Below are 115343 nucleotides of genomic sequence, written 5' to 3'. Positions count from 1 at the left end.
ATATTAAAGTTCCACCTTACCTATTACAGAATCCTCAGGACATTAGAACACGCGGATTACGGATCGAAGATTTCGTACCCAGCGCCGAAACCCTGCAAGTAACAACCCAAGCTTGGGAAAGTTACCTCAATCAAATTTACTTTTTCTTGCGTGGTCGCCGATAAAGCTAAAAAGTTAACACAAGGCCAAAGCACTATGTCCTGGTGGCTGGCCTTTTTCAACTCTTATTTCTGCCAGAATAAAAGGAGGTTCAGTAGATTTGCTTGCAAGAGTCATTTTTCATTTGTGATTTCTCTGCGGCGCTGAGTTCCCCTAACCTCTGCTCCCCGATTTTTTCTGAATGGTACAATCTCGACGACTGGCTAAACTTGGTGCTTACCTGCGTCCCCATTGGCGGGAAGCAATGTTGGGTATTTTGGCTTTGTTAACTGTCAATGGATTAGGCGTTTATATTCCTTGGTTAATCCGCGCTTGTGTTGACAAACTCTCAACAACTTTTAGCTGGTATGAAGTTTTAAATTACGTAGTCATCATCATCTTACTCAGTTCAGCAATGTGGTTAATCCGCATGGCTTCACGCATCTGGCTGTTCGGCGTGGGACGTGAGGTGGAATTTGACTTAAAACAACGGATTTTTGAACACTTACTCAAGCTAGAGCCTTCTTACTTTGCCACCAATACTATTGGCGACTTAATTAGTCGGGCTACTAGCGATGTAGAAAATATCAAGCGGTTGTTGGGTTTTGCAGTCTTGAGTTTAGCAAATACGCTGTTTGCCTATGCTCTGACGCTGCCAGTGATGTTGACAATTAGTGTCGATCTGACCTTAGCGTCTCTGGCAGTATATCCCTTAATGTTCTTTTTGGTGCATCTATTTAGCGATCGCCTCCGCAAACAACAAACGGTAGTCCAAGAACAACTCTCTGACATTAGCGAACTCATTCAAGAGGATATTAGCGGCATTGCTCTGATTAAAATCTACGCCCAAGAAGAAAATGAGCGTCGTGCTTTTGCTAAAAAAAATCAACAGCTATTAACTGCTAACTTAGAACTAGCAAAAAGCCGCAATACGCTGTTTCCCCTGATTGGTGGTTTAGCTAATATCAGTTCGCTGGTAATTATCTGGTTAGGCGCATCGCGGATTTCTGCCGGAACTCTGGCTGTTGGAGATTTCCTGGCATTACTAATTTATGTAGAACGTTTAGTTTTTCCCACTGCTTTGTTAGGATTTACCATCACCGCCTACCAAAGAGGTGAGGTAAGTATCGATCGCTTAGAGTCGATTCTCTCAGTTCAACCGAAGATTCAAGACACAAGCGATGTCATCTATCTACCGAAGAGTGAAGTTAAAGGAAAACTGACAGCTAAAAACTTCAGTTACACTTACCCAGCTGCTACTACCCCGGCTTTAAATAATGTCAGCTTTACAATTTATCCTGGGGAAACGGTAGCAATTGTTGGGGCTATCGGTTCGGGAAAATCGACTTTAGCCAATGCTTTACCTCGCTTATTAGAGATTGAATCGGGACATTTATTTTTGGATGGGTTAGACATTACAAAGATCGCATTAACAGATTTACGAGGTGCGATCGCTTATGTTCCTCAAGATAGCTTTTTATTCAGTACCACCATCAGAAATAATATTCGCTACGGCGACCCAATTAGAGAACAAGAAAATATAGAGATTGTGGCACAACAGGCGCAAATTCACTCAGAAATTAGCAATTTTCCGCAGCAGTACGAGACCATAGTTGGCGAACGCGGAATTACGCTTTCTGGTGGGCAAAGGCAACGTACTGCTTTGGCTAGGGCAATGCTAGTTGATGCGCCAGTTTTAATATTGGATGATGCCCTCTCCAGTGTGGATAATCAAACGGCTACCCAAATCTTGAAAAACCTTTCCACTGGTACTGATAGAAAAACAGTTGTTTTTATTACTCATCAACTTTCTGCTGCTGCTGCTGCCGATCGCATTTTTGTTATGGACAAAGGTCAAATCGTCCAGATGGGCAAGCATTTAGAATTGGTTCAGCAACCAGGACTGTACAGAACTTTGTGGAGTCAGCATCAGATAGAGGAATTATTACATTAGGGTTTAAGTACTAGCGACAATTGTCTGTACAGCGAGTATAATTTGTCATGCAATTAGCTTGATAAATTATACTAAGTAAATACTCTATGCTGGAATTATTACAAAGTTTCTTTGTTGATGGTGGATTTATTCCACATGGACACTGTTACCTCTGGAAACCAGGGTTAGTAGTGCTACACATCCTCTCAGATTCTTTAATTGCCTTAGCTTATTTTTCGATTCCTGTTGCATTACTGTACTTTGTTCGCAAACGAGAGGATTTACCCTTTAAATCAATACTTTTATTATTTGGGGCTTTTATCGTTTCCTGCGGTACAACACACTTAATGGAAATATGGACGCTTTGGCATCCAACTTATTGGCTGTCTGGTTTAATTAAAGCGATTACAGCTTTTATTTCAATTTATACAGCGATTGTATTACTGCCGATAATTCCTCAAGCTTTAGCTTTGCCAAGTCCAAAACAACTGGAGACAGCTAATAATCAACTAAAACTAACATTGCAAGAACTAGCAGATGCGCAAGCGCAACTAGTTCATACAGAAAAAATGTCTTCTTTAGGACAGTTAGTAGCGGGTATTGTTCATGAAATTAACAACCCAATTAACTTTATTTATGGCAACAGTACGGCAGCTAACGAATATGCTGAAAACTTGCTAGATTTGGTTTCGCTTTATCAAGAGTATTATCCAAATCCTCAATCAGAGATTCAAGTTTCTATTGAGAAAATCGATCTTGATTTCATTAAAGAAGACTTACCTAAAATCTTATCTTCTATGCAAATGGGAGCAGATCGCATCCGCAAGCTCATCTTAGGATTGCGAAACTTTTCTCGATTAGATGAAGCCGATGTCAAGGAAGTTGATATTCACGAAGGTATTAATAGCACCTTACTAATTTTGCAGAACCGCTTAAAAGGCAAAGCAGATCGTTCTGATATTGAAGTTATTAAAGATTATGGTCGATTGCCTAAAGTTGAGTGTTACCCAGGACAAATAAATCAAGTATTTCTGAATATCTTGAATCATACTATTGATAATTTAAAGGGTGCAACTAATAAGCCTCAAATTTTCATTCATACTGAGGTTTTAGATAGCAGCAATCAAGTGTTAATTCGGGTTGTTAATAATGCTTCTGTTTTGACAGAAGATGTACAGGATAAAATATTTCATCCTTCCTTGACTAAGAATTTTATAGGTGCAAGTACAAATCTAGGGATGTCAATTAGCTACCAAATCGTAGCTCAACATGGCGGTCAGTTGAAATGTATATCAGCCTCGCCTCAAGGAACAGAAATTCTGATTCAACTTCCCATACGGATAAAATTTACGGAATTACTTAAAACGAAAGCAATAGACCATTAGAAAAAATACTATCCTCTGGTTCAGCTATCAATTAAAAATTGTCAATAGTAGTAAATTTACCTAAGTTTAAGTATTTGCCGCTATTTATAGTGAAGACTATGTTAGTTTTTTGGAAAACTTGGGTAAGATAAAGTACCAAAAAAATAAAGATTTGGTATAAATTGATGTTAACAACAGTTGAGTTATCAACATCTGCTACTAGATTACAGCATCGTCATGCTGGGGCGATCGCATCTCTAGTTTTAATCAGCTTATTGAGTTCATTGAGTGGTTTTCACGCTCATACAGCTATTTCTAATTCTTGGGAAGGCTTGCTTTGGGGAATTGCCGATCCAGTAATTAGCTTAGATCGGTTGGTTATTCTTGTCGCCATTGGCTTACTCTCGGCGGGAATGATTCGTGGTGGTTTGATTGCTGCGGCTTTTGTGTCAGCAGGAGTTTTCGGTACGGTAATTCATTTGTTTCATGTAGATTTAGCAGGTGCGGAAATCGGGGTTGCAACTTCTACAATCGCTGTCGGCGCTATGCTAATGATGTCAAAACAACCGAACTGGCTGTTACTCTCACTGCTGGGAGCGATCGCAGGTTTATTTCACGGTTATGCTAGTACTGGATCTGCTATTGAAACGGGAATAACGCCTTTAATTATTTATGTACTAGGCGTTACCTTAACTCAATGTGCTGTGGTTATGAGTGCTAGAGAAACTTACGCAATGTTGGCAAATAGAACCCACTTTGCTGGGTTGGCTTTTTTTGCGATCGGTATTGTATGTTTGTGCAATGCAATTAACTTAGTAATCTAAAAAAACAAGTGTTGCTAATTTGAGTATTGAGATATTTTGTTAAAGCAGTCCCCAATCGTTAGTAGTTGCTCATCAATGATTTGGGACTGCTATATATAGTTGTACTTAGCAAGCTCCTGTTTTATTGAAGATTACATAAAATGTTTTGCCAATTAACAATAAGTCATAAAATAAATGCCAATTTTGCTGATAGCGCAAATCTAGATCGACTATTTGTTCAAAATCTGTTACTTTAGAACGACCATTCACTTGCCATTCGCCAGTTAAACCAGGTTTGACATTCAACCTTTGCCAATGACGTGGTGAATAATTAACTACTTCATCTGCTGTAGGCGGACGTGTACCAACTAGGCTCATTTCACCTACTAAAACATTCCAAAATTGAGGTAGTTCATCCAGGCTAGTACGTCGTAAAAATCGACCAACTTTAGTTATCCGAAAGTCATTTTTATTTTTAAATATGAGTCCTTTAGCTTCATTTTTAACTAAAGATTTTAAATGCTCTGCATTACTCACCATTGAACGGAATTTCCGAATCCGAAATCGTCTTCCGAGATGTCCATAGCGTTCTTGAGTAAAGAAAATTGGCCCGGGACTATCGATTTTAATTGCGATCGCTATTGGCACAAACACAATTGCTAAAATCAATAACCCTACTAAGCTACCTAATATATCTAGACAACGTTTAAATTTAGATTTTAGTGAAGGGTGAGGAATAAATTTTAATTCCCAATCTGTAGAAGTAGCAATCTGAAAAACACTGTGTAATTGTGTGGAGTACATCATCCGCCCTAAAATCAAGCGATAAAAGTAAAATTACTTAGCCTTGATTTGAATATAGACTTAAGAGACTTAAAAATATTTTATTTTTCCGTGTATTTACTTGATCTTTAACAACAGTACTGATATCGTGATTTTTTATATTTTTAGGATAAAGTTAATTAAACATCTCCGGAGAAAGGCGAGTAAGCATGAGGAAAATTTGCCACTAAGTTTATTCTCGCCATAATTTGCTACGGATAATTACGTAAAAATTATCAATTACATTTCAATAGTGGCGGTTTCCTAGTGTTAATGCGTATATTAAATTATTCAATATCCGTAGCGATATTACTATGTTGATCTCTCAAAATTAGGGTGGTAAAAATCATGATTTCAACAGGAGTCGAAGTTAAGATAGGTCGCTTGGAATCTATTGTTGAGCAAATCGGCGAAGCAGTACTTTCTACTACGGAGACAATTGAGAGTCTCGCGCAAAGACTAGAGACTCTCAGCGTGCAAGTTGAAGCCCAAGGAAAACAGTTACAGCAGCAAGGTTATCAAATTTTTGCATTGTGTGACGCTGTACAAACCCTTGCTGAATCTCAGGATGATTCCTTACAAAAACTCAGCCAACTCACAGAAACTTTAGATAAGCTGATGATATTGCTACAAGGGTCGGATGAGGAAGAGTAGTAGGGAGTGTGGGGAGTGTGGGGAGAAATAACTAATGACTCTTGACTGTTGACTACACCCTTAACTTTGTGACAGCAATGTTACCCGAAAAACAGACATCCACATCGCTACCAGGAGTGCGATCGCGTTTTGCATATTCCCCAACATAATAAAAATCATCGCCTTCAATTCGATAATTAATTGGTAAGGCTTTGGTACAGGGTTGGCAAAACACAACTTCTGGGTATCGTTCTCCTGGTTGCAGATGTGGCAAATTTACATTCCAGAAGTGTCCTGGTTCTAGGGGACGCTGGAGTAGATCGGCTAAAACTTCCGCCGTGAATTTAGCTGCGAGTTCCCAATCAAAATTTTGCTTGGCTTTGCGATAGTGGGAAATAGCAATTCCGGGAATACCGTTCATTGCAGCTTCTCGCACCGCCGCCACCGTACCAGAAATATAAGCATCTACGCCCAAGTTACCCCCAGCATTGATCCCCGATAACACAAATTTGATATCGTCGCTAATTTGCGATATGGCAATTCTCACACAATCAGCAGGAGTTCCAGCGATCGCATATTCAGTTTGCGATCGCCGTTGCAGAGTAATGGGGCGAGTAGTCGTAACTTGATGTCCACAGCCAGATTGATGATCTCTCGGCGCAGCGACAATTACATTTTTTTCCTTGACAGCATTGAGTAGCGCTTTGATTCCAGGCGCATCGATACCGTCGTCGTTAGTGAGGATGATAGTCATATATTTATACTGAGGAGCCAAGCATCCATTGCTGTAAATTGAGGAAAGCAAATGGAATTCTATCGTCAACAGCCTTCAGAGTCTAACAATCTTCTACAACAGCTAGCCCAGTTGAGTGATGAGCAACTGCAACGAGATTACCTCAATTACCTGCAATGGACAGAACCCATAGCGCAGATGTTAGCGCAGCTAGAGGATGAGGCTGAAGCGTTACGAGTCGTCAGGTTAGCCTTAGATGTAGATTTGCGATTAGGGGCAAAGTTAGCGGGTGCAGTAAAACCAGAGTTTCAAATGCAAACTGTGGGTTTGGTAACTGCATTACAAATCCCTGAAGTATTGAAAGTTCAACTTTTGGGGATTACACGATCTGACTATGCCATTCCCTATCTGGTAGAAGCATTGAATGACGAGGAAAGCTGTATTCCTTGGACTGCTACATTTGCCTTTGGTGAAATTAAATCTGAGATAGCCGTGAGAGCGTTAATTCAAGCCTTAAACCATCAAAACTCAGATGTCTATTGGCTAGCTCCTCACATTTTGGCGCGAATTGGCTCTGAGTTAGCTGAAGCAGCATTAATTCATGCTTTGAATCATCAAAATCCTTGGGTTCGTGCAATGGCTGCTGAAGCATTAGCAGAAATAGGTAGAGAGGAAATTGTATATTTATTGATTCCATCTTTAAGGGACAAAGACCCTTATGTTGTGGAAATGGCTGCGTCTACTTTAGGCAAAATTGGTTATGAGGTTGCTGTACCAGCATTAATTGAAGTTTTACAGCATGAAAATCCTAAAGTTCGTATCCAAGCTGCTTCTGCTCTAGGAAAAATTAAATCCGAGGCAGTTATTCCTTCATTAGTTCAAGCATTAAATAATGAATCTCCCTCGGTTGATTGGTATGTTGCTGATGCTTTAGGAAAAATTGGATCTGAAGCAGCAGTTACAGCACTGATTCAAGCTTTGCAACATAAAAACTATCGAATTAGATATAGTGCTACTTCTGCTTTAGGAGAAATTAAATCTCAACAAGTAGAGGAAGCATTAATTCCATTGCTTTTAGATGAAAACTGGATGGTTCAGGATCGTGCTGTCGCTGGATTTGGGAATATCGTAACAGGTACGGAAGAACCAAAGAAGTTAATCTATGCAGTCAAAAATCTTCAACTATATGGTATAATCTGCCAATGGTTTGCAAAATCCGCCCGATTTAAAAATATATCTAAATCGGGCGGTGTTTCTTAGCAGTAGGTGGTCTGTAGCCGCAACTATCAAAATTGACAATAACAACCATCTTTTGGGTATAGTGAAAACTTTCAGATGGAAAAAGCCATGAACCAGGTGATTTTGACAGTGGTTGTGTAGTATTTTTGGTGCAAGACTGTCTCTCGAGTTTATCTAATGAAACAGCTCCTCAACCAAGTAATTATCATTCCAAAATACCTAATTAGGCTAATTCTGCCATTAGTTGCGATCGCACTAGTTTCTTGCCTAGCTGTGCCTTCGGCGTTAGCCACGGGCGCATATCAAATACCCAACCTAGCCGCAGATAATAGCACCTGGGTTGTGGATCAAGCAGATGCAATTAGCCGTGTAAATGAAGGTCAAATTAGCAGCAATTTGGCAGATTTGGCTAAGAAAACTGGCTACGAAACCAGAATTGTCACCATTCGCCGGCTTGACTATGGCGAAACACCAGAAAGTTTTGCCAAAGCACTATTTGAAAAATGGTTTCCCACAAAAGAAGCACAAGCAAATCAAACTCTATTGGTAATTGATACAGTTACCAATGGCACTGCTATTATTACTGGCGATAAAGTCAAGTCTTTGCTAACAGACTCTATTGCTGAGAGTGTAGCTTCGGAAACCCTAATGGCTCCCTTGCGTAATGGTAACAAATATAACCAAGCCTTCTTAGATGCAAGCGATCGCCTAGTCGCCGTTCTTTCTGGCCAAACCGATCCCGGCCCGCCCAAAGTTGTTGAGAATGTGCAGGTAGAAGGCACATTCAAGACAGCAGAAGAAACTGACAAAGATAAAGGTAATGCTACTGCTTGGGTAGTTGGGCTGCTAATTGCTGCTACTGTTATCCCAATGGCAACTTACTATCTTTACCAAGTTAACCAACCATCGAACAATGGCTAATAGCTGATAGTTGACTGTTAATCGTTAACTGTCAACTTTCAACAATTAACATTTAAGTTCAATCTTGAACGTACTCTTGCCCTGTCACTAAAGCCACCTCAGCCCGAACAAATTCTCTACCCAAATAAGCTGCATGATCTAAAAGGCTTACAGGACAGGGCTGAGTTTCTTCAAATATTTTGACGCAAAGTTCTTTAGCTGTTCTGGCACTAAATACAGTTGTATGAGTTCTTTCTACTTTTCCTCTTGCAGGAATCACCTTTCCTGTTTCTGGATCGACAGCTAAACCGCGCTCATCAATTACATTTGTAAAATGTTTGGCATAAATTAACTTTGCCTCTCGATCCAAGTAGATAATGAAATATCCACTGGGGTCAAGGTCAATATGACGCCCAGAAAGCTGCTCGTCAATTGCTGCCAAATCTTCTACCATCAAATCCATAGCCATTCTTAAAATCAAATTTTTGCAAAGTTTTTACACTCCATTTCCAGTGTAATTCTTCCTTTCCTATATTCCCGTTTATTCTTGGTTTATTTGTAATTTATTAGCTCTCACCATCTCTTTTACTAAAAGGTAACTCGGCATTCATCGCCTCAATTTCCTGCTGTTCGAGTTGATTCACTTCTTTAATATAAGGCAGCAAAATTTGTGATAAACGGTTGTTGTAAAAGCGGTGCAAACTATGATTGGGTTTAGCAGGAAAACCGCGCCGTTTTTTGTGGCGTCCGCCAGCACCGGGGTCAAAAATTTGGATATCGTTAGCGATCGCCCATTCAATCGGTGCATAATAGCAAGCATCAAAATGTAAGCAATCTATTTCTTGAAAACTTCCCCAATAACGTCCATATAGTCTGTCACCTTTAAATAAACAAAAAGACATTCCTATTGGGTGACGGCTATCTTGCTCGCTATAAGCTGCAAAAAACAATACTCGATGGCGGTAATTGCTGTGTAATTGTTCAAAAAACCGTTTTGTCAGGTATTTACTACCCCACCAGCCAAACTTGTCACAAGTATCCGCATAAAACTGATACATCAAAGGAAATAAAGAATGGGATATTTCATCACCAGTTAGCGGTTGTAGTCGTAAACCTGCCTTTTCTACCGCTTTGCGTTCCCGCTTAATATTGCGGCGTTGATTGGCGTTGAATACAGCTAAGTAGTCATCAAAATTATTAAATCCACCATTTTCCCAGATGTAGCTGTGATGCAACCAACTTGTAAAGCCTTGTCTTTCCAAAACAGGACGCCATTCGGGATCGATATAAAGAAAATGACATCCAGAAATGCGATGCTTAGTGCAAAAAGAGTCAATCTCATGCACCATTAAGCCTGTAATTTCATCCTCATCTTCTCCTGGTGCAATTAAGAAACGATAGCCTTCAGCCGGAGTAAACGGCGTCATTCCCAAAAGTTTCGGGTAATAATCTACGCCAATACGTTCAGCTAAACTTGCCCACTGGTGATCAAAAACAAATTCGCCAGCACTATGTCCTTTCAGATAAAGTGGAGCCGCAGCAATCAATTCTCGATCGCGCCACAATGTCAAATGATTTGGCAACCAACCAGTTCTGCGGGTAGCACTGTGGGATGTCTCCAGATTGTTCAGCCACTCCCACTCTAAAAAAGGAGTTTTCAGGGGTAATGCCAAAGCATCCCAAGCCTGTTGGGGTATTTCAGCAATTTTATCGATCCAAACGATAGAATAGCGAGGTTTTAGTTTTTCTATCATCGTGTGGGTTTTGAGGTAACTAGGATGGGAGGATGAGGACGAAAAAGCCGAGGAGCAGAGGGCAGGGAGCAAGGGGGAGAAATAATTGACCCTTGATTGTGGACTGGTTGCTTTTGACAAATGCCCAATCTCTAATAGGGTAATCTAATCTACTGGTCGTTGTAGCCGATAGTGCAAAAACACTTCCTGCTCAACTTGATGAACTTCTAAAAGTTGAAGGCGGGGAGCCAAATTAGCCAGAAATCCTACGCCTGATACTGGTGTGGGCGCATTAGCACCGCCTAGAATCAAGGGACACACGGTTAACCATAATTCATCTATTAAATCTAGTTCCAGCATTGACGCTACTAACTCCCCACCTCCCAATACCACTAAGCGTGTTATATGTAGAGATACCAGGTGTTTTAAAGCAGTCAGAGTGTCAATCTTGCCCGTTGGTGTTTCAAAAACCAGAATTTCATCGAATTGTGAGCGTCCTTCCCAAGTCAGTGCGCCAACTTTGGTTGTTAGCAACCAGCGTTTAACAGGTTGTTTAAAAAAGTGAATTTCCGGATTGAGGTTAGCAGATTGTGTAATGACTATATGAACAGGCTGGGGAGATTTTCCCTCCTGTGTCCGACGTTGCAGCAGTTGAGGATGTGATACGGTTAGTGTAGTACCGTATGCACGCAGAGTACCAGCACCAAAGATAACGGCATCAGAGGCAGCAATTTGTTTTTCCAGGTGTGCTATATCAGCCTTTGATCCAAACCGAGCAGGCGATCGCCTAAAATCGGCTATTTTACCATCTGCACTCATTGCCAAAACCACTGTGGTGTGAGGACGATGTTGCACCATTAAGTTGCTTTGATAATTTGAATATTTTCCTTGCTGTGTGTTGATTTAACATAAATCCATATATGCAAGCTACTGTTTAGCGATTTCACCAGTGTATAGATATGCAACACAAGTCTTTTTTACAAATAACCTTCACGGGTTTTGGTATAACATGTTTCTTTTTGCAGATGCAAACTTTGATATCTTTAACCTTTGCCAATAAAGTACTGATAACTTAATAAAATGTCTCAACTAGCTGGTCTAATTGCATATCTTTGGCTGTTGTGGTTTGCTGATGCGAAGTGAGACGTTCGATGGAGAAGCCCCGTCAATCATCCTTTCGGCGTATTTTATTAACAAGAATATTGCTGTTATTTGTTCCGGTGTTATTAATAGGAGAAATTGTCGCCTTAAATAAGGCACGCAATAGCCTATTGAAAACTGCGCGACAGAACTTAACAGAAAGTGCCGCGATCAAAGGGGAGAAGATTGTAGATGCGATCGCTACCCTAAAAACTAGTTTGCATATTATTAGTAAAACAAAAGTTATCCAGTCTCCTTCACCCACAGAGACGCAGGAATTTCTCACTCAAATAGCGAAACAACTGCCAAGCAAAATTGAGTGTATTCAATTAAAAAATCTACAAACAGATAAAATTGTTGCTAGTACTTGTGATGGCAAACCAATTGAAGAACTGAGTACGTTTTTGCCATCCCAAGGAGTTGAGATTACAACAATCTTACCGCCAAAGGCTGGCACAACTGGTTCTAGAGATCCGCAAAACCAATTGCAAGTATTACTATCAGCTCCAGTTTACGATAATGCAGGTCAATTGCTCTATAGCTTAAGTCTTCAGTCAGCATTGTACCAACAAACTATCAAACCGCCGGGATCGCTCACAGGCTCTTTGTTAGTCATTGCTGAAGATGGCACAATTTTAGCGCACCCATTGCCAGAAAGAGTCGGGAATAATATTCAACAGTACCGAGAATCTTCTCAACTCCAAAGCCTGATTAAAAAGGCGAATATCGGACAACGAGATTCTATAGATTTGTCTTTTCAACAGGGGCAAGAACTAGTAGCTGGTTATACAGCAATTCACGATCCCCTGCAACAAGATTCACAGCAAAAATGGATTGTTTTAGCTGTCACAAGTGTAGAGAATGCAGTTTTTGGTTTGGAAGAAATCAAACTTATTCTGATTGTTTTAACTGTCGGTTTAATAGGTGCAAGTTTATTAGCATCTTTATATTTAGCTCCTTACCTCGCAAGACCTGTAGAAGAATTGCGAGATTATGCACTCAATATTGATAGCCATCACCACGCCCAACCAGTTCCCCACAATTTTAAAATTAGAGAGTTTAATCAACTAGCACAAGCCTTAGACCAGATGGTTGCAAGGCTCAAAGCTTGGGCAGAAGAACTAGAAATAGCTTGGAAAGAAGCAAAAACTGCTAATCAAGTTAAAAGTCAGTTTTTAGCTACAACTTCCCATGAGTTACGAAATCCATTGAATATTATTATTAATTGTGTTCGCTTAGTTCATGACGGCTTGTGCGATAACCGAGAAGAAGAAATAGAATTTCTCAAGCGTGCTGATGAAACAGCGATTCATCTATTAGGAATTATTAACGATCTACTGGATATTTCTAAAATTGAAGCAGGCAAACTTTCAGTAGTTACAGAACCTCTAGATCTGAGAAAATTACTATTAGAAGTAATTAATTTACAGTCAGTGAACGTGCAACAAAGAGGTTTGCAGTTGAAAACTGACTTAGGTAGCGAGCCAATTCCCGTGAAAGCGGATGCAGCAAAGCTCAAGCAAGTACTAATTAATGTAATTGGCAATGCTACTAAATTTACTGAAGAAGGAAGCATTGCGATCGCTTGTGAAATTCAAAACAGCGACGATCGACCTCAAGTATTGATTCATATCACAGATACAGGTATGGGGATCGATCCTGCCCAACAGCACAAACTATTTCGTCCCTTTGTGATGGTAGATGGTGCAAGTACGCGCAAGATTGAGGGTACAGGATTAGGATTGGCGATTTCACGCAACTTAATCGAACTCATGAAAGGTACTATTACCCTGAAGAGTGCGGGACTTCATCAAGGAACCACAGTTACCATCGCTTTGCCTTTAATCGATCTATCGCTGTTATTTCCCCCAGTAGAGGAAGGTAATTTACAGGATATTGAAGTCTCCGCCACAGATGAGGCAAAAAGAGGAATAAATAGTTATCTTAACCTGCAACAAGAATCGCTACTTGACTCTACAGAAATTCCCGAATCTACAATAGCAGAGATAGATGAATCCAAAGATGAGTTGCCGCTTTTGGAAGATAGTTGCGAAGTTAGTCTTCTGAGACCGCCAAGTGTGTTTTCCAGTCTACCAACGGAAGAAGCTTGTACTAACGGTACTTCGGAAAGGTAGGGATTTGTTATTAGTCAAGAGTCAATAGTCCAAAGTCAAAAGTCAATGGTCATTTGATTAAAGGCGATAGGCTATAGGTAATAAGCAAGAGTCAGGGGTGAGAATTATTTTTCCACGTCCCCATGTCCTTTAACTCTCAGGTTTGAGAAACACAACTTCCCCACCTCGCTGAAGAGATACTGTGAGGGCGGTGAGAATTTGTACTAAGTCTGTACTTACCCAACCAGATGAAACAACTGGGGGAGTATTTTTGAGGATACAAGTAATAAAGCGATCGCATACTCGTTTTAAAGGTTCGCCTTTTTCTATTTCCAGTACCTCTTGGCTTTGATTCATTGGCAAAAATTGATTGTCCTGGTATTTCAATTCACCACTTAGCAAGGTCAAAGGCGATGGATGTGACATTTCATCAAAAATCAAGCTACCACGCTGACCCACAACCACTAAGCGTCTTTGTTTATCGGTATTCAGCCAGCAAAGATGAATATATGCTTGAAAGCCACCTGGATATGTCAGCGTCACCCATACTAAGTCAGCTAACCCGTGGTTGTGGTTAAAAGTTGAGGGAGATGTCTCCTTGTCCCCTGTTTGCAACCACACCGTACCTGTTGCTTGCACTTTCACGGGTTGCTGACCCAGCCAATTGTTAAAAATGGCAATATCGTGAATCGCTAAGTCCCACAATGCGTCAACATCTTGGCGGACTGGCCCTAAATGGGTGCGGGTGGCGTAGCCATAGCGTAAATCACCTATTTTCCCTGCCTGAATGACAGCTTGCCCTTTCTCAACGCCTGGGTGAAATAAATATGTATGATCCACCATCAGTATTAAATGCTGTTGCTCTGCTAAGTGGCAAAGTTCAAGACATTCTAATGGATCTAAAGTTAAGGGCTTTTCTGCTAAAACATGGTATCCCAGGTTAAGAGCATACTTAATCAGGTCATAATGAGTTGTAGCTGGAGTTGCGATCGCCACTGCACTCAAATCTTGTACTTGCTTGATAGCCTGCCACTCGGTAGTTAATAATACATTTTCACTTAAATTAAATTGCCGTTTTACCGCCACCAAACGTTCGGGATTTGGATCTACAACCGCGCCAATACTTACTTGAGGATGTTCTAAAAAATTCCGTAGCAAATGTACGCCCCAACGCCCAACGCCCAGGACAGCAATTGTAATTTGGTTATTCATTGGTTATTAGTCAAATTTTAAGAGTTAAAATTTTGACATTATTATTTAAACTCTTGATTAATAACTAAATTATCGGCTGAGAAATAGCTGGTTGAGTTCAGGGTTGTCCCGGATTACTAATAGATAAAAAAGCTACTTTGGCTGCGGCTTGTTCGGCAGCTTTAATAGAACGTCCCTTGCCTTGACCTAACTGTTTACCGTGTAACCAAACTTCCGCAACGAAACGTTCTTGATTGCGGTGGGGTTGAGTTACTTCTACAACGCGATACTCTGGTAAAACTTTAAATTGCGCCTGAGTCCATTCTTGCAGCGCGGCTTTGTAGTTTAGCCTAGCCGGATCGAGACGAATTTCTGCTGCTAGTTGTTTGAAGTGAGGGTCTAGCCAAGGACGGATGAGATCGAGATTGTTTGTACTGAGATACAATGCACCCAGAACAGCTTCAAAAGCATCAGCCAGACGAGATTCTTGCCCAACTTTGTCCGCAGTAGCACTACCAGCGACTAATAAATAAAGCTCTAAACCATATTCTCTGGCCAATTGAGCGAGAATGCGATCGCTCACTAATACAGAACGAATTGCGGCAAAATCGCCTACTGGGCAATCTGGATAATGTTCCCACAAAACCACAGCCGCTACTAAGCGAACCACAGCATCACCAACAAACTCCAGTTGCTCATAATTTGCGGACTCAGAGACAGTCGGATGAGTCAGCGCTAAGTCTAGCAGTTGCCACTGTATGGGTGCTTCTTTGAGTAGACCTAATTTTTTAACTAAACTTTCAAGTTGTCTTTGACGGCGTGGATAAGCGAGAGACATTCAATCAGAAGGGGGACAAGGAGGACAAAGAGACAGGGGAGGAGGGAGCACAGGGGGCGAGGGGAGAAATAATTAACAATTTTTGTCTATTGCCTTTTGACTCTGGACTCAATAGCAATGCCCTATCCCCCATGCCCAATGACCAATAATTAAAAAGAGAGAGAGCAGATCGTAAGCCGGGTTCTGTTCTCTGATGTAGAGATGTTATTGTAACTTCCCTACAATGAGGGCGGTTATCTATCTGGGACGCCTGTCACCAGACGCCTCTAGCGGCTCTGTTTTTGCGGAACTGGTAAAAGACCAACCATAGTTCCTTTCGCCTTGCTCCCAACCGGGGTTTACCGAGCCAGCGCCTCTCGACGCTGCTGGTGCGCTCTTACCGCACCTTTGCACCCTTACCAAAAGTAAATCCAAAATTTTTGTTTCAAAACTCTTGATTTTGAATTTTGAATTTTGAATTGTTTTGGCGGTATCTTTCTGTGGCACTATCCTCACGATCGCTCGCACTGGACGTTATCCAGCAAGTTTGGTCTTTCGGGAGCCCGGACTTTCCTCAAATCAGTTGTTTTAACCGATCTGCAACCGCCTGCGTCTACTCCCTCCCTAGATCCAGTGTAATCTTGGATGGCATTGTGTGTCTGATTTGAATTACTTCTTTTTATTCCAAGGTAGAGCGTATGTCCAAGGCAGTTTCCTGATGGTGAACGGACAATTGATAATGCACATTGGCGGAATATTGACACCAGGAGCTAAACCAACACGCATCTCGCTGATTCGCAGTACTAACTGTAGTGAGAAGTCTAACTGTTTTGTTCTGTTAACAAAATCGTTATACAACTTTCTTTGCGCCTTAACAGGACTTTTTTGCAAACCACTAATATCTATTAAGGCTTTTGTTGTTGAGTAAGTTCCTGTAGTTGCATCCCTGGCGAAAACATCTTCTGCTGTCACTATTGCAGAAAGCGTTTTCTTAGGAGCAACAAGGCTGGGACTTTGCGGTACAGCTAAGTCACGGGTCAAGTCTGGTGATTTGCGAATTACTCGGCGTGATTGCTTGTTGTGCTCGACTACTATCGAGCTATTATCCCAATCGACGTAGATAGCAAGATTATCAGATTTATTTTCAATGCTAACTGACAACTCTTTCAACTCGTCAAATGAGTATGATGGGCTAAGTCTAAAAGAAATCCCTACTTGGTCTTGGAGATTTTGCTCTTTGAGTTGATCGTCAACCACTCCTTTTTGATGTTCAAATTTAACTTTGTCAGCGATCGACTCAATCATCAGATTAATAATATAAGTGACGCCGATAATATAAAGCGTCAAAACAATTAAATTTTGGTCGCCATTCCCTCTCATAAATTAAAATAAATACTCCCTGTAGTAATTTTATATATTTGTTTCGTACCCATACCCGATACTTAATCTTGTTTGATCGTTACAGAGCGTTCTAGCCAGCCCCGCCGCCAAAAAAAGAATAGTAATCCAACTGCGATCGCCGCCATAATTGCCAAACACATCGGGTATCCCCAATACCAATTCAGTTCAGGCATATTATATGGGGATTTTTCGGTATTGAAGTTCATTCCATAGATTCCCGCTACAAAAGTTAAGGGAATGAAAATTGATGAAACCACCGTTAGTAGCTTCATGATTTCATTCATTTTGTTACTCACTGCTGACAAGTAAACATCCATCAATCCTGATGTCAGTTCGCGATAAGTTTCTACCATATCAATTACTTGTACAGCATGGTCATAACAATCTCTCAGATAAATTCGCACCTCATCACCGATTAGTTCACCGCTATCTCGCATCAAAGAACTCATGACATCCCGCTGCGGCCAGATAGCGCGACGCAGTTGCAGCAATTCTCGCCTAATTTTATAAATCTTCTGTAGAGTTTTTTGGGTTGGTTTGACGATCGCTTCCTCTTCTAAATCTTCAATTTGCTCGCCGTAACGTTCTAACACAGGAAAAAAACCATCAATAATTGCATCTAATAGAGCATAAGTTAAATAATCTGCTCCTGATTTGCGAATTATACCCTTGGATTTTTCAATTCGCGATCGCACTGCTTCAAAGCAATCATGTTCTGGTTCTTCTTGTACAGTTAGCAAATAATTTTTACCTAGAACAAAACTTACTTGTTCGCTATGAAAACCATAGGCATTCTCTTTTGGCACTACCATCCGAGCAATTATTAATAACTGGTCTTCATAGTCTTCTGTTTTGGGGCGTTCTGCCATATTAACTACATCTTCTAAAACTAGAGGATGTAGATCAAAAACTTGTCCCAATCGTTGCAATATATCAATATTTCCTAAACCCTGCACATCCACCCAAGATACAGATGCCCTATCTAGATAGCTGATGCATTCTTCGGGAGTTTCTATTTGTTTACTAATATAATTAGTTTGGTTGTAATCAATCAAAATGATTTCAGGAGCTTCAGCATTTTCATCAATGACGAGAGTTCCCGGTACATTCCCTGGTTGGTGATAAAAGTCCTTGAAAAATGGTTTTTTAACTTGTTTGGAAAGCCGACGAATTTTTCTAATCATGTACTTTAACCTTTAATAGTTAATAATTAGTGAGATTTTCATCTTCTAAATCTTTCAAAACTAAATACGAGATTTTTGATTAGTGCTAATAGCAAAATCTAGCTATTCTAAATCATTGGGATAAATTAATAATTTGATAGTTGGCATTGCCCACCCTACAAAGCCAATCTAACATCCAAAATTGGTTAACTATTCAAGCCGATATGATATCATTCCTTCACCTTTAGGTCAGAAATAATAAAAAACAGTTTGCCTTGACTAAGACAAACTGCTTAATAAATATTTATATGGGGAAGCGGAGATTAGAACATACCCATGCCGCCCATACCACCCATACCGCCCATACCGCCCATACCGCCATCAGCGGGAGCAGCAGGAGCTTTCTTTTCAGGCTTTTCGACAACGAGGGCTTCAGTGGTTAAGACTAAACCAGCAATAGAAGCAGCATTCTGTAAAGCAGAACGCACGACTTTCGCCGGGTCGATAATACCAGCAGCAATTAAATCTTCAAATTCCCCAGTAGCGGCATTGTAGCCAATGTTGAAATCAGTCTCTTTGACTCTGGAAACGATGACAGAACCTTCAGCACCAGCGTTGTCGGCTATTTGACGTAGTGGTGCTTCCAGTGCGCGTCCGATAATCTCAGCTCCAATTTTTTCTTCACTATCTTGGAGGCTATTTTTAATCGCTTCTACCTTTGTTGCCAGGTGAATCAGAGTAGTACCACCACCAGCAACAATACCTTCTTCTACCGCCGCTTTGGTAGCGTTTAAAGCATCTTCAATGCGCAGCTTCCGGTCTTTGAGTTCGGTTTCTGTAGCCGCACCAACTTTAATCACTGCTACACCGCCAGCTAACTTGGCAATGCGTTCTTGCAGTTTTTCTTTATCGTATTCGGAATCGGTTTCTTCCAACTGCTTGCGAATTTGCCCGATCCGCTTTTGTACTTCTGGCTTGGTAGTACTGCCGGCGACAATTGTAGTGTTTTCTTTGTCGATGGTAATTTTACGAGCAGTTCCTAAAGCTTCGATAGAAGCAGTATCCAAGCTTAAGCCGATTTCTTCTGAAATCAACTGACCATCGGTAAGAATGGCAATATCTTGTAACAAAGCTTTACGGCGATCGCCAAATCCTGGTGCTTTGATTGCAGCCACGGAAAGGACACCCCGGGCTTTATTCACAACCAAAGTTGCCAAAGCATCTCCTTCTACGTCTTCTGCGATTACCAGCAAAGATTGACCCAAACGCGCAACCTTTTCCAGCACAGGTACTAAATCCTGAATGCTGTTGATTTTCTTGTCGGTAATCAAGATGCGGGCATTTTCAAATTCCACCGTCTGCCGTTCGTTGTTGGTGATAAAGTAGGGAGAAATGTAACCCCGATCGATCTGCATCCCCTCTACTACTTCTAGTTCAGTTGTCAGGGACTTAGATTCTTCAACGGTAATTACACCGTCTTTAGTGACTTTATCCATTGCTTCGGCAATCATACTGCCGACTTCTTCATCATTACCTGCTGAAACTGTAGCAACTTGAGCGATCGCACTTCCTTCCACTGGCTTGGCAATTCTGGCAATTTCTTCTACCAGCGCCTCAACAGTCTTTTCGATCCCCCGTTTTAAACTTACAGGGTTGCTACCAGCTGCAACGTTCTTTAACCCTTCCCGGATCAAAGCCTGTGCTAAAACCGTGGCTGTAGTAGTACCATCACCAGCAACATCTTTAGTTTTAGATGCAACTTCTTGGATCAGCCTCGCACCTGTGTTTTCTAATGGATCTTCTAATTCAATTTCTTTAGCTACAGTGATACCATCGTTAACAATTTGGGGGGCACCATATTTTTTTTCTAAAAGAACGTTACGACCTTTTGGTCCCAGAGTGATTTTTACGGCATCAGCAAGAGCATTCACACCCCGTTCTAGGGCCCGACGCGATTCTTCATCAAATGCAATAATCTTCGCCATGTTTCATTTCTCAAGCGCTTCCATTAGACAATTTAGCACTCACAGAGCAAGAGTGCTAACATCCAAAACTGCTCAAATTGACAAATGGAAATAAAAAAATAACTTTAGAGCGTTAATAGCCCATAGTCTTTAGTCCATAAGTGTTATGGAGACAGGGTGCAGGGAGAGAAAGAAATAACTATATGCTACTTAAGCAATGGCAAATAACTCTTGACTATTGACTATTGACCCTTGACTCTTGACCTTTATTGATTAATATACAGTTGATGCTTATGGTAATGGTTGAATTGGGAGATGAATTTAGACCACTCCCTTAAATCCCTCGGTATTGCTGACCCTAGCGGCACCGGCTGGTTGGCTGTAGTATTTACGTTTCTCTTAGCTTGGCTAGTAACATGGCGGTTGATTCCCACAGTACGCAAATTTGCCTTGCGGGTAGGTTGGGCTGACCAACCAAACGCACGGCGGCTTAACCGAGAACCTTTGCCCAATGCAGGGGGTCTGGCTATTTATACGGGCGTCATTGCCGCACTGGTATTAGCTACTCTCTTAAGACCAATCGAAGTACAAAGTGTATTGGCTCAAGTACTGACTATTCTTTTGGGAGGGACGATATTAGTTCTGGTGGGCTTTATTGATGACCAGTTTGGCTTACCTCCCTCAGTACGGATGTTTACTCAGGTTCTCACAGCACTATTGCTGGTGGCTAATGGTATTAGGATTGAAATCGCTTTTGGCACACCAATAGACTACATTCTTTCAATATCACTGACAGTATTTTGGGTAGTAGGAATTACCAATGCCATCAATTTGATGGATGGTATGGATGGTTTGGCAGGAGGGGTAAGTTTTATTACTGCCATGAGTCTGTTGGCAGTTTCTGCCCAGATTTCATATCGTGCAGCGGCAACTCTAGTATTGGCTGCATTGGGGGGCGCAGCCTTGGGATTTTTGCGTCATAACTTCCACCCTTCCCGGATTATTATGGGTGATGCCGGAGCCTACTTTTTTGGCTATGTGCTAGCCGCAACTAGTATTTTAGGAAAACTCCAAGTTAACACCGTATTTTCTCTAATTCCTACAGTTTTATTTTTGTTATTGCCTGTTTTGGACACTACTCAGGTAATTGTACGACGACTGATGGCAGGGAAAAACCCCATGAGTACTCCTGGCAAAGACCACCTACACCATCGCTTGCTAGCGTGGGGATTCTCCCAACGCCGTGCTGCATACACTCTTTGGTCAATTACCTTAGTTTGTAATTTGTTGGCGATGAGAATGCAGCATTTGACCTTAGTACAAATGCTAGCGACAACTATCAGTATCATCTTCCTGATTGGCTTTACCATTTCGGGGAGAATACGGAAAACAGAGTGTATTTCCTGAGTAACTTTTTGTGACGAAAGTTGTAAATTTTGGCTAATGTTCTTGGAGCAATTAAAGTGGCGATCGCAGTTTGATTTGCGATCGCCACCTACGTATTTTAAGGATAAAAGCTATGTATCGTAATCGAGGCTCTGCCAAGTCAAAAGGTTGTCATCCAGTTAACCAGATTTGTCCTATCTGTTGTGTGGTTCCACCACATATGTTGAAAGAGATAGCCAAACGTGGCAATTCTCAACAAAGTGACTGGGCTTTTCAGAGCTTAACTCGTTCAGCCAGGATTCGCGGACAGCGTGATGTCTTAAGCTTAATGCCCACAGTCAAATCCACTGGAGAAAAGCGCCGCACCATTTACGATGCTAAACAAGGTACAGACCTTCCAGGCAAATTAGTACGTGGTGAGGGCGATCCTCCCAGCAATGACCCAGCAGTAAATGAAGCCTACGATGCTGCTGGTGCTACTTATGATTTTTACAAAGAAGTTTATAAGCGAAATTCCGTTGACGATCGCGGTTTGCGTTTAGATTCTACCGTTCATTACAGTCAAAGCTATGACAACGCCTTTTGGGACGGTAGCCAAATGGTTTACGGTGACGGCGATGGGCAAATTTTTACTCGCTTCACTAAATCAATTGATGTGATTGGACACGAACTAACCCACGGTGTTACGCAATACGAAGCTGGTTTGCGTTATCAGAACGAACCAGGAGCGCTGAATGAGTCTATGTCTGATGTTTTCGGCTCCTTAGTAAAACAACGCGTACTTAATCAGACAGCAGACCAAGCTGACTGGATTATCGGCTCAGATCTGTTTATGCCTGGGATTAAAGGTGTGGGCATTCGTTCGATGAAGGCACCAGGAACCGCATACGACGATCCCGTACTGGGTAAAGACCCCCAACCAGCCCATGTAAAAGACTTATACAAAGGGCTTGAAGATAACGGTGGCGTGCATATCAATTCAGGTATTCCCAACTATGCTTTTTACTTAGCAGCAGTAGAAATCGGCGGTTATGCTTGGGAAAAAGCCGGAAAAATTTGGTACATCACTTTAAGAGATAGATTGCGCTCTCGATCAAATTTTTCTAAGGCGGCACACCATACAATCTCCGTGGCTGGAGAATTATATGGTCAAGGCAGTAAAGAACAAAGCGCCGTTCGTCATGCTTGGAAACAAGTAGGTGTAGAACCAGCGCTGTTTGGATTCTAATTTCTCAATGATGAATGTTAAGTGTAAAGTACTCAATCTGCACTTTACACTTAACATTTAGTGAAATTTATGCCATCACCATACCACCATCAACGTTAAACACTTGTCCGGTAATGTAGGCGGCGGCGGGATCGGCGGCGAGGAAACGTACCATCCCCGCAATTTCTTCTGGTTGGCCGTAGCGACCGAGAGGTATGTATTTAAGTAGTTCTTCGGTGTTGCTGAGATTGCTGGTCATATCAGTGGCGATGAAACCAGGAGCGACAGCGTTAACGGTGATCCCGCGAGAAGCCATTTCCTTAGCCACGGTTTTAGTAAAACCAATCACACCTGCTTTAGCGGCGCTGTAGTTTGCTTGACCGGGGTTGCCCATTAGCCCAGCGACGGAAGTAATATTAATAATTCGCCCAGAACGTTGCTTGAGCATGACTTTGCTAGCAGCGCGAGTGCATAAAAAGACACCAGTAAGATTGAGATCGATAACAGCTTGCCAATCTTCTGGTTTCATCCGCAAAAGTAGGGTGTCGCGAGTAATACCCGCATTGTTGACGAGAATATCGATGCGCTTAAACTTTTCGATGACGGCGTTGAATAGTGAGTCTACTTGTTCGGCTTTAGAAACATCAGCTTGTAGCGCTAAAGCCTGACCGCCTGCGGCTGTAATTTCCGCAACTAAGCTGTCAGCCGCAGCACCAGAACTAGCATAATTCACAATGACATTGGCTCCGTAGCTAGCTAATTCCAGCGCGATCGCTCTGCCAATTCCTCGTGAGGCACCCGTAACAATTGCTACTTGTCCGCGCAATTTTTGTAAATTCTCATTCAAAAGTTCCATGAAATATTTTTTGAATCACCGCGCTAATTATCTTATGGTGATTTGAGTCATATTTTGTACTGGTTTGGTATGGGCACGGGGCAAGTAGCAGGCAGAAGAACAAAGGGAGAGTCTTTCTGTAATTTTCCTCCTCTACACTCCTGCTTCCTCTGCTTCCTTGAGCTTTTTTCATGTATGGGCATGAAAATTTTGAATTAAGACTGCTTTTTGAGTACATTTCTATAAACTCATCGAGTTTAGGAAATTTTAAATTTCAGCAGCTAAATTTTGATTACGAAAATAGTTAATTTTCACTTAATAAAAACAAAATGATGTTACACCGTTTTTTTTAGGCACGCATTACTATTGAAAACAAACAACAGAAAATCGGTGTGTCATATGACTACTAAAAAACAATTCAACAGCTTTGAAGAGATGTTGTCTAGTTCTGATGTACCTGTGTTGGTAGATTTTTATGCTGAGTGGTGCGGCCCTTGTCAAATGATGGTGCCAATTTTAGAGCAGGTAAATGCCCAACTTCAAGGTCGGTTACGTATTGTTAAAATCGATACAGAAAAATATACAGAGCTAGCAAGTCAGTATCAGATTTATGCTCTACCAACTTTAGTATTGTTTAAGCAAGGTCAACCAGTAGACCGGATTGAAGGAGTAATGCAAACACAGCAGTTAGTGCAACATCTCCAACGCGTGATTTAAGATTGTTCTGTACAGAGGCGCGGATTTTCGCGTCTCTAATAGGCAAAAAGATTTATAAAAATAAAAAATTTTCAATCATTAAAAACTGTCTAATAACCAAAAAGTAAGAAGTTTAGCCAATCTACTTTGATAGATGTTAATTTTATAATTATATTTATTAATTACAGCTTGAATAATTGTATTTGTAATTAGTACAAATACAATTATTCAATGGGAATATAAAAGTTAAATTCTCTACAACTAGAGCATAAAAATTTATGAACTACAGATTGGTTATTTTTTGTAAGTAACTCATACAGCTTTATATTTTAATAAGTGAAAAAGATTTCACAAATTAAGTATTTAAAATAGCTGTTGCCCATTCAATAAAGCCTAATATGTCCGAATTTTGGAATAATTTGTTTAATTTAGGATCGTTTATTCCCCACGGTCACTGTTATCTTTGGAAGCCAGAGTTAATATGGTTGCATGTGATGTCCGACTCGCTGATTGCTTTAGCATATTACTCGATCCCCATCACACTGGTTTATTTTGTGCGCCAGCGGCAAGATTTGCCTTTTGATTGGATATTTTTGATGTTTAGCGCTTTCATTATTGCTTGTGGTACTACCCATATAATGGAAGTTTGGACACTGTGGTATCCCACTTATTGGCTTTCAGGTTTGATTAAAGCTATCACAGCACTAGTATCAGTATATACGGCAATATCTCTAGTACCACTCATACCTCAAGCGATCGCTCTACCTAGTCCAACACAATTACAATCAAGTAATCAAGAACTACGACAACAAATTACCCAGCGTCAGCAGGCAGAAAATGCCTTGCAATTAGTCAACGACGAGTTAGAAACAAGAGTAAAGCACCGAACTTTAGAACTAGCTCAGATCAATGAAGAATTGAAAACTGAAATTGCCCAACGGCTAAAAGCACAAAAGCGATTGCAAACCTTATCTGGCAAATTAATTGAGGCACAGGAAACAGAACGTCGTCGCCTGGCACGGGAATTACATGATGAAATTGGTCAAGCATTGACAGCAGTAAAAATCAATTTGCAAACCTTCCAACATTCATCCAATCTCAGTGAGGCAGAATTGCCATTACAAGAAAGTATTGACATAGTTGAAGTTGCTTTGCAACAAGTACGCAGCCTATCTCTCGACTTACGGCCATCCTTATTAGACGATCTGGGACTAGTAGTAGCACTGCGCTGGTACATAGATCGTCAAACGCAACGCTCTGGCATCATTGGAGAATTGGTGAGTCAGCCCTTAGAAACCAAGCTATCGGCTAATTTAGAAACAACCTGCTTTCGTATTGTCCAAGAAGCCTTAACCAATGTCGTGCGCCATGCCAAAGCACAACGGGTAATTGTTGAATTATGGCAACAGGACACTCAGCTACACCTCATAATCCGCGATGATGGTATTGGATTCGATGTGAATTTAGCCAGGGAAAAAGCTACTAAGGGAGGAAGTTTAGGTTTGCTGGGAATGGAAGAGCGTGTTGTGCTGATTGGTGGTCAAATCGATATTAAATCTGTTCCTCAACATGGCAGTAAAATTCACGCTATTTTCCCACTTTCTCAAAATCAAACTTGAATTACTCGATTGTTTTAGATAAAAGCACGGGAGAATGTGAAAATCATGCCTTCTTGCAAAATTATCTAGTTTGATTCCCACTCACAACTTCACACCTTATATTTTGAAGTTTTTTGCTTATACACAATTTGCTCAAGGCAAAAACAGCTAGTTTCAAAAGATCGGCTAAATGACCGCAGACCCACAATTAACTCGTATTTTATTAGCAGACAATCATACCCTTGTCCGTGCTGGATTGCGTGCGCTCCTACAAAATATCCAAGGTATACAAGTAATTGCAGAAGCAGGTGATGGACGTGAGGCTTTGCGCTTGATTGCAGAACATCAACCGGATGTAGTGTTGATGGATATTGCCATGCCCGAAATGAATGGCTTAGAAGCCACAGCACACGTGGTTAAAGAATTTCCCCAGGTACGGGTAATTATGCTTTCCATGCACGCGAATGAGGAATACGTGTTGCAAGCATTACGTATAGGCGCAATGGGTTATTTATTGAAAGATGCTGGTATTAGCGAACTGGAACTAGCAATCAAAGCTATTTCTCAAGGTGAAACCTATCTTAGCCCAGCAGTTTCTAAGCACGTGGTTGCCAATTATTTACAGCGGGTAGGCCATGAATCTAATTCTTTAGAACAATTAACATCACGCCAGCGCGAAATTTTGCAGTTAATTGCCGAAGGGAAAAGTACAAAAGAAATTGCGGAATTATTGTATATAAGTGTGAAAACAGTAGAAACCCATCGGATGCAACTAATGAAGCGGCTAGACATTCATGATGTTGCTGGTTTAGTGCGCTACGCTATCCGTATGGGACTGGTGATTTCTGATAGCTAATGCAAGAAAAAATTTTGATCGTTATGTAGTACTGGCTTGCTGCTTTCTCAACATCTGGCGTGGAGCAATACCCAATATGTTTGGGTTTTGAAAGCATTGCTTACCCAACAAATGCTTCTCTTCTGTTTGACTGGTAATGACTCAGGAATATATCAGGATTTTTCTGTTGGGATCTCAGGGTTTTCCTGATTTAGCTATCCTAGGAGGTAGCGTAATGTATACATCAAGTACAACAAACAAGAGAAAACTTTCCTAAAAGTCAAATAATATTTTTAGCTTGACCTACCAGTAATACTAGTTTTCTGGACACTTACCAATTAACATTATGCCTTCTGTGCGCATTCTTTTAGTAGATGACAGCCTTGCTTTTCTCGAATCTGCTGCCCGCTTTTTAGCGATTGATAAGGAACTCGAAATAGTTGGGCGTGTTCTTTCAGGAGAAGAGGCGCTGGTACAAGTGCCACAATTGTGTCCAGATCTAGTGCTGATGGATATGACTATGCCAGGAATGAATGGTCTGGAAGCAACACGTCAGATTAAGCAACACTCAAGTGCGCCATATGTTGTCGTTTTAACACTCAATGATGGCAGTGAATATCGCACTGCTGCTCTGGCTGTGGGTGCTGATGGATTTGTTACTAAATCGGAAATTGGTAAAGCATTACTGCCTTTAATCTACTCCCTATGTACTTAGGCAGAGTTGAATAATAATGATTAAAAATATACTTAATAATCCAGCAAAACTTGCTACTACTGAGTACAAGCGAATTGAGATCGTAATGCTGCCAGAATCAAACGGAAAGAAACCTATTATTACTGTAGAGCGAAGCGCCGAACAAATTAAGGCAGAAATTCAAGCAAAATTTGGTTTTGTGCCACCTTTTTTTGAACCAGCAGAAAATACTCCACAAGTGCTGGAAAATCTTTGGCAACAGACGCTTTCTGCTTATGTAAACAATCCACTGCCAGATCTATTTAAAGAAAAACTTTCTGCTTATCTTTCGCGCTTCTGTGCAGTTCCTTACTGCATGATTTGCCATAGTTGCACTTTACGTCCTTTAGGGATGAGTGCGGCGGAAGTTTTGGAGTTATTGCAATCTCCTTTTCCATCAATCATCGATATTGATGAACATCTCAGTTTACTAGTAACTAACTCTCATTCCCTAGGTGTTTGGCCAGAATTCAATTCAGCATTAGAAACAAGTCTGCTGTACTGTGCAATATTTATTGCTGTGGCGTCAGAGCAAGCCGAGCATTGTCGTCAAGAGTTGCGGCGGATTTTGGGGGATGTAAACTACAACCATCTGATTGTATTTATCGCTTATGTGAAGTCTTGCCTTGTATGGATGGAATTTCATCCAGAAGTGTCCTATGAAGCAGATCAGCGCGCGATCGCTCATTTGGCTCCTTTACTGGAAGAGGAACCTGCTTTGGCTGACTTCTTTCGGAACTATCGTGAAAGAGTCAGGTTAGAATCCCAGAGTCAAGCAGCACAACTGGCTGAACTAACTGCACGTCAGCATCAAGAGGAAGTTAGGCAAAAGCAAGCTGAACGCGAGCGACTGGTGGGACAGATAGCACAACATATCCATCAGTCTCTTGACTTAAGAGAAATTCTTAATACTACAGTCTCAGAAGTTCGGCAGTTTCTTCAAACTGAGAGGGTGTTTATTTACCGCTTCTGGGAAGATTGGAGTGGCTCGGTAGTAGTTGAATCTGTAGCTATTGGCTGTTTGCCTATTTTAGGAACAACTATCAAAGATTCCTTTTTTGTAGAACCTAATTGCCGCCAACTATATCAACAAGGTCGCACCCAAGCTGTAGCAGATGTTTACAAGGCGGGTTTTTCTCAATGTCATATTGATTTAATGGCTCGGCTGGAAGTTAGGGCTAACTTAGTCATACCAATTGTGCAAGGTGAAAAATTATGGGGATTGTTGGTGGCTAACCACTGTTCCCAACCGCGACATTGGCAACAGTTAGAAATAGAATTGCTCAAGCAGTTAGCAACGCAATTAGCGATCGCAATTCAGCAATCGGAACTTTATCAGCAAATCCAAAGCGAACTCATCGAACGCCAAAAGTCGGAACAGAAAATCCGCGAACAAGCCGCCTTGCTTGATGTCGCTAACGATGCAATTATTGTCCAATCTCTAGACAACCACATCCGATTCTGGAATAAAAGTGCCGAGCATTTGTATGGTTGGAAGGCATCTGAGGTGATGGATAGAAATGCCCATCAGTTAATATCCTTTGCAACTTCGTCCCAACTGCAACAAGCCCAGCAATCTGTAGTTGAGTCTGGCTCTTGGCAAGGGGAGCTATCCCAAGTTACAAAAGCAGGAAAAGAAATCATTGTTTCCAGCCGCTGGTCATTAGTACTCGACTTCCTGGGAAAACCGCAATCCATTCTGATTGTCAACACCGACATTACAGAGAAAAAACAACTGGAAGCGCAATTTCTCCAAGCCCAGCGTTTAGAGAGCATTGGGACTCTTGCGGGCGGCATTTCCCATGACCTCAATAATGTATTGACACCAATTATTACCTCATCCCAACTGTTAATGAAGACACAACTCAGCGTCGAGAAGCAACAGCGGTTACTGAGCATAATTGAAACGAGTGCTAAACGCGGCGCAGCTTTGGTCAAACAAGTTCTGTCGTTTGCCCGTGGTGTAGAAGGTAAGCACACGATTTTAGAACTCAAGCACTTGCTATTAGAAATTCAGCATATTGTTAAAGAGACATTTCCCAAATCGATTGAAGTGGAATTAAATATATCACCAGAACTTTGTGCGGTTTCTGGAGATGTTACCCAACTGCATCAGGTCTTAATGAATCTAGTAGTTAATGCTCGCGATGCCATGCCTGATGGTGGCAAGTTGAGCCTTCATTTAGAGAATATTTTCATTGATGAAAATTATGCCCGGATGAATCTTGACGCTGCTGTTGGTCACTACAGTGCGATCGCTGTTGCCGATACGGGAATCGGCATGAAATCGGAAGTTTTATTGCGAATTTTCGAGCCTTTTTTCACTACTAAAGAGCAAGGCAAAGGTACAGGGCTGGGTTTGTCAACAGTCATCGGCATTATTAAAAGTCATGGTGGTTTTGTGACTGTGGAAAGTGCAATTGGCAAAGGAACAAAATTTCGCGTATTTCTGCCAACAGTTTTGGCTACTCCAGAGTCAACATCAATCAATCAAGAACTGCTGCAAGGGCAGGGAGAATTAATTCTAGTTGTTGATGATGAAGCCCCAATCCGAGAAATTACTAAGACATCACTCGAAAAATCGAATTATAGAGTCCTTACAGCCAGTGACGGCTTGGAGGCGATCACTATATATTTGCAGCACCAAGATCAAATCAGTGTTGTGTTGATGGACATGATGATGCCAGAAATGGATGGACTAACTACCATCCGAGTATTAAAGCAAATTAATTCGCGGATTGTAACGATTGCCGCTAGCGGACTTACCGATAGCTCGCAGTATAGTTCGGCATTGGGCACAGATGTGCAAGCATTTTTGGCCAAGCCCTACACCTTGCAAGAATTACTCAACACATTACACGGGTTACTCAGGGCATAATGCCTTTCTCAAGAACGTCGCACATTCAAACAACACCACTCTTTCTTTTTCCACAAAGTAGCAATCACCCAACCATGTTCCTCTAAAGCATCAGCTACGGCTTTAGATTGCTCAAGTAAAATTCCACTGAAAATCGCCCAAGTGGTTGGCTTGGCGATCGCGCTAATTTCGGGAACCAACTGAATAATTACCTCAGCCAAAATATTGCAGACAATCCCATCTACTGGTGCCTCAATCATTTTCTGCAATATATCTACGCTTCCTTCTGCTGGGACTAAGCGTTCTGGACTAATGTCGTTGAGTGCGCGATTGCTGAAGGTCGATTGTACTGCCAAAGGGTCAGTGTCTACGGCATAAACTTTCTCTGCGCCTAATAACACTGCCCCAATCGAAAGAATACCAGATCCGCAGCCAATATCTGCAATTACCACAGGCTCTTTTTTTAGAGATGAGTTAGCCAAAGCTTTTGGTAGGTCAGTCATTCGCATTTCTAGCGATTCTAGACACAACTGAGTTGTTGCATGATTGCCAGTGCCAAATGCTACACCTGGATCGAGGCGAATCACTAGGCGTTCTGATGTTTCTGGTAATGGTAGCCAGGCAGGATTGATCAAAAAGCGATCGCCTATTTCCTCTGGTTGCCAATATTGCTTCCAGCTAGTAGCCCAATCTTCCTCATTAATTAACTGCCAGTGTAAAGCAGGTGCGGCTAATCCCACGCACAAAGCATCTTGACGCAGCCACAGCGACAGTGCAGCTAAATCTAGTAAATGAGCTTGAAATTCCGGTAAATAAGCCCTGACTAAAGAAGCATTGCCTTTGCCTTCAATAGCTGTACCACGACAGCCAAAATCTTCCAAACGCCAAAAGATAGAATCTTCTAGGTCTGGCTCGCATAAAATCTGTAGTTCCCACCAAGTTTTTGCCATATTTAAAGTATGAAGTGTAAAGGGTGAAGTCTGAAGTATTAAATTTCATCCTTCATCCCTCAACCTTCATCCTTGTTTATAGTGTGACTGTATATGCGTCTCGAATTCCAGGCACCTTGGTAATCTCAGCCAAAATACCTTCAGGTAAGGGATCGTCGATACTGAGAGCCATAACTGCATCACCCCGGACGATTTTCCGGCCTACCTGCATACTGGCAATATTCACATTAAAACTGCCGAGTAAGGAACCGAGTTTGCCGATAATTCCTGGCATATCGCGGTGTAGAGTGAATAGCATATATTTGCTGGGAGGGACGTTAATCGGGAAACCGTCAACGTCAGTTAGGTGAATTTCCTTCTCGCCTAACAAAGCGCCGGTCACAGAGTGAGTTCCCAAAGTACCTGTAGCTTCTAAATGCAGAGAACCTGCATAGTCACGTACAGAAGCATCTCTGGTTTCAATTACCCGAATTCCGCGTTCTTTAGCTTCAATGCTGGCATTAACGTAATTTACCCGTTCCCGCAGTGCTTGGTAAAGCAGTCCTTTGAGGGAAGCGACTACCAAAGGCTGACTCTTGTTAGTTGCGAGTTCGCCTTGTAATCGAACATTGAGTAGTTCTACTCTACCACCAGCCAATTGTCCTACCAGGTTGCCCAAAGTTTCTGCAAGCTGCATGTAGGGTTTGAGTTCTTCCAAGACATCAGGGCCGAGTCCAGGAATGTTCACGGCAGAACGCGCGGGTAAGCCTAACAGCACATCGCGAATTTGTTCGGCAACATCTATCGCCACATTCACTTGTGCTTCCGCAGTTGATGCTCCCAAGTGAGGGGTGAGGATTATTTCCTTACCTAGCGATCGCAAATCTGATTCGCCTAAAGGTTCTGACTCGAACACATCTAAGGCAGCACCAGCTATTGTACCTTCTTTGATTGCTTGCGCTAAAGCCGCTTCATCAATGATGCCACCACGAGCGCAGTTAATAATCCGGGCAGTAGGTTTCATCTTTGCCAGCGTTTTGGCATTGATTAAGTGGGTAGTTTCTGAAGTTTTGGGGATGTGTAAGGTGATATAGTCAGCTTGCTGCATGAGCAAATCTAAATCCACTAACTGACAGCCAATTTGTTCGGCTCGTTCTGTGGAAATGAAAGGATCGTAAGCTAAGAGTTTCATCCCCATCGCTTTCGCCACAGCAGCCACATGGGAGCCGATTTTACCCAACCCGACAATACCGATAGTTTTTTTGTAAACTTCTGCGCCGACAAAAGTTTTGCGATCCCACACACCGCTTTTCACCGACACATTAGCATCGGGGATGTGACGAGATAGAGATAACATCATCGCGATCGCGTGTTCGGCTGCTGCGATCGTGTTACCTTCAGGAGAATTAACCACTACAATTCCGTGGCGAGTGGCGGCGGGAACATCCACATTATCCACACCCACACCAGCACGACCGATAATTTTTAACTGCGTGCCAGCTTCAATAATTTCTTGGGTAACGCGCGTACCAGAACGAATCATTAGCGCGTCATATTCACCAATGATTTCTACCAGTTCTGCTGGTTTTAAACCTGTTTTGACATCAACAGTAGCAACTTGCGAGAGAATGTCAATTCCAGCCTGGTCAATAGGATCGGAGACAAGAACCTTGGACATGATTACTTTATTTAAAGCTACAGGTTTTGCTGCACAAGACTTTTAAGTGTAGTCTTTATCCGTCGCAATTCAGCAAAAATTGTTGGTTTTAATATCAAATTATCCTTACACTGACACCTGAGAGTGAGGATATGCATCAGTTACAGGGGTAGTATGGCGCTGCCTCCTAATGTTTGAATATCGGTGGCCGTTTGCACCACCTTTGGGTAAATATAAACCATGAACTGGGGCCAGCAGTAGATATTTATCAATAGTTAAGAGTTACTTAGATTTCCTAGAGCATAAGTAGATGCTGGGTAATAGACCTTCCTTTTTGCTGAAGCTCAAGCGGCGATCGCTACCAGTAAATTTCCTAGGCTCGAAATTGTCGTATTTTATTCTTAAGTTTAATTATCAAGTTAGCAAATCTGTCATAAGATAGATTTCAACGAAGAAGAGATATGTATTTTGTCCTTTGTTTCTCCTGCTTCCTCTGCTCTCGTTAAGGTAATCGCCAAATTTTAATTGTCCGGTCGCTACTTCCGCTTACTAAAGTCTGTCCATCTGGGCTAATTGCTAAAGCATTAACTGAACTCCTATGCCCATTCAGAGTCGTTTTGATAGCACCAGTTTTTAAATTCCAAATTTTGATGGTATCGTCCCAACTTCCACTGATTAAAGTCTGTCCATCTGGGCTAATTGCTAAAGCACTAACTGGATAGTAGTGTTTAGCAAGAGTATTTTTTAACTGCCCTGTTTGCAAATCCCAAATTTTGATAGTATCGTCTGTGCTTCCACTTGCTAAAGTCTTACCATCTGGGCTAATAGCAATAGACATTACTGATTTTGTGTGTCCACTGAAGGTATTTTTTAGCTGCCCTGTTGCTAGGTTCCAAATCTTGATAGTATTGTCTGCACTACCACTGACTAAAGTTTGCCCATCTGAGCTAATAGCAATAGGCATCACTGATTTTGTATGTCCAGTGAGCGTGTATTTTAAATTTCCTGTTTGCAGATTCCATGTCTTAATATTCTTGTCTTCACCACCACTTACTAGAGTTTGTCCGTCAGGACTAATCGCCACAGAATTGACAGAATTTTGACTTTGAAAAAGAGTAGCTTTTAAATTACCAATTGGTAATTTAGAAATTTTGATATTGCCATCTTTACTGCCACTAACTAAAGTTTTACCATCACGGCTAATAGCCACAGAATTAACTTCGCTAGAATGTAAGTTAAGAGTAGTTTTCAAAGTACCAGTTTGCAGATTCCAAATCTTGATACTTTTGTCTGTACTGCCACTTACTAAAGTGTTACCATCATCACTAAATGCTAAAGAATTAATTGAGCCGTTATGGCCAGTTAAGCTATGAGCTAAAGCTAGTTTTTCATAAGCAACTGTTTTAGGTAGTAAAGCTTTACTAATTTGCCAAACTCCATATCCTCCCAAACCCAGCAGCAAGATAGCACCACCCAATAGTAATGGTATTTTCAACTTTGGTTTAGGTTTGAGTGAGTCTACAGACTTTAATGGCGGAGGTTGATAGTTGACTGTCGGTGGTAATTCAGGCGATGGCGATGATATTTGTCGAGGAAAAGCTACTGTAGCAGGCATTTCGTGTTTACCCACATCTTTCAAAGCTTGTAAAACTGCTTCTGCTGACTGGTAACGCTCCTCATAGTTTGATTGCAGCAATTTATCTAAAATCATCGCTAATTTTTGACTGACTGGTTGCTGCAAATACTGTCGCCAATTAGCAACCCAACCATACCCTTGTTGCTTCCACAATTCCCAAGGGGAGATATCAGTCAGCAGATGAAAGCAAGTAGCACCTAAACTATATAAATCACTGGCTGGATATGCTTGTCCACCTTGCATCTGTTCTAAGGCAGCATAACCAAAAGAGCCGATGGTTGTTCCTTGGTGAGTAATTACCGTTTCACTCAACTGTTTAGATGCACCAAAATCGATGAGAATTATATCTCCCTTTCCTGGTTGAGACGATTTACGACGGAGAATATTTTGGGGCTTGATATCTCTGTGAATTACTTTCTGTTCGTGAACAATTTTGAGAATACTTAATAAATCGAGCAGCAATTCCTGAATCTTTTGCTCACTAAAAATACCCTGCTGTTGTAATTCCTCTAATAAATTCTCACCGTCGATAAACTGCTGCACCAAATACAAACGATTATCTTGCTCAAAATATGCGAACAGTGTCGGGATTTGTGGATGTTCTCCTAAATGTTGCAGTCGCCTTGCTTCTTGCTCAAATAATTCCGTCGCCTTTTGCAGTGCGCCAGTTCCCTGTATTTGAGGTGCAAATTGCTTAATGACGCATAGTTCATTAAATTTTTCAACGTCTTCAGCCAAGTAGGTTTTACCAAATCCTCCGCTACCCAGTACCCGGATGGGGCGATAGTGACGCAATATGATGAGGGGAACTCCACAGTGAGAGCAAAACTGTGTGCCATCAGGATTGGGAGGATTATCGCAAGAAGAGTTGAGGCAACATATCATACACGTAGGTTGATCGGTAGATAGAGTAATTATCGCCTAGCGATCGCTTGCTGTCAGTCACCCCAGAAATCGCTATAATTCTGGTGAGTTTTGGGAAAATCAGCCATGTTAAACTACAATCTGCCGAGGTACTTGCCTTCTGCTGAAGAACTGCCCGACTCTGACGAAACACCTGTGGATAATGAATTGCAAGAATTAATACCAGGTTTGCTGAAGGCAATACTGCTGATACTTTGGGCAGAACGCATGGACTGGTTCTTTGGCGTAGATATGGGTATTTATTATCATCCAGATGAACCTGCTATTGTGCCCGATGGGTTTTTAAGTTTAGGTGTAGAGCGTTTTTATGATGAGGAACTACGCCCCAGTTATGTGTTATGGGATGAAAATGTTGTACCTCAATTAGTGCTAGAGGTAGTTTCTCCAAATTATCGTAAAGAATACACAGCTAAATTAGATCAATATGCGAAATTAGGCGTACTGTATTACGTAATTTATTCTTCTCGCCGTCGCCGCAAACCGCGTCTAGAGGTACATAAATTAGTTAATGGTAGCTATGAATTGCAACCTGGAAATCCTGTTTGGCTACCAGAAATTGGCTTAGGAATTGGCTGCGAAAGAGGAAACTATTCTGGTGTCACAAGGGAATGGCTGTATTGGTACGACGAGGAAGGTAAGCGTTATCCCACGCCCAAAGAACAAATTCAACAAGAAGTGCAACGTGCCCAACAAGAAGCACAACGCGCCGAACAAGAAGCACTGCGCGCTCAACAAGCAGAGCAACGCGCCCAACTGGCAGAACAACGCGCTCAACAACTTGCAGAACAATTAAGAGCTTTGGGAATAGATCCTGATAACCTAGGTTAACGATTTCTCCAAACGCACGTCTTTGTAAGAATCGTGATTGTCGCCATTGACGCAATATAAAACTATTTCTTTTTAGGAATCACATTCCTAATTCCACCTTTAGCAGTGACAGTATCACCTATGTAACGAGGGATGATATGAATACTGGCGTGCATCATATTTTGTCCTGCGGCTCGATTGATGTTCATTCCTACATTAAAACCATCGGGTGCAAATTCTGTTTTGAGAATTTCTTGTACTTTGTTCACCATAAACCAGCAAGCAGACTGTTCTTTGAATGGTAGCTCAAAATAACTGCTGACATGGCGTTTAGGAACAACTAAAATATGTCCTTTACTTACAGGATAACCATCAAACATTGCATAGGCAGTTGCCGATTCTGTTAATATATTTAGATTTCTATGGGGATTGCAAAATAGACAATTATTAGCTGAATTACGTTGGTAATTATAATGAGTATATTCATAAAACTCCCGCAAAGCATCCAAATATATTGAATTAAAAGGGAGCTTGACAATACATTGATATGTAGGCTTTTTATGAACATAATGTTCTCTAAAACCTTCCTTTTTAATATCCCTTCTCACCGCATAATAAACTTTACCTCCTGGTTTCAGTAAGTGCGAGACTTGCATGAGTACATTAGCTTGTTCTTCAGGAAACAAAACATTTAAAACATAAAAGCAGATTATTGTGTCAAATGTTTCTTGAGGATATTCAGGAAAATAATAAGGATCGTAACCTGTAATATCACAGCCTTTTTGGCGCAAAATTTTCACATCATTGCCAAAGCCGCAACCAAAATCTAGTATTTTGCCTTGAAGCAGGTTTTGAGTTAATAAAAACTGTGCAGGGAATGATAAGTTACTTCTTTCTATAGCTGTGAGATGACTGAATTGATTTTTTTGCTGCTTCATGGAATTTAGGTGCTTTTCCCTGTCTTCAGGTGCATCTCGCTTTGCTACTGTTCGGGTATTTATATTTGTTATTTTGCTGATGTGTTTATGCGATCGCATCAGGGTCAACACCTAGCTCGCGTAACTTAGCCGCTAATATATCAGCGCGTTGGCGTTCTTGTTCGGCTTGTTCGCTACTCCACAACAGCAAATTTCCTTCGCTATCCCACCACCGTAGCCAATTCATAGTTTGGCATAATCTTTCACCTAGCCAAATTCCGAGAAATAACTCCAACTCAGGAATCCAGAAACGCCCATTTGCATCTGCTGGCTGCAAAGTATATTGTCCATTTTGCCAGCAGCGTACTTCTAAACTTGGTTCGTAAGGGTCGTAGGTAACGTAAGTTGGAACCTTGAGAATCCGTTCGTAAAAATAGAGTTTACCGTAGGGTGGAGTTGAGCGAACTGATAATTCTCCGCCTTCTGTATCTGAAAGAAATTCCATTACTACAGCCACCGCCGCACCTTCTAAATTGGGAGTATAACTACGCCGAATTACATCAGCAGCTACAGGCTGAACTTGAGGTACATAAAACCAGTCAGGCGCTTTGACGACGATTTTTTTGTTGACTGTGGCTACCAGTCCAAAATTAGAGCCAATCAACATCTGGGGTTGGATGCGTCCTGCTGTTCCTAAAGCATCGGTAAGCGCTGCGGCGAGAGGTGGTTGCTGAATATTTTCCACGGGATCGTCGGGTAAAATGAAGTCGGTTGGAAGTGCTTCCCAAGTGACAATTGGTTCTTTTTGAATGGGGTTAATTTGTAGAACCATAAAACTATTCCTAATGTGAAAAAGCAGGGGAACAGGGAGCAAGGGAGAAAAATCACCGCAAGGGTTGAGCTAATTGACTGCATTAGTTAAATGAAATCAACCGCCGATAAACGCCGATGAACGCCGATAAAAGGGATTTTTGTAATTCATCACTTTAGCCATGTCACGCCACGAAAATTCAAGGTCTACTGACTTTAAATTATCGTAAAATCTGAAATGCTTGCTGAGACTGGTGTATATACTCGTAGTCAAAATCTCAACGGACACGAGTATGCTAATTGAATGGTTCACTACCTGGGTAGCTACACAAGCGGTTGGATTTCTAGTCAAGACTATCATCAGCGAAGATTTTGTCAAAGATTTAGTCAAGGACTACGGTAAAGATTTTTTCAAATTTATCTTTAAAAATGCTGTAACCCTACCCTTTAAGCAAGAACCGTTGCAAAAAGCTGAAATCATGGCGCTAACAGAGTTTTTGCAACTGATGCAGCAGGATTTAGAAGATGGTGAACTTAATGAAGATGAAATCAAAAAGTATACGCAGCCGCTAAAGAAATTTCTGAACAATTTCAGAAGTCCGAGAAATTTTAGGAAATGCCTTTAAGTATGATTGTCAAGCTATAGACACAAAGAGATTAAAAGAAATTTGGTATCAACTTAATGTCTCAGATCAGTTGCCTGATAACTTTAAATGGAAAGCGATTGGCAGGCAATATCTACAAAAGGTTAAAGAAATTATTGTAGGAGTTCCTGAACTTAGAGAAATTCTTGATTCTAGGAATATAGATAAAATTCGAGATAACACAACAGAGATTGCCGGAATTATTCCTGATTTTGATTTAGAACGCTATCAAGAAGCAATTCATGAGAGCTACGGTAATCTCAAATTAGATAGCTTAGATACTAGCGGTTACGCCTATAACGAACTGAAATTATGGCGAATTTTTATTGCTCAAAATGTGCGGGAAGTTGAACAAGTTATACCACAAGTTCATGAACTACCTAAAGAGCATCTGAGACGGCTGCAAGAAACTAACCAACTAGAAGCAGCAATTGCAGCAGCCGAATTAGAAAAGCACAAACGTGTTTATTTAGAACAGCCAATAAGTTCAGTATTAGATGTAATCAATGAAAAGCAAAAGTATAAATATATTGTGATTTTGGGCGATCCTGGTGCAGGTAAGTCTACATTGTTGCAATATCTGGCTTTAAATTGGGCAGAGTCACCACTAAATAATGTTATCTCTTTGCCGATTCCTTTATTAATTGAGTTACGCACTTATATGCGACGGCGAGATAATAATGAGTGCAATAATTTTCTAGAATTTTTCCATAAATGTAGCGGTGCAATTTCTCACTTAAATCAACATCAACTGCACGAACAGCTTAAGGCTGGTAAGGCTTTGGTGATGTTTGATGGTTTGGATGAAGTTTTTGAGCCTGGTAAACGAGAGGATGTAATTACAGATATTCATCGCTTTACTAATGAGTATTCTAATGTGCAGGTAATTGTCACTTCTCGTGTGATTGGCTATAAACCGCAAAGATTGCGTGATGCTGAGTTTCGTCACTTCATGTTGCAAGATTTGGACTCATCACAAATTCAGGATTTTATTGACCGCTGGCATGAGTTAACTTTTAGCGATGCAGCAGATAAAGTTAGGAAACGGGATCGATTGCAAAGAGGAATTGAAACTTCCAAAGCTATTACAGAATTAGCAGGTAATCCCCTGTTGTTGACGATGATGGCAATTCTCAATCGTAATCAGGAATTGCCAAGAGATAGAGCCGAACTTTATAACCAAGCATCGCGGGTATTGTTGCATCAGTGGGATGTGGAACGCGCTTTAGTGGAAGATAAAAGATTAGATCACAAAACCATTGATTATAAAGATAAGCAAGCGATGCTGCGTCAAGTTGCTTATTATATGCAGACTGGCGAAAAAGGTTTAGCAGGTAATTTAATTAGAGAAGATGATTTAGTCAAGATTTTGACTGACTATCTCAAAACCATAGAAGTTAGTCAAGCGCGAGAAGCTGCAAGGGTAATGATTAATCAACTGCGGACTCGCAACTTTATGTTATGTTTCTTGGGCGCAGATTATTATGCTTTTGTGCATAGAACATTTTTAGAGTATTTCTGTGCTTGGGAGTTCGTTTGGCAGTTTAAAGAAACGCAAAACTTAAAAATTGAGGAACTTAAAACTGAAGTTTTTAGCAAGCACTGGCATGATGAAACTTGGCATGAGGTCTTGCTACTAATTACAGGAATGATTGAGCCAAAATTTGTGGGCGGAATTCTTGAATACTTAATGCTGCAAGATGGAGAAAGTTAAAAGTTCGTCAACTTATTTTTAGCAGCTAAGTGTCTTGCAGAAGTGAGAAATCGCTCGGTAATTGCATCAATAGCTAATGAATTACTGAACCAGATAAAAGCTTTAACTAACTATGACCTCTGGTACTATTATGACCCATTCAGGAATAGAGAAGAAACTAAGCTAGTTTGGGAAATTCGCACTCAAGCAGTTGCAGCAGTCGCAACCACATGGCAAGAATCTCTAGACACCAAAACCTTCCTCAAAGACCGCGCTACCCAGGATGATGATAACAATGTGCGACGTGCAGCCATCCAACAATTAGCCCAGAACTTCCAAGATGACCCCGACACCAAAACCATCCTCAAAGACCGCGCTACCCAGGATGATGATAACAATGTGCGAGGTGCAGCCATCGAACAATTAGCTCAGAACTTCCGAGATGACCCTGACACCAAAACCATCCTCAAAGACCGCGCTACCCAGGATGATGATAACAATGTGCGACGTGCAGCCATCGAACAATTAGCCCAGAACTTCCGAGATGACCCCGACACCAAAACCATCCTCAAAGACCGCGCTACCCAGGATGATGATAACAATGTGCGAGGTGCAGCCATCGAACAATTAGCCCAGAACTTCCGAGATGACCCTGACACCAAAACCATCCTCAAAGACCGCGCTACCCAGGATGATGACAACGATGTGCGACGTGCAGCCATCCAACAATTAGCTCAGAACTTCAAAGATGACCCCGACACCAAAACCATCCTCAAAGACCGCGCTACCCAGGATGATCATTACGATGTGCGACGTGCAGCCATCGAACAATTAGCTCAGAACTTCAAAGATGACCCCGACACCAAAACCTTCCTCAAAGACGGAGTAACCCAGGATGATGGTTACGGTGTGCGACGTACAGCCATCCAAGAATTAGCGAAGAACTTCCCAGATGACCCCGACACCAAAACCATCCTCAAAGACCGCGCTACCCAGGATGATGATAACGATGTGCGATATGCAGCCATCCAAGAATTAGCGAAGAACTTCCCAGATGACCCCGACACCAAAACCATCCTCAAAGACCGCGCTACCCAGGATGATCGTTACGATGTGCGACGTGCAGCCATCGAAGAATTAGCTAAACACTTTAAATATCAACCTGAGTTGTTTGAAATTTACTACCACTGTGCTGTTCATGACCTCTTTCAAGATAGCTATCATCCCCTCTATGATCCCGTGTTGAACCCCAATCTTCGGTACATTGCGCTTGACATAATTATCAAGCAATTTCCTCAGCATCCCCAAACTTTACCACTGCTGCGTGACAAAGCAGAAAATGACCCAGATAAGAAAGTGCGGGAGTTTGCTCAGAAGAAGTTGAAGCTGTGGGAAGGGAAAAGGTAAAGGGGTAAGGGGAAAAGGGTAAATTCATTCCTTTGCCCTTTTTCATTGAGCAAGAAGTATTAATCTGGTATCTGTTTAGACGCTCTTAACGGTTAGTTACCAGTCATCGCTCCTCAATTTTTCTCACAATTCCAGCAAAATGTTCGATTATCCTTTTCAGTGGGAATTATATACTGAGCAATTAATGCTACTCAGTTTATATAGTTACCGGGTGAATCTACAATGGCTTATCAAAATATCACTGCTACCGTTTCGCCAGAAGATATCCAAGAAATTAAAGCAGCGCTACAGACAATTCAAAAAAAGCTACCCTTTCTCGTAACCCTCAGTGCGGAGGAACGGCAGAAGTTAGTCAAAATGGGCGATAAAAGCCTAGCTTTTGTGAACAATAGCGTCACTGCGGCGCAGTCTAACCGTGAAATTCTCCCAGCTAGCTTTAACGTTGAGGAATTTGTCCAAGATTATCAATTAGCCACCACACTCACCGAACTTTTAACCTCAATGCGGCAACTCACCGAGCAAGTCGATGATACCCTTTTAGCAGTCGGTAGTGAAGCCATGAGCAGCAGTTTGACAGTTTATGATTACGTCAAAACAGCTGCGAAAAAGACTCCAGGCTTAAAAACTCTAGCAGAACAGTTAGGTGAACGCTTCAAAGCTCTCAGAGCTAAATCTCCTAAAGCAGCATCTGGTAATTGATAAATTCATACTGCTCAATGAGGCTTGGAACTCCGTTAACCAGCCTCAGAACTCCGTTAACCAAGTTCAGAACTCCATTAACCAAGCTCAGAACTCCATTAACCAAGCTCAGAACTCCATTAACCAAGCTCAGAACTCCGTTAACCAAGCTCAGAACTCCGTTAATCAGTCTTTGAACTCCGTTAACCAAGCTCAGAACTCCGTTAATCAGGCTCAGAACTCCATTAACCAAGCTCAGAACTCCGTTAACCAAGTTCAGAACTCCATTAACCAAGCTCAGAACTCCGTTAATCAGGCTCAGAACTCCGTTAACCAAGCTCAGAACTCCATTAACCAAGCTCAGAACTCCATTAACCAAGCTCAGAACTCCGTTAACCAAGCTCAGAACTCCGTTAACGAGCCTTAGAACTCCGTTAACCAGGCTCAGAACTCCGTTAACGAGCCTTAGAACTCCCTTAGACAGGATTGCTATCCGAAAATTTAACTATCTCATTTCCAGGCAAGACTGAAAACTTTGATGTTGTTGCTGGCGATCGCCCGTAATTCTTCGTAGACGATCGAAAACTACAACCAATGTAGTATCGACAATTTGGGCAGATTTGTACCATAATTCTTTTTCGGATTCCTGAGCAAGCGCTCACTCTACAGATGTGAAGCATTTCGTAACTTAAAAATTAGTGGTTTTCATCGGTTGATAGCTCTACTTCCAGAGCCAACTTACTTGCGTGATAACACTTAAGTAAATGCAAGTAAGTATACTTAAAAAATTAAAAAAATATTAACTATATTAGGCTAAAACCCTTTTATTGATATAAATTACCAAGCCAATATATGGGTGCTTACGGTGTATCAATTAAAGAATGTAAAGCAAGCGATCGCCTAAAAACTTTAACCGTAAATACCCTGATATCCTCCCCCCCCTCCTAGAGAAATTCCGCAATAACACGGTTACGTCATTTTGTTGTTCAGATCAAAATGACGAATATCCAGTTGAGGAGGGTAGATTTATGACAAGCCCTGTAATGACGGTGATTAGAGTCAATCTAGAGAAAGCGAAAGAGGTGGCTCTAAACTGGGAACGAGCTTCATATACTGAACTGAGTGCTTATTGTCTAGAAATTTTGCGGGAGATTGGATGTTCGAGTAATGAACTCCCGGTAAATTTACAGACTCGCGAGCAACAGCTCAATTTCATCGCAGGTTTCGCTTCTTATGCTTTTGGTGAGGTGCTAAATGTCCAAAGTGCTAAATGAAGATATCTTCAATGAACCCGAACAGGTAGAAGAAATTAGTTTACCTGTTACAGAAGAAGATTTGTTGATTTTAATGCAGAAATTCGCTGGCTATGAAATCCCTACAAAGGTTTTCTCACAAGCTGTGGCTATTGCTGCTTATGACCGTGCATCAGCTTTCCGTTATGCTGATAACTATGTGAATATCCTCAAGAACAAGAGTAAGCGTAAACATTGGTTGAAATTAGAGCCTGCTCCTGATTTCCGTCTCGATCAGAGATACGCAGATTTGAAGAATTAGACTTTGGAACCTTGGGGGTTCTACTAGAATTAAGACTAAACACAAAATAAATCTGCATTGGCTAGGGAAAAGATGATTGTTGTAGTTGAGGCTTACTCAACGGAAGATAAACTATTCATCTTAGTCTTTATGTCAAGTCTTCAGTCGCTTAATGCACTTGCTCTCAGAATATTTGAGTGTAGGTTTATTGTATGGATTTAGGGATTGGGAAAATTGGCTGTCATGATTGCTGAAATTGTATAACACCCAAGTCCAACACCTCTAATATTTCTTCTACAGTTAAGCTTAACCCTAATAATCTAGTACCATTTTGCAGAAGTCAAAAATTGAAAGGCTTTTATTCTAGACTTTTGCTCAATCTTGTAGACTTAGAAAGTTTTCCTATCAAGCACAGAAGTCTACTTAGACCACAATAGACTGGTTGCAGTTTCTAATTTTGTCACTGAAGGGCATATTTTTGTCTACCTTCTTATCAACACAGGTTTCCTCTCGATTCAAGCTACAACCTTAGTAATTGCTGATGTTATATCTGCAAACTTATCACTTGCTGATTTGATAAGTGCTGTATATTCATCTTCAATTACTATTTTTTTGTCATTTGTCATTGGAGAAGAATATTTCTTAATTTACGCCTGATGTAAATTAAAAACGCCTCTTTTCTCATAAGGGTTTCAAGACTTGTTAAAAATTGTAGTTTTGGCAGTATCGAAGGAATTACAAGGATTTCAGCACTCAATTCACATTAGGCATAATTTTGAATTGATTGTCTCCCTCACTATCTACAATTAAGGAAATTTTCGCTCTCTGACTTCTGATGCATAATTCTGTACAGCTTGAGTAATATTCTCCCGAAGATTAGTATAAACTTTAGCAAAGGGTGGTTGCCTTTCCGAAAGTCCAAGAACATCGGAGGTGACTAACACTTGTCCATTACAATGGATTCCTGCGCCTATGCCAATAGTAGGAATACGGAGTTTTTCTGTAATACGTAGTGCTAGATCGGTAGGGATATGCTCTAAGACGATCGCAAATACGCCCGCTTGTTCGAGAGCGATCGCTTCGTTTAAAATTCTCTCTGCGGTTTCCTGGGTTTTCCCTTGTTGTCGCAAACCGAGTTGATGGACTGATTGTGGCGTCAAACCCACGTGTCCCATCACAGGAATTCCGGCTTGTACTAAACGCGCAATCGTTTCTACCATTGCTGGGTAGCCACCTTCCAATTTGACAGCTTGAGCGCCTGTTTCTTTTAGCACCAAGCCAGCCGAGTGCATTGCTTGTTGAATGCTTTCTTGATAGGTCAAAAATGGTAAATCTACGACAACTAAAGCTCGTTTTACACCACGGCGCACGGCTTTAGCATGGTAGAGCATCTCCTCTAAAGTAATTGGCAAGGTTGTCTCATAACCCAGAACTACAGCCATAGAGTCGCCTACCAGGATTAAGTCTACCCCAGCTGCATCGAGGAGTTGGGCGATCGCATAATCCCAGGCCGTCAACGCTACAATTGAACGTCCTTGTTGTTTCCATTGAATTAATTGCTGGGTGGTAACTACCATTGCCAATTCTTCAGATTTTACAGTTTGGGTAATTTTTTTCGTCATTTGTCATTTGCCAAGCACACATGACAAATGGCAAATGACTACTCATTTCACAGCACGACTAAAAGCAAGATGGGTTTGTGCGCTATCCATTTTGGGCATTAACCAAGCTAGACCTTCACTAGTGCCAATCCACAATTTATTGGCGATATCAGGAACAACAGCAAGTACTCGACTAGAAGGAAGTCCTGCAACTTCGTCTAATACAGCACCTGTATTTGGATTTAATCGTAACAAACCATTGTTCGTACCGATCCAAACACTACCATCTTGGGCAAAGCGCACTGCTGTAACGTTACGTCCGCGCAAACGAGTTACAGACCGCAGCACTGCACCAGTTTTTGGGTTAATCACTAGCAAATTATTCGGCATTCCCGCCCAAATTAACCCTTCTGGACTAATAGCCAAAGCTTGCACTGTCGTACCCGGTAAATCAGCAATTCGCTTCATAATTAAAGCATTAGCAGTATTTACCCGAATTAATCCGTCTAGAGTGCCTACCCAAAGTTGACCATCCGCATCTAAAGTCAAAGCGTTAGCGCTGACACCAGGCAGATTTTTTAAGGTGGTCATAATTAAGCCTTGGTCGGGACTAATTAAAGCTAAACCGTTATCGGTTCCCGTCCACAAATAACCCCGTTTATCAACCAAGAGCGATAACACCCGTTTGGAAGGCAAAAATAAATTCTGTGCGGTGATTTCACTGGTGCGGGGTTCGACGCGGATCAGTCCCTCATAATTTCCTACCCATACGCGCCCTACTTTATCTTGAGCTAAAGCACTAATAGCAACATTAGGTAAACTCACACGCGAGACAATCTTGCCAGTTTTAGGGTCAATCCGCGACAACCCTCGCCAAGAAGCTACCCAAAGATTCCCTGTAACATCCGGTAACAAGTTGCTGACACGGTAATCGGTTTCTATAGAATGCTCTTCTAGCTCCCGTTGATCTGGTAGGGGGTCTACTCGTGGGGGTGGTGCAGAAGCCGGGTAAGAGGTAGTTTTTGGCTTAGTGGGAGCAGGAATAACAGTTTTTTGTGCCATAGCAGGATTTGTCAATGCAACAATTCCGATACTTGGCAGCACTACCATTCCTGCCAGGATAGAAGTAATCAATACACTAGTACGCTTAACCACGGTGAGATTCCCTTTAAAGACAGTACCCTAGCCATTAGGCTGCTTACAGAAGTCGGGGAAAGGAGAAGGGCGAAAAGCTCAAAGAAATTGATTTTCTCGTTTCCCACCGCTAAAAAACTCTGTTGCTGAAATTGGCTGGGGGTAGTTTCAGTGTTCCCCTAGCTGGGATTTTTTAAACGCCTCTAGCAATTTTTCTCTTGTACTAGAGATAAGGGAACGCCGAAATCTGCTATTGGAGGGAATGGAGATTAGGGCTAGTACGCTAAAGTTTCTATTGGGAAGGAGAGAAAAATACGAAGAATTATTGAGGAGTTTTTCGCTTGAAGTTCTTACATCCTAAGCTTTTGCTGCTCTTCAACCCTACAGGGAAACCTTTAAGTTTAGCCGCCCATACTATCATAGATGAGCATTTGTAAAGCAATCTTTACAAAATGTTTAAAACTTTATGTAATAACAAATTTAAATAAATAAGTTAAAAAGTTTCAAAGTATAACTTATCGATTTCTTGATATATTGTGAGACAAGTTACAAATTACGTGGTGTGCAATTTTTGTCTTGCGCTCATCACTCCGATAAACCTACCTCAGTCAAAATTGCTCCTATTTTCCCTATAAATCAAGGAAACTCAGGAGATATGCCAACGAAAAAGCCGAGAAATCTATATCCTGCTCAGGAATAATCGGCAAGAGTCATCCTTGTAAAGCCACAAGGTTAATTGAGATAGACAAGGTTTAAAGGGGTGCGAGAAAAAGATAAAAAGAATTTATATGCCTGGGACAGAGGAAGAGTAAGAAGTACACAGCAGTGTACCTCGCGAACACAAGGAAGCTAGTGATGATGTCTTGGATACGTCACTAAATGTTCCTGAAGAAAAACCACTACCTTTGCCATAGAAAACCCCTAACAAAAAAATTTTCCTAATCTTCCCCTAACTTATAGGGGAAGAAAGCGGGGTGAGGGGAAATTGCATACAACGTGATTTGTTAAGTAATCAAAGTGTGACTTCTTGGAAGGGAATTTATGTCTTACGCTCAAACGAAGACTCAGACAAAAGCTGGGTATCAAGCCGGGGTTAAAGATTACAGACTAACTTATTACACACCGGATTACACACCAAAAGATACAGATATATTAGCGGCATTCCGTGTTACACCCCAGCCCGGAGTTCCCTTTGAAGAAGCAGCAGCGGCTGTGGCGGCTGAGTCTTCTACTGGTACTTGGACAACTGTATGGACAGACTTGTTGACCGATCTCGATCGCTACAAAGGTCGTTGCTACGATATCGAGCCGGTTGCTGGTGAAGACAACCAATTTATTGCCTACATTGCTTATCCTCTGGATCTGTTTGAAGAAGGCTCTGTCACCAACATGTTGACCTCAATCGTAGGTAACGTGTTTGGCTTCAAAGCCTTACGGGCACTGCGTCTAGAAGACTTGCGGATTCCTGTTGCTTACTTAAAGACCTTCCAAGGCCCTCCCCACGGTATTCAAGTTGAGCGTGACAAATTAAACAAATACGGTCGTCCTTTGCTGGGTTGTACCATCAAACCCAAATTGGGTCTGTCTGCTAAGAACTACGGACGTGCTGTATACGAGTGCTTGCGCGGTGGTTTGGACTTCACCAAAGACGACGAAAACATCAACTCCGCACCATTCCAAAGATGGCGCGATCGCTTCTTGTTTGTAGCAGAAGCTATTCACAAAGCTCAAGCTGAAACAGGCGAAATCAAAGGTCACTACCTGAACGTTACCGCCCCCACCTGCGAACAAATGTTGCAGCGTGCTGAGTTCGCTAAAGAACTCAATATGCCCATCATCATGCACGACTACCTCACCGCAGGTTTCACCGCTAACACCACCTTGGCTCGTTGGTGCCGTGACAACGGTATTCTATTGCACATTCACCGTGCGATGCACGCTGTAATCGACCGTCAAAAGAACCACGGTATTCACTTCCGCGTATTGGCTAAGACCCTGCGGATGTCTGGTGGCGACCACATTCACACTGGTACAGTGGTTGGTAAGTTGGAAGGTGAACGTGGTATCACAATGGGCTTCGTTGACTTGTTGCGTGAAAACTATGTTGAACAAGATAAGTCTCGCGGTATTTACTTCACCCAAGACTGGGCTTCTATGCCTGGTGTAATGGCAGTTGCTTCTGGTGGTATCCACGTATGGCACATGCCCGCACTTGTAGAAATCTTTGGTGATGACTCCGTTCTACAATTCGGTGGTGGTACCCTCGGTCACCCCTGGGGTAACGCACCAGGTGCAACCGCTAACCGCGTGGCTTTGGAAGCTTGTATCCAAGCTCGTAACGAAGGCCGTAACTTGGCTCGTGAAGGTAACGATGTTATCCGCGAAGCAGCTAAGTGGTCTCCTGAATTGGCCGCTGCTTGCGAATTGTGGAAGGAAATCAAGTTTGAATTCGAGGCAATGGATACCGTCTGATAAAGGTTGAAAGTGGTATGGATAGAGGCTGAAGTGAAAATTACTTCAATTATTTCATCCTTTATCCTTCATACTCATACTTTCAAGGCTGGGGTCAAGCATGAATCTTAAGCAAATTGCGAAAGACACAGCCAAGACTCTCCAAAGTTACCTGACTTATCAGGCACTAAGGACTGTACTGGCACAGCTAGGCGAAACTAATCCTCCATTAGCAATTTGGTTGCATAACTTTTCCGCTGACAAAATTCAGGATGGAGAATCATATATTGCCCAGTTGTTAAAGGAGAAGCCAGATTTGGCATTGCGGATCATGACTGTTAGAGAACACATTGCTGAGGAAATTGCAGAATTCTTACCAGAAATGGTTCGTACTGGCATTCAGCAAGCCAACATGGAACAGCGTCGCCAGCATCTAGAGCGAATCACTCAATTAGAGACATCAAACCCCAGTCTGCAATCAGAACAGCAAACAAGCTCAGACCAAAATTTGGATAATTCATCCAGTTAATTGGTCAACATAGTAGTAAAAATCGCAACCCATTATCAACAGTTATGCAAACTTTACCAAAAGAGCGTCGTTACGAAACCCTTTCTTATCTACCTCCCCTGTCTGACGCTCAAATTGCCAAGCAGATCCAGTACATTTTGAGCCAAGGTTATATTCCAGCAGTTGAGTTTAACGAAACTTCTGAACCAACCGAATTTTTCTGGACAATGTGGAAACTGCCTTTGTTTGGCGCTAAAACTACTCAAGAAGTACTGAACGAAGTTCAAGCTTGCCGTTCTCAGTATTCCAACCAATATATCCGGGTTGTTGGTTTTGATAATATCAAGCAGTGCCAAGTTCTCAGCTTTATCGTTCACAAACCCAGCAGATACTAAAAGCTGACAAGCTAAATTAATTAATTCCCCCATCGGAGAGGTAGAATCATCTACCTCTCTTCTTTCATGAAACGAATTATGAATTCAATACATCGATCGGATCTCAGAATTTGTTTTGTTGGTGACTCTTTTGTTAACGGTACTGGCGATCCTGAGTATCTAGGTTGGACAGGCAGAATATGCGTTAATGCTAATCAAAAAGGTTATGACATAACTCACTATAATTTAGGAATTAGGCGAGATACGAGTACCGATATAGCAAAGCGTTGGTTGCAAGAAGTATCAGTTCGTCTACCTAAAGATGCTTATGGCAGAGTTGTATTTTCTTTTGGGCTAAATGACACAACAATAGAAAATGGTAAAACTCGTGTAGATCTGATAGATTCCATCAGAAATGCTCGCAAAATTTTAACTGAAGCCAAGCAGTTATATCCTGTTTTGATGATTGGCCCAGCACCATATGCAGAACCAGAAGACCCCCAAAGAAAAAAGAGAATTAGCGATTTATCGAAACAGTTTGCATCGGTTTGTCAGGAATTAAATATTCCTTATTTAGACATTTTTCCTATATTAGAAAAATCAACTATTTGGAGTGATGAAGCCATAGGAAATGATGGCGTTCATCCAAATGCAGGTGGTTATAGAGAATTTGCCCGAATCGTGGAAAATTGGAACGCTTGGTTAAGTTGGTTTCCTTATAACTTAATCGATCAACCAAAGTTAGGATAGTAGTAGCGCCTGATTTTTTATTCCAAGCTGTCCCAAGGTCTTAGATATTATGCAGCAAATTACTTTAGCTGAAGCATCGCAACACTTACTGATTTGGTTGAAGCAGCACTCAGTGGTGAGGAAATGATCGTTATCAATGATAATCAACCTTTAATGAAGTTAACTCCTGTGTCGCCAGTTAAACACCGCCGTCAAACTGGTAGTTAGCATTTCCTTTCTACCAAAAGATAAATGAAAAATAAACACAAAAAAACTTAGGATTATCTTAATAAGTCCCAGGCTAGAACAATTTTATGAGTTACTACATTGCTCCTCGCTTTTTGGATAAACTCGGTGTCCACATTACGAAAAACTTCTTAGATCTTCCTGGGGTGCGAGTACCCTTGATTTTAGGAATTCACGGACGGAAAGGTGAAGGAAAGTCTTTTCAATGTGAGTTAGTCTTCGAGAAAATGGGCGTTGAAGTGACTCACATCTCTGGTGGAGAATTGGAAAGTCCGGATGCAGGAGATCCAGCGCGTTTAATTCGGCTGCGCTATCGGGAAACAGCAGAATTAATCAAAGTGCGCGGTAAAATGTGCGTGCTAATGATTAACGATCTAGATGCAGGTGCAGGACGCTTTGATGAAGGCACTCAATATACTGTAAATACGCAGTTGGTGAATGCCACATTGATGAATATTGCTGATAATCCCACAGATGTACAGTTACCTGGAAGCTACGATTCTACACCTTTGCGTCGCGTGCCGATTATTGTCACAGGAAATGATTTTTCTACACTTTATGCGCCATTAATTCGCGATGGTCGTATGGAGAAATTTTACTGGGAACCTAACCGTGACGATAAAGTGGGGATTGTTGGCGGAATTTTTGAACCAGATGGACTTTCTCAGCGAGAAATTGAACAGTTAGTTGATACTTTTGCCAATCAATCGATTGACTTTTTTAGCGCTTTGCGATCGCGTATTTATGACGAACAAATCCGGGAATTTATCCATCAAGTAGGATTTGAGCGTGTTTCCTTACGTGTGGTGAACAGCCTAGAAGGGCCACCAGCATTTAAAAAGCCAGATTTTAGCCTGTCTCATTTGATTGAATCTGGTCACTTGATGGTAGGTGAACAAAAACGGGTGGAAAATTCCCAGTTGGTTGATGAGTACAATCGCCTCAATCGCGGTAGAAGTTATCAAGCTGCGCCACCTGCTGAGGTGACACCAACTAGTCAGCCGTCAAACAATGGTGGAAATCAAGCCCCAAAAACTAACGGTTTTGGGAAGGAAGTATCGAGTCCACATTTAACCCTAGAGACACAAGAACAGATTCGGCAAATTTTGGCTCAAGGTTACACGATTAATATTGAACACGTTGATGAACGCCGTTTCCGTACAGGTTCTTGGCAAAGTTGTCTTAACACCCACATCGATGCCCACTCAGATGCAATCTCAGCTTTAGAATCATGTCTAGCTGAATATAGCGGTGAGTACCTGCGCTTGGTAGGAATCGATCCGAAGGCGAAGCGACGGGTGATAGAAACGATTATTCAGCGTCCGAATGGGAAAAATTAGAGATATCAAAACACAGGTAAACACAGTATTAGTGTTTATCTGTTGTTCCTTTTTATTTTTGATTTTGGCAATGCGTGGATGGTAAAAGGCGATCGCTTTTAGTTATGGTAATCCCAAAATATTTTGCCATGCCAACTTTGCTGCACCCACCATACCCGCAGCGTTACCCAGTTCTGCGGGTAAAATTTGTAAATCGACACGCGATGTCAGCATCACTCGCTGCTCAATTTCTGCTTTGACAGCGGGTAAGAAAAACTGAAAACTGGCACTAACTCCGCCACCAATAACGATCGCTTCTGGCGTTAACACATAAATCAAACTTGTTAAGCCGATACCCAAGTCTCTACCATATTCCTGCCAAAAATTTAAAGCTTCGGCATCTGCGGCGGCTGCCAAAGCGCCCAATTCCCAGGGTTCCTTGCCAGTGCGCCGACGGATAGCTGCGATTGAGGTGTATTGTTCCAAGGAACCGCGATTACCACTATTACACATCGGCCCCTCAGGGTTGAAGCTGATTAAACCTAGTTCTCCGCCAGCGCCTTGATGTCCGATAAATAGTTTGCCATTGAGGAACACCGCACCGCCGACACCGGTACCCAAGGTCAGCATAATAAAATTTTGAAAGCAGCGACCCGCACCTAACCAAGATTCGCCCAAACCTGCACAATTAGCATCATTACTAACAATTGTTGGTTTGCCTGTTTTCGCTTCTAACCAATCTGCCAAGGGAACATCACGCCATCCTGTCAGGTTGATGGCGATTTTTGCAATGCGTCCCTTAGCATCAGCAGGGCCAGGAGTACCGACACCAACTGCCACAGATTGATTACCTGGATCGACTTGGGCGATCGCATCCACCATCACCGCCAGCACAGCCTCTGGCGTGGATGGTTGGGGAGTTGCTACTGTTAGAGATTGCAGGCAATTGCCATCTAGATCAAATCGCCCCAGCTTAATCGCTGTTCCCCCCAAATCAATACCAATTACTTGAGAATTCACCACTTTTTAGATATTCACAAGGGAACGCTGGAGACTAGGGACAAGGAAGGGGGACAAGGGAGACAAGGAGGAATAATCAATGCCCAATGCCCGATGCCCAATGCCCAATGCCCCATCCCCAATCACTTTCAAAAAGCATATTAGCTTTTTTGCGTCTGGTTGCTAAAAAATTCTGAGTTCTCAGTTTTCTTGGCTGCAAATTGTAAATTGGTGACATTCGCCTGCCGCATACCCGATTCACCCTGCCAAGCTGTGACTGGTGTTCCCCGTAAAATGCCAGATAAAGCAACAGAAAGCATAAACCCACCAGTAGCGGCGGCAATTAAAGTTAAATTGTCTTTCACCTGAATCTCCAAATCAACGATCGGTCTGTGTACTAATTACTGTTCACTATTGACTAAATTATTTCCGAATACTATTCTGTCGCCGCAAACGAGGATTGACAAATTCATTTAAACCTTCCCCAAGTAGTGATAACCCTACCACCATCAATGTCATCGCTAAACCGGGGAAAAGTGTAGTCCACCAAATGCCAGTAGGTAGTGCTTCTAGTGCTTGTTTTAAATCATGTCCCCACTCTGGGACTTCTTCTGGCAATCCTAAACCTAAAAATCCCAAACCACCTAAGACTAAAATCGCATCGGCGGCATTGAGGGTAAATAATACAGGTACGCTTTGAATGACGTTGAAAAATAAATATCGAGACAGCACAACCCAAGTAGAAGCGCCCATTGCTTGCGCAGCTTCAATGAACACCTCAGTTTTCACGCTGACCGTGTGGTTGCGAACAACTCGGTAATATTGAGGAATGTAGGCAATACTAATAGCGATCGCGGCATTTAATATCCCTCGCCCTACCACAAATGCCAACGTCACTGATAGCAATAGTCCAGGTAAGGTATAAATGCTATCCATGAGAAATAGCAATATCTTATCCAATCTACCGCCAAGATAGCCGCTGACCATACCTAAAGGCACACCAATGACCATACTCAGTGCTGTTGCTAATATCACCACTTGCAAAGCAGCTTGAGCACCAAAAATTGTGCGAGAGAAGACATCATGGCCTAGGCGACTAGTGCCAAACCAATATTTGCCTGAAGGTGGTTCGTGAATCGGGTTACTTAACAAATCTTTGGGATTTTGCAGCCATCCCCAAGCCTGAAATACGGGTGCGAAGAACGCTAGGAATAAAAAAAACAGGGTAATGACTAACCCAATCAACATTAGTCGTTGAGAAAGATTCGGATTTTTGGGAAAGCGTAAGAATGACGGCATTTGCCGTTTTGTCATGGACATGAGCGATCGCCTGCATCGAGCAAGATACGCTGACCATTTTACATATCAGAGGATGAATGTCTCACGCCAATACACAAAGAAAAATTTTATAGTCGAAAGTCCAATTGACAACACAAATGACCAGTGACAAAGGACAATCTTCATAAGTTAATTTCTGGTCTAAATAAGTAACAATTCCGAAAAACCAAGCTCAACTGGTGGAATCTAAGATATCTGACGAATTTTGCTGTTGAGCATTTTCAAATAAAATAGCGATTATACTGAGGATTTTTATTTATTAGTAAAATAAAATACATAAATACGAGCTATGACTACTGAAAACATTTCATTGTCCTAGATAGGGTGGACACAAATGGAAGGCGATCGCAATCAAGACACAGAACAGCGCGAACGTAGACTCAGACAAAAAGAAGTGGAATTACGACTCCGAGAAATGGAAGCGGATATAAATCGTCCCGATCCGCCTTTGCATCAAACTGTCAAGCATCAGTCAGATAAGTTCTCTCAGCCGTGGATGAAAAAAGCGATTCTTGGCTTGCAGCTTTTCGGGATTGGTGTGGCGGTACTGGTTGCTGTGAGGATAGCCGCAGCTGTAGCGGGAATTGTGATGTTCGCAGCACTAGCTTGGATGGCTTACAAACTTTTTCTGGAATCTCCTAAAAACAAACCTTAATCTAGGGTGTCAATATGACTAATCAAGTTGCGGCTGACAGATTTATCAACGATTTAGAACGTGTTGCGCAAGTGCGATCGGAAATGTCTGTATGTTTGAGCAGACTTGCTGACACAATTAATAAAGCAGAATTAGATGGCGAATCTTCATCAGGAAAACTGAGCTTAGAAAGAGATATTGAAGACATTACAGTAGCTAGTAAAAATCTCAGACAAGGTGTATTTCGCCTGTTAGTTTTAGGCGATATGAAACGAGGTAAAAGTACGTTTCTGAATGCCTTAATTGGGGAGAATTTATTACCGAGTGATGTGAATCCTTGTACCGCAGTATTAACAGTTTTGCGCTACGGGCCGGAGAAAAAAGTCACAATTAATTTTAATGATGGAAAAAGTCCACAACAGCTAGATTTTCAAAGCTTTAAATATAAGTATACTATTGACCCGGCTGAAGCGAAAAAATTAGAACAAGAAAAGAAACAAGCTTTTCCTGATGTCGATTATGCAGTAGTTGAGTATCCTCTCACATTATTAGAAAAAGGGATTGAGATTGTCGATAGCCCAGGATTGAATGATACAGAAGCGCGTAATGAATTATCCTTAGGTTATGTCAATAATTGCCATGCAATCTTGTTTGTGATGAGAGCATCGCAACCCTGTACCTTGGGTGAGCGTCGCTATTTAGAAAATTATATTAAAGGTCGAGGATTGACAGTTTTCTTCTTAATTAATGCTTGGGATCAGGTAAAAGAATCCTTGATAGATCCCGATGATGTGGAAGAATTAAGTGCAGCAGAAACCAGATTAAGACAAGTATTCAAAGCAAATTTAGCAGAATATTGTTATGTAGATGGTCGAGATATTTATGATGAGCGTGTTTTTGAGCTTTCATCAATTCAAGCACTCAGAAAAAGATTGAAAAATCCCCAAGCCGATCTATCCGGAACTGGCTTTCCTGAGTTTATGGGAGCATTGAATACTTTTTTGACTAGAGAACGTGCGATCGCGGAACTGCGACAAGTCAGAACGTTAGCTAGACAAGCCTGTAATCATACCCGCGAAGCTATCGAAAGACGCTTACCGTTACTGGATAAAGATGTTAATGAATTAAAACAAAGAATTGATTCTGTAGAACCAGAGTTTAACAAACTTACAAATATCCGCGATCAATTCCAAAAAGAAATTATCAACACCAGAGATAGCCAAGCAAGGAAAATTTCTGAATCATTCCGCAGCTATGTTTTAAACTTAGGGAATACTTTTGAAACAGATTTTTTACGCTATCAACCAGAGTTAAATTTGTTTGATTTTCTCAGTAATGGTAAAAGAGAAGCATTTAATGCTGCATTGCAAAAAGCTTTTGAACAATACATTACTGATAAATTTTCTGCTTGGACTTTAACTGCTGAAAAGGATATTAATGCAGCTTTTAGAGAACTTTCTTTGAGTGCTGCACAGTATGGCGCATCCTACAATCAAATTACAGACCAAATTACCGAAAAATTAACAGGACAGCAAGTAAGAGTCAATCCTGCTGCTACTCCAGAAGATGATAACTCTCCCGGATGGGCAAAATGGGCAATGGGATTGTTATCTTTATCACGAGGAAACCTAGCTGGCGTTGCATTAGCTGGCGCAGGATTTGACTGGAAAAATATTTTATTAAACTACTTCACTGTAATTGGCATTGGCGGCATAATTACGGCTGTAACAGGTATTTTTCTGGGTCCGATTGGGTTTGCATTGCTAGGCTTAGGAGTAGGTTTTCTCCAAGCAGATCAAGCACGTAAAGAGTTAGTCAAAACAGCTAAGAAAGAGTTAGTAAAATATTTACCACAAGTAGCTCACGAACAATCCCAAACTGTTTATGATGCAGTGAAAGAGTGTTTTGATTCTTATGAAAGAGAAGTAAGTAAGCGAATTAACGATGATATTACATCTCGCAAATCTGAATTAGATAATTTGCTCAAGCAAAAAGCTACACGCGAGATTAATCGCGAAAGTGAGTTAAAGCGACTGAAAGGTTTGCAGGAGGATGTAATAGAGCAATTGCAAAAGATTGAGGCTGCCTATAGTAATTTATTAGCTTACTATAGTTGAACGGTAGTCTTACTTCTCATGTGATACTAAGAAATGAAGAATTAAACCACAGATGGACACAGATAAACACTAATAAAATATCTGTGTTCATCTGTATTTATCTATGGTTCAACATACAAAATATATTTGCATACGCAGCATCATACAAGGAAAATATGCAAAAACAATCTGAAGCTTATCAGGATTTGGTAAATACACTCAAATCTGCATCTGCTTTATTAGATTTAGAACGCAGATCGCAACTATCACAAGATATAAATACTATTTCTAATTATCTGACTAATCCTAACTTTCAGATTGCGGTATTTGGCCCTTTTAATCATGGCAAATCTACCCTACTTAATGCCATCTTAGGAAATCGTACTTTACCAATCGATTTAATTCCCACCACAGGCGCAGCGATTACTGTCAAGTATGGTACGGATTTACGCACTCGCATCATGTTGAGAGACGGTACAGAAATTTATCGTAGTGGAACGGAGATTTTACAGCAGTATGCAATTCTGGATGGTGACAGAAAGATGCGTCAAGATGTCACATCTGTAGAAGTTTTTTGTCCTCATCCTTTTTTGGAAAGAGGGATAGAATTACTCGATTTACCAGGTACAAACGATCGCGAAGCACAAGATATTTTAGTACGCGATCGCCTGCTCTCTACAGATTTAGTAGTACAATTACTCGATGCCCGTAAGCTAATGACTTTAGGCGAACGGGAAAACTTGCGTGATTGGCTATTAGATCGGGGTATTAAAACAGTTATTTTTGTTGCGAATTTTATTAACTTACTCGAACCCGAAGAACAACAGCAAGTGCAAAATCGCTTGCTATTTGTTGCAGAAAGTTTCCGCGCCGAATTACCTCCAGGCTTTAGTAATTTATATCGAGTTGATGCTTTACCTGCTTTAAGAGCCAGATTAAAAGGTGATGCGGCGGCTGCTACTAGTAGCGGGTTAGCAGCATTTGAAGCAGCTTTGCAAAATATTGTAGCTATTTTACAACAAAATCGTGGGGATGTACGGTTGCCAAGAGTGCAGGCGATCGCTTCTCAAATCCAATTAAATTTAAAAGCGAAAATTGACCCTCTCTTGAGCGAAATTAACTCCTTTGATGAAAAAGAAAAATCTAAAATTGAAATCAAACAAAAAGCTGCTAATCTAATTCAACAAGGCTTCACTAAGAGTATTGCTGAATTACGCACTTGGCTAGAAGTATCCAATCTCCTCAAAAAATACCAAACTGATGCCACAGTAGCACTGGCAGAAAATAACTTTAAAACTTGGCAAATAAGTACTTTAAAAAAAGACCTGATCGAGTTACAACGTAATGTGATGAAATGGCTTTATCAAGCTTACGAATTTTTTAAAGAAGAAAGACCGGAAGATTTATTAATCCCCTTACCCAGCGAACCACAAATTACATTACCACCTAAACCTAGTAGTAATAATGATTTAAGCGAACCTGGTGCGATTGCCGTTGGTGGTGGTATAGGTTGGTTACTGGGTGGGCCTGTTGGTGCGGCTGTGGTTGGTAGTATTTCCTATTTATTAAATAAAAATATTCAAGATTCAGACGAAAAATCAGCTAAGGAATCTTATCATCAGCAAGTTGCTAAAATTTGCATAGCCACAACCGAAGATTATTTCTCTCGATTGAGCAGTCAAGGATTATCAATTTTAGCTGAATACGAACAAAAAGCAAAAAAAGTAATTCGCTTTGTGGGTACTCAAGAGCCGCTAGATATTGCTAAGAAACGTCAAGATTTACAAAAGCTACAAAATACTTTTAATCAATTACTGCAAGAGTTAAATAAAGCCAAAATTCATACGAATTATCAACCTTATAGAGAAACGCCAAAATACACAGCATATTCCCCACCAATAGAACAGGAGCAAAGAAGTTATGCAAAAGTAGAAGAGAAAGTGAGTGTTTATGCATCTTCTTCATATCGCACTTCTACTACTTCTCAAACATCTTCTACTCACCGCGTTAACACATCTTCGCCTCCAACACCTCCAAAGGTTCCAGCTTCTCCTAATCCAGCAGAAGTAGAAGCAAAATTTCGCAATTGGGAAATCGATCGAGAAATAGCGCGAATGAAAGCAGAGATGCGTTCTCCAGGTTCTCAAACTAACAAACAGCAAAATACAACCCAAAACAACAAAGTACCTCAGCAACCTAAAACCCAAGCAGAAAAAGACAAAATTACTCGCGCTTATAACATTTTAGGATTGCAACCAGGTGTATCATTTGCAGAGATAAAACAGGCTTATAAAAATTTAGTAAAAAAATGGCATCCAGATTTATTTGTAGCTAAACCTCAAATGCAACAACAAGCTCAAGAAAAAATGCGACTAGTTAACGAAGCTTATACAATTTTGGCAGATAAATTTCAATAATATCTAGTAATTATTTGTAAGGAATTTAGTGCTTAACAATCTAGGTCTAAGAACTTACTTACCAAACTTTACTCATATTCAAGACAAATCCAGATAACACCGGATCGCAACTTAAAGTATCAGGATTATCTAAACACTCTTCTGGTAAACCAGGACGATAAATATAAACTTTGCGGTGTTTGCGATCGATTAACCAACCTAACTGTACTCCAGGTTCCCTCATGTATTCTTCCATTTTTTCCTTGAGAGGTTGGAGATTATCGCTAGGCGATCGCAACTCAATCACAAAATCTGGGCAAATAGGAGCAAACTTTTCTTGTTGTGCGGGTAAAAGAGTATTCCACCGTTCCAATTTCATCCAAGAAGCATCCGGGGATCTATCTGCACCTGTTGATAGCTTAAATCCTGTACTAGAGTCAAAACAAATACCTGTAACATCTTGTTATGCCCAAACTCCTAGCTGTAAGGCAATATTAAAGTTACGATTCCCTGACTCCGATCCCGTAGGTGGCATAATTGATATTTCTCCCGATTTATTCCTCTCAATGCGTAAATCGCGATTAACCTGACAAAACTCAAAGAATTGTTCGTCTGTCATTTGCATTGATGGTGGAATTTGCAACACCAGGGGATATGAAAGCATAATGCTTACCAGACTAACTTTTATCTTTATTCTCACGCAAAAAGATAAAGGCGCAAAGTTTTATCTTCGCGCCTTTAAACTAGACAATCAGATTGAATAATTGTCAGACTTACTTGTTAGGCTGAGGAGTCAACCGCAAGTAAGGTTTGACTTCTTGGTAGCCTTTGGGGAATTTCTCCTTCAACACTTCTGGATCTTTCAATGATGGGACAATTACCACATCATCCCCATCTTTCCAGTCAGCTGGTGTAGCCACGCTGTAATTATCAGTCAGTTGCAGAGAATCAATTACTCGCAACAACTCATCAAAATTGCGTCCAGTGCTGGGAGGGTATGTGAAGCTAAGACGTAGCTTCTTGTTGGGGTCAATCACGAAAACCGATCGCACTGTCACCGCTGCATTGGCATTAGGATGAATCATATCGTAAAGGTCAGAAACCTTACGATCTGCATCTGCCAAAATTGGGTAGTTGAGACTAGTGCTTTGGGTTTCTTCGATATCGCCCACCCATCCATTATGGGATTCTACATCATCGACGCTGAGGGCGATCGCTTTGACATTGCGCTTGTCAAATTCTGGTTTCAGCTTGGCTACTGTGCCTAATTCGGTCGTGCAAACAGGTGTAAAGTCAGCAGGGTGAGAAAACAGCACTACCCAGCTGTCACCTGCCCATTCGTAAAAATTTATGTCGCCATGTGTAGAGGCTTGCGTAAAGTTGGGTACTGTATCACCTAGACGGAGAGTCATGAGAGCTTCCCTGTAGTTAGAAGGCATTATGTATTCTACTACGCGATCGTGACATAAAACCCCGGTTTCCCCATCGGGTTAAGCGATGTGCAAGAAAATTTTATGTTGCGTAATTTCCCTTAAAGAAGCTCAATACATCATGACGAGCGTAAGATTTGCTTGTATACCAGGATAGTTTGACGAGCGATCGCATCCCAACTGTAATGTTGCAGCGCATATTTTTGCGCATTCAATCCCCGACGTTGGCGTTCTTGGGGGTTTTGTAAAGCTTCTTGTAATAAATTTACCAGGACTTGTACATCCAATCCACCTACCCACCCCGACTGACTTTCAACTATCTGGTGACAAATATGCACTTGGTCAGAGATGGCTACAGGTATTCCGGCTACCATCGCCTCAGCCACAGCAATCCCAAAATTTTCATAGTAGGAAGGCAAAACAAACAGATCGGCAAGTTGCAGTAAACTAGCTTTTAACTCACCTGTAACAAAGCCTGTAATTGTAGTGTGCGATCGCAATGGTGAATTTTGGATTTGAGAGATAATATTTTGTTCATAATCTGGATCTTGGGGATTAGTCCCAGCCAATACAAAATGAAAATTACAGCCAACAGCTAACAGCTTTTCTAGCGCTGGAATCAACAAATTCAACCCTTTTTTCGGGTCAATCCGCGACATGAATAATATCACAGGTACATCATTTGGTATTCCCAACTGATTGTGTACTAAACTCTCCTGTTTTTGGTTGGTGAATTTAGTTGGAACCACACCCAAGGGAATTACTAAATCTTGGGTAACTACACCAAACTTTTCTGATATTTTTGCTTCTTGGTCGCTAGTAAAATGAAGTGCAGCCGCACCCGCTATATTTCGCCGTTCAATAATTGCTGCATAAAGCTGTTTTAATACTTTTTTCTTCCGTAAATCAGCCGGATCGAGTGTTCCCAAAGGACGCAAAATATATGGTATTTTCTGCTGACGACAGATAGTTGCCGCTGCACTGCTAACAGGAGAAAATAAAGCATGAATATGTGCAATATCAAATTCGCAAGCGTGACGCTTTAGCCACTTCAGTAAATCTAGCGAAAACTTATAGCGACGAAATGGCGCACAACGGAAATAAATTATTTCATAACCATCTTGTTTAACTGGAGAATTTAAAGGAACATCTAAGGGTTTTTGTCCGTTATCCCCATTACTATCAGTTGTGATGATTGTAACTTCCACGCCCTCTTTTACTAAGGCTGGAGCCAGCCCTAAAATCATTTGACTAGGGCCACCATAAATTAAAGAAATTGAGGGAACAATATGGAGAATTCGCAGTTTTTTGTCATTTGTCATTTGTTATTTTTCCTTTATTGTTTTTTGCTATAACCAATGACTAATGACTATTAACAAGTTCTTTGTAAAAATCTAATTGTTGCTGTGCTAAAGATTTATTTGTATATTTATTTATAGCTTTTTGATAACCTAATTCACCTACTTTTTGCCTAAATTCTGGGTTTTCAATTAATTGAGTTAAGCAATTAGCTAAAGCTTGGGCGTCTCCTTCGGGAAAGACTAAACCAGCATCACCAATGACATGAGGAATTTCGCCAGAATTGGAACCAATAACAGGCACTTTACAAGCCATTGCCTCAATGATTACATGACCAAATTGTTCTTTCCAGCCAATAGCAGTTAAAGTTTTAAATTTATAAGTAGTTTCTGATGGTAGTACTAAAGTATGCATTAAATTGATATAATTAGGTACTACATTATGTGGTACGCTTTCAATCACAATTACTCGTTCTTGAAGGTTATTTTCTGTTGCTATTTTAAGTAATTCTGTATGTAAATCTCCCCGCCCAAGCAGTAGTAGCTTCCAAGGTTTATGTTTGATATTTATTAATGCTTGCAAAAGCGTTAGCAAACCTTTCTCTTGAACGAATCTGCCAACAAAACCAACAACAAAATCGTTTGGTGAAATTCCTAATTTAGTAGCTAATTCTGGCTGAATTTGCGGAGTAAATAATTTTTCATCTACGCCCAACTGCGGCATTACTTTAATTGCACCTTGATATCCTTTTTGTTGAATAATTTCTGCTCCATCTTGATTACCGCAAATAACGCCGTGGCTATGACTGAGATTATATTTTTCTAGTAAAGCAACTGGCAATTTTAGTTCGTATGGTAAGTTCCACCAAGTAAAAAATACATTTTTAGCCTTTAAACCTAAGAGTTGGTTTAAGATAATCGTTTGACTGTAAGCAAGTCCTCTAGATCCTTGTTCCACTTGAATAACGTGAGGACGAAATTGCTGTAACAAAGATATTAAATCAGCACCAAATGTTAAAAGTCCTTGATGATTCTGGCTAAAGTTAGAAACTGGTACTATTTTAAACGAGCCTTCATCGCAGTATGCAGTTTCAATCGTTTTGTTTTGAACGCCACCAGGTTGCCAACATTTAGGTACAACAACTGTCACTTCAATTCCTGGTTCTAGTTGAGATAAAGCGCGTAATTTTTCGCAGTTTAAATCTACAATATAGGTATGGCTAGCGACTAAAATTTTCATAACTAATTTATTAGGTTTAAATATTAGTAAGCAAAATAACTTCTTTGTGCCTTTGTGGTTACAAATTAATTATTGAAACACAGAGACAAGAAGACACAAAGCAGAAAATATTTCTGTAAAGCTGAGATTTGAGTTAGTTTTTTACTTATCTCAGGAATTATTAAAACTCGCGATCGAGACGACTATAAATTTGCCCATCATTCCATATAGATTGAATGACAGTACCCAATGCTTTGAGAAAACCCAAAATATAGAAAAAGCCGCGACTCACAATTTTGATTGGGGAACCACTTTTATGACAAGGAGGCCTTCCCAGGACGTGACAATCAAATAACCGAGCGTAGAGGCGTAAAGCTTGGGTAACGGTGAGATTTTTCAGCCCTAGTAGGAAATGGTTGTGGTAAAAAGTAAGTTGATATTTGAGCGATCGCATACTCATATCATGACAACCGCCTGTTTCTTCACCTAAATGCACTAAATAAGCCTCTGGGTCATACCAAATCTTATACCCGGTCTGTCGTAACCGCAGACAAAAGTCTGATTCCTCGCGCACCGCACTACCACGAAACCGTTCGTCGAATCTCAATTCATGCTTAGTAAAAATTTCGCGGCGAAAGGACATATTACAACCCCTAGCTGTTAGTACTTGTTGGGGTTTGATGGTATGAACTAAATCTATGTGATACCAAGCAATTCCTGGGTCCATTGCTTGCGGAGGAAGATATTCAATTTGCAACTCTCCGCCAGAATCACCTAATTTCATTCTGTCAAATACTCGTCCAGCAACAGCCCCCACTTCGGGATTTTGCACATAGTTTTTTGCATGGGCTGATAAAAAACCAGGTGTTAACTGAACATCATCATCAATAAATAAAATTATTTCACCCTCTGAGCGCCGCACTCCATAATTACGTGCGCCTGGTAAACTCGCCCAATCTAAGCGGAACCATTTAATTTTACCTGCTGTTGCTTGTTCTTCTAGATAAGCTTGAATTTCTGGCTGATGTTTTGGGGTTTGGTCTACCAATATCACTTCAAAATTCGGGTAATCCTGTTTTAGAACATCTACAATACTATCTCTTAGTGCTTCTTCTCGATAATAGGTTGGGATAACTACAGAAATTAAAGGTAGATCGCTCATAATGTTCTATATACAATTGTTGTTGAGTGTTTTTAAGTTTGTAATAGTACCAAAATTTGTATGACGAACTTATATTAAAATTTAATCCTATCTTTATACACTTGAATAAATAGTCAATAAGACATTGTATTACTCTAAAAATTAGAATTTATATCCTGAATATAGCCTAATATAAACGTAGGTATTTGACCTCCGAGAGTTTACGGGAGTATTTTGTTGTTCCCTATTTAAGTTAAACTCTTATGTGAAAGTACGCTTTTTCTTTGCTGTCTGCTGGAATTCTATATTGTCCTTTTCTTGTTTTTCTATTACTGGCAATTTAAAAAGAACGCCTGCAAAAAACCAGTAATAAACAGCAACAGGATCGACATCTAAAGGATAATAATAGGTGTTATAGCTAATAAATAAGATAAATACCCATAAAGCAGCTCCATAGCTGCGGAAATTACGGTTTTTTAGCGAGCGATAGGTTTTGAACCCTGCTTTTGTGAGAGTAGTGACTAATGCTATGAAACCTAATAAGCCACAAATTCCTACTTCAAATAGTACTTTCGGGTAGTAGGTTTCCACGAGTTTGGTTGAACCCATCGAACGAGCAGAATTAGTGGCTCTTCCTAAACCGCTTCCTAACGGCCCATCGACATTTTTCCAGTTCTCTTCAAATTGCGAAACAATAAACTCTTGGGGTGGTGAAGCTTCCCAACGGCCAGTAAAACTCGCAGTTCTTTCTTGCACTACAGTAGGATTAGCAATCATGGCAATTCCTAAAATCACAGCCAGTCCTATACCAATAGGAATAAAACGTTTAAGGTTGGCAATTTGACCTGTAAGAAATAGCAAAGCTACGAAGCAAACTGGCACTAAACCTAAAGCAATTCTCTGCCCAGAAATCACAGCATTAATAAATACTGAAGCCAAGGAAGCTAAACTGATAATCCGCCAAATTATCGAAGGATCGCTGAAGCCAGTAGCAAAGGTGAAAAAAGTACTAGCAATTAAAAACCATGCCCATTGCCAAGGGGCTACAAAGGTTCCTGGTAGGCGAATAACTCCTTCTTCTGGGCTATATAGAAGGGAGCCACCAAAATAACACCGCGCCTCTAATGTTGCTCTAAATAAGGCATCTCCTTCCAGACCTCTAGTACCTTGGCAGATACCAGTTAGTAGTAATAAATATTGAATAAATCCGAGGACACAACAAATAAGTGTTAAGACAACTTGTAAGCGCGATAAAAATAGTAAATCTTTTTGATTACGAACTAAATAATAAGCACAGGTAATTAGAGGTACATAACCCAAGAATACTTTTAATCCTAAAATACCTAACCCTATAGGAAATTCATTTGGTGCTTGTTCTAGTAATCCTACTTTTGGTGGGTTGAACTGCTGCCCGCCATTAATAAACACTAGTGTTAGTAAGCAAAATGTCAATAAAATCAATAGTGGAGTTTTAATGGCTGGAGGAAGGATGAAGGGTAATCCTTGCTTGCGACAAGTTTGCCAAAGTCCAACCACAGCAGGAACATAAAAAGCATCTTTAGCCAATTGCAGTATCGGGCTACTGCCAAGATAGTAAGTGATAGTACCCCCCAAGGGAACGTAAATTAGAAAGGCATATAGAGCTTGGCGGGGATATTTGTAAGATAGGACAAAGGTAGGAATTGCTAAAGCACCAGGAACTGCTAGTTTAATTCCAGCTACAAAAAACAGTAGTATGCCTAAGAAGACACCGCCAACAGTGGCGGCGGTGAATAAACTGGTGAATTCTTTGCGTGCTAGGTTGGCTTTGCGCTTTTGGGCTAGCCGTTCTTTAAGGCTAAGGGTAGGTGTTTCGGATTGCGATCGCTTTTTTGATTTTTGAGATTTTTTCTTGGGTTTGGTCATGAGTTTCAGTTCTGCGTGCCGAGTTCTGAGTTTGTGCCACTCAGCACGTCAGCACTGGTTATCCTAGGTGTTGCTGGACTTGTGAAACCAACTCATTTGTCCAGTGGTGAGCAAGCTCTGCATTAGCAGCTTCCACCATAACTCTGATTACCGGTTCTGTGCCAGAAACACGCACTAAAATTCTGCCAGAATCACCCATTGCTGTTTCCGCAAGGGCGATCGCTTTTTGTAGTGGTTCGCAATCTTTCCACGCCATGCGGCGATCGCGATCTACGACACGCACGTTCTTTAATAGTTGGGGATAGGTTTGAAAGCTTTGGTCTACCATGTCGTGAAGACCAACACCAACTTCTTTAATTAATGCTGCGATATGTAAGGCTGTTAACAACCCATCTCCAGTAATGCCATAGTGACGGCAAAGGATGTGACCTGATTGTTCGCCACCTAGCATTCCTCCATGTCGCAGCATTTCGGCTTGCACGTATTGGTCGCCTACTGCTGTGCGAATCAATTTACCACCTAATTGTTGCCAAGCTCTTTCAAAGCCTAGGTTAGCCATGACAGTAGAAACGATTAGGTTATCTGGGAGTTGCTGCTTTTGCTTGAGGTGGCGTCCCCAAAGGTAGAGAATGTAATCGCCATTCACTTGCCTGCCTTTACTGTCTACAGCTAAAACGCGATCGGCATCACCATCAAAGGCAAAACCCACATCAGCGTTGTGTTCTTTGACAGCAGCTTGCAGAATATCGAGGTGAGTAGAGCCACAATTAACATTGATGCGATCGCCATCGGCTTCGTTATGCAAGCAAATAACTTCTGCACCCATTTCTTGAAATACTGCTGGGGCTAATCCAACTGCTGCACCCCATGCTAAGTCCAAAACAATCTTCATCCCCTGAAGATTGACTGCACTATGCAAGGGTTGTTTCAAAGCATCGCCATAATCTTTGATTAACTCTTTTCTTAAATAATGCCGTCCGCAATTACTCATACCAGCAACTACCGACTTATTACCGCGGAGTCCTGCTTCAATTTCGGCTTGCAATGCTAGTGGTAACTTCGCACCATCCGCACCGAAAATTTTAATCCCGTTATCTTCTGGGGGATTGTGGCTGGCAGAAATCATCACGCCACCGATAGCATCGCTGACGCTGGTAAGATAAGCCACGCATGGAGTAGGACATAAACCCAAATACCAAACCTCGATTCCTGCTGCTGTTAACCCAGCACTCAAGGCCATTGCCAGCATATCGCTAGAGTTTCTAGAGTCCTGTCCGAGAATCACTGGCCCCGAATTGGCAGCATGAGTACGTAAAACAATACCCGCCCAAAAACCTATTTGCAATGCTAAAGGCGCACTCAGCAATTCTCCTACTCGTCCGCGAATCCCATCTGTACCAAATAAAGGATTTTTTGGTAGTGCGATTAAATTCAGGGCAAAATTGCTTTCGATATTGGCTTCTATAGCAGAACCTTCATGAAGGCCGCCTTGAGTTCGAGTTATTGATGAAACCATATTTTTAAACACTCCACACAGTCACACTGGACAATAGCACTTTACACTTTGTTCAACAATTCTGACTTATTACCTTTTGATTGGTTAAGTATCTAGGTATAGATCAATATTCAATATCAGCATCAAAGTTGCCCGTAGACACATCGCACTTGTTGCTGCTGAATTTATAGTTGATTGATGGCTACCAACTTAACTATATATTTTGTTTTTTGACGGAATATGTATAAATCTAAGAATACTATTTTTCAGTAATAATACTTATCAATATTTTTAAGGGATTGTAAAGATTGTTCAAAGATTTATGCTGGCAAATCCCCACAATTGATAAATAATTTTTGCAACGATCGCTGCTTGCTGACGGACATCTCGACTGTATATATTTCAACTTCTCCGGTAATTAATATTACTTTACAAAAGTACGGCAGACCAGTAAACTGTAAAAAGCGTTACTTTATGAGATTTTGAACAAAATCGACAGTTATTTTGGCAAATATCTAAAATTAGCTGTTTCAGCTTTATATAACTCTCTATAACTAGAGGCGATCGCATGATGAGGCGTTTTGCTGTGTAAAACCAAAGTCCAAAATCTCCGAGCTTAAAAATTTTTAATATAAATTCTCATCAAATAGTTCTAATGTAACGTTTTAATGGCCTTTTTTAGCCGTTATTAAATCGACACTCCTGTAATTGACCTTTTAAAGTTGAGAAATTTAGCATGAGTAGCAATTTAGCAAGCAAATTGCGTGTAGGGACAAAGAAAGCCCATACAATGGCAGAAAACGTCGGGTTTGTCAAGTGCTTTTTAAAAGGGGTGGTGGAGAAAAGCTCATACCGCAAGCTAGTTGGTAACTTCTATTTCATCTACTCAGCTATGGAAGAGGAAATGGAAAAGCACCAGAACCATCCAATTGTTAGCAAAATCAATTTTCCCCAACTCAACCGCAAGCAAAGCTTAGAGGAAGACCTGAGTTACTACTATGGCTTTAATTGGCGGGAACAAATCCAGCTATCTCCGGCGGGAGAAGCTTACGTGCAGCGTATTCGCGAAATTTCTGCAACAGAACCGGAATTGTTAATTGCACATTCTTACACCCGTTACCTCGGTGACTTATCTGGCGGTCAAATTCTGAAAAATATTGCTGTTACAGCAATGAATCTTTCTGATGGCGGTACTGCTTTTTATGAATTTGCAGAGATTCCTGATGAAAAGGAATTTAAAGCTAAGTATCGTCAAGCTTTGGATGAATTACCTATTGATGAAGCTACAGCCGATCGCATTGTTGATGAAGCTAACGCGGCTTTTGGCATGAACATGAAGATGTTCCAAGAATTGGAAGGTAACTTAATCAAAGCTATTGGTATCATGCTGTACAACACCCTGACTCGTCGGCGTACCCGTGGTAGCACCGAACTCGCTACAGCTGAATAAATTTGTGTAAGTCAATATTTGTCAATTCTAGGGGCAATTTCCCTGGGATCGCTTGAGGAGAATTAGGCGATCGCAAGGAAGTTGCCCCTACTGTTATTTAGTCATGTCTCATTACAGCGTCGTGCATTCCGAGAGACATTGAAAGGCAAAGCTAATAAAACTTGGCGCGTACTCCACCGAGTCACCTATGTAGAATCTCCGGCGCTGATGGGTTTTGGTCAAGATATTCGCAACCTAGGCGGTGAAGAAGATACTCCCCAAACCAAAAAACTTTTATCTCGGTTTGAACAGCTAGAATTACACAATAACCAACGGAAGAAGTTTTTTTGGGCGTGGCATCAGTGTATACCTTTTGCTTAACTTTATTCTTATAGCGTCTCTTAAAAATATAAGGAGTTGGTTCAGTGAAAATAGCCAAAATCAGACATCTTTACCAAAAAATTGAATTATTAGCTCAGTAATTACCGTAAAATAATTTACCTTGTTAAACAAAGCCTTTGGTTTGTTAAACAAAGTCTTTGCCTTGTTAAAGAAAGTGTTCGGTTTGTTAAACAAAGTCTTTGCCTTGTTAAAGAAAGTGTTCGGTTTGTTAAACAAAGTCTTTGCCTTGTTAAAGAAAGTGTTTGGTTTGTTAAACAAAGCCTTTGTCTTCTTAAAGAAAGTGTTTGGTTTGTTAAACAAAGCCTTTGTCTTCTTAAACAAAGTGCTTGCCTTGTTAACTAGCGATCGCAGAGAGCAGGGTGGTGGTGCAGGATTTTGACAAATAATCCGCAACCAAGTTTTACAGGGAAAATTGTTTTCGAGAGGTTGTAATCTTTGCCTTGCTTCCCTGAGGGCTGTATATAAAGTTTTCTCCCGCGAAAACAGCGCGAGGAATTGCTTTAAAAATTCCTGTGCTACTCTGTCGGGTACAGGTTTGCTCATAACAATTACTAGTGGTAAATGCAAGTCAGCTAAATCCCACACTCGCTTGTCCCCCTCAACCCTGTTCTCTGTCATACATATAAATCCTGATTTCCAATAGGCACGGCGATCGGGGAAAATGCAAACAGAGGCAAATCATAGCTTCTGGGCAAAATACTAATTAAACAATGGCTACAAAAATTCCTGTCACCGTCATCACAGGCTTCTTAGGCAGTGGTAAAACCAGCCTAATTCGCCACCTGCTACAAAACAACCAAGGACGCCGAATTGCAGTTTTAGTAAACGAATTTGGCGAACTCGGTATTGATGGCGAATTATTGAAATCCTGTCAAATTTGTCCCGAAGATAGTGATGATGAGGGCAATATCTTTGAATTAACTAACGGCTGCTTGTGCTGTACCGTACAAGAAGAGTTTTATCCGACAATGCAACAATTGCTGAAGCGGCGCGATCGCATTGACTGCATTGTGATTGAAACCTCTGGTTTAGCTTTGCCAAAACCCCTCATTAAAGCTTTTCGCTGGCAAGAAATTCGCACTGGTGCAACGGTGGATGCAGTAATTACCGTCGTAGATTGTGCGGCGGTAGCGGCGGGAACATTTGCCAGCAATCCAGAGGCAGTGGCAGCCCAAAGGCAAGCCGATGATAGTCTGGAACATGAAACACCATTGCAAGAGCTATTTGAAGACCAATTAGCTTGTGCAGACTTGGTAGTGTTGAACAAAACTGACTTGGTAGATGCGCAAACAAAAACCCAAGTTGAGGAGTTAGTGAAACAAGAATTGCCGAGAGTGGTAAAGATTGTTGAGAGCGATCGCGGTCAACTCGACCCATCTATATTACTAGGGTTCCAAGCCGCTGTGGAAGATAACTTAGATAGTCGTCCCAGCCATCACGACACCGAAGAAGACCACGACCACGACGACGAGATTACCTCAACACACCTAATTTTAGACCGTGCCTTTGACCCAGAAAAACTGCAACAACAGTTGCAAAAACTTGTACACCAACAAGAAATTTATCGCATCAAAGGTTTTGTCGCCGTACCCAATAAACCCATGCGTTTAGTCATGCAAGGTGTGGGAACCAGATTTGATAAATTTTACGATCGCCCTTGGCAACCAGAAGAAGCAAAGCAAACCCGCTTAGTTTTCATTGGTCGCGATCTAAAATCTGCGGAGATAGAATCACAACTTGTAGCTTTGTAAGCTATCTGATGCATTCATGGGTTTTCCTCAATATTAGGAAATCCTACAAATGCATCTACCCTTGGTATGATTTGAAACTGCGATCGCGATTGAACTTAAATTGCTAATGTGAAGTCTAATATATACAAACTGAGTTATTCTGGCACTTGGCTTCTAGCAAGGATATAGATGCGTTTGTATAATTGGAACTCCATAATTTCTGCTCGCTGGTTTCATCCTGTACTATTACTAATCTGGTTCGTCATCGGAGTCGGCTTGCGTTTTACCAATTTAACCGCCAAGCCTCCTTGGGTTGATGAGTTTGCTACTTTGGTGTTTAGTTTAGGAAACAATTTTTTATCAGTACCCTTAGATCGGGCGATCGCACCTGATATCCTCTTACAACCCCTACAACCAAATCCCGCTTCCGGTATAGGGGATGTAATTCATCAAATTATGACCCAAGACACTCATCCACCACTGTATTTTGTACTAGTGCATCTGTGGAACAAGCTGTTTCCCAATCAAGGAGAGTTAGTATCACTGTTTGCTGAACGTTCCTTTCCGGCTTTAATTGGTGCAATCTCAATTCCTCTGACTTATAGCTTAGGTTGGTTAGGGTTTCGTTCCCGATTGATAGGACATCTAGCTGCTGCAATGATGGCCGTTTCACCCTACGGAATTTTTTTAGCACAAGAAGCACGTCATTACACGTTAGCAATGATCTGGGTGATTTTATCCCTATCCTGCATGGTAATTGCCACAAGACACATTCAAAACCGCACAGTATTACCACTGTGGTTAATCTTCTCTTGGGTGGGAATTAATGCTTTAGGGATTGCTACTCATTACTTCTTTACTCTGACTCTGTGTGCGGAAACTTTAGTTTTAATGTTTTTAGCTTGGCAACAATCTATACAAGCTAAAACTCTAATATTTTTCTTCCCTCTTTGGTGGCGCATTTACGCTGTTGCGACTGGTACTTTTGTAGCGTGTTTAGTCTGGCTACCCAGCTTTTTAGAGAATCGGTATCGTAGCGGATTAACAGCTTGGATTCAAGACAGTCAGCGCGTGGGAATTGAATGGATCAACCCCATTTTTCAGGCTTTAGCAGCATGGATTACGATGATTTCTTTGCTCCCAGTCGAATCACCACAGCTAGCAATTGTGATTGTTTCTGGGTTGGGAATGTTGATTTTCTTTATCTGGGCAATACCGATTTTAGTTCGTGGTATTAAAGCGCAACTACAGCAACCCCAGACTAGCCTAGCAACTCAAGTATTTATTGGGGTAGTGTTCGGAGCGATCGCTTTATTCTTCATATTTGCTTATTTTCTAGGTATTGATTTAACCAGAGGCGCTCGCTACAACTTTGTTTATTTTCCCGCTGTCATAATTTTAGTTGGAGCTAGCTTGGCTGTTTGTTGGCAAAGAACTAGCAAAAAAGCTGTAATTTTGATTTGGCTAATGGGTTTCTTTAGCGCCGTCACAGTTATTTGTAATCTGGGGTATCAAAAATATTATCGCCCTGATTTGTTAGTGCCAATAATTCAACAAAATTCTCAGGTTCCGGTGCTTATAGCCACCACTCACAAAACCTTAGTAGAAACTGGAGAAATGATGGGAATAGCCAGGGAGTTAAAAGTTTCTGGTTCGCCAACTACTAGCCAATTTTTATTAGCTCATCAAGAAAAAGACCCCAAAACCTCTACTGTTTCTTTAGAAAATACATTAAAACAGCTACCACGACCTTTTGATTTGTGGCTAGTTAATTTTTATGCACCAATAGCAGAAGAAGTGAAACAATGTCTACCAGAAACCAAATCATTAGCAGCAGTGAATGGTTATGATTACAAAATTTATCATTGTCAGTAGCACTGATGAAAATTATTTTTGAATTGCTGGAGTTAGATTGAAATCCGATTGGAATAATTTAAAAATCAACTCTACTATACTTTTGATGCTGAAATAACACGCTACGCAGGAAAATAGAGATGCATAAGTTATTTGCAAAAAATAATGTTAATAAATAAGCATAATTTTCTTGTGTAGTAAAATGTAGTCTAAAACACAAAAATCTCAACAACCATTACAGCTTTTGTGCTAATAATATATAAATTTTATGTTTTCTTAATACCTCGGTTTATTGGCAGCAGTCACATATAAAGCTAAAATTTTTAGCGGAATTGCTACCAAAATAAATAATGATTACTAATAGAAGATTACTAATAAATAAAATTTATTGCTGGAGCAAAAACTGGTTTCTTGTATTACTAATTTTCAGTGCATTTCTAATAACTTTACAACCATCTGCCCAAGCTCAAGATTTACTAGCAGCTAATCAGTTAAACAATCCCATCGTAATTGAAAATCAGAAAGCTGGTACTACTGATTGGGAATTAAGCAATCCAGCTACTAAGAGAGAAATTGAAGGTTATGCATCTCTGACTAGCGTTAATCGTGGTAATGAAATTAAGTTATTTGTTAATACAAGAGAACCTAATTACACAATAGAAATCTTTCGTATGGGTTGGTATGGCGGTGCAGGAGGTAGACAAATCGTTTCTGCTATTCCTAGAGTAGGAGTCAAGCAACCAGCGCCAATTGTAGATGAAGTAACTGGTCTGATTGAATGTAATTGGAAAGATCCTTACATTCTCAAAATTACTGATAACCCCAACGACCCAACCCAATGGCTTAGTGGTATTTATTTAGCAAAACTTACTGCAAGCAAAAGTGGCAAGCAAAGTTATATCATTTTTGTAGTCCGTGATGATAGCCGTTATTCTGATATTCTTTATCAATTAAGCGTCACCACTTATCAAGCCTATAACAATTGGGGTGGGATGTCTTTGTACCGTCGCAATAGTCGCGGTAAACAGGCTTATAAAGTATCTTTCAATCGTCCTTATGCTGCTAGCCCCAAATTAAATGCAGCCTATGGAGTAGGTGCAGGAGAATTTTTAACCAATGTCCAAATAAAAAATAATACTCTTAGCGCTGGCTGGGAATACAACATGGTCAGGTGGTTAGAGCGCTCTGGCTATGATGTCAGTTACATTACTGATATTGATACACATGAAAATCCCTTAGATCGATATACAACTAAACCCATACTTTGGTTGCACAAAGCATTTCTTTCTGTAGGACATGATGAATATTGGTCAGCAAAAATGCGGCAAAACGTAGAAACAGCCAAAGATTATGGTGTCAGTCTTGGCTTTTTTTCAGCCAACACTTGCTATTGGCAAATTCGCTTTGAACCTAGCTTCGTTACCAAAGAAATTAACCGTACTATGGTTGCTTATAAAGAAAATGCAGCCTTAGATCCGTTTGCTAGAGACAAAGATCCCACGAATGATTACTTAATCACAACTCGTTGGCGAAGCAAACCAGTAAATCGCCCAGAAGAATCTTTAATAGGAGTAATGTATGAAACTTACCCCGTTAATGCTGACATTGTTGTCAATGAAACAGCACCAGATTGGTTACTTGCTGGAACACAATTAGATATAAATCAACATACTGCAACTGTAAAGTCAGATCGCCAAACACCTGTTGAGGAAATGCGCTTGAGAGGACTTTTAGGTTATGAAGCTGACCGGATATTTGGTTATGGCCCAGCTAATACGATTCGCGTTGCCCATTCACCTTATGCTTATAAAGGTGGTAAAAGACATTCAGACATGACTATTTACAGCACAGATGCCAAAGGTATAGTGTTTGCCACTGGTTCCATGCAATGGAGCTGGGGACTTGATGATTACAATGCACCACAACTACGCCCTTCTGTGTTAAGTGCTGATGCACAGACTATTACACATAATATTCTCGACCGGATGATTAAAGGAAGTAGATAATAAGAAATTATTCAATGAATATTTGGTTTTGTTTTGGTTGGTCAAAATCTGCGATCGCGTCCATATTTGGGAATCAAGTTTCGCAGCTAACTAAAACAGAAAATTGCTCAAATATTGCTTGTTATATTTCTCCATGAAACCATTTTAGGAGTAGGATAATTTGTGGCAGAGTTAAGCCACCAATCGCAAGCAATAACATCTATGAACATCACTCAACTATTTAACGTTGCCAATCTTTTTGTTTTACCTTTTTGGGCATTGATGATTCTCCTACCTAATTGGAAAGTTACTCGGCGGATCATGGAATCATATATACCCTTTGTACCTTTAGCTGGGGCATATTTATATTTGTTCATCACCAGCATTACACCAGAAAATGCCCAAGCTTTATCTAATCCGCAGTTAGCTGATATTGCCAGATTTTTTGCTGATGAAAAAGCTGCTGCGACTGGGTGGATTCATTTTCTGGTGATGGATTTATTTGTCGGAAGATGGATATATTGGCAAGGACAAACAACAGGTATTTGGACAATTCATTCCCTTGTCTTGTGTTTATTTGCGGGGCCTTTGGGCGTTTTATCTCACATTTTGACTTACTGGATAACTAAAACATTATCTTTCTCTACCGAACGGGAAGCAGAAACAGTAGCAGATAAAGCTATCTCATCCAGTAATAGCTAATTTTTGGGTAATAGGTAATGACAAACAGCCTATTACCCATCCAGCTTTAGCTAGCTTTTCTATAGCTAACTTGTCTATAGTTAGCATCTATCCAACAGCGTGGTAGGCTTTCTCCCGAAGGAAAAACTAGCTCGTCTTTTTTAAAGATATCTGTTTCTTGTTCTTCTTGACCTTCTTGATCTTGTCCGTGAACAGTATCACTGTTGGGATCGATCAATTCGTCAAAATCGACTATTTTGATGAGATCTTTAGTATCTTTAATTTGTAAAAACATATAATTCACCTCACTAAATTTGCCGAAAATCTAACCACAACTGAGGTTGATGGCTAAAGTTTATTACTTGTAGCGATCGCTAATTTGCATATTTAACGATCGATGTTAGCCAATTGGCTATTGAACAAAGGAATTGCTTGGTTAAGCTTTCCCAGATTGTTCAACTAGTTTCTTTAACCGCATATATGCTTGTTCTGGTGTTAAAGGTTCAGATTCTTTTTCGCTAGGAATGTAATATTGTCTGCTATCAGGAAAATAACGCACCACAAAACTAGGTATTAAACCCAACTCCAAAGCTTTTTTACCGAGTTTCTCTGCTGTTTCCGCTAGGGTATATTCATCGTGGAACTGATATGTATTCATGTCCTGATACCTCTTCAAAGAGGGTGCTGCAAGAGCCAGTATGGACACTTAAAGTAGAGAAGTTAAAACTCTCGTTGGAATTTTTCTAAAATATCTACTAAATTTACCTGGCATTGCAGGGGTAGTAAATCGATCAAGGGGATTTCTTTCCTCCCACCACCAATTTTAACAGGAATGGAAGCTAATACAGCCGTAACTCTATCTTCATTAACAGTATTAGAAGTAATTAAGGGATACAGCTGTTCGGCTACCACTGTATGGAGTTTGGCATTTGATAAATAAAGATGCCACTTAGCAATGTCTATGTAGACGTTTTCCCCAATTTCGGCTGCTAGGGCTTCTAGCACTTCTGTAGTGTTCGTCTTAGCCATAAAAATAACCCTATATCAATAAAGAGCGCTAACTCTCAGGCTATTTAATATTATCGCGCAATTAGTTAGGCTGACTCGACAGTCACAGGTTACATCGCCCTAGTAGCAGTAGTCTCTCTTTAGGTAGATTTTGGTGGTGTATCGGAGTAATTGGCGATCGCACTGATATAAATAAAATGCCCTAACAATACAACAATCCAACTTACCGTTACCCAAGGCAACCATTCCCAGGTAGCTGCTTTGAGATTGTGGAAAAACCATAGCCCAGAATTAATCGTAGCTGCGATCGCCACGTGTACGGCAAAATTCATTCTGTCATCTATCTTGCGGTAGGCTGGGTCTTGGCGATCGGGTTTGGTAGGCCAACGAGGAGGCATAAATAATTGTTACATATTTCAACACACCCTAATTATTCTAAGGGTCTTGAGGGTGAAGTTGCTATTAGAGACAAACAATAGGGCAAATTTACCTGGAAACTGAACGGCAGCATTAATAGTACAGCACGATGGAACTGAGCCAACTAATGGAAATGTCTGAAAACTTTGCAAAAAAGTGATTACAAATAACAAATTTTACGTAACTGTAGTCAGGTGGAGAATTTTGATAAGCAGACTCTTACAGACCAAAATTAAGATTGTGACATTGACTCCGAACCTATAAAGATTGTGGGAATGGCCATCACCATCAACATTACTAAGTTAGCAACCCAAAACAACACAACAACGCCAAAACCCACCAATGTCAAATAGGAAAATCTTAATTGCGCGAATCCATCTAGCAGTTGCCACAACCGAAAAGCTGTGTAGAAGAAACCAATGGGTACAACAATACTTGGCACAAGGGAGCGACTAAAGACACGTTCGCTCAGAAGTTGTATAGCTACTATCAATAGGTAACTCCCCCAGAATACCCATGAAGATGATTGCCTCCAAGCCAGAGATAACAAGCATATAGGTAACAAAACTCCAGCAACCAAGGCTAACTTGACCCACCATTTTAGAAATTGCAATTGCTTCTCACTAAACCCAATTTCTGCTTTAAAGGGTAAACGTTGAGCTTTAACGCCAAAACCATAGCCAATAGCTAGACTTGTTGCGATCGGGATAACAAGCGTAAGAATCAATCCATTATTAATAGCCATCTGCTCTTACACCTAACACAATTATTCAACGAGTACTAGAATCCTATTGATACAGATCTTACCTGCAAGCAGTAATCGCGTTGCAAGCATAAGCAAGTTCTATCAGTTAAAATGATTTAGGATTGCTATAACATTGAAATTAATTTTTAAAAGAATTTATTGATATCTAAAAATATATAAATAGAAATTAGTGCATCAACCAATTGGATGAATTTAAATCTTGATATTTGATAAATGATTCTTCTTTTGGTAGAGGGAGTTAATAGATCCACTTGTGAATATGAAAATGAACTTTAGAGGTGGATGGAAATGGCTAAAGCTAACCCGATTTCAGTCCAAAAATACCTGAAAGGTGTTGACTATCCCGCTACCACAGAAGAATTGATTCAGCACGCTCAAGAACAAGGTGCGGATGAGGAAATAATCTCAATCTTAGAGCAATTACCTGAAGATGAAGAATTTGAAAGTCCCACCGATCTCAGCGAAGCTCTAGGCGAACTGGAGTAGATTAAACTGCTGGCGGGGAATAATCTCCTGATTTTCCGCCAGTTTTGCTAATTAACCGAATAGATTCAATTTGAATCGATTTCTCTAAAGCCTTCGCCATATCGTATAAAGTTAAAGCCGCAACAGAAACAGCAGTTAAAGCTTCCATTTCTACCCCAGTTTCAGCTTTAGTTTTCACGGTGGCATAAATTTTATAGCCTGGAAGTTCAGCATCAGCGATCGCTTCGACTTCGACTTTCTGCAATGGCAAGGGATGACACAAAGGAATTAAATTAGCTGTCTGTTTAGCTGCCATAATTCCAGCTATCCTCGCAGTTCCTAACACATCCCCTTTGGGAGCATTCCCAGCTTGGATAGCAGCAAAAGTTTCTGGCAGCATTCGCACCTGGGCAACAGCTACAGCTTGGCGAACTGTCGGCACTTTTTCTGACACATCTACCATCTGTGCCTGCCCTTGGCGATCGAGATGGGTTAAGTTGGCAGAATTAGATGAAAAATCTTCTTGCATCATTTTGGGAGAACGTGTTAATATAATTTCCTGGCAGGGGCGTGTAGCTCAGTGGACTAGAGCACGTGGCTACGGACCACGGTGTCGGGGGTTCGAATCCCTCCTCGCCCGTTAATTAACAGAAAAAGACGCAATCAGTATTGCGTCTTTTTCTTTATATCAAGATTGATTGAGGGAATAAGCATCTTTGCCACGGCCCAAAGCAAAGCGCAGGGAACCGGAGAGGTTTTTGTTGGACTGGGTAAGGAAAATTAGCAATGCGATCGCAGTTAAACCAGCGCAAAAACCAAACATATTGGGGTAGCCAACTTGTTCGGCGACTGAACCGAAAACAGGACTAGCGATCGCAATTCCCACATCTAACCCCATAATACAGAGAGAAAATACCCTTCCCCTTTCTTGTGGTAGTGCCCGATCTGCAACCACAGTAGAAATCATCGGCATCAGGATACCAGAACCAGCACCCTCTAAAACTCCTGCTATTAAGAATATATTGGCGCTGCTAGCTTTCCATAGCAAAATCATGGACACAGCATAAATAACCAGACTCAAAGTAATAAATAAACCTCTACCATAGCGATCGCTAGCTTTGCCAGTAAAAAATCGCACGCTAAAACTTGCAAGTGCGCCAACTGTATAAAACAAACCTGCGTTTAAATTTACTCTAGCTGCCTTGATATATAAAGGTACAAAGGTGTGCAAAGCCCCAAAAACCAAACCAATCATCAGCATGATGCTTGCTAAAACTCTTATCCTCGGACTAAATAAAAGTCGCCAAAATTTGTCATTATTGCTGTCAAACTGTTGCTGTTTGTGGATTGGGGGATTGACAATTGGTACAAGACATAATAATCCAACCACAGACAAACTCACAGACAACAAAAATAACAGCGTATAACCACTCGCTGCTTGTAAATACCCTCCTAAAGCCGGGCCAATAGCTGCACCAATCGGTGTCACCAGACTCATGTAACCCATGATCTCACCGCGATTTTTTTCTGGTGATAAATCTGCTACCAGTGCTAAGTAACCTGTAGTAAAAGCCGCGATACTTAACCCATGAAAAGCCCGCACTGCCATCAACCCAGGAATTGATTGCACTACTATGTAACCAAGGGGTGCGATCGCATTGACTAGCATCCCAATTAGTAAGACTATTTTCCGCCCCCGTCGATCTGCTAACCTGCCAAATACAGAGCGAAATAGCAACATCCCAATGGCAAAACTACCCAGTACAATGCCAATTTGTTGCTTGGTTGCACCTAAATCTTCCATATAGAGTGGTAGCGTTGGTAATAACGCAGCCAAACTAGACCAGAATAATAAACCTGCTGTAAATAACGCCAGCAGGTTACGTCGTAACTGAGAGTCAAGATTATTAAGGACTTTCAAGGCAGATGCAGTTGAATACTAAACGTGTTTTTCTCTTATTGTTACGTTAGTTAATATTTTTTGCTACCACTTCCCGCACCCGATAGATTGGTCTACCTTGAGATTCATGGTAGGTACGCATCAACAACTCTGCCAGAAGACCAAAGCAAAACAACTGTACCCCTGTCACCAAGAGCAAAACCGCTAAAATCAACAATGGGCGATTGCCAATCATTTCACCCCAAACCAATTTGATAAAAGTCAAGTAAATTCCAATACCTGCCCCTATCACCATTGAGAGTAAGCCCAATAGCCCAAAAACGTGCATGGGTTTGGTGAGAAACTTCTTCATAAAGGAAATAGTTAATAAATCCATCATTACCCGGAAAGTACGTGATAACCCGTACTTACTGCGACCAAAACGCCGGGGATGGTGGCGCACAGGGATTTCTGTAATTCTTGCACCTTCAATGTAAGCTAGGGCTGGTAAAAAACGATGCAGTTCTCCGTACAGATTCATATCTGCCAAAACTTCGGCACGATAGGCTTTGAGAGAACAGCCATAATCATGTAACTTCACTCCGGTGATATTACCAATCAGCCAGTTGGCAATTTTCGAGGGAAGTAACCGCGACAAAGCTGCGTCTTGGCGTTTGTGTCGCCAACCACTGACCAAATCGTAGCCTTCCTCCAACTTAATTAACAGTATCGGGATATCAGCTGGGTCGTTTTGCAAATCCGCATCTAACGTGACAATAACCTTACCCACAGCATAATTAAAACCCGCCGCCATTGCCGCAGTTTGACCGTAGTTACGCCGCAGAATCACCGCTTTTAAATCATTGCGGATTTGTGCTTGTTGCTTGAGAAAATCCGCCGAACCATCAGTTGAACCATCATCTACACAAATAATTTCATAGGTTAACTGATGCTCAATCAAGCAAGAAGCGATCGCCTCTAATAATAAAGGCAAACTTTCCACTTCATCACGCACCGGCACCACCACCGAAATATCTGGGACAATTGCCAAAATCGCCCCATTTTCGCTACTTGTTCTGTCTGAAACCAACCCACTCCTCATATTCCTCTGCGTCCTCAGCGTCTCTGTGGTTCGTAACTCTTGATAACTCTGCCAGCACCGCGCAGCTGCTGATAATATGACCGACTCACCTCATCTCCCTGTTCCGATAGTCGGTCAATTCCAATTCCATTTCGTCCCTTATCTTTCCCCGAACTATGGATATAGCAACCATCTCCCAAATAAAGTCCGACATGAGTTGCTTTTTGAGGAGTGCCAAAAAATATCAAATCTCCTGGTTCTAATTCTGCAATAGTAATTGGTTGCGTAAAAGCTTCCTGTTGATAAGCATCTCTAGGTAGCCAAATACCCACAGACACAAAAGCGGCTTGCATCAACCCAGAACAATCGTAATTTGGCCCGACAGTACCGCCCCAAAGGTAATAATTTGATTGTTGCATTGCTTTGTGCGTAAAAGCGATCGCCTCTGGTAGCAGTTTTTTAATCTCAGATTCAGACAATATTGTCGCCCGATAGGGTAAAGTAGCTCTTTGTAATAAACCCACATCAGCAAGAGACACCCACCCTGGATAGTCATCTTCACATAAATACACCTCAACAGCTGCATCTTGATAATTTGATGTTACCCGCAGATGTCGCCCAGAAGCGGCTTGAGTTGCCAGGCGCGTACATTCAGGAGAATCATATAAGTTGAGGTCAGCGAGACAATTGTACTCAGCCGCTGAGAGATTTTGGATGATGGATTTTTGATTAGAGAGCATTCTGTAAGGTTAATAACTAAATATGATTTTCTTCCGAAAAGACGAACAACTCGAAAATCTAGGGTCAAGCATTTTAGAAGCGACTTGGGCAGCATTTCCCACATTAGCGCGGAACCAAATTGCTCTGACTTGGATTGTCTACGATCCGCCTGTACTAGTAAATACTGGTGGAGCCTTAACTCCAGATGCTTTTTGGAACCATTCTGTACGTGGTTTTACTTATCGCGGTGTCGAGAGGATTTACCCAGCCAGTGTGGTGAAGTTGTTTTACTTGGTAGCAATCCACGAATGGCTAGAAAAAGGAATGGTACAGACTTCCAAAGACTTGGAAAGAGCCATCCGCGATATGATTGTGGACTCCAGCAACGATGCTACCAGCTTGGTTGTGGATGTACTAACCGGCACAACTTCTGGACCAGAATTACCCCCCGGCCCCTTTGAAACTTGGAAATCGCAACGTAATTTTGTCAACCGCTATTTTCAGTCTTTAGGTTGGGAAGAAATGGAGACGATTAACGTCTGCCAAAAAACTTGGGGTGATGGGCCCTATGGTAGGGAGAGGGCATTTTATGGGGAAATGCTAGAAAATCGCAATATGCTGACAACAAATGCGATCGCCCGATTATTACATAGTATTGTGGGGGGTGTGGCAGTTTCCAGCGGGCGATCGCAACAGATGATGACTTTGCTCAAACGCAACCTCAAGCCTGACGATCTACCTACTGATGTCGAAGAAGACCAAGTCACCGGTTTTTTGGGCGGTGGAATTCCCCAAGATGCGCAACTTTGGTCAAAAGCTGGCTGGACAAGCCAAGTACGCCACGATGCAGCATACATTGAGATCCGCGATCGCCATCCTTATCTTTTAGTAGTATTTACTGAAGGCAAAGCCAACGCTAAAAACCGAGCTATTTTACCTTTTATCTCCAAGCTAATTACCGAAGCCGTCAGCAGTTTGCAATAGTACCTTCTCATCGCGCTGCGCCAAATTCGGCGCAGCGAAGTGAGTTTTTAATTACAGCTAATTTCAAAACTATAAGCATTTATCACCAGCAGGTTGTAGCACTCATCTTGAGGTTCAAATCCTAGCTAATTCCGTCAAATACAGGATGTAAGAATTAATTTTTTCGTGTTAAATGGTTGAATATTGCTAAGGTTTCTTGAGTCAACACAAAAAACCTTTATCTATGTGTGGCAATATTCTGTCAGGAGTGAATGTGAATACTATTTTTCTTCGTAAAAGTGCTTTTTGGCTGCCTAGTCTAGCAGCTTTAGCGATTTTAGGTACTAGCTTACCTACCTTAGCTCAAACAGTAGATACCTCAAGCAGTCAGCAGTTAAGCGAGTCTAGCGCAACTTTTGAGTCTCCCAAACAATTAACTACTGAAGTAGAGGCGACAAGCCAAACACTACCCAGTGAAACTGAAAATTTAGCGGTAAAGCAGCAGTTCCCTAACGCTGCTACACAAGAAACTGCTAGCCGCATAGTTACACCTATTCCTGGTACAGCCATCACCTCAGCCGCTGGGTTTGTCACTCAAAACCCAGAATCGACTCCACAAGAGTCTACTTCTAAACCATCTGATACTACAGTGGCGCAAGCAGATATCGACCCAGGTAGACCTACCCGTGGTGGTAGAAGCTATATTGGTGTTGCTGGTAACATCGGTTTTAGTGGCAATGATTCAGCTTTAGGTGATGGTAATTTTGCAGTCATTAGCAAAATCGGGCTGACAAATACTATCTCAGTGCGACCATCAGCAATATTAGGGGACAATACTACGATATTAGTTCCCATAACCTATGACTTTTCCTTCCAGCAAGTAGCAGATCCATTTAGCGAACCCTTACCACTTGCGCCCTATGTTGGAGTAGGTGCAGCCTTTAGTACTGGAGATAACTCTCAAACTGCCTTTTTAATTACTGGCGGTGTTGATTTCCCTCTGACTTCTCAATTTACAGCCACCGCTGCTGTCAATGCTGGCTTTTTTGACAATACCGATATCGGTTTGTTAATCGGAGTTGGTTATAACTTCATGGGTTTTTAAAAGCATAGTCGTGAGTACTGAATAATAGGTATTTTTCCCTCAGCACTCATCTGAAATTTTGCACAAATTCTAGTTTTTTATTTCCAACCATAGATAAACACCGATAAATATATATTCATCGGTGTTTACTTATGGTTTTATTGTCCTAAAATCGGCTTTTGTAAAAGGTGAATTTACAAGTTTTTCCAGTCTCTATTTAGGACTAACTTTATCAATCACCTTGATTTTGCCATCATCTCCCACAGTCCAAACATCGTAGACACCAACGACATCGCCATTAGCATCAACGTCAACGTTACCACTGGCTCCTTGGTAGTTAATCTTTTTACCTTCCTTCAGTAACTTCAACCCCTCACAGACATCGGTAACTTCTGTACCGGGGCCAGCAGAAACTTCCCGAATTTTACCAGCAATACCAACACCCGTGTTTTCTTTAGCAGCTTGTGCCGCTAAGATCAACAGTGCGGCTGCATCCCAAGCTTGAGGAGCATATTCTCCAGGGGAACCGCCTTTTTTGTCTTTCCAGAGTTTGTTGAAAGCTTCGAGGGCTTTGCCATCAGAACCAGGTACTGTACCGATCGCGCCAGTTAAAATATATTTGCCGTCGCTACCTTTACCAACTTGTTCTGGGAAAGTAGGCGCTTTCACACCATCTGTCAGCAGAATTTGTACTCCATTAGTCAAGCCTTGTTGGTAAGCTGCTTTGAGAAACAAACTACCTGTCTCGGCATAAAGTACCGCCAATACTGCATCTGGTTTGCCAGCAAAAGCCGCAGCAGCTTCGGTATCAAATGTCTGAGCTTTGGGGTCGTAGCGGACGGGTTTGTCTTTATTAACGACTGTTCCACCTAACTTTTCAAAAGTTTGTACAAATGCTTTTTCAAAACCAACGCCGTAGTCGTTATTAATAACAACTGTCGAAACTCGCTTAAATCCTTTTTTCTTAGCAAGTTGAGCTAAAGCTAGTGCTTGATAAGTATCTGGGGGAGCAGTACGCGCCCAAAAGCCTTTAAAATCACCTTTTTGAGCCTTTTCGGTAAATACAGGACTGGTGCTACCAGGGGAAACTAGCATCACTTTATTGGGTGTGGCGACTGAGATAGCCGCTGTGGAAACACTACTAGCAAAGGAACCCACTACACCTGCAACCTTATCTAAGGTCGCCAGTTTGGTCATACCAGCCGCACCTGCTTTGGGATCTGTTTGGTCGTCTACTGGCACTAAGGTGACAGGTTCGCCGTTAACGCCGCCGCAAGCGTTAACTGTCTCAACGAGTAACGGCACTGAACCTACCATCTGTTGCCCAATAGACGCTAAGTCTCCAGTTGTGGGTAACAGAGAGCCGATTTTCAATCCCTTAGTGCTAGTTGTAGTAGTTGAGTTGACTGCTGGGGTGGCAGAACTTTGAGTGTTACCTGTGCCATTAGAGTTAGTGGCGGTATCGTTACAAGCTCCTAGAAAAAACCCTGTTGCTAAGGTAGCTACACTCAAAGCTAAAGCTGTACTAATTCTTTGCATAAATTACTTTCACTCCTCTAATCTATAGGAGCCTGAAAGTAAGATTCTAACTATAATTTTCAGGTTAGGTCGATCCTAACAGACTCCAAAGGATAAATAATATCATCCTCCTGAAGATATAGAGGTGTTTACCCCAACATTAATACCTATACCTAAAGACAGATTTTTATCGCTGGAGAAGAATTTCGGAAACTAAATTGTAGAAATTACCATTTCGCTAGTGATGAAATTGATTCTTCTGATTCATCACTTAGTTTTGATTGCTGGGAAAACGGAGAGGGAGGGATTCGAACCCTCGGTACGGAGTTGCCTGCCGTACAACAGATTAGCAATCTGCCGCTTTCGACCACTCAGCCACCTCTCCTTGGTCACGAATATTAATTGTAGCAGATAGACTTGTAAGAGTCAAACATTTTTAGTCATTGGTCATTGGTCATTGGTCATTAGCTCTGGAACTATTGACCCTTGACCTTTGACTCTTGACTAGATTTCATAACACTTGCGATCGCATCCAAGCCAGTGGTAGAGTACGCAGTTTTTTCCACTGGGGGACGTAGGCACGCTCGGTGAACACATTGTAATCGTTGCGTTCAATGACGTTTAAGATTTGGCTGTAATGCATTAATGCGGCCCACACAGGCCAGCGAGCATCAGCAGATAGGTAGGAAATTCCTTTTTCTGCTTTGCGGTAAAAGTCTCTGGCTCGTGTAATTTGGAAGTTCATCAGGGAACGCCAGCGATCGTCTACCACACCCTTAAATAAGTCTTGTTCGGTGTAGCCGAATCGTGCCAAATCTTCTAAAGGAAGATAAATTCGCCCTCGCCGAGCATCTTCTCCAACATCTCTCAAGATATTGGTTAGTTGCTTGGCAATTCCCAGAGCTATTTCTTCTTTCACGGGAATATAAGGCTGTTGTTCGCGATTCCACGGGGCTGTATTTGTGGTATTATCCAGCCCCATGACTGCTGTAGACATTAAGCCGACAGTTCCTGCGACACGGTAACAGTAAAGGTATAACTCCTCAAAAGTTTCATAACGACTGCGGTATAAATCCATCCGCTGTCCGGCAATCATATCCCGAAAAGGCTGTATGTCTATTGGAAAGCGCTGGATAGTATCGGCTAAAGCTACATCAAAATTTTCGACTGGGTTGCCAGCAAAAATTGATTCTAGCTGCTGCTCCCATAGGTCTAGGGTTTCTGGCGTGGTCATAGCAGAGGCAGGGCCATCTACCAGTTCATCTGTACGGCGACACCAAGCATAAATTGCCCAAACAGCGGGACGCTTTTCTTTGCTCAGGAGCAAAGTGCTGAGGTAAAAAGTCGCGGAATACTTGGCTATGAGTTGCCGACAAAGTTTGTAGGAATCGTCTACAGAGACCAGCGTTTTCATGCGCGGGGGTGAATCAGGCAGTTGCAGCATTCGTTGCGGGCGATCTTGTTAGCGTTTGCGGGTTTGAGGCATTTGCCACCGGGACTGCTTCAGAGATCGCCTGCGCTGTCAGCTTACCAGAAAGTACGGCCCCTTCCATACTGGCTAAATAGCGTTGCATGGTGTAATCCCCTGTGAGATAGAAGTTGGCGATCGGGGTTTTCTGCGAAGGACGGTGTTGTTGACGACCAGGAGTTGCTTTGTAAACTGAACGCGGCGTTTTCACCACATGATATTTCAGCAACTTTGCTGGATTGTCTCCACCAAAATGGTCGGGGAAGAGTTTTTCTAGTTCAGCAAGGGTTGCATCGACAATTTCCTCATCGGATTTGGCGATCCAATCTTTTGCCGGTGCTAAAACTAATTCCAGCATTGAGCGATCGGGGTTAGCATATCCACGGCAGGTATTGCTCATATCAGCATAAACGCTGAGGAGGGGCGATCGCGAAAATAGTAAGTGGTCAATTTCTGTTAACTTGCGATCAAACCAGAGATGGAGGTTAATTACTGGAACTCCTTCTAAGCCATCTAGCTGCTGGAAAAATTTCATTTGCTTCCAAGGAGTCGGTAGCATTACCTTCAAAGGATCGACAGGCATGGCAGATACGTAAAGATCTGCGGTGAAAACTTCATCCTCGGCCCCATCTAATCCCCGAATCAAGAATCCCCTCACGGTGCCATCGGGGTTGAGCAAAATTTCTTTTAAAGGGGCATTTAATCTGACTTCCCCACCCCGTTCGGTGATGTAATCTACTATCGGTTGGCACAATCGCTCTGTTGGCGAACCATCTAAAAAGGCCATGGTTGAGCCTTTCTTTTCTTGGAGGAAACGATTGAGGGCTGTTAGCAAAATAGTAGCGGAAATTTCTTCTGGGCCAATGAAGTTTAATGCCTTAGACATGGCAATAAAAACTTCTTTTTCTACTCGTAGGGGAATGTTTTGCTTTTGCAGCCATTCCGTCCAAGAGTATTTGTCCATTTCCTCTACGTATTTTTGCCCTTGCACCATTGCTGGTAATAAACCAATGCCAAAACGAATTTTTTCTGGCCAGGTCAGCATATCGTTGTTTCGCAAGATTGCCACTATGCCATTTAAGGGTGCTGGCAAATCTGGGAAATCAAAACGGCTGTATGTGCCTGGGGCTTCGGGCTGGTTGAAGATCATTGTGTGTTCTTTCCACTGCAAGCGATCTTCAATCCCCAGTTCTTTGAATAGCTGCAAAATATTGGGGTATGCCCCAAAAAATATGTGCAGACCTGTTTCGTACCAGTCTCCGTCAGCGTCTTGCCACGCTGCCACTTTACCGCCCAGTACGTCTCGGCGTTCCAAGACGATGGGAGTGTGACCCGCGTCTGTGAGATATTTTGCGCAGGCAAGTCCTGCTAGACCCGCTCCCGCGATCGCTACTCGCATTTAACCCTACTGCTCTTCAATATTTCTTAATCGTTTTGCCGTTCTCATTATACGTTGCAATCTGTTACATTTATCAGTCTTTGTGCGATCGCATCGCAAAAAAACTTTGAATTCTTCTAGCAAATCACTATTCAGGACTGCTAATTTGGGTTTTTTGCGATGCCTGGTAAAGATTATTTTGATTTCCAGTCATAGCCTGCAAAAATTTCACGTTTCTGATTTCAGGCTCTAAGTTTCTTGCTTAGGTACCCATAGTTGATTTTTTACCAATCTACTGAAATTGAGTTTCACCCAGATTGCTCAATTGCAGAAAATTACTGGTCAATTTTCGATATATTTTGTTTTAAAAAATAAATGTTAATTGTAAAAATAAATACTTATGTTATTCAAATTTAAGTATTTATATCCTTGCTAAATAAATGATTGTGCAGTTTTTTTTGAGCAATGAAAGTGAATTATAAAAAATTTAAATTTAAAACAGACTAATAATTCAAAACAATATCTAAAAGTTTTATTTGTTTATTTACGAACAACAAGATATGATGATCCCTGCTGGGGATCGCTCAGGATTTTGCCAATAAATTGAGAGGATTTTTTTCTGATTCAAAGAATAAAATTTTAATTTCGTAGCCAAAAAATGTTGTTTAGCAAAACCAGGGGTGCACTGTTGAATTGTGCAGTTACTTGGACATTAAACCGACATGATATTGATTGAATTCCTTTGGATGACATCTTGGATTAGTTCTTTTTTGACATTTAGCAAAAACTTACCACCAAGTTATACACCAAACGTATTACCTACAAAAGTTTCAGAGAATTTGGGCAAATTTGTAAGTAAGCATCGCCCATTGTTTGTGCGACCGAATCAGCCGAGAAATGTTTGGAACGCGACGTTGCTGCCTACAAGATTTTTAAGAATAGATTGGGGCGATCGGCAAACCAAAACAAATTTAGAGCAACCGCAGACTGCGAATAATACAGCAGCTAAAATTAGCCAAAAACATCTTTGTAGTTCGGGGCAAGAGATAGGTACAAAGCAGGCTATTTTTCAAACAGCTAGCGGTTTGTCATCTGGAACAATAATTAACTCTGGTTCTCTAACTCAAGATTTTTTATCAAATAAAATCTTGCGATCGCTGCAAGATTTCTTCAGCTTTGCTACTTCTATTGAGCAGAATTTTATGTCTGCTTCCTTACCAGTATTGGTAGTTCATCGAGACCAAAACAAGTATGAAGTCTGGGTCAATAACCGTCTAGTTGCGACTTTACCCACAGAAAGTGCTGCCAAGTCAATGCAACAACGCTTAATCCCCCTAGTTAAATCACCCAACTTAGATGCCCATCAATTACGGCCTGCTTTAGTCGATGGTATACCTGCGTTAATGGCAGGTAATCGCTTTTTATGGGGAATTGAAAAACAAATTTCTCGAAGGTTCCATCGCAGTAGCGACCTGTTAGCAATTGAGTGGATTAATAATCTGCGTTCTGCTTTCAAAGCACCAAAGCTGACACTAGTGGAAGGGCAGAGGGAAATGTATGGTGTGACCCCTTCTACGAAAAAAATATCTGGGTTAGCTTCTTGGTATGGGGGCTATTTTCATGGTCGTTTAACAGCAAACGGCGAGATATACAACCAAAACGAATTGACAGTAGCCCATAAGTCCCTGCCCTTTAATACATATTTGCAGGTGACAAACTTAAAAACAAAAAAAGCTGTCATTGTGCGAGTGAACGATCGCGGCCCCTATATTCAACCTCGCAGCTTAGATCTATCACAAGCAGCAGCACGTTGTCTCGACAGCGAAATTGCTGGAGTAGTGCCCTACGAAGCAGTGATTTTGCAAAGTAATCAACCCAAAATGACCTTGAAAGCTGCTAACTCCAAAATCATAAAATCCAAGCCTGCCAAACAATTGGCATTAGTTTCCGACTTTTAATCGGGTCGTGATTATTGCTAATTACTTATGGCCGATTGCTAATAGCTGATTGCATAAATAGCTACTAGCAATTACCATACCTCTGGTATCAGAAATTAAATCCTATTAAATAGATAGCCACAGGTAAAACGTTATGTCAGTAACGCAGCATCTCCAGGGCTTTGGGCATCATTTAGTTCTCGGTGTCTCCGGAACGACATTAAGTGACGACGATAAACGCGCACTGAGTGAATTGCAACCAGTTGGGGTAATATTTTTCGCTAAAAATTTTCTCGATGGCGCTGCCTATGAAATTTGGTTACAAACTTATAGGGAGTTGATCGACCAGATACGACAATACGCCGAACGCGATTCCATGTTTTTTACCCTAGACCATGAAGGCGGTCGGGTTGTGCGTACACCTTTGCCAATTACCCGTTTTCCTCACGCTTTGCTGTTACAATCGCGATCGCGTCAGGTAGCAAAAGCAACAGGCGTAGAACTAAAATCTCTGGGCGTAAACATATCCTGGGCACCTGTAGCAGATATTTATTCCAATCCGCAAAATCCGGTAATTGGCCCTCGCGCCTTTGGTACGACTCCCGAAACAGCTGCTAAAGCAGTGCGGGAATACTACCTCGGACTTCAGGAGTCAGGAATTCTTGGATGTGCCAAGCACTTCCCCGGTCATGGCGACACCAGCCAAGACTCGCATCTGGAATTACCAGTATTGCATCTGACTACAGAAGACCTGCAAAATCGAGAACTTATACCTTTCAAAGCTTTAATTGAGGAACAGGTGCCTTTGATTATGACAGCCCATATCCTGTTTCCCAAAATCGACCCGGATGTGCCAGCAACACTTTCCACAGGCATTCTCAACGCCATATTACGGGAAGAACTGGGTTTTCAGGGCATAGTTGTGTCTGATGACCTAGATATGAAAGCAGTCTCAGATATGTTTACTCAGGAAGGTACTGTAGCGCGGGCAATTCATGCTGGCTGCGATTTATTTATTGTCTCGCGTAACATTAATTCATCATCTTTGGAACGTACCTATCACATTGCCAAAGATTTTGCAGATTCTCTCAGTAACGGTAGCTTAGATGAATCAGTAGTAGCAGCAGCTAGGAACAGAATCGATCAACTACTGGCTGTGACTCCCCAGTATCTCGTTCATACTCTCGATCGCGATACGCTCAAAGAACACGCTGAATTAGCGATCGCTTGTTCTTTTCAAGAAGTAGGATTTTAAATCAATAGCAGGTGTTTTCAGAAAATTCTCATACTGAAATCACCTGCATAATGGTTTTGGGATGCGATCGCTAATCTATAACGATTAAAAATCGTATGTAAGCTTGACTAAAGATTTCTGGTTCTAAAATCAAATCCCGTGACTCTTGCCAATCACCCAATTTCGCCGGAAAAATCGCGCTAAAGCAGACTCCTCTAATGATAAATAAATTGGTCGTCCGTGGGGACAGGTGCGGGGGTTACGAGTGCGTTGCCATTGATCTAAAAGTGTTTGCATTTCTGGCAAACTCATCGGTGTTCCATTACGAATGGCGCTGCGACAAGCAACCGCTACTTGCGCTGCTTGTAAATCGCCGCCTAAACTGAGTTCTAAAATTGCGTCGGCACAGTCTTCTCGTTCTTGCAACATTGCCGGGATATTCCGAACTGCCCAAAGTTGTTCGCCAAAGGTTTCTATATCTAAACCGATGCGTTGTAATTGTGCTACTTGTTTTGGGGATAATTGATAGAGAATTATTGCAGGTTCGACGGGGATAAGTTGCCAGTTATCGCATATTTGCTCGTACAAAACTCGCTCGTGAGCTATATGCTGTTCTACTAACCAAACTCCTTCAGGATGTTCAACCACAATATAAGTGTTGCTGACTTGAGCCACTGCTTTTAAAGAGTAAGGATTGTTGAGTCCTGATTGCTGATTATTATCGCCTTCGTTGGGATTTTTTGGATTGAAATTGTAACCGCCTTTGGCTTCTGCGGCTTTGAGTAATTTACTAACTCGCGTTATGTGAACTGCCTCTTTAATATTGGCTGAACTGAGGCGGAGTGCTTGCTCAATTCCTTGAGTAACTTGTTCTTGCCAATAACTAACTTCGTTGAGGTAAATTTCTGTTTTTGCTGGGTTGCGATTCCAGTTAATTTGATCGGGAGAAATGACAAGATGTAACAAACAAACTGGATAGCGATCGCGTGGTAATGTCCGATGAAATGCTGCTAAAATTGTTTGCTCAAGTTCGGGTGTTTTGACCATCCGGCCGTTAATCGCTACACGCACCCAATCTGGACGATGACGATGACAGCGATCGGGTAATCCTACTACTAATGTAAGTGCGGAGTCGTGAGTTGTGAGTTCTGAGTTGGGAGGATTGGGTAATTTTAGTTGAATTTGCTGTAAGTCAGCTTCTTTAACTTGAGGTAGAAACTGCGGTAGTAATTGTTTAATTGATGCAGCTGGATAAATGGTGAACCATTCGCGGTCATTTTGCCGAACTTGCCAGGTAACGTGAGGATGACACAGGGCAATTTGTTGAATTGTGGCTTGCACGGTTTTCATTTGCTGGGCTACTGGCGGTAAACCCTGACGCCGGGCGGCACAATTGGCAAATAAATTCGAGACTGTCACCACTGTACCAGGAGCGATCGCAGTTATTTCTACTTTGTCAACTTTCCCGCAATCACTATAAGTCACCCGCCATCCGAAATTTTCATTGGCCGGACGACTTAAAATTTCTAAATTTGCCAAATTGGTCAAACTGTGCAGTGCTTCTCCACGAAATCCTAAACTGCTAATTTTCCATAAATCTGCACAACTATAAATCTTACTGGTGCTGTGAGTTGCAGCGGCTTTTTGCAAATCATCTAAGTTCATTCCGCAACCGTTATCTGCTACGCAAACACGCCACTGCTGCGGCCACAAAGAAACTGAAATTCTGGTTGCGCCTGCGTCAAGGGAATTTTCTACCAATTCCCGCACGACAGAGGCTAAAGAGTCGATGACCTCTCCAGCTGTAATTAGATATACGACTTCTGTTGGTAAAGCGTGAATAGTAGATGTCATATATTACAGTTTAGGCGAACAGCCAACCACTGAATAGAATAAGCAATTTTGTTTACCGTTCAAAAAAAATTTTTATTAATTGTAAAGAAATATCGATCAAAATTAGATCTTTGATAGATTGCTTTTAAGGTTATAAGCGGAAAATGCCGATGAGTACCAATTTAGTGACTGATGCGCACGATCTAAAGCTGCGTTTGGAATGGGGACACCCAGCTTTGACAATTATCGATGTGCGCGATCGCCCTACCTACAATCAAGGTCATATTAGTGGAGCAATTCCCATCCCCTTAGATGAACTAGCAAAAAGAGCTAAATCTTCTTTGCACGCAGAACGCCATATCTATGTTTATGGCGCGGACGATCAACAATCAGCTAATGCTGCTCAAGCATTAAAGGCTGCTGGATTTGCTGAAGTTTCTTCAATCTTAGGTGGTCTTGCTGGTTGGAAAGCCGCCGGTGGTGCTACAGAAGGTTTTAGTGCTTAATTATTGTTTGTTAATATTGTTTGGTTTCTGTGTACTGCACGTTGTGCAGTACAGTTTTTTTTAATTACGCCTAATGTGAATTACGTAAATGCGCGATCGCATTATCCACAGGCTGCTTCGCTGGCGTGTCTCAGGCTAAGATTCTTCCATGTGCTATTGGCAAAGCAAACACAGGTGCATAAAGCATTTCTGCTGCTGAAGGAGACGATCTCTAAACTTTGGCTTCCCTCAGAAATGGTAGATGGCATCAATTTGTTCCATACAAATCTTTTATAGCTATAGCCATCAAGTTTAGGACGTAAACTATAAGAGTTGCCATTGCATCTACCACATTTTAACGTCCTAACAAATTGATAATTTCTGGATGGGTAGCAAACTCTGAAAAAGTCGTGAGTGCGCCAATGTGAATCTGATTCTCATAGCAAGAAATTCCTTGCATTTCTGGAATTGAAGAGTGATTTAAAAACAATACTTTAGAATCTCGAATGACATCGCTTTGTTCTACATAAATATCAGTCCCTCCTGCAATTAATAAATCTGGCGTTGCTTTCCCATTCTCTAAAGTTGTTGTGGCTAAATTAGATAAACGCAGTGGGACATTTTGAAAATATTTGGGAATTACTTTATGGGCAATTAAATCTGCAATAGTTAATTTTTTACTATTACCAAATAGTTTTACTAAAAAACTACCTACTCGCTTTAGAGAAGCGTAACCCGTACAGCGACAAAGATTACCACTCAAGGCTTGTTTTATACCATCTTCACTGGCTTCTGTTTTACTCGCCAACAAGTATCCAGTTAGGGACATGACCATACCAGGCGTAAAGAAGCCGCATTGCGTTGCACCAAAATCTGCGATCGCCTGCTGTACTACAGTAAGTTGCGATTGATTTATACCTTCTATTGTTACTAAGTGTTTTCCCTGTAATTCGGCTAAAGGCAATAAACACGATACAACTACTTTATAATCAACAAATTCACCTTTAAGTTCGCCTAAAAGGACTGTACAAGAACCACATCCACCTTCACGACAACCAACTTTAGTACCAATCAATTTTTCAGTCTGACGCAAATAATCTAGTACTGTAGTGCTAGGAGCTTGTGAAGTGCAAACTTCGCGATTGTTGAGTAAAAAACAAATTTGAGCAACCATAGCGACTGAGAGCGAGTTGCTATCTAAATTTCAACTTGGCTCTTTGCCAATATTTTAAGATAGAACCCAGCTAACTCCAGCTTGAGGAGTAAGGCGATCGCTAAATACAATCAAAACACCCATAAATGCTATACATAAACCGATGATTTGTCCCCTACTAATTCGTTCTTTTTTCGGACTTAAGCGGTTAAAAATTACAACAAAAAATGGATGAATTGCTAAAAATATGCTGGCTCTACTTGCTAAGGTAAACTTTAGCCCAATTAAAGCTGTAGCATTGAACAATATAAATAACACAGCAGATATGCAATGCGATCGCCAAACTAACCTTGAGGGTGGTTGTAAATTGATAGAGCAAACCTGAGCATAAATCCAGAGAGTGATACTCGATAGAGTAAAGGCAAACGCACCACACAATAACGGTGGAAAAGCTGTTAATGTTACTTTACTAGCAACCTGATTTCCTCCAAATAGGATATAAAGACCAAGGGCGATTAAAACTGCGATCACTGGCATGGAAGCTTGTTCTTGGGAGGAAATGGGGTCTTTCATTCAGGGTGGATGAGAAGTATTTGGCAGATTGCTGTTTAAACCAAGAGCGATCGCACGGGTGATTTTGACGTTCCAGTTTGGATTCGCATTTTATCAAAAGTAATGTGTTACATAAATTAGCAGATTTTAGAATACCAAAGTATCTACCTTATGTTATCTGCTTCGTCAATTGTTACACAGTTTTATATTTCTAATTATCTTGGCCTCAAGAAATAGAGATAATTTAATTAAAGGTTATACAATTTATTTTGAGAGAAGATAGTAGTTTCTTTGCAACTGTGAAGATTATTCAACCTAGACCAAATTTCTATTAAACTTCATAAATCAAAGGGCAAGTAGCAATGACAATCCAATCATTAACTCTCTCAAGAAAAGTAACCAAAAGTTTATCCATTGCTAGTTTAGTCATAGCTTCTACATTTAGCCTTTCCTTACCATCGGTTGCACAATCCCTTCAGGATCTGAATCTGGAGACCAGTGATTTTGTTGTTAGATTGTATCACCAGGACTGGCAACAGCAATTATATAAAAATATTGACGATAAAAAAACAAAAGATAGAGGAGTTTATGTTACTAATACTTCGCCAGTTCAAAGAATTGAGCTTACACAGAAAGATGGAAATTCCTGGCTAGAGATTGAAAAAATTATCCTTCCACCTTTAAGCAATTTAATTTTCATTTTATTTTTAGTCATAATTTTGTATTTTTTTATTTGGAGTAAAAGAAAAAAAATATCTGAATTAATTCAACTATTTCATATAAAAAAGTTAGGCTGGGGAGGGTTGGAAGTCCAGTTTAATGAAGAGGTATATTTTCAAGAAGCAGATGAAAATCTACTATATCTTGAAGCATGGAAAATTCAAAAAGACTCGCTATCTCATTTACATGAAATTATGGATAAATTTGTAGAAAAAACAGACAATAAAGATAAAATACCCGTGCTTAAGATAGAATTGTTTCCTGACGAATCATTAGATTATCAAAGAGATACTTTAGAAGTCTATCTAGAAACATTAATTCAATATGCCTCAATGAAGTATGTAATATTTACCGAATCTGACAAATTCAAAGGATATATCGATGCCAAAAAGTTGCTTTATCAAATTAAGAGTCAAGAGAAAAAAGAAAAATATATAGCAAAAAACCAACAATGGATAATACAGACAATAAAAAATGACTCGATCGGCAAAGAAATTGTCAGTAATATCAACAATTATAAAAAAGACAAAAATTTTGCTCAACTAACTAAGATTGTTAAGGGTATAGAAACATCTTTTATTATAAAACATTCCTCGAATAAAACAGCTTTAGAAGTTATTAAAAGGCAGAAGAAACTTAGTCTGGCTGTTGTAGACGAAGAAATTTTATTTCTTGGTTTGACCAATCAAGAAATTATAGCAACTCAGATATTAAATCATTTAATGATAAATCATTAACCCTGCCAATACACCTATGTCATGAACCTTGCCAACTTGCTCAACTACTTAAATCTGCATATAACTCACACAAAACTCTTTCTGGTGTAAGCGAAGAAGTGAATGCAAACTCCATCTGAGGTTGAAACGCCCGCATAGCCTGACGAATCGCAAAAAATACCCCAATCCCATACATTAACGGTGGTTCTCCTATGGCTTTGGAACCATAGGGTGCAGGAGATTCATTTGCATTCTCTAAAAACTTCATTTCGATTTGCTCTGGTACAAAGTAAATATCAGGTATTTTGTAATTTGCCAGATTATTAGATAGTAATTGCCCCTTTTCATTAAACTGTAAATCTTCAATTGTCATCCAACCTAAACCCTGTATAAGTCCGCCTTCTACTTGCCCAATATCAACTAGCTGATTTAGCGATCGCCCTAAATCATGTACTATCTTTACCGCATTTATCTGATAAATTCCTCGCAGGCAATCTAGCGTTACCTCAACAATTGCTGTACCGCAGACATGGTAAGCAAAGGGGTGTCCTTTTTCTTTGATGCAGTCAAATTCTAACTTTGGGGTGGCGTTTTCCGGTCATTTTCAAATCGTCTAAGCGGGACAACACCAACTCCACTGGCTTTTGTAGATGCCAAGCAGCCAGCGCTGCTTGTGTATCTAACGCTAAGACCATTTCACGAAATACCTGATACACATGATGAATCTCTAATTCTTTCCCCTTGCTCCCTGCTCCCTGCCCCCTGCTGCCTATGTATATCAATCTTAAAGTGAAACGGTATAACCCTCTTTTGTTACTACGGGAGGAGTATAATCAGGAAGGAAATCGGAAACAGTAATTGAAGGGGATGGTTACGCCACGCAGACAGGCAGCAAGCACAGTCGCATTCATCGATAACTACTGTCAACACTATGATTCATTATTTGAGGATGTAAGAAATTTTGAAGCATTCAAATATTTACACTTGGGAATGCTCTCAGAAATCCGGAATAAATCGCTACCAGAGATAGCGAAAATAGCAGGGTTAAAAGACGGTCAATCACTACATCATTTTTTGAGAGATGCACTGTGGGATGTCAAAAAGTTAAGAGAAATTAGGCTGTGGTTAACAAAAATATTGATTGGAGAAAGAGAAATAATTTTATGTATTGACGAAACAGAAGACAAGAAAAAGGGGAAAGCAACAGATTATGTAACTCGCCAATATATTGGAAATTTAGGCAAGACAGAGAATGGAATAGTATCAGTAAATGCTTATGGGGTAGTAGATGGGATTACTTATCCATTAATGTTTAAAATATTTAAGCCTAAAAACCGCATGAAATCAGGAGATGAATATAAGAGTAAACCCCAAATAGCAATAGAGATTATTCAAGAGTTGAAAGAATGGGGATTTAAAATCAAGTTAGTTTTAGCGGATAGTTTGTACGGAGAAAGTGGAGCTGTAATCAGCTATCTAGAAAAGTTAGAACTGGAGTTTATCGTTGCAATTCGCTCCAATCATGGAGTGTTAATGCCACCAGGAAGCCGAAAACGTTATAACCGATGGAAAGCTTATCAGCAAAACCTTTCAGGACGGCCAGCAGAAACTCGTTACAAGAGAGAAATTATTTTTGGCCAACGTCGCCGTCTCTTATATTACCAAATCAGTAAGACCAATACCCCTGACCCAACTGGAGATGAAAGTTGGTACATCATGACTAATTTATCAACTGACTGGTCAAGTAATGTAGCGCAACTTTATAGTTTAAGAAATTGGATTGAATATGGCTTTAAACAAGTCAAAAACGAATTGGGTTGGGCTGATTTCCGCCTAACTGATTATGCTAGTATTGAACGGTGGTGGGAAATTATTTTTAGTGCCTATCTATTAGTCAGTATTCAAGCCAGTTACTTCCAATTTCATCAGCAATCAAGCACAACATCTACTGTGGGAGTATCAACTTGTACAGACTCTAATCTTGCTGTATATAGCAAACATCCTTACTGGGAATCCGGCACTACATGGAAGAGTGCCTTAAATAACCTAAGATTGATTATTCAACCATATATTTTTTACTGTTTGATTCAACCTTGGCTCACAGTCTTTAACATTCCTGGCATGAAACGTTGCTTTTTGAAATTAATTGGTTTCATGAATGATTTTCGTGCTTCTCCAATCAGTTTCCCCATCGCCAGTTGAATTTCTGACTATTTTTCTTTCCCTGAAGTAACAAAAGATGGATAAGATTTTTCCGCGTGCTACTGGAGAAGCGAATACAGCAGCATAAAGGATTTCGGCTGGTGGGGGCATATCATCTACAAATTCTGATTCCCCGCGAACGTGGTAAACAGCATCGATTCTTTGCATAACGGATTAAATACTCTCCAGTTCTGTGTATGGAGGTCGTTTGCACTGCTGCTGGGTCTTGTGACAATTTTAGATGGGCGGCAATTAGGACACAACAAGAGCATAAAAATCTTAACCCTTATGGATTTTGGCGAAGGTATTGCTGATACTAAAGTTGCAAAAAAACTTAACGTACATTTTATGCACACGTGTGCAAGGATAAAAATATGGATTTATGCACACGTGTGCAGGGCTTGTAAAACCACCATTTAAAAACCCGATATGTCTCACACACTCAATCCTATAGAGCAATCACAAAACAATCCCTTACATTCACTAGAAGAATGGGAAGAAGACCTGCTAAATCGCTATCCCGATCCAGAAAGCATAGTTAAAGAAGGTAAGACTACCGCAGAGTACAGGAATTATGAAACTACTACTAGAGATACTGTCAAAGAATTTTATCGATTAAATCATATTAATCAGACCTACGATTTTGTCTTAAAAAAAGAAGCAGAGTTTTCCAAGTTTGACAAAAAAGAAATGTCGATTTGGGAAGCAGTAGAATTTTTGAATCAATTAGTAGATGATTCCGATCCAGATACAGATTTAGACCAATTACAACACTTATTGCAAACATCAGAAGCTATTCGTGCTGATGGTCATCCTGACTGGATGGTACTGACAGGCTTCTTTCACGATTTGGGGAAAGTACTTTGTCTGTTTGGCGAACCTCAATGGGCTACTGTAGGCGATACCTATCCTGTAGGATGTGCCTTCTCTGATAAAATAGTTTTCTCAGAGCTTTTTCAAGAGAATCCCGATTACAATCACCCGAAATATAACACTAAATATGGTGTTTATCAGCCGAATTGTGGATTGAGTAACGTACATATGTCATGGGGACATGATGAGTATTGTTATCGCATCATGAAACCCTATTTACCGGAACCCGCATTGTACATTCTCCGCTATCACTCATTTTATCCACAACATCGAGAAAATGCTTACGAACATTTGATGAACGAACGCGATCGCGAAATGTTTAAGTGGGTGAAGTTATTCAATCCCTACGATTTGTATTCTAAAAATCCCAATCCTCCAGATTGGCAACAACTCAAGCCATATTATGAAGATTTAGTGGCTAAATATTTACCCCCAACCATCAAATTTTAAAGGTGAAATAGTTGCAAGTCTCAGTATGAAGTAACAATGCACAGACCGCATATCTGATAGGGCTTGCTGAGATGAAGATGATGTTAGCTGTTCCTCATGCGTAAAAGTATTGAGCAAGCTTAAATCAGGCTAAGTATTGCCAAAACAAAACCAGGTCTTGGCAAATGTAAACTTATAAAACGAGTATGGAGATGTGCTAGCGCAACAATTAAGTAACAAATTTTGTATCTATCGCTATTCTCTTACGTTAGGTAGAGGAAAATCATAAATTTTTGTAATATATAACGTTTAGAATCGCGATAAAACTTCACTTTACTAGCTTATTGAAGTCAAGCCAACAAACGAGACGGCAGGGTTTTAAGGCACATAAGTGTAATACATATTATACATGAAAATGCCTATTTATTCTGTCTAGGGTTTTACGGTTTTTCAATAATAATGAGCAATACTTTGCCTGCAACAATCTAGAATTTTTCATTGAATATTTACCTGCCATGCTGTTAACTTTTATGAATTTAGCTGAAAGTGTGGGAATGAGTTTAGTTAAACTGATAAATAAGCTTAAATCTGCTTATATATCAGCAATACTTCTCTAGAAATAGAGAAATAAAATAGTTTTCTTCCTTTAGTAAAGGTGTTTTAAGAAAACAGGTTTATTTTGCATAACTTAACAGAAGAACCCGATAAAACCTGTCTTGATTCACATACTTTCAAATACATATTAAACAAATGTGAATATTTGAAGGATTTGAAAAAGCTTGGTTTTGCTTTAAAACGCAAAAAAATTAATTTAGTGGGACTCAGAAAAATAACTCAAATCAAGTAAGAACACAACAGATTTGAGCAGAGTTGAGCTTGCAAAGGTTAGCAGTGCCACTAAGTTAGGTCTGAAGTCATCAGGCCTAGTTCATATTGTGATGACATTGCAGATTTAGATTCTGCCCATCTTCCTGAGATTGAAATGCGTTGTGGGATAGAGATGAATATGAAGAGAATGGCGATCGCAATTAGTATATTAGGTTTAGTTAGCGGTACTGTTGTGGGTTGTACAAATGGCGCTTCTAAGGACAACACTGCTACCACTGAGACCAACACTGCTATCAACACTAGCGCCCAGAGTAAAGCTAGTAATGAAAATGGAAAATTAAAAACTATTGGTGTTAGCCTTGGTGACTTAGGTAATCCCTTCTACGTAGCAGTGCAGAAAGGTGCTGAGAGACAAGCCAAGAAAATCGGCAGTAATGTCAGAGTAAATACAGTTTCCAGCGCCTTTGACCTCAACCAGCAAACCAACCAAATCGAAAATTTCACCGCCGCGAATACTGACCTAATTATCCTCAGTGCTGTGGACAAAAAAGGAGTCAAACCAGCAATCGACCAAGCCAGACAAGCAGGTAGGGTTGTAGTTGCAGTAGACTCGGCCGTTGATGCAGATGTAGATGCAATGATTAGCTCCAACAATACCCAAGCTGGAGAGATTGCTTGCAAATATATAGGCGATCGCCTCAAGGGTCAAGGTAACGTAGTCATCCTCAACGGTACGCAGATGGACTCCATCGTCCAACGCGTACAAGGCTGTATGACATCACTGTCCAAATATCCCGGAATCAAAATCCTCTCTAAAGACCAGAACGCTGAAGGGACAAGAGATGGCGGACTCAGAGTGATGACAGACTTGCTCACAACCTTTCCCAAGATTGATGCAGTCTTTGCCACTAACGATCAAAGTGGGGTAGGAGCAGATTTAGCAGCTAGACAAGCAAGACGCAAAGAATTTTTTATTGTTGGGGTTGATGGTTCGCCAGACGCAACCAAAGCAATGGAAGACAAAGATGGTTTATTTGCTGCCACTGCGGCGCAAAATCCCGCCGGGATGGCAGAAAAAGCCGTTCAGGTGGGTAACGATGTCATCCAAGGCAAAAAACCGAGTAATCCCAACATTCTGGTTCCAGTCAAGTTAGTCACCCGTGAGAACCTTAGCAGCTATCAAGGCTGGTAGAAGAGGCAGGGTGCAGGGTGCAGGGGGAAAAGAAATGCCCAATGCCCCATGCCCAACTTAAAAACTTTTTGAATGAGGAGATATGAATGTGAAACGAATTGCGATCGCAGCTAGCATATTAGGCATTCTTAGCGGTACTTTGATTGGTTGCTCAAATGGCGCTCAAAATGACAAGACTGCTACTAACACGGATACTAACACAACCACCAAAACTGCTAGCAATACTAGCGCCCAGACTAATACTGCCACTGGGGATAAGAAATTACGCTCGGTGGCTTTCACGGCTGGCGATTTGAGTAACCCCTTTTTCGTCCTGATGGGCAAGGAAATTGAGGCAGAAGCCAAGAGAATTGGCGGTAATGATGTCAAGGTGAGTGTGGTTTCCAGCGCCTATGACCTCAACCAACAAGCTAATCAAATTGAAAATTTTACAGCTTCCAATACTGACGTAATTATCCTGAATGCTGCCGATAAAACTGGCATTAAGCCAGCAGTAGAAAAAGCCAAGCAAGCAGGTAGAATCGTAGTTGCAGTAGATACAGGTGCAGAAGGCGTAGATGCCACCGTTACTACTAATAACGTGCAAGCGGGAGAAGTTGCTTGTAAATATATTGCCGATCGACTCAAAGGCAAAGGTGATGTCGTCATCGTCAACGGGCCGCAGGTAGAGTCGGTAATCCAACGGGTTAATGGCTGCGAGAATGTATTGTCCAAATATCCCGGTATTAAAATCCTCTCGAAAAACCAGAATGCAGAAGGCAGTCGAGACGGCGGACTGAGGGTGATGACAGACTTGCTGACAACCTTCCCGAAGATAGATGCGGTATTTGCCATTAACGACCCCAGTGGAGTGGGAGCAGAATTAGCAGCTACCCAAGCACAACGTAAAGAGTTCTTTATTGTTGGGGTCGATGGTGCGCCAGAAGCAATCAAAGCGATCGCCAATAAAGATGGTATATATGCAGCAACTGCTACTCAAAATCCTAGAGGCATGGCTAAAGAAGCAGTTGATGTGGGCAATAACATCTTGCATGGTAAGAAACCAGCTAATTCCACCATTCTGATTCCAGTCAAGCTGATCACCAAAGACAACGTCGCAACTGAACAAGGCTGGTAGTGAAGAGGCAGGGGGGCAGGGAGCAGGGGACAAGGAGGACAAGGGAGAAATAACCAATGCCCCATACCATACCCTATGCCCAATCACAAATTTTAAATTGTGTATACAGGATGTGTTCATGACCACAAGTATTGAAACTTCTTTTCCTGGCTCACCAACGGCTAACCCTGTATTAGAAATGCAGGGAATTACTAAACGATTTCATGGTGTTCCGGCGCTGCAAAATGTCAATCTCACGATTTATCCGGGAGAAGTTCACGCTCTCATGGGCGAGAACGGAGCAGGTAAAAGCACATTGATGAAAATCCTGGCTGGGGCTTACATTGCCGATGAAGGCGAGATTCGCATCAATGGTCAACCTATAAAAATTACTGACCCAGCAACAGCGCGACAGGCGGGGATTAATCTCATCTATCAAGAACTGAATGTCGCACCCAATTTAACCGTTACCGAAAATATGTTTATGGGTAGCGAGTTACGGCGGGGTCAGTTTTTAGACCGCCAAGGCATGGAACAGGAAGCACGGCAAGTCTTGCAAAGTCTCGGTGCGAGTTTTGCGACAACTGATATAGTTGGTACTCTCTCCATTGCCGAACAGCAGCAGGTGGAAATTGCCCGCGCCTTGAAGGATAAAAGCCGCATCCTGGTGATGGACGAGCCAACCGCTGCCCTATCTGACCGCGAGACTGAACGTTTGTTTGAAGTAATTCGTAAACTCCGAGATGACGGCATTGCCATTATCTACATCAGTCACCGCATGGAAGAAGTGTATGCCTTGGCGAACCGAATTAGCGTGCTACGCGATGGTCAATATGTTGGTAGTTTGACAAGGGATGAAATTTCACCCCAGCGCTTGGTGCAAATGATGGTCGGTCGTCCGATGCAGGATTTTTACGAACATCAGCGGCGAACGGATTTTGGGCCAGTGGTGCTGGCTGTCAGGAATATCACCGATGGCCGCAAGATTGAACCTGCTAGTTTTGAAATTCATGCCGGAGAAATTCTCGGTTTAGCCGGGTTAGTGGGTGCAGGACGCACCGAACTATCCCGGCTAATTTTTGGTGCTGACCGCAAAACTGGTGGTGAAGTATTTCTAGATGGCAAAAGACTTGAGATAAATAATCCCAGCGATGCCATTGCTGTCGGCATTGGTTATGTTCCAGAAGACCGTAAAGACCAAGGTTTGTTTCTGGAGATGAGTTCTCGCAAGAATATTGCCCTTAATAGGCTGAAGCAGGATGCTAAAGCTGGCGTCGTTAACTGGGGTTCGGTCAATCAGATTGCCACAGACGCAGTAGAAAACTTTCATATCCGGCTTGCCAACCTGGAAATTAGAGCCGTGGATCTTTCTGGCGGGAATCAGCAAAAGCTACTGCTGGCGCGCTGGCTAGCGATTAAGCCAAAAGTATTGATGCTGGATGAGCCGACACGCGGTGTAGATATCGGTGCTAAAAGCGAAATTTACCGGATTATGAGCGAACTAGCAGCACATGGGATTGCGATTTTGATGGTTTCCAGCGAACTACCGGAGATTGTCGGCATGAGCGATCGCGTTTTGGTAATGCGAGAAGGGCAGATAGTAGGCGAACTGGATGGCAGCCTCGGTAAAGAAATAACCCAAGAAAAAATTATGCACTATGCCACTGGAGCAGCGGAGGTACAAGGATCATGAGTCAAACTGTCAGACATAGACCAGGTGCGCAACCAGTATCGCGCCAGCGTCAATCAATCAACAACCTCATCCAGATTGCAGGGATTCTGCCGATTTTGCTACTTATCTGCATCTTGTTTGCGGTTTTGACCCCCAGCTTCCTTACACCCGGTAACGCCATCAATATATTGCGGCAAGCATCAATCAATATTGTGCTGGCAACGGGAATGACCTTTGTCATCCTAACTGGAGGTATTGACCTTTCTGTTGGATCGATATTGGCTGTTTCTGCCGTAGTAACACTGATTGCCTCCCTAGTTCCAGGTTTGGGTTGGGCGGCGGTAATTGTTGGCTTGCTCACAGGATTAGTTTTGGGCTTAATCAACGGTGCTTTGATCACCTTTTTGGATGTACCGCCCTTTATTGTCACCCTAGGTTCGCTAACCGCCTTACGAGGCGTTGCCTATTTAGTTGCCAATGGTACAACAGTTATTAACCGTGACATCAATTTTGCTTGGGTAGGTAATAGCTATTTAGGCCCCTTTCCTTGGCTAGTAGTAATTGCACTGCTGGCCGTCTTAGCTAGTTGGTTTATTCTGCGACAAACTGTGTTAGGGGTGCAGATATATGCTGTTGGTGGTAACGAACGGGCAGCACGATTAACTGGTATTAAAGTTAATCGCGTCTTGCTATTTGTCTACGGGGTGAGTGGATTACTAGCAGGTTTGGCAGGCATCATGAGTGCTAGCCGTTTATATAGTGCTAGTGGCTTGTTGGGTCAAGGTTATGAATTGGATGCGATCGCGGCTGTAATTTTAGGTGGTACTAGCTTTACAGGTGGTATTGGTACGATTGGCGGTACTCTGCTAGGTGCATTGATCATTGCGATTCTCAACAATGGTTTGACCTTGTTGAACCTATCTTACTTCTGGCAACTAGTCGTTAAGGGACTAGTAATTATTTTGGCCGTAATGATCGATCGCCTACGCAGACGTTCTAGATAATTGAGAATCGCAGGATTTAATGGGATATGCAGCTTAATCTTCTGTTACAAGTCCCGATCTGAAGATTAAGCTCCTAACAAACAGTGTGAGCTAGTATCAGAGTCTTAAAATCCTCGATAAACTAACCCATCATAGTTGCAATTAACTGCCTCACTCGTTGTCAGAACTGTACTAATTTAGGCTGACAGCAATCCAACTAGAGCGTATCTCTCTCAAATTTTTTCTTTTCTATTCATAAATACAGAGGTTGGGGACGATCTCTGTGTAGCTTGCTTCCCTATAGAGGGATAGTGACAGCGGCGATCGCCAAACGGGTGACGGTCAAACCAAAAAAGCAGGTTTTTAAAGTTATCTCGTTTAATACCATGCTAAAAAACTTTTTTTACAGTTTTCCCCTTGTATTTTTGCTATCTCCGGCAGCCTGGGGATTACCCGCAAACGATAATTTAAAAATTGCTGATGCCGCAGATAATAACAGCAGTTTGCAGGAACAGGTAAACTCTGTTTCTCAGCTTTCGGACGTTCAACCTACGGATTGGGCATTCCAAGCTTTGCAATCGCTGGTTGAACGCTACGGCTGTATTACAGGTTATCCCAATGGCACTTATCGCGGCAATCGTGCCCTGACTCGCTATGAATTTGCGGCGGGTTTAAATGCTTGCTTGAATCGGATTGGCGAGCTAATTAATACCAGTACTAGCGATTTGGTTACTAAGGGAGACTTAGCCACATTGCAAAAGTTGCAGCAGGAGTTCGCAGCCGAATTAACAACCCTGCGCGGCCGTGTGGATACCTTGGAGGCGCGCACAGCCACACTAGAACAGCAACAGTTTTCCACCACTACTAAATTAAATGCCCAAATTATCACAGCCGTTAGCGACACCTTTGGTAATAGAGTTGGAGGCGATCGCGATGAATCCAATACTTACTTTGCATATCGCGGCCGTCTCAACTTAGAGAGCAGCTTTACAGGCAAAGATATGTTGCGCGTCCGCTTGGAGTTTGGCAACTTCTTAAATACTGATGGCACAAGCCGGATTGCTTCAGCCTCAGGTACAGGCATGACGCGGCTAAACTTTGATACCGACAGCAACAATACAGTCAGTATTCCCCACATCCGTTACTACTTTCCAGTGAGTGATTCCCTATCTTTTGTTGTGGGGCCAGTAGGCATTGGCTACACCGATATCACAGAGACCGTAACTCCTGCCACGATCGCAGATGATGGCAATGGTGTTCCTTCTTTATTCGGAGAATATAGCCCTCTATTCCGGCGCGGCGGCGGCGGTGCGGCTGTTAACTGGAACATTGCCCAAAACCTAATTTTGACTCTAGGCTATTTGGCGGGTTCCCCCGAAGTTCCAACAGGAAGCAATGGGCTATTTAATGGCGGTTACAATGCCCTAGCACACTTGGTCTATCACGGCGACGAAGGAGCAATAGGCATCGCCTACTCTCATGGCTATAATCCTGGTGGGAAAGTCGATCTCACAGGCGGAACTGGTAGTAGACTGGCAGCTTCCCCTTTTGGAGATAATATTGCTACTTCCAACGATATTGTCGGCGCACAAGGATACTATCGCTTTTCACCTAATTTTCAAATCCACGCTTGGGGCGGATATATCTGGGCAAATGCTGAAAACTCTGGTTTCAGTAATATTTCCAATGGCAGAGGTGGAATAGATTCGTTGTTCGTTAACAATGGGGACAATGCTAATGCCTGGTTTGGAGCAGTCGGTCTATCCTTCCCAGATGTTGGGGGTAGGGGCAACCTCCCGGGAATTATTGTGGGTATCCCACCCCACGTTACTAACAGCAGTGTTCGTCAAGAGAACGACAATGCTTACCACATCGAAGCTTTTTATCGCTGGCGAGTCAACGATAACATCTCCGTGACTCCTGGTTTTTGGGTAATTCTCAACCCAGAAAACAACAGCAACAACGATACACAGTATGTCGGTGTATTGCGTAGCACTTTCGATTTCTAAATCTATTTACTCAATAAATCGAGATGCTAGTGTCTACGCGAATTAACCTACTTAGCAAATGCTCTCACTATGATTAAGAAAAATAAACTATGACATCTACTACTCGTCCTCGTCGGCAAGCAAACACCTATTATGTCATCTTGATTGCGGGCGCTGCTGCTCTTGGTGGCTTTTTGTTTGGCTTTGACACGGCTGTAATTAACGGCGCAGTTGTAGCTTTATCCAAAGCTTTTAATACTAGCAGTTGGGTGACTGGTTTTGCAGTCTCCCTCGCTTTGCTAGGGTCTGCGGTTGGAGCCTTCTTTGCCGGACAGATTGCAGACCGTTATGGTCGTGTTAAAGCAATGGTTGTAGCTTCGGCGTTATTTACTATTAGTGCTATTGGTTCAGGGATTGCCTTTACTATTTGGGATTTCATCTTTTGGCGTTTATTAGGTGGAATTGCAGTTGGCGCTGCTAGTGTCATCGCTCCAGCTTACATTGCAGAATGTTCTCCCTCCCACTTACGCGGCAGGTTAGGTTCTCTCCAGCAATTAGCGATTGTGGTGGGAATTTTTATCGCTTTACTAAGTGACTACTTTATTGCTGTGTCAGCAGGTTCAGCAGAGTCGCCGTTTTTATTTGGTATTGCAGCCTGGCGTTGGATGTTTTGGTCAGCAGTTCCACCAGCAGTGTTCTATGGAATGGCTGCTTTAACAATTCCAGAATCTCCGCGTTATTTAGTGGCGCAAAATCGAGAGCCAGAAGCGGCTAACGTTTTAACCAAAATTTTGGGGGGTAACGTACAGGAAAAAATCGCAGAGATTCGGGAAACAGTCATGCGAGAGCGTCGTCCCAATATGTCCGATCTGTTAAGCAGAAGTGGCGGACTCCTCCCAATTGTTTGGATTGGAATTGGCTTATCTGTATTCCAGCAATTTGTTGGGATTAATGTCATCTTCTACTACAGCAGTGTGTTGTGGCGCGCAGTCGGGTTCTCAGAAAAGAATTCCCTAACGATTACAGTGATCACAGGCGCTGTCAATATTATTACTACCTTAGTTGCGATCGCCTTCGTAGATAAATTTGGTCGTAAGCCTTTGCTCATCTTAGGGTCAATCGGTATGACCGTGACCTTGGGAACGATGGCTTATATTTTTGGACACGCTGCGACCGATGCGGCTGGTAATCCGACATTGACTGGAAACGCAGGTATTATCGCGCTTGTTGCAGCTAACCTATATGTGTTCTGCTTCGGTTTCTCTTGGGGGCCAGTAGTTTGGGTACTATTGGGAGAAATGTTTAACAACAGAATTCGTGCAGCTGCTCTAGCAGTAGCTGCGGCAATGCAATGGATAGCAAATTTCGTTGTTTCCACAACATTTCCGCCGATATTGCAATATTTTGGGCTAGGTGCTGCATATGGTATTTATACAACTGCTGCGGCTATCTCGCTCTTTTTCGTTTGGTTCTTTATTAGAGAAACCAAAGGAATGGAATTAGAAGAGATGTAAATTACATCTATCTAGAGCTAGATTGGAAATATTTTCAGGCAGATGCAGATTTAAATTTTAGACTTTATATTAAAGAGAACAATCTGCATCTGCTTTATCTGAATACAAATTTTATAGTTTGATAATTAATAAAATTTTTGTTTTTGTTTATTTAAAATAATAAAAATATTCCCAGATAATTTTACTCTTTTAGTGTAATCAACAATAGAACAATGTCTACCTTAGAGAATCCTTCATCCCAGAACCAGCCAGGAAATATTAATTTAAACAAAGAGAATTTTGGTGAAGTTGATAATCAACAAACTTATCTGTTTACTTTTACAAATAGAAAAGGCGATCGCGTAAAAATTACCAACTATGGCGGCATCGTTACTGAATGGATTTCGCTAGATAAAAATGGTAAAAAATCAAATATAGTTATAGGTTATAAAAATTTAGATAGCTACTTAGCAGAACCACCGTATTTTGGTGCTTTAATTGGTCGCTTTGCTAATCGAATTGCTAAAGGAAAATTCCAAATAGAAGGACAAATCTATTCCTTACCTACCAATAATGGCGAAAATCATCTCCACGGCGGTAATAAAGGCTTTGATAAAGTAGTGTGGGATGCAAAAATCATCGAGGGCGATCCACCTACATTGCTATTAAGTTATCTCAGCAAAGATGCGGAAGAGGGCTATCCTGGCAATCTCCAAGTAAAAGTTAGTTATACATTTACAGATGATAACGAACTAGAAATTGAATATAATGCCGAAACTGACAAAGCTACCCCGATTAATTTAACCAATCATTCTTATTTTAACTTAACAGGTGATGTCAGCAATTTGATTTTAAATCATACTCTGATGATTGATGCGGATAACTACATACCTGTCGATAGTAATCTTATTCCTACAGGTGAAATCAAATCGGTAATAGGTACTCCTTTTGATTTTAAAACGCCTGATAAGATTGGCACAAGAATTAAAGAAGCTGGTGGATACGATCATAATTATGTATTAAATCAAAAAGATAATTCTGACAAACCAATAGCAATATTAACTGACGATATCAGTGGTAGAAAGCTGGAAGTATTTACAGACCAGCCAGGGATGCAGTTTTATTCAGGTAATATGCTGAATGGCGCATTTAAAACAGATGAAGGTCAAGCAATTAAACAATATGCAGCATTATGTTTAGAAACGCAGCATTTTCCTAATTCTCCTAATGAGCCAAGATTTCCATCTGTAATACTACATCCTAAAGACAAATATCATACAGTTACCAAATATAAACTTTCGCTTCATTAAAGAGGAAAAAGTGTACTGACTTTTTTGCATTTGGAAATGATGTCGCTTGATATTAGACCCAAAATGTGACTTTGACTGAATGATTGGGCAATAATCGCGGGTCTTCTCCACGAGAGATGGCGGCGCGAATAGACTCGACAAATACATGAATAGTGTCAGCAGGCGTATTAGAAAATTGAGTGCCGTATTTAGCGATCGCTTCCCCTTGAATCCCTAAAATTTCAATATCCTGTCTGATAATATGTTGAGCAGTCCACCACACAAACGGACGTGCTAGCTGATTCCAGATGCCATAGTTGTAGGTGACATCTGTGTAAACTAAAGTCGAATTATCGGTTTCTGGAATAGATTGACTGGTAATAAACAAATGGCGTTGGTGAAACCCGCCGAAGGCATCGCGTCTCATTTGATATTCCACAGAAGTAATATTGGGCATATAAAAGCGATCGCTATGTTTAATCTCTGCACCACCCCGATTTAGAAACCGACTGTACCAGCCCAAATTACTGGTTTCATTGCGATACTCTACCAAAACTGCACCATTTTCCCTTTCTACAGTCATCTCTAATTTTTGTTGGCGAGAGTTACGAAATACACCTGGATGCACAAAAGCCGTGTGGGGAATATCAATAAAGTTCTCTGCACAATTGGTAACGTTGTTTGCAAAACGGTTAATTACCCGCACCGTTTCCCAGCCTGGTTTTCCATAGTAGGGCATAGAAAAGGGTGCAAACTCTTCGCTTGGCGTATCAGCTAACCGCACATATATATAACCATCTTGTTCTTTGGTAGCGTAACGCTTTGCTTGACGCTGCTGGGAAGGCTTAAAATCCTCTCCCTCCGCCGGAACAGCAATGACTTTACCACTGCGATCGTATACCCAGCCATGATAAGGACATTGCAAAGCACCTTGACAAACCTTACCAGCTGATAGACGACTACTGCGATGCAAACAGCGATCGCGCAACGCTACAGGTTGTCCATCTTCACCGCGAAATATTGCTAGCCATTCTCCTAAAACGGTTCGTGCTAATACTGTGTTAGGCCGTAGCTGTTCGCTGAGTGCAACAATATACCAAAAATCTGCAAATTGCATGGTGAAAATTGGGAGAGAGAGCGATCGTATTTAAGATTATGGCAACTGTTTGGTGCAGCTAGGGCGTTAAACTTAATGTTATTTAGGGCAATCTAATCTTAAGCAAGATATTTAAGTACATCCTTCAATCTCGTACTCATAATTAGGTGCCCGAATATAACAATGGTAAATCAACCACAACGTCCTTTTTCGGTAGATGGCAATACCTATGCGTCTAACCCAGGAAATCTTCTTGTGGATTATTCCTATTGGATTCGTTCATTTCCTAGCGAACCAATTCAATTTTTTCTTCCACTCATCATTCTGGTTGTTTTCGATTGTCTAATCAATTGGGTTTTTGGGTTTGCTTTTTTTGAAGTATTGCGTGAAGGTAAAAGTTTACATCTTTTGCCATCTGCATTATTTGGAATTGCTATATTCAATATTTTGTTTGGCGTTGGAATATTTTGGCTGATTAAAAAACTTATATTTCTCATAATCCGTATCCGCGAACACTTCTTGTATGGTTGTGTCAATCCTAGTGTTGTTGTTTCATTAAAGCCACCTCTAATTGCAGTATTCACTGACCTCACCACAGGTAAAAAACCACATCATGCAATCAAAATTCTGCCGCAACCGCTTAGGTGGATGAAGAACGGAATACCACCAGTAGGTACAAGGTTAGCTACAGTCGCTCTATATGAGGGCAACCTTAACAAAGGTTACTGGGACAACTTTCACCCAATAGTTGTTGATTGTGTAACTGGTAATCAAGCTGATATACAAAGAGTCTTGCAGAGTATTCCAGATTGGGAATGGGAACACCTGGAAGCAGGTCTTGCATATATTAGGACAACTAAGCCAGGACTGTACACCATACCTTTTGTTCGTTGTGCATTCTGCCACAAGCTGATTTTCCTACCGCTTTATCCCATGCACCGAGAACAGCACACCAAACTTCTAGCAGATGGTCAAATGACAGATCATATTACTATGCATCCAGAACGCCGTTATCAAGGAGCGCTTGATATAGTTCCGCAAGCTTATATCCACCCACATTGTGGCGGTGCGACAAGGATGCCAGAAAAAATAATTCGTAGCTATTTAATTAACCCATTTTTATACAATGAGTACACATTTTGCTGTGGATGCAACGATTACATACATCAAAAAGAACTTTACTGGCGTGAAACAGGGCAATGCTTGGCAGACTATTTCCAAGAGTTGCAAGAGGAGTACATCCGGTTAAATGGAAATCCGCCTCCCAATCCCTTTGTATAGAATTCAGTAGCTGCAAAGTTTCGATAATCTCCGAATCACTTAATACATATTAAGAGAAGCTTATGGGTGCGGAAGCATACTGGTACTACACAGATTATCAGTCCGATCTCAATGCAGCATTACAGATGCTACGAGAACGTGAGTTTCAAGCAGGTCGCTATAATCCTGCAATACCATTGCTCGATTTTCCCATCACGGAAAATTCCCCTACTCCTGGATCTCAACATCCATCCATTGAAGCAGCACTGGAAGCATCCGAAGCTGATGGAACACGCTCAATACTTGATATTCTTAAAGTTTCTGATACACCATGTCCACTTTCAAAAGACGAGTTTGAAGTGGCGTTACTAGGTGGAGAAGAATACTATGAAATACTTGGCGAAGTTTTCAATACTGCTTTTCCGCTACCTCTACAAGGAATCCTTGCTCTGTTTGGTACTGACCAACCTACTCATGAAATGATTGAGGCGGTTATTTTTGGCAATACAAACCCCGATGTTGCATATGCTTTTTGGGACAATATTGCTAGAGGTACAGCTAGATATATTATCCTCTATGCAGACAACCAGCCTAGTGAGATTTTTTTTCTTGGCTATTCTTTCGATTGATAGCGATCGCAGCTATTAGCTTGGGTTTGCACAAGGAAATCCAAACACTTCCCAAAAATAAAAGGCGCGATCGCTCACAGTTATTGCAAACTCTGTTGGAGTAGAGAATCTACCAATTATTAATTACATCTACGGCTTTTAAATTGAGATAATCTTAGCCATATACAGTAATAGCTAGTTCTCAAGGAGAGAAAACTGGTGAGTCTTCCATATACTGGGGGTTGCCAATGCGGGGAGATTCGTTATGAAATCCGTGCCGAACCTTTAACTCTTTACCTGTGCCATTGCAAAGAGTGTCAAAAACAATCCTCTAGTGCTTTTGGTATGTCATTGACTGTCCCACGAGATGCTTTGGTTATTACTCAAGGACAGCCAAAAGCTTGGATTCGCAAAGCTGATAGCGGGCGCGAAGTCAAAAATTTATTCTGCGGTGACTGCGGAACGCGGTTGTTTCACGATCGCACTTACAGCCCAGATACTATCAACGTTAAAGCTGGGACGTTAGATGATACAACAAAGTTACGTCCAGTTGGTAACATTTGGACGCGTAGCGCCCAGCCTTGGGTGACGATTTCAGAGCAGATGCTTAACTACGAGGGGCAACCAGATGATGTGCATCTGTTATGGGAAAAATGGACACAACAGTATTCATAGAGAATAAAAAATCTTAGT

At 41.3% G+C, this 115343-nt stretch carries 100 protein-coding genes, 2 tRNA genes, 1 other RNA gene and 3 pseudogenes (2 of these 106 only partly in view); 55 read left to right on the top strand and 51 right to left on the bottom strand.

The genetic code is table 11. The annotated features are described in order from the left end of the window. From AACU33_RS32190 to AACU33_RS32175, 4 genes are all read left to right on the top strand, one after another. On the top strand, window positions 1–164 hold the end of the coding sequence (locus tag AACU33_RS32190; RefSeq protein ID WP_096594335.1) for a hypothetical protein. 532 nt of this gene lie to the left of the window's left edge; the window shows 164 of its 696 coding nt (coding positions 533–696); its start codon lies beyond the left edge, outside the window; its stop codon occupies window positions 162–164. Between the two features lie 176 nt (window positions 165–340). Then, a complete protein-coding gene (locus tag AACU33_RS32185; RefSeq protein WP_096594334.1) occupies window positions 341–2092 on the top strand; it encodes an ABC transporter ATP-binding protein in 1752 nt (583 codons plus the stop codon). 86 nt (window positions 2093–2178) lie between these two features. After that, the gene (locus AACU33_RS32180; protein WP_096594333.1) at window positions 2179–3456 is read left to right on the top strand and encodes a sensor histidine kinase; all 1278 of its coding nucleotides are present in this window, start codon (window positions 2179–2181) and stop codon (window positions 3454–3456) included. A gap of 164 nt (window positions 3457–3620) precedes the next feature. Beyond that, window positions 3621–4259, top strand: a complete 639-nt coding sequence (locus tag AACU33_RS32175; RefSeq protein WP_096594332.1) for a HupE/UreJ family protein — start codon at window positions 3621–3623, stop codon at window positions 4257–4259. A gap of 105 nt (window positions 4260–4364) precedes the next feature. Here AACU33_RS32175 and AACU33_RS32170 read toward each other — a convergent pair whose 3' ends face one another. Further along, window positions 4365–5042, bottom strand: coding sequence for a sugar transferase (locus tag AACU33_RS32170; protein WP_096594331.1), 678 nt, complete (start codon window positions 5040–5042; stop codon window positions 4365–4367). 366 nt (window positions 5043–5408) lie between these two features. Here AACU33_RS32170 and AACU33_RS32165 point away from each other — a divergent pair, with 366 nt between their 5' ends. Continuing rightward, window positions 5409–5714: a hypothetical protein gene (locus AACU33_RS32165; RefSeq protein ID WP_096594330.1), complete on the top strand. Its 306-nt coding sequence runs from the start codon at window positions 5409–5411 to the stop codon at window positions 5712–5714. A gap of 52 nt (window positions 5715–5766) precedes the next feature. Here the strand turns inward: AACU33_RS32165 and surE are convergent, their stop codons facing one another. Beyond that, entirely contained in the window at window positions 5767–6447 is a 681-nt protein-coding gene (surE, locus tag AACU33_RS32160) for a 5'/3'-nucleotidase SurE (RefSeq protein WP_096594329.1), read from the bottom strand. A 51-nt stretch (window positions 6448–6498) separates the two neighbouring features. Between surE and AACU33_RS32155 the strand changes: the two genes are divergently transcribed. Both AACU33_RS32155 and psb32 read left to right on the top strand, forming a co-directional pair. Continuing rightward, complete coding sequence (locus tag AACU33_RS32155) at window positions 6499–7686, top strand: HEAT repeat domain-containing protein (protein WP_096594328.1); 1188 nt, start codon at window positions 6499–6501, stop codon at window positions 7684–7686. 156 nt (window positions 7687–7842) lie between these two features. Further along, window positions 7843–8586, top strand: coding sequence for a photosystem II repair protein Psb32 (psb32, locus tag AACU33_RS32150; protein WP_096594327.1), 744 nt, complete (start codon window positions 7843–7845; stop codon window positions 8584–8586). A 58-nt stretch (window positions 8587–8644) separates the two neighbouring features. Here psb32 and AACU33_RS32145 read toward each other — a convergent pair whose 3' ends face one another. From AACU33_RS32145 to AACU33_RS32135, 3 genes are all read right to left on the bottom strand, one after another. Further along, window positions 8645–9028, bottom strand: coding sequence for a DUF4346 domain-containing protein (locus AACU33_RS32145; RefSeq protein ID WP_096595459.1), 384 nt, complete (start codon window positions 9026–9028; stop codon window positions 8645–8647). Between the two features lie 103 nt (window positions 9029–9131). Continuing rightward, entirely contained in the window at window positions 9132–10319 is a 1188-nt protein-coding gene (locus tag AACU33_RS32140) for a GNAT family N-acetyltransferase (protein ID WP_096594326.1), read from the bottom strand. Window positions 10320–10463: 144 nt separating this feature from the next. Beyond that, entirely contained in the window at window positions 10464–11156 is a 693-nt protein-coding gene (locus tag AACU33_RS32135) for a RibD family protein (RefSeq protein WP_096594325.1), read from the bottom strand. Window positions 11157–11449: 293 nt separating this feature from the next. Here AACU33_RS32135 and AACU33_RS32130 point away from each other — a divergent pair, with 293 nt between their 5' ends. Next, on the top strand, window positions 11450–13573 hold the full coding sequence (locus AACU33_RS32130) for a sensor histidine kinase (RefSeq protein ID WP_096594324.1): 2124 nt from the start codon (window positions 11450–11452) through the stop codon (window positions 13571–13573). Between the two features lie 129 nt (window positions 13574–13702). On the opposite strand, the gene AACU33_RS32125 is transcribed toward AACU33_RS32130, so the two are convergent. The 6 genes from AACU33_RS32125 to groL form a co-directional block, all read right to left on the bottom strand. Then, window positions 13703–14764 (bottom strand): Gfo/Idh/MocA family protein, encoded by a 1062-nt coding sequence (locus AACU33_RS32125; protein ID WP_339376409.1) that lies wholly within the window; start codon window positions 14762–14764, stop codon window positions 13703–13705. Between the two features lie 97 nt (window positions 14765–14861). Next, complete coding sequence (rnc, locus tag AACU33_RS32120) at window positions 14862–15581, bottom strand: ribonuclease III (RefSeq protein ID WP_096594323.1); 720 nt, start codon at window positions 15579–15581, stop codon at window positions 14862–14864. Between the two features lie 156 nt (window positions 15582–15737). Continuing rightward, window positions 15738–16181, bottom strand: an RNA gene (gene rnpB, locus AACU33_RS32115) — RNase P RNA component class A. A gap of 48 nt (window positions 16182–16229) precedes the next feature. Next, window positions 16230–16940, bottom strand: a complete 711-nt coding sequence (locus tag AACU33_RS32110) for a hypothetical protein (protein ID WP_096594322.1) — start codon at window positions 16938–16940, stop codon at window positions 16230–16232. A gap of 62 nt (window positions 16941–17002) precedes the next feature. Then, window positions 17003–18145 carry a magnesium/cobalt transporter CorA gene (gene corA, locus AACU33_RS32105; RefSeq protein WP_096594321.1) on the bottom strand — a complete coding sequence of 381 codons (1143 nt, stop codon included), beginning with the start codon at window positions 18143–18145 and terminating at the stop codon, window positions 17003–17005. Window positions 18146–18447: 302 nt separating this feature from the next. Then, window positions 18448–20109 (bottom strand): chaperonin GroEL, encoded by a 1662-nt coding sequence (gene groL / locus AACU33_RS32100; RefSeq protein ID WP_096594320.1) that lies wholly within the window; start codon window positions 20107–20109, stop codon window positions 18448–18450. Window positions 20110–20403: 294 nt separating this feature from the next. Here groL and AACU33_RS32095 point away from each other — a divergent pair, with 294 nt between their 5' ends. Further along, window positions 20404–21495 (top strand): MraY family glycosyltransferase, encoded by a 1092-nt coding sequence (locus AACU33_RS32095; RefSeq protein WP_096594319.1) that lies wholly within the window; start codon window positions 20404–20406, stop codon window positions 21493–21495. Between the two features lie 112 nt (window positions 21496–21607). Continuing rightward, window positions 21608–22702, top strand: coding sequence for a M4 family metallopeptidase (locus tag AACU33_RS32090; RefSeq protein WP_096594318.1), 1095 nt, complete (start codon window positions 21608–21610; stop codon window positions 22700–22702). Window positions 22703–22769: 67 nt separating this feature from the next. Here the strand turns inward: AACU33_RS32090 and fabG are convergent, their stop codons facing one another. Beyond that, window positions 22770–23537, bottom strand: coding sequence for a 3-oxoacyl-[acyl-carrier-protein] reductase (fabG, locus tag AACU33_RS32085; RefSeq protein ID WP_096594317.1), 768 nt, complete (start codon window positions 23535–23537; stop codon window positions 22770–22772). Between the two features lie 378 nt (window positions 23538–23915). Here fabG and trxA point away from each other — a divergent pair, with 378 nt between their 5' ends. From trxA to AACU33_RS32060, 5 genes are all read left to right on the top strand, one after another. Further along, complete coding sequence (gene trxA, locus AACU33_RS32080) at window positions 23916–24233, top strand: thioredoxin (protein WP_096594316.1); 318 nt, start codon at window positions 23916–23918, stop codon at window positions 24231–24233. A 377-nt stretch (window positions 24234–24610) separates the two neighbouring features. Next, window positions 24611–25831, top strand: coding sequence for a sensor histidine kinase (locus AACU33_RS32075; protein ID WP_096594315.1), 1221 nt, complete (start codon window positions 24611–24613; stop codon window positions 25829–25831). Window positions 25832–26000: 169 nt separating this feature from the next. Then, window positions 26001–26666: a response regulator gene (locus AACU33_RS32070; protein WP_096594314.1), complete on the top strand. Its 666-nt coding sequence runs from the start codon at window positions 26001–26003 to the stop codon at window positions 26664–26666. Window positions 26667–26991: 325 nt separating this feature from the next. Further along, window positions 26992–27360 (top strand): response regulator, encoded by a 369-nt coding sequence (locus AACU33_RS32065; RefSeq protein WP_096594313.1) that lies wholly within the window; start codon window positions 26992–26994, stop codon window positions 27358–27360. A gap of 85 nt (window positions 27361–27445) precedes the next feature. Next, a complete protein-coding gene (locus AACU33_RS32060) occupies window positions 27446–30256 on the top strand; it encodes a GAF domain-containing protein (protein ID WP_096595457.1) in 2811 nt (936 codons plus the stop codon). Between the two features lie 8 nt (window positions 30257–30264). Here the strand turns inward: AACU33_RS32060 and prmA are convergent, their stop codons facing one another. From prmA to AACU33_RS32045, 3 genes are all read right to left on the bottom strand, one after another. After that, window positions 30265–31185 (bottom strand): 50S ribosomal protein L11 methyltransferase, encoded by a 921-nt coding sequence (prmA, locus tag AACU33_RS32055; protein WP_096594312.1) that lies wholly within the window; start codon window positions 31183–31185, stop codon window positions 30265–30267. Window positions 31186–31261: 76 nt separating this feature from the next. Beyond that, entirely contained in the window at window positions 31262–32842 is a 1581-nt protein-coding gene (gene serA / locus AACU33_RS32050) for a phosphoglycerate dehydrogenase (protein ID WP_096594311.1), read from the bottom strand. A 481-nt stretch (window positions 32843–33323) separates the two neighbouring features. Beyond that, window positions 33324–35342 carry a serine/threonine-protein kinase gene (locus AACU33_RS32045; RefSeq protein WP_096594310.1) on the bottom strand — a complete coding sequence of 673 codons (2019 nt, stop codon included), beginning with the start codon at window positions 35340–35342 and terminating at the stop codon, window positions 33324–33326. 105 nt (window positions 35343–35447) lie between these two features. Between AACU33_RS32045 and AACU33_RS32040 the strand changes: the two genes are divergently transcribed. Next, complete coding sequence (locus AACU33_RS32040; protein WP_096594309.1) at window positions 35448–36209, top strand: Uma2 family endonuclease; 762 nt, start codon at window positions 35448–35450, stop codon at window positions 36207–36209. A gap of 62 nt (window positions 36210–36271) precedes the next feature. Here the strand turns inward: AACU33_RS32040 and AACU33_RS32035 are convergent, their stop codons facing one another. Both AACU33_RS32035 and AACU33_RS32030 read right to left on the bottom strand, forming a co-directional pair. Continuing rightward, the gene (locus tag AACU33_RS32035; protein WP_096594308.1) at window positions 36272–37126 is read right to left on the bottom strand and encodes an HIT domain-containing protein; all 855 of its coding nucleotides are present in this window, start codon (window positions 37124–37126) and stop codon (window positions 36272–36274) included. 85 nt (window positions 37127–37211) lie between these two features. After that, window positions 37212–37937, bottom strand: coding sequence for a Uma2 family endonuclease (locus AACU33_RS32030; protein ID WP_096594307.1), 726 nt, complete (start codon window positions 37935–37937; stop codon window positions 37212–37214). A 271-nt stretch (window positions 37938–38208) separates the two neighbouring features. On the opposite strand from AACU33_RS32030, the pseudogene AACU33_RS37685 reads away from it, so the two are divergent. Both AACU33_RS37685 and AACU33_RS32010 read left to right on the top strand, forming a co-directional pair. Next, window positions 38209–41659 (top strand): annotated as a pseudogene (locus AACU33_RS37685) (HEAT repeat domain-containing protein). Between the two features lie 222 nt (window positions 41660–41881). Beyond that, window positions 41882–42358, top strand: a complete 477-nt coding sequence (locus AACU33_RS32010; RefSeq protein ID WP_096594306.1) for a hypothetical protein — start codon at window positions 41882–41884, stop codon at window positions 42356–42358. On the opposite strand, the gene AACU33_RS32005 is transcribed toward AACU33_RS32010, so the two are convergent. Beyond that, the gene (locus tag AACU33_RS32005; RefSeq protein WP_339376405.1) at window positions 42336–42716 is read right to left on the bottom strand and encodes a DUF308 domain-containing protein; all 381 of its coding nucleotides are present in this window, start codon (window positions 42714–42716) and stop codon (window positions 42336–42338) included. The genes AACU33_RS32010 and AACU33_RS32005 overlap by 23 nt on opposite strands. Window positions 42717–43365: 649 nt before the next feature. Between AACU33_RS32005 and AACU33_RS32000 the strand changes: the two genes are divergently transcribed. Together AACU33_RS32000 and AACU33_RS31995 are read left to right on the top strand one after the other, a co-directional pair. After that, the gene (locus tag AACU33_RS32000; RefSeq protein WP_086684959.1) at window positions 43366–43611 is read left to right on the top strand and encodes a hypothetical protein; all 246 of its coding nucleotides are present in this window, start codon (window positions 43366–43368) and stop codon (window positions 43609–43611) included. Beyond that, window positions 43592–43891: a hypothetical protein gene (locus AACU33_RS31995; protein ID WP_096594304.1), complete on the top strand. Its 300-nt coding sequence runs from the start codon at window positions 43592–43594 to the stop codon at window positions 43889–43891. Before AACU33_RS32000 ends, AACU33_RS31995 begins: the two co-directional genes overlap by 20 nt. A gap of 785 nt (window positions 43892–44676) precedes the next feature. On the opposite strand, the gene panB is transcribed toward AACU33_RS31995, so the two are convergent. Then, entirely contained in the window at window positions 44677–45447 is a 771-nt protein-coding gene (panB, locus tag AACU33_RS31990; RefSeq protein WP_096595456.1) for a 3-methyl-2-oxobutanoate hydroxymethyltransferase, read from the bottom strand. Window positions 45448–45534: 87 nt separating this feature from the next. Further along, window positions 45535–46533, bottom strand: a complete 999-nt coding sequence (locus AACU33_RS31985; RefSeq protein ID WP_445291802.1) for a ligand-binding sensor domain-containing protein — start codon at window positions 46531–46533, stop codon at window positions 45535–45537. Window positions 46534–47646: 1113 nt separating this feature from the next. On the opposite strand from AACU33_RS31985, the gene AACU33_RS31980 reads away from it, so the two are divergent. From AACU33_RS31980 to AACU33_RS31960, 5 genes are all read left to right on the top strand, one after another. Next, window positions 47647–49077 carry a form I ribulose bisphosphate carboxylase large subunit gene (locus AACU33_RS31980; protein ID WP_096594302.1) on the top strand — a complete coding sequence of 477 codons (1431 nt, stop codon included), beginning with the start codon at window positions 47647–47649 and terminating at the stop codon, window positions 49075–49077. Between the two features lie 100 nt (window positions 49078–49177). Beyond that, window positions 49178–49585, top strand: a complete 408-nt coding sequence (rcbX, locus tag AACU33_RS31975; RefSeq protein WP_096594301.1) for a RuBisCO chaperone RbcX — start codon at window positions 49178–49180, stop codon at window positions 49583–49585. Window positions 49586–49629: 44 nt separating this feature from the next. After that, window positions 49630–49959, top strand: a complete 330-nt coding sequence (locus AACU33_RS31970) for a ribulose bisphosphate carboxylase small subunit (RefSeq protein ID WP_096594300.1) — start codon at window positions 49630–49632, stop codon at window positions 49957–49959. Between the two features lie 78 nt (window positions 49960–50037). Next, the gene (locus tag AACU33_RS31965; RefSeq protein ID WP_096595455.1) at window positions 50038–50688 is read left to right on the top strand and encodes a GDSL-type esterase/lipase family protein; all 651 of its coding nucleotides are present in this window, start codon (window positions 50038–50040) and stop codon (window positions 50686–50688) included. A 293-nt stretch (window positions 50689–50981) separates the two neighbouring features. Further along, window positions 50982–52253 carry a ribulose bisphosphate carboxylase small subunit gene (locus tag AACU33_RS31960; protein WP_096594299.1) on the top strand — a complete coding sequence of 424 codons (1272 nt, stop codon included), beginning with the start codon at window positions 50982–50984 and terminating at the stop codon, window positions 52251–52253. A gap of 102 nt (window positions 52254–52355) precedes the next feature. On the opposite strand, the gene AACU33_RS31955 is transcribed toward AACU33_RS31960, so the two are convergent. The 3 genes from AACU33_RS31955 to AACU33_RS31945 all read right to left on the bottom strand — a co-directional run bounded on the left by AACU33_RS31955 (window position 52356) and on the right by AACU33_RS31945 (window position 54551). Then, the gene (locus tag AACU33_RS31955) at window positions 52356–53255 is read right to left on the bottom strand and encodes an ROK family protein (RefSeq protein ID WP_096594298.1); all 900 of its coding nucleotides are present in this window, start codon (window positions 53253–53255) and stop codon (window positions 52356–52358) included. Between the two features lie 137 nt (window positions 53256–53392). Beyond that, window positions 53393–53596: a hypothetical protein gene (locus tag AACU33_RS31950; protein WP_096594297.1), complete on the bottom strand. Its 204-nt coding sequence runs from the start codon at window positions 53594–53596 to the stop codon at window positions 53393–53395. A gap of 58 nt (window positions 53597–53654) precedes the next feature. Continuing rightward, the gene (locus AACU33_RS31945) at window positions 53655–54551 is read right to left on the bottom strand and encodes an ABC transporter permease (protein ID WP_096594296.1); all 897 of its coding nucleotides are present in this window, start codon (window positions 54549–54551) and stop codon (window positions 53655–53657) included. Window positions 54552–54903: 352 nt separating this feature from the next. Between AACU33_RS31945 and AACU33_RS31940 the strand changes: the two genes are divergently transcribed. The 3 genes from AACU33_RS31940 to AACU33_RS31930 all read left to right on the top strand — a co-directional run bounded on the left by AACU33_RS31940 (window position 54904) and on the right by AACU33_RS31930 (window position 59716). Next, the gene (locus AACU33_RS31940) at window positions 54904–55224 is read left to right on the top strand and encodes a DUF3040 domain-containing protein (protein WP_096594295.1); all 321 of its coding nucleotides are present in this window, start codon (window positions 54904–54906) and stop codon (window positions 55222–55224) included. A gap of 14 nt (window positions 55225–55238) precedes the next feature. Continuing rightward, the gene (locus tag AACU33_RS31935; RefSeq protein ID WP_096594294.1) at window positions 55239–57320 is read left to right on the top strand and encodes a dynamin family protein; all 2082 of its coding nucleotides are present in this window, start codon (window positions 55239–55241) and stop codon (window positions 57318–57320) included. Window positions 57321–57475: 155 nt separating this feature from the next. Beyond that, a complete protein-coding gene (locus tag AACU33_RS31930; protein ID WP_096594293.1) occupies window positions 57476–59716 on the top strand; it encodes a dynamin family protein in 2241 nt (746 codons plus the stop codon). 58 nt (window positions 59717–59774) lie between these two features. On the opposite strand, the pseudogene AACU33_RS31925 reads toward AACU33_RS31930, so the two are convergent. The 7 genes and pseudogenes from AACU33_RS31925 to glmM form a co-directional block, all read right to left on the bottom strand. Beyond that, a pseudogene (locus AACU33_RS31925) lies at window positions 59775–60359 on the bottom strand (Uma2 family endonuclease). A gap of 109 nt (window positions 60360–60468) precedes the next feature. Next, window positions 60469–61107, bottom strand: a complete 639-nt coding sequence (locus AACU33_RS31920; protein WP_096595454.1) for a peroxiredoxin — start codon at window positions 61105–61107, stop codon at window positions 60469–60471. Between the two features lie 137 nt (window positions 61108–61244). Beyond that, window positions 61245–62429 (bottom strand): hormogonium polysaccharide biosynthesis glycosyltransferase HpsP, encoded by a 1185-nt coding sequence (gene hpsP / locus AACU33_RS31915; protein ID WP_096595453.1) that lies wholly within the window; start codon window positions 62427–62429, stop codon window positions 61245–61247. Between the two features lie 58 nt (window positions 62430–62487). Next, on the bottom strand, window positions 62488–63663 hold the full coding sequence (hpsO, locus tag AACU33_RS31910; protein WP_096594292.1) for a hormogonium polysaccharide biosynthesis glycosyltransferase HpsO: 1176 nt from the start codon (window positions 63661–63663) through the stop codon (window positions 62488–62490). 160 nt (window positions 63664–63823) lie between these two features. Further along, window positions 63824–64804 (bottom strand): hormogonium polysaccharide biosynthesis glycosyltransferase HpsN, encoded by a 981-nt coding sequence (gene hpsN, locus AACU33_RS31905; RefSeq protein ID WP_096594291.1) that lies wholly within the window; start codon window positions 64802–64804, stop codon window positions 63824–63826. 240 nt (window positions 64805–65044) lie between these two features. Next, window positions 65045–66688: a hormogonium polysaccharide biosynthesis protein HpsL gene (gene hpsL / locus AACU33_RS31900; RefSeq protein WP_096594290.1), complete on the bottom strand. Its 1644-nt coding sequence runs from the start codon at window positions 66686–66688 to the stop codon at window positions 65045–65047. Window positions 66689–66746: 58 nt separating this feature from the next. After that, complete coding sequence (glmM, locus tag AACU33_RS31895) at window positions 66747–68204, bottom strand: phosphoglucosamine mutase (RefSeq protein WP_096594289.1); 1458 nt, start codon at window positions 68202–68204, stop codon at window positions 66747–66749. Window positions 68205–68919: 715 nt separating this feature from the next. Between glmM and AACU33_RS31890 the strand changes: the two genes are divergently transcribed. From AACU33_RS31890 to AACU33_RS31880, 3 genes are all read left to right on the top strand, one after another. Continuing rightward, window positions 68920–69633: a biliverdin-producing heme oxygenase gene (locus AACU33_RS31890; RefSeq protein ID WP_096594288.1), complete on the top strand. Its 714-nt coding sequence runs from the start codon at window positions 68920–68922 to the stop codon at window positions 69631–69633. Between the two features lie 81 nt (window positions 69634–69714). Beyond that, a complete protein-coding gene (locus tag AACU33_RS31885; protein WP_096594287.1) occupies window positions 69715–69993 on the top strand; it encodes a hypothetical protein in 279 nt (92 codons plus the stop codon). A 121-nt stretch (window positions 69994–70114) separates the two neighbouring features. Beyond that, window positions 70115–70393, top strand: a complete 279-nt coding sequence (locus AACU33_RS31880) for a hypothetical protein (RefSeq protein WP_339376536.1) — start codon at window positions 70115–70117, stop codon at window positions 70391–70393. A 95-nt stretch (window positions 70394–70488) separates the two neighbouring features. Here the strand turns inward: AACU33_RS31880 and AACU33_RS37680 are convergent. Then, a pseudogene (locus AACU33_RS37680) lies at window positions 70489–70557 on the bottom strand (hypothetical protein); the annotation flags it as partial. A gap of 167 nt (window positions 70558–70724) precedes the next feature. Between AACU33_RS37680 and cobW the strand changes: the two are divergent. The 4 genes from cobW to AACU33_RS31855 all read left to right on the top strand — a co-directional run bounded on the left by cobW (window position 70725) and on the right by AACU33_RS31855 (window position 76285). Continuing rightward, window positions 70725–71765, top strand: a complete 1041-nt coding sequence (cobW, locus tag AACU33_RS31870) for a cobalamin biosynthesis protein CobW (protein WP_096594286.1) — start codon at window positions 70725–70727, stop codon at window positions 71763–71765. 168 nt (window positions 71766–71933) lie between these two features. Further along, a complete protein-coding gene (locus AACU33_RS31865) occupies window positions 71934–73619 on the top strand; it encodes a glycosyltransferase family 39 protein (RefSeq protein ID WP_096594285.1) in 1686 nt (561 codons plus the stop codon). Window positions 73620–73948: 329 nt separating this feature from the next. Further along, entirely contained in the window at window positions 73949–75604 is a 1656-nt protein-coding gene (locus AACU33_RS31860; RefSeq protein ID WP_096594284.1) for a N,N-dimethylformamidase beta subunit family domain-containing protein, read from the top strand. 201 nt (window positions 75605–75805) lie between these two features. Continuing rightward, window positions 75806–76285: an abscisic acid-deficient protein Aba4 family protein gene (locus AACU33_RS31855; RefSeq protein WP_096594283.1), complete on the top strand. Its 480-nt coding sequence runs from the start codon at window positions 75806–75808 to the stop codon at window positions 76283–76285. Between the two features lie 46 nt (window positions 76286–76331). On the opposite strand, the gene AACU33_RS31850 is transcribed toward AACU33_RS31855, so the two are convergent. The 5 genes from AACU33_RS31850 to AACU33_RS31830 form a co-directional block, all read right to left on the bottom strand. Continuing rightward, a complete protein-coding gene (locus AACU33_RS31850) occupies window positions 76332–76559 on the bottom strand; it encodes an acetyltransferase (protein ID WP_096594282.1) in 228 nt (75 codons plus the stop codon). A 141-nt stretch (window positions 76560–76700) separates the two neighbouring features. Next, window positions 76701–76922 carry a hypothetical protein gene (locus AACU33_RS31845; protein ID WP_096594281.1) on the bottom strand — a complete coding sequence of 74 codons (222 nt, stop codon included), beginning with the start codon at window positions 76920–76922 and terminating at the stop codon, window positions 76701–76703. A gap of 62 nt (window positions 76923–76984) precedes the next feature. Further along, a complete protein-coding gene (locus AACU33_RS31840; RefSeq protein WP_096594280.1) occupies window positions 76985–77293 on the bottom strand; it encodes a DUF3181 family protein in 309 nt (102 codons plus the stop codon). A gap of 119 nt (window positions 77294–77412) precedes the next feature. Continuing rightward, a complete protein-coding gene (locus AACU33_RS31835; RefSeq protein ID WP_096594279.1) occupies window positions 77413–77670 on the bottom strand; it encodes a 2TM domain-containing protein in 258 nt (85 codons plus the stop codon). 251 nt (window positions 77671–77921) lie between these two features. Continuing rightward, complete coding sequence (locus tag AACU33_RS31830; protein WP_096594278.1) at window positions 77922–78434, bottom strand: hypothetical protein; 513 nt, start codon at window positions 78432–78434, stop codon at window positions 77922–77924. Between the two features lie 309 nt (window positions 78435–78743). On the opposite strand from AACU33_RS31830, the gene AACU33_RS31825 reads away from it, so the two are divergent. Then, complete coding sequence (locus AACU33_RS31825; protein WP_096595452.1) at window positions 78744–78941, top strand: DUF2795 domain-containing protein; 198 nt, start codon at window positions 78744–78746, stop codon at window positions 78939–78941. A gap of 1 nt (window position 78942) precedes the next feature. On the opposite strand, the gene moaC is transcribed toward AACU33_RS31825, so the two are convergent. Beyond that, on the bottom strand, window positions 78943–79449 hold the full coding sequence (gene moaC, locus AACU33_RS31820) for a cyclic pyranopterin monophosphate synthase MoaC (protein WP_096595451.1): 507 nt from the start codon (window positions 79447–79449) through the stop codon (window positions 78943–78945). Window positions 79450–79486: 37 nt separating this feature from the next. On the opposite strand from moaC, the gene AACU33_RS31815 reads away from it, so the two are divergent. Then, window positions 79487–79560 (top strand) — tRNA-Arg (locus AACU33_RS31815). A gap of 48 nt (window positions 79561–79608) precedes the next feature. On the opposite strand, the gene AACU33_RS31810 is transcribed toward AACU33_RS31815, so the two are convergent. From AACU33_RS31810 to AACU33_RS31800, 3 genes are read right to left on the bottom strand one after another with little or no spacing between them, the layout of a single operon-like run. Beyond that, the gene (locus AACU33_RS31810; RefSeq protein ID WP_096594277.1) at window positions 79609–80841 is read right to left on the bottom strand and encodes an MFS transporter; all 1233 of its coding nucleotides are present in this window, start codon (window positions 80839–80841) and stop codon (window positions 79609–79611) included. 46 nt (window positions 80842–80887) lie between these two features. Next, entirely contained in the window at window positions 80888–81901 is a 1014-nt protein-coding gene (locus AACU33_RS31805) for a glycosyltransferase family 2 protein (RefSeq protein WP_096594276.1), read from the bottom strand. Window positions 81902–81915: 14 nt separating this feature from the next. Next, window positions 81916–82620 (bottom strand): C40 family peptidase, encoded by a 705-nt coding sequence (locus AACU33_RS31800; RefSeq protein WP_096594275.1) that lies wholly within the window; start codon window positions 82618–82620, stop codon window positions 81916–81918. Between the two features lie 22 nt (window positions 82621–82642). Between AACU33_RS31800 and AACU33_RS31795 the strand changes: the two genes are divergently transcribed. Together AACU33_RS31795 and AACU33_RS31790 are read left to right on the top strand one after the other, a co-directional pair. Next, window positions 82643–83584, top strand: a complete 942-nt coding sequence (locus tag AACU33_RS31795; RefSeq protein ID WP_096594274.1) for a serine hydrolase — start codon at window positions 82643–82645, stop codon at window positions 83582–83584. A 253-nt stretch (window positions 83585–83837) separates the two neighbouring features. Next, complete coding sequence (locus tag AACU33_RS31790) at window positions 83838–84668, top strand: hypothetical protein (protein WP_096594273.1); 831 nt, start codon at window positions 83838–83840, stop codon at window positions 84666–84668. Between the two features lie 192 nt (window positions 84669–84860). On the opposite strand, the gene AACU33_RS31785 is transcribed toward AACU33_RS31790, so the two are convergent. From AACU33_RS31785 to pds, 4 genes are all read right to left on the bottom strand, one after another. Next, on the bottom strand, window positions 84861–86186 hold the full coding sequence (locus AACU33_RS31785) for an ABC transporter substrate-binding protein (protein WP_096594272.1): 1326 nt from the start codon (window positions 86184–86186) through the stop codon (window positions 84861–84863). 272 nt (window positions 86187–86458) lie between these two features. Then, window positions 86459–86550, bottom strand: a tRNA-Ser gene (locus tag AACU33_RS31780). A gap of 126 nt (window positions 86551–86676) precedes the next feature. Continuing rightward, window positions 86677–87609: a 15-cis-phytoene synthase CrtB gene (crtB, locus tag AACU33_RS31775; RefSeq protein ID WP_096594271.1), complete on the bottom strand. Its 933-nt coding sequence runs from the start codon at window positions 87607–87609 to the stop codon at window positions 86677–86679. Then, window positions 87593–89032: a 15-cis-phytoene desaturase gene (gene pds, locus AACU33_RS31770; RefSeq protein ID WP_096594270.1), complete on the bottom strand. Its 1440-nt coding sequence runs from the start codon at window positions 89030–89032 to the stop codon at window positions 87593–87595. The genes crtB and pds overlap by 17 nt, the downstream gene beginning before the upstream one ends. A gap of 701 nt (window positions 89033–89733) precedes the next feature. On the opposite strand from pds, the gene AACU33_RS31765 reads away from it, so the two are divergent. Then, a complete protein-coding gene (locus AACU33_RS31765; protein ID WP_096594269.1) occupies window positions 89734–90969 on the top strand; it encodes a septal ring lytic transglycosylase RlpA family protein in 1236 nt (411 codons plus the stop codon). Window positions 90970–91102: 133 nt separating this feature from the next. After that, complete coding sequence (nagZ, locus tag AACU33_RS31760; protein ID WP_096594268.1) at window positions 91103–92203, top strand: beta-N-acetylhexosaminidase; 1101 nt, start codon at window positions 91103–91105, stop codon at window positions 92201–92203. Window positions 92204–92332: 129 nt separating this feature from the next. On the opposite strand, the gene mutL is transcribed toward nagZ, so the two are convergent. Then, window positions 92333–94036 carry a DNA mismatch repair endonuclease MutL gene (mutL, locus tag AACU33_RS31755; protein ID WP_096594267.1) on the bottom strand — a complete coding sequence of 568 codons (1704 nt, stop codon included), beginning with the start codon at window positions 94034–94036 and terminating at the stop codon, window positions 92333–92335. A gap of 149 nt (window positions 94037–94185) precedes the next feature. Between mutL and AACU33_RS31750 the strand changes: the two genes are divergently transcribed. Beyond that, window positions 94186–94521: a rhodanese-like domain-containing protein gene (locus tag AACU33_RS31750; RefSeq protein WP_096594266.1), complete on the top strand. Its 336-nt coding sequence runs from the start codon at window positions 94186–94188 to the stop codon at window positions 94519–94521. A 334-nt stretch (window positions 94522–94855) separates the two neighbouring features. Here the strand turns inward: AACU33_RS31750 and AACU33_RS31745 are convergent, their stop codons facing one another. Both AACU33_RS31745 and AACU33_RS31740 read right to left on the bottom strand, forming a co-directional pair. Next, on the bottom strand, window positions 94856–95674 hold the full coding sequence (locus tag AACU33_RS31745) for a 2Fe-2S iron-sulfur cluster-binding protein (protein WP_096594265.1): 819 nt from the start codon (window positions 95672–95674) through the stop codon (window positions 94856–94858). 54 nt (window positions 95675–95728) lie between these two features. Beyond that, window positions 95729–96226, bottom strand: a complete 498-nt coding sequence (locus AACU33_RS31740; protein ID WP_096594264.1) for a DMT family transporter — start codon at window positions 96224–96226, stop codon at window positions 95729–95731. 341 nt (window positions 96227–96567) lie between these two features. Here AACU33_RS31740 and AACU33_RS31735 point away from each other — a divergent pair, with 341 nt between their 5' ends. Further along, window positions 96568–97662: a hypothetical protein gene (locus AACU33_RS31735; protein ID WP_096594263.1), complete on the top strand. Its 1095-nt coding sequence runs from the start codon at window positions 96568–96570 to the stop codon at window positions 97660–97662. Between the two features lie 40 nt (window positions 97663–97702). Here AACU33_RS31735 and AACU33_RS31730 read toward each other — a convergent pair whose 3' ends face one another. Both AACU33_RS31730 and AACU33_RS31725 read right to left on the bottom strand, forming a co-directional pair. Then, the gene (locus AACU33_RS31730; RefSeq protein WP_339376531.1) at window positions 97703–98155 is read right to left on the bottom strand and encodes a molybdopterin cofactor-binding domain-containing protein; all 453 of its coding nucleotides are present in this window, start codon (window positions 98153–98155) and stop codon (window positions 97703–97705) included. A gap of 52 nt (window positions 98156–98207) precedes the next feature. Next, entirely contained in the window at window positions 98208–98357 is a 150-nt protein-coding gene (locus AACU33_RS31725; RefSeq protein ID WP_339376404.1) for a molybdopterin cofactor-binding domain-containing protein, read from the bottom strand. A gap of 151 nt (window positions 98358–98508) precedes the next feature. On the opposite strand from AACU33_RS31725, the gene AACU33_RS31720 reads away from it, so the two are divergent. The 9 genes from AACU33_RS31720 (at window position 98509) to AACU33_RS31680 (ending at window position 111707) form a co-directional block, all read left to right on the top strand. Then, window positions 98509–99843 carry an IS701 family transposase gene (locus tag AACU33_RS31720; RefSeq protein ID WP_096594261.1) on the top strand — a complete coding sequence of 445 codons (1335 nt, stop codon included), beginning with the start codon at window positions 98509–98511 and terminating at the stop codon, window positions 99841–99843. Between the two features lie 429 nt (window positions 99844–100272). After that, a complete protein-coding gene (locus tag AACU33_RS31715; protein ID WP_096594260.1) occupies window positions 100273–101166 on the top strand; it encodes an inositol oxygenase family protein in 894 nt (297 codons plus the stop codon). 979 nt (window positions 101167–102145) lie between these two features. Continuing rightward, complete coding sequence (locus AACU33_RS31710) at window positions 102146–103165, top strand: substrate-binding domain-containing protein (RefSeq protein ID WP_339376403.1); 1020 nt, start codon at window positions 102146–102148, stop codon at window positions 103163–103165. Between the two features lie 82 nt (window positions 103166–103247). After that, on the top strand, window positions 103248–104282 hold the full coding sequence (locus tag AACU33_RS31705; RefSeq protein WP_096594258.1) for a substrate-binding domain-containing protein: 1035 nt from the start codon (window positions 103248–103250) through the stop codon (window positions 104280–104282). 118 nt (window positions 104283–104400) lie between these two features. Continuing rightward, window positions 104401–105954 (top strand): sugar ABC transporter ATP-binding protein, encoded by a 1554-nt coding sequence (locus AACU33_RS31700; protein WP_096594257.1) that lies wholly within the window; start codon window positions 104401–104403, stop codon window positions 105952–105954. After that, the gene (locus tag AACU33_RS31695; RefSeq protein WP_096594256.1) at window positions 105951–106937 is read left to right on the top strand and encodes an ABC transporter permease subunit; all 987 of its coding nucleotides are present in this window, start codon (window positions 105951–105953) and stop codon (window positions 106935–106937) included. Before AACU33_RS31700 ends, AACU33_RS31695 begins: the two co-directional genes overlap by 4 nt. Window positions 106938–107302: 365 nt before the next feature. Then, window positions 107303–108925, top strand: a complete 1623-nt coding sequence (locus tag AACU33_RS31690; RefSeq protein WP_096594255.1) for an iron uptake porin — start codon at window positions 107303–107305, stop codon at window positions 108923–108925. Between the two features lie 89 nt (window positions 108926–109014). Beyond that, window positions 109015–110418 carry a sugar porter family MFS transporter gene (locus tag AACU33_RS31685; RefSeq protein ID WP_096594254.1) on the top strand — a complete coding sequence of 468 codons (1404 nt, stop codon included), beginning with the start codon at window positions 109015–109017 and terminating at the stop codon, window positions 110416–110418. Between the two features lie 212 nt (window positions 110419–110630). Beyond that, window positions 110631–111707: an aldose epimerase family protein gene (locus AACU33_RS31680; RefSeq protein WP_096594253.1), complete on the top strand. Its 1077-nt coding sequence runs from the start codon at window positions 110631–110633 to the stop codon at window positions 111705–111707. 52 nt (window positions 111708–111759) lie between these two features. Here AACU33_RS31680 and AACU33_RS31675 read toward each other — a convergent pair whose 3' ends face one another. Then, a complete protein-coding gene (locus tag AACU33_RS31675; RefSeq protein ID WP_096594252.1) occupies window positions 111760–112803 on the bottom strand; it encodes an aromatic ring-hydroxylating dioxygenase subunit alpha in 1044 nt (347 codons plus the stop codon). A 162-nt stretch (window positions 112804–112965) separates the two neighbouring features. On the opposite strand from AACU33_RS31675, the gene AACU33_RS31670 reads away from it, so the two are divergent. The 3 genes from AACU33_RS31670 to AACU33_RS31660 all read left to right on the top strand — a co-directional run bounded on the left by AACU33_RS31670 (window position 112966) and on the right by AACU33_RS31660 (window position 115325). After that, window positions 112966–114063, top strand: coding sequence for a DUF3239 domain-containing protein (locus AACU33_RS31670; RefSeq protein ID WP_096594251.1), 1098 nt, complete (start codon window positions 112966–112968; stop codon window positions 114061–114063). 62 nt (window positions 114064–114125) lie between these two features. Continuing rightward, window positions 114126–114671 carry a hypothetical protein gene (locus AACU33_RS31665; RefSeq protein WP_096594250.1) on the top strand — a complete coding sequence of 182 codons (546 nt, stop codon included), beginning with the start codon at window positions 114126–114128 and terminating at the stop codon, window positions 114669–114671. A gap of 198 nt (window positions 114672–114869) precedes the next feature. Further along, window positions 114870–115325, top strand: a complete 456-nt coding sequence (locus AACU33_RS31660) for a GFA family protein (protein ID WP_096594249.1) — start codon at window positions 114870–114872, stop codon at window positions 115323–115325. 13 nt (window positions 115326–115338) lie between these two features. On the opposite strand, the gene AACU33_RS31655 is transcribed toward AACU33_RS31660, so the two are convergent. Beyond that, on the bottom strand, window positions 115339–115343 hold the 3' end of the coding sequence (locus tag AACU33_RS31655; protein ID WP_096594248.1) for a hypothetical protein. Its footprint extends 586 nt past the window's final position; 5 of the gene's 591 nt are visible here — the last part of the coding sequence; its start codon lies beyond the right edge, outside the window; it ends in the stop codon at window positions 115339–115341.

The organism is Calothrix sp. NIES-2098, assembly GCF_963875125.1.
GTDB lineage: Bacteria > Cyanobacteriota > Cyanobacteriia > Cyanobacteriales > Nostocaceae > Aulosira.
This window is presented reverse-complemented; position numbering and strand designations above follow the sequence as displayed.

Coding starts and splice junctions, on each gene's coding strand:
- AACU33_RS32140 (WP_096594326.1), bottom strand. CDS start 10,319: ATGATAGAAAAACTAAAACCTCGCTATTCTATCGTTTGGATCGATAAA.
- AACU33_RS31945 (WP_096594296.1), bottom strand. CDS start 54,551: ATGTCCATGACAAAACGGCAAATGCCGTCATTCTTACGCTTTCCCAAA.
- AACU33_RS32185 (WP_096594334.1), top strand. CDS start 341: ATGGTACAATCTCGACGACTGGCTAAACTTGGTGCTTACCTGCGTCCC.
- AACU33_RS31750 (WP_096594266.1), top strand. CDS start 94,186: ATGAGTACCAATTTAGTGACTGATGCGCACGATCTAAAGCTGCGTTTG.
- AACU33_RS31680 (WP_096594253.1), top strand. CDS start 110,631: ATGTCTACCTTAGAGAATCCTTCATCCCAGAACCAGCCAGGAAATATT.
- AACU33_RS31690 (WP_096594255.1), top strand. CDS start 107,303: ATGCTAAAAAACTTTTTTTACAGTTTTCCCCTTGTATTTTTGCTATCT.
- AACU33_RS31860 (WP_096594284.1), top strand. CDS start 73,949: ATGATTACTAATAGAAGATTACTAATAAATAAAATTTATTGCTGGAGC.
- AACU33_RS31695 (WP_096594256.1), top strand. CDS start 105,951: ATGAGTCAAACTGTCAGACATAGACCAGGTGCGCAACCAGTATCGCGC.
- AACU33_RS31740 (WP_096594264.1), bottom strand. CDS start 96,226: ATGAAAGACCCCATTTCCTCCCAAGAACAAGCTTCCATGCCAGTGATC.
- AACU33_RS32065 (WP_096594313.1), top strand. CDS start 26,992: ATGCCTTCTGTGCGCATTCTTTTAGTAGATGACAGCCTTGCTTTTCTC.
- AACU33_RS31805 (WP_096594276.1), bottom strand. CDS start 81,901: ATGAGGAGTGGGTTGGTTTCAGACAGAACAAGTAGCGAAAATGGGGCG.
- AACU33_RS31825 (WP_096595452.1), top strand. CDS start 78,744: ATGGCTAAAGCTAACCCGATTTCAGTCCAAAAATACCTGAAAGGTGTT.
- AACU33_RS32060 (WP_096595457.1), top strand. CDS start 27,446: ATGCTGCCAGAATCAAACGGAAAGAAACCTATTATTACTGTAGAGCGA.
- serA (WP_096594311.1), bottom strand. CDS start 32,842: ATGTCCAAGGTTCTTGTCTCCGATCCTATTGACCAGGCTGGAATTGAC.
- AACU33_RS31745 (WP_096594265.1), bottom strand. CDS start 95,674: ATGGTTGCTCAAATTTGTTTTTTACTCAACAATCGCGAAGTTTGCACT.
- nagZ (WP_096594268.1), top strand. CDS start 91,103: ATGTCAGTAACGCAGCATCTCCAGGGCTTTGGGCATCATTTAGTTCTC.
- hpsN (WP_096594291.1), bottom strand. CDS start 64,804: ATGAGCGATCTACCTTTAATTTCTGTAGTTATCCCAACCTATTATCGA.
- psb32 (WP_096594327.1), top strand. CDS start 7,843: ATGAAACAGCTCCTCAACCAAGTAATTATCATTCCAAAATACCTAATT.
- AACU33_RS32090 (WP_096594318.1), top strand. CDS start 21,608: ATGTATCGTAATCGAGGCTCTGCCAAGTCAAAAGGTTGTCATCCAGTT.
- panB (WP_096595456.1), bottom strand. CDS start 45,447: ATGGTAGTTACCACCCAGCAATTAATTCAATGGAAACAACAAGGACGT.
- AACU33_RS31720 (WP_096594261.1), top strand. CDS start 98,509: ATGGTTACGCCACGCAGACAGGCAGCAAGCACAGTCGCATTCATCGAT.
- AACU33_RS31890 (WP_096594288.1), top strand. CDS start 68,920: ATGAGTAGCAATTTAGCAAGCAAATTGCGTGTAGGGACAAAGAAAGCC.
- AACU33_RS31710 (WP_339376403.1), top strand. CDS start 102,146: ATGAATATGAAGAGAATGGCGATCGCAATTAGTATATTAGGTTTAGTT.
- AACU33_RS31855 (WP_096594283.1), top strand. CDS start 75,806: ATGAACATCACTCAACTATTTAACGTTGCCAATCTTTTTGTTTTACCT.
- AACU33_RS31830 (WP_096594278.1), bottom strand. CDS start 78,434: ATGGCTATTAATAATGGATTGATTCTTACGCTTGTTATCCCGATCGCA.
- glmM (WP_096594289.1), bottom strand. CDS start 68,204: ATGGTTTCATCAATAACTCGAACTCAAGGCGGCCTTCATGAAGGTTCT.
- AACU33_RS31930 (WP_096594293.1), top strand. CDS start 57,476: ATGCAAAAACAATCTGAAGCTTATCAGGATTTGGTAAATACACTCAAA.
- rnc (WP_096594323.1), bottom strand. CDS start 15,581: ATGTCTCTCGCTTATCCACGCCGTCAAAGACAACTTGAAAGTTTAGTT.
- AACU33_RS32110 (WP_096594322.1), bottom strand. CDS start 16,940: ATGAGAGGGAATGGCGACCAAAATTTAATTGTTTTGACGCTTTATATT.
- AACU33_RS31765 (WP_096594269.1), top strand. CDS start 89,734: ATGATATTGATTGAATTCCTTTGGATGACATCTTGGATTAGTTCTTTT.
- AACU33_RS31960 (WP_096594299.1), top strand. CDS start 50,982: ATGAGTTACTACATTGCTCCTCGCTTTTTGGATAAACTCGGTGTCCAC.
- pds (WP_096594270.1), bottom strand. CDS start 89,032: ATGCGAGTAGCGATCGCGGGAGCGGGTCTAGCAGGACTTGCCTGCGCA.
- AACU33_RS31920 (WP_096595454.1), bottom strand. CDS start 61,107: ATGACTCTCCGTCTAGGTGATACAGTACCCAACTTTACGCAAGCCTCT.
- AACU33_RS32070 (WP_096594314.1), top strand. CDS start 26,001: ATGACCGCAGACCCACAATTAACTCGTATTTTATTAGCAGACAATCAT.
- AACU33_RS31935 (WP_096594294.1), top strand. CDS start 55,239: ATGACTAATCAAGTTGCGGCTGACAGATTTATCAACGATTTAGAACGT.
- AACU33_RS31850 (WP_096594282.1), bottom strand. CDS start 76,559: ATGTTTTTACAAATTAAAGATACTAAAGATCTCATCAAAATAGTCGAT.
- cobW (WP_096594286.1), top strand. CDS start 70,725: ATGGCTACAAAAATTCCTGTCACCGTCATCACAGGCTTCTTAGGCAGT.
- AACU33_RS32095 (WP_096594319.1), top strand. CDS start 20,404: ATGAATTTAGACCACTCCCTTAAATCCCTCGGTATTGCTGACCCTAGC.
- surE (WP_096594329.1), bottom strand. CDS start 6,447: ATGACTATCATCCTCACTAACGACGACGGTATCGATGCGCCTGGAATC.
- AACU33_RS32170 (WP_096594331.1), bottom strand. CDS start 5,042: ATGTACTCCACACAATTACACAGTGTTTTTCAGATTGCTACTTCTACA.
- AACU33_RS32175 (WP_096594332.1), top strand. CDS start 3,621: ATGTTAACAACAGTTGAGTTATCAACATCTGCTACTAGATTACAGCAT.
- AACU33_RS31835 (WP_096594279.1), bottom strand. CDS start 77,670: ATGCCTCCTCGTTGGCCTACCAAACCCGATCGCCAAGACCCAGCCTAC.
- fabG (WP_096594317.1), bottom strand. CDS start 23,537: ATGGAACTTTTGAATGAGAATTTACAAAAATTGCGCGGACAAGTAGCA.
- AACU33_RS31980 (WP_096594302.1), top strand. CDS start 47,647: ATGTCTTACGCTCAAACGAAGACTCAGACAAAAGCTGGGTATCAAGCC.
- AACU33_RS31665 (WP_096594250.1), top strand. CDS start 114,126: ATGGGTGCGGAAGCATACTGGTACTACACAGATTATCAGTCCGATCTC.
- hpsL (WP_096594290.1), bottom strand. CDS start 66,688: ATGACCAAACCCAAGAAAAAATCTCAAAAATCAAAAAAGCGATCGCAA.
- AACU33_RS31785 (WP_096594272.1), bottom strand. CDS start 86,186: ATGCAAAGAATTAGTACAGCTTTAGCTTTGAGTGTAGCTACCTTAGCA.
- AACU33_RS31965 (WP_096595455.1), top strand. CDS start 50,038: ATGAATTCAATACATCGATCGGATCTCAGAATTTGTTTTGTTGGTGAC.
- corA (WP_096594321.1), bottom strand. CDS start 18,145: ATGATTAGAAAAATTCGTCGGCTTTCCAAACAAGTTAAAAAACCATTT.
- AACU33_RS31995 (WP_096594304.1), top strand. CDS start 43,592: ATGTCCAAAGTGCTAAATGAAGATATCTTCAATGAACCCGAACAGGTA.
- AACU33_RS32035 (WP_096594308.1), bottom strand. CDS start 37,126: ATGAAGCAGCAAAAAAATCAATTCAGTCATCTCACAGCTATAGAAAGA.
- AACU33_RS31735 (WP_096594263.1), top strand. CDS start 96,568: ATGACAATCCAATCATTAACTCTCTCAAGAAAAGTAACCAAAAGTTTA.
- AACU33_RS32130 (WP_096594324.1), top strand. CDS start 11,450: ATGGAGAAGCCCCGTCAATCATCCTTTCGGCGTATTTTATTAACAAGA.
- AACU33_RS31675 (WP_096594252.1), bottom strand. CDS start 112,803: ATGCAATTTGCAGATTTTTGGTATATTGTTGCACTCAGCGAACAGCTA.
- AACU33_RS31705 (WP_096594258.1), top strand. CDS start 103,248: ATGAATGTGAAACGAATTGCGATCGCAGCTAGCATATTAGGCATTCTT.
- AACU33_RS32040 (WP_096594309.1), top strand. CDS start 35,448: ATGTTAAACTACAATCTGCCGAGGTACTTGCCTTCTGCTGAAGAACTG.
- mutL (WP_096594267.1), bottom strand. CDS start 94,036: ATGACATCTACTATTCACGCTTTACCAACAGAAGTCGTATATCTAATT.
- AACU33_RS31685 (WP_096594254.1), top strand. CDS start 109,015: ATGACATCTACTACTCGTCCTCGTCGGCAAGCAAACACCTATTATGTC.
- AACU33_RS31845 (WP_096594281.1), bottom strand. CDS start 76,922: ATGAATACATATCAGTTCCACGATGAATATACCCTAGCGGAAACAGCA.
- AACU33_RS31715 (WP_096594260.1), top strand. CDS start 100,273: ATGTCTCACACACTCAATCCTATAGAGCAATCACAAAACAATCCCTTA.
- hpsO (WP_096594292.1), bottom strand. CDS start 63,663: ATGAAAATTTTAGTCGCTAGCCATACCTATATTGTAGATTTAAACTGC.
- AACU33_RS31670 (WP_096594251.1), top strand. CDS start 112,966: ATGGTAAATCAACCACAACGTCCTTTTTCGGTAGATGGCAATACCTAT.
- AACU33_RS32145 (WP_096595459.1), bottom strand. CDS start 9,028: ATGGATTTGATGGTAGAAGATTTGGCAGCAATTGACGAGCAGCTTTCT.
- rcbX (WP_096594301.1), top strand. CDS start 49,178: ATGAATCTTAAGCAAATTGCGAAAGACACAGCCAAGACTCTCCAAAGT.
- AACU33_RS32000 (WP_086684959.1), top strand. CDS start 43,366: ATGACAAGCCCTGTAATGACGGTGATTAGAGTCAATCTAGAGAAAGCG.
- AACU33_RS31865 (WP_096594285.1), top strand. CDS start 71,934: ATGCGTTTGTATAATTGGAACTCCATAATTTCTGCTCGCTGGTTTCAT.
- crtB (WP_096594271.1), bottom strand. CDS start 87,609: ATGCTGCAACTGCCTGATTCACCCCCGCGCATGAAAACGCTGGTCTCT.
- AACU33_RS31795 (WP_096594274.1), top strand. CDS start 82,643: ATGATTTTCTTCCGAAAAGACGAACAACTCGAAAATCTAGGGTCAAGC.
- AACU33_RS31970 (WP_096594300.1), top strand. CDS start 49,630: ATGCAAACTTTACCAAAAGAGCGTCGTTACGAAACCCTTTCTTATCTA.
- groL (WP_096594320.1), bottom strand. CDS start 20,109: ATGGCGAAGATTATTGCATTTGATGAAGAATCGCGTCGGGCCCTAGAA.
- AACU33_RS31700 (WP_096594257.1), top strand. CDS start 104,401: ATGACCACAAGTATTGAAACTTCTTTTCCTGGCTCACCAACGGCTAAC.
- AACU33_RS31800 (WP_096594275.1), bottom strand. CDS start 82,620: ATGCTCTCTAATCAAAAATCCATCATCCAAAATCTCTCAGCGGCTGAG.
- AACU33_RS32075 (WP_096594315.1), top strand. CDS start 24,611: ATGTCCGAATTTTGGAATAATTTGTTTAATTTAGGATCGTTTATTCCC.
- AACU33_RS32180 (WP_096594333.1), top strand. CDS start 2,179: ATGCTGGAATTATTACAAAGTTTCTTTGTTGATGGTGGATTTATTCCA.
- AACU33_RS31840 (WP_096594280.1), bottom strand. CDS start 77,293: ATGGCTAAGACGAACACTACAGAAGTGCTAGAAGCCCTAGCAGCCGAA.
- AACU33_RS32010 (WP_096594306.1), top strand. CDS start 41,882: ATGGCTTATCAAAATATCACTGCTACCGTTTCGCCAGAAGATATCCAA.
- AACU33_RS32135 (WP_096594325.1), bottom strand. CDS start 11,156: ATGGTGCAACATCGTCCTCACACCACAGTGGTTTTGGCAATGAGTGCA.
- AACU33_RS32165 (WP_096594330.1), top strand. CDS start 5,409: ATGATTTCAACAGGAGTCGAAGTTAAGATAGGTCGCTTGGAATCTATT.
- AACU33_RS31985 (WP_445291802.1), bottom strand. CDS start 46,533: ATGGCACAAAAAACTGTTATTCCTGCTCCCACTAAGCCAAAAACTACC.
- trxA (WP_096594316.1), top strand. CDS start 23,916: ATGACTACTAAAAAACAATTCAACAGCTTTGAAGAGATGTTGTCTAGT.
- AACU33_RS32125 (WP_339376409.1), bottom strand. CDS start 14,764: ATGAATAACCAAATTACAATTGCTGTCCTGGGCGTTGGGCGTTGGGGC.
- AACU33_RS31940 (WP_096594295.1), top strand. CDS start 54,904: ATGGAAGGCGATCGCAATCAAGACACAGAACAGCGCGAACGTAGACTC.
- moaC (WP_096595451.1), bottom strand. CDS start 79,449: ATGCAAGAAGATTTTTCATCTAATTCTGCCAACTTAACCCATCTCGAT.
- AACU33_RS32045 (WP_096594310.1), bottom strand. CDS start 35,342: ATGATATGTTGCCTCAACTCTTCTTGCGATAATCCTCCCAATCCTGAT.
- AACU33_RS32155 (WP_096594328.1), top strand. CDS start 6,499: ATGGAATTCTATCGTCAACAGCCTTCAGAGTCTAACAATCTTCTACAA.
- AACU33_RS32030 (WP_096594307.1), bottom strand. CDS start 37,937: ATGGTTCTACAAATTAACCCCATTCAAAAAGAACCAATTGTCACTTGG.
- prmA (WP_096594312.1), bottom strand. CDS start 31,185: ATGGCAAAAACTTGGTGGGAACTACAGATTTTATGCGAGCCAGACCTA.